This window comes from Mesorhizobium sp. USDA 3734 (assembly GCF_056279665.1).
In genome coordinates, this window is record NZ_JBWCCW010000001.1 from 6010237 (window position 1) to 6124603 (window position 114367).

Sequence of the window (114367 nt, forward strand, 5' to 3'; positions counted from 1 at the left end):
GTGCGGGAGCGATAGGCAGGCATGTTTTTTCCTTGGTGGCTGGCCGCAGCCCAGGAATGGCGCGGCGGAGCTGAATTTGGATCGCAGGCGTTATAGACGCGCAAGCCCGGTCTGGCCACAATTTTGCAATGCGCCAGATTCCGCGAAAAACCGGATATCGCAAAAAATTGCAGGCCGCTGTCGGATCGCGCGGCGCATGGCCGTCCTTGGGCAGACGGCAAGGAATGGCACCATGTTCGGAGTCAGCCGTTTCACAGCAACAGCGACCGAAACAGCACGAGGAGCACGACATGCAAAAGATCACCACCTGCCTGTGGTTCGACGGCCAGGCCGAAGAGGCTATGAATTTCTACGTCTCCATCTTCAAGAATTCGAAGGTGCTGAGCGTTTTGCGCTGGCCCGCGGGCCACGCCGATGAAGGCAAAGTGCTGCTGACCACGTTCGAGCTCGACGGCGTGCCGTTCCAGGCGCTCAATGGCGGACCGCAATTCAAGTTCAACGAGGCGATGTCGCAGTCGATCGACTGCAAGACGCAGGAAGAGGTCGATTATTTCTGGGACAAGCTCATCGAAGGTGGCGGCGAACCGTCGCAATGCAGCTGGCTGAAGGATAAATTCGGCGTCTCCTGGCAGGTGGTGCCGGAGCAACTGCCGCGCCTGCTTCTGGATCCGGACCGGGCCAAGGCCGGCCGCGTGATGTCGGCGATGATGCAGATGAGCAAGATCGATATCGTCAAGATCGAAGAGGCGGCCAAAGGCTGAGCGAAACCCTCAACGCCGGCACTGCCCCTCATCCGCCCTTCGGGCACCTTCTCCCCGTGAACGGGGAGAAGGAAAAAGCGCGACTTACGCCGCTCTGTCGCGGACCTGATAGTCCTTGATCGTGGCGAAGCGGATCGCCTTCCAGCGCTCGGCTTCGTAGTTCAGCGAAAAGGCGTGCTGGGCGAGGAACACCGGATCGTTGTCGAGATCGCGGGCGATGTCGCCGCGATGCGCCTCGATGAAGCGAAGCACCTCGGCCTTGTCGTCGGCCGAGATCCAGCGGCAGACCGAAAAGCGCGACATCTCGAATTCGACCGGCAGCGTGTATTCGAAGTTCAGCCGTTCCTTCAACACGTCGAGCTGCAGCGCGCCGACGACGCCGACGATGGCCGGTGAGCCATCCTCCGGTGAAAACAGCTGCACGACGCCCTCCTCGGCCATCTGGTGCAGCGCTTCCTTGAGCTTCTTGGCCTTCATCGCGTCGCCGAGGCGCACGCGGCGCAGGATTTCCGGCGCAAAATTCGGCACGCCGCGGAACAGGATTTCCTCACCCTCGGTCAGCGTGTCGCCGATGCGCAGCGTGCCGTGGTTGGGGATGCCGACGACGTCGCCGGCAAAGGCCTCGTCGGCGGTGACGCGGGTGCGGGCAAAGAAGAACTGCGGCGCCGACAGCGACATCGGTTTCCCCGTGCGCACCAACTTGGCCTTCATGCCGCGCTCGAGCTTGCCCGAGCAGACGCGGACGAAGGCGATGCGGTCACGGTGGTTGGGGTCCATGTTGGCCTGGATCTTGAAGACGAAGGACGTCATCTTCTCCTCCGTCGCCTCGACCTTGCGGGTATCGGCCTCCTGCGCGCGCGGCGGCGGCCCAAAAGCGCCAAGTGCCTCGATCAGGTCGCGGACGCCATAATTGCGCAGCGCCGAGCCGAAATAGACCGGGGTCAGGTGGCCCTCGCGGAAGGCTTCTATATCAAGGGGTCTGCACGCTTCTCGCGCGAGCTCCAGTTCCTCGATGAAGGCTTCGCGCTCGTTCTCCGGCAGCAGCCCGGCAACGCGGTTGGAATCGGGACCGTTGACCGGCGTACGTTCCTTCTCGTCGTCGCCCCTGCGCACGGCGTTCAGCGCCAGATGGTAGGTACCGGAAAAGGTCTTGCCGCGGCCGATAGGCCAGGTGATGGGCGCGGTGTCCAGCGCCAGCTTCTGCTCGATCTCGTCGAGAATCTCGAACGGATCGCGGCTTTCGCGGTCCATCTTGTTGACGAAGGTGATGATCGGGATGTCGCGCAGGCGGCAGACCTCGAACAGTTTCAGCGTGCGCGGCTCGATGCCCTTGGCGGCGTCGATGACCATGACGGCCGAGTCGACCGCCGACAGCGTGCGGTAGGTGTCGTCGGCGAAATCCTCGTGGCCGGGCGTATCGAGCAGGTTGAAGACATTGTCCTCATACTCGAAGGTCATCACCGAAGTGACGACCGAAATGCCGCGCTCGCGCTCGATCTTCATCCAGTCGGACCGCGTCTGGATTTTATCCTTCTTGGCCTTGACCTCGCCGGCAAGCTGGATGGCGCCGCCGAACAGCAGCAGCTTTTCGGTGAGCGTGGTCTTGCCGGCGTCAGGGTGCGCGATGATCGCGAAGGTCCGGCGGCGCGCCACTTCTTCTTCTATTGCTTCGGGCATTCTCTGGGATTTCCGTGTGACAGGCCGGGCTTCTAGCAGCGCAGTGCCGGGCTGTCGACCGGTCGGGCGGCGCGGACGCCGCTGGTTGCCACCTCGCCGTCATGGCATGCAGCTCAATCGTGCTGTGGCTCGGGCCAGCACATTGCCCGCATATTTCGCGCTGCGCTATGTTGGCAAGCGGCTGCCGGGATGGCAGTTGGATGAACACCCGTCAGGAGTCGCGAGGAAGAGGAGCGAGCATGAGCGCCGCGAAACAAGTGATCGTCATCGGTGCCGGCATCATCGGCGCCTCCATCGCCTGGCATCTGACCAAGGCCGGGGCGCAGGTGACGGTCGTTTCCGAGAGCGGCACAGGTGGCGTCGCGACGCCCAATTCCTTTGCCTGGATCAACGCCAGCTGGGGCAACCCCGAAATCTATTTCCGGCTGCGCACTCGCGCCATGGCCGAATGGAAACGGCTGGCAAAGGAGCTGCCCGGGCTGCCGCTCGCCTGGTGCGGCGGGCTATGCTGGGACCTGCCGGTCGACCGGCTCGAAGCCTACGCGGCCGAACACTCTTCATGGGGCTACGGCATCGAACGTGTCGGCCGCGAGCGGGCGGCGCAAATCGAGCCCAACCTCGTCGAACCTCCTGAATTCGCTGTATATGTCGCAGAGGAAGGCGTGGCCGAGCCGGTTGCAACGGCCAGGGCTCTGCTGGCGGATGCCGAACGGCATGGTGGGCGGGTCATTGCCAGCACGGTCTCGGCGCTGGCCCAGACCAACGGCAGGGCGACCGGCGTGGACACACCGCATGGGCTGATTGCCGCCGACGAGGTGGTGATCGCGGCCGGCGTCGGCTCGCCCGACATTGCCGCGACGGCCGGGATCAACCTGCCGATCGAAACGCCCCCTGGCCTGATTGTCCATTCGCGGCCATACAGAAAGCTGCTCAACGGTCTGGTGCATGCCGAGAGGCTGCACATGCGCCAGACGGCCGAGGGCCGCATCATCGCCGGCTCGGATTTCGCCGGCGGCGATCCCGGCGAGACCCCCGAAGCGACGGGGCGCGACCTGTTCGCGGTGACGAAGGCGGCGTTGCATGGCGCCGAGGGGCTGGAACTCGATTTCCACACCGTCGGCTACCGCCCCAATCCGATCGACGGCTTTCCGATCATCGGCCGCGCCGAGGGCATGGACGGTGTCTATGTCGCGGTCATGCATTCCGGCATTACGCTGGCGCCGGCCGTCGGCCTGTTCGCCGCCCGGGAAATCCTCGACGGCGAGCGCGACCCGCTGCTTGCGCCTTATCGATTGTCGCGCTTCGCTCAATAGCCGGGCGGACGATGAAAGCCGCCGGTCAGTGGTTCGATTGCATTGGCGATGCCGAGCAGCCGCGCTTCCGACCAGCGTCTGCCGACCAGTTGCAAGCCGATCGGCAGGCCGGCGCTGTCCAGTCCGCACGGCACGGAAAGCGCTGGATGGCCACTGTAGTTGAAGACAGCGCCATAGGCCGGCAGCATCCAGTAGCTCTGCTCCTTGCCGTCGACCTTGATCGGCGTGCCCGACTCGCAATGCGGGAAGGCGGTCGTCATGGCGGCCGGGCAGAGCAGCGCATCATAGCTTTCGAAGAACTGATCCCAGGCGAGAATGGATTTGTCGCGGCGGGCGAGCGCCTCGAACCAGCGCAACAACGGCGTCGATTCCTGCGGCGGCACTGGCTGCGCGGCCTCCAGCATCATGCCGATCAGCGCGCCGCCCTGTTCCAGATCGTCGTGCAGATCGAGTTTTGGCAGTTTTGCTTCTTCGACGACGGCACCGGCGCCTTGCAGCTGCCTTGCGAGGTTTTCGACCGCGGCGCTGATGTCGCCGGCCACCGGAAAGCCGGGAAAGGATGGCGCGAAGGTGATGCGCAATGTCTTGAGGTCGAGCTTCGGCATGCCCTCGACCGGCGCCGGCGCAACATCAGTGTCGCTTCCATCCGGACCGGCGATGATTTGATAGATCAGCGATAGGTCATCCACACTGCGCGCCAGGGGGCCAAGACAGGACATCAGCCGCACGCTGCGCGCAGCACCGCCCGGATCGGGGAAGGCGCCGGCCAGCGAGATGCGGTGTTCCGTCGGCTTCAGCCCATAAACACCGCAGAAGGCAGCCGGCAGCCGGCAGCCGGATGGAATCCTGCATGTCGGTGCCGACGTCAAACGGCGTCATCCCCGAGCAAAGTGCAGCCGCAGCACCGCCGCTGGAACCGCCCGCCGTGCGCTCGAGATTCCATAGATTGCTGGTGCGGCCGAACAGCGGATTGTTCGACTGCCAGTCCGACAGCATTGTCGCGACATTGGTCTTGGCCATCAACACGCCGCCGGCCGCCCTCAACCGGGCGACGACCGGGCTGTCTTGTTTGGCGACATAGTCGGCAAAGGGCGGGAAGCCGACCGTGGTCTTCATGCCGGATGTCTCGTGCGTGTCCTTTAGCGTGAACGGTACGCCATGCAACGGGCCGAGCGCGTCGCCGCGCGCCAGTGCCGCATCGGCCTTTGTGGCGCGCTCGTGAGCTCCTTCCCTGTCGAGCGAGATGACGGCGTTGACCGCCCCATTGTGCTCGTCGATCTGCGCCAGATGCGCGTCGAGTGCTTCGACGGCGGAGATATTCCGCGCGGCGATGGCGGCAGCGAGATCGATGGTCGAGGAAAAGACGGGATCCATAGTGAATGCTCCGGCTTGGCGGCGCTCGCCTTGGTCAAATGGCGGATAGCGGCGCGATTTCAAGCAGAGTTGAGCATTCGAGGATTGGCCGCGTTTGATCGCAATTGTGCCGATAGTTTGTTGAGGTCGGCGCTGACCCGCGACGTTACCAGTTGACGAAGAAACCTACCCGACCAGCGCGAGCTTCCCCGCCGCTGGAGCAAACGGGCGTATGCTGATGCCGTCCCGCGTCATCGTCACAAAGCTCGACGGCGGGATGGCCTGCCAGTCGCCGCCCTCGCGATCGAAGGGTTCGGAAACGATGCAGCGGCCACCACCCTTGCGGAAGGTCGAGGTGTAGAGCGTCGGCGCGTGGGCATCGGTGGCGTAGCGAACCGTATGCAGCGCCTGCCCATCCGAGAAGGCGGCGGTGAGTTTCAGCGCCGGTTCGAGACCGGCACGGCGCGAGGCGTCGAGGACGCGGCTGGTGGCGCGGGAAACGGCGCCTTGCGGATCGGCGGCCAATCCCTCGTCGATCATCAGCAGGAAAAACAATTCGGAATCGGTGGTGCCTTCACGCTGGTCGAAGACGGCGTCGGACAGCGAGTTCTCCAGCGCGCGGCGGATTTTTTCGAAGCCGCCGATCTGGCCGTTGTGCATGAACGACCAAGGACCTGCGATGAACGGATGGCAGTTCATGCGGCTGGTGGCGCCGCCGGTCGAGGCCCGCACATGAGCGAGGAACAGGCCGGATTTGATCTGCCGGCACAGGCTTTTCAGATTGGGATCGGACCAGGCCGGCAGGATATCGCGATAGAGACCCGGCTCCGGGCGGTCGCCATACCACGCAAGGCCGAAGCCGTCGCCGTTGGTCGGCGACTTCGCTTCCTGGGCGCAATGGCTCTGGGCGATCAGCGAGTGACAGGGCGCGGTGAGGATGTCTTCGAGAAAGACCGCTTCACCGAGATAGGCCGCCCACCGGCACATCGTTTCTGTCGTCCTCTAGGCGCGATCCATAAGAGCCGCGGGCTCCTTGGTCGCGTGCGTGCCTCTGTTGTGCGTCCGCTCATAAAGCTCGCGAACGATTCGGCTGGCTGTAGTTTCAAACAGAAATGGCAAGAAAGCATGAACGAGCGCGGCGCCCGCCGCCAGCAGCAAGCGCGACGAGAACCATGCGGCAAAAGCCATATGACCGAGATAGGTTTCGCCGACCTTGGCCGGGTGAGAGGTGAAAATCCTTGCGACCGACATGCTGGTTCCCCTTCAGCGTCTGAGTTCCTGATGTGAGTATCCTGACACGCTTCGCCGGTTCATCGGTCTCAAAATATCCTTGTAATCAGCCAGATCATGGGACAAATATCCCACATGGCACTCGATATCGATGAAATAGACCGGAAATTGCTCACCGAGTTGCAACGCGACGGCACGCTGTCGGTCGACCAGCTGTCGGAACGGGTGGCCTTGTCGCGCAATGCCTGCTGGCGCCGGGTGAAGCGGCTGGAGGAAGATGGCATCATCACCGGTCGGGTGGCGCTGGTCGATGCCGAAAAGCTCGGACTTGGCCTTTCCGTCTTCATCCTGATCCGCACGTCCAACCATGATCCGGAGTGGCTGCAGAAGTTCCGGGCGGCGGTGACCGGCTTTCCCGAGATCACCGGCGTCTACCGCATGTCCGGCGACCTCGATTATGTCTTGCGCGCCCGCGTTGCCGATGTGAAGGCCTATGACTGGCTCTACCAGCGGCTGATCGCCAAGGTGGCGCTGTCGGACGTTTCCGCGTCGTTCGTGATGGAGGAGATCAAGGAGACCACCGTCGTTCCGATGGAACTGCGCTAGGTCGTCGTACCGCCATAAAGAAAGCCGTTGATAGAATTACAGTCGAGTTGACCGAATCGCCGTTCGCGCCGATAGGATCGATTTTATGCGCGCAGCCCTTCAAACTCCCTCCGTCATCGGTCCGACCGTCGGCTTCGTCAGGTTGCCGCACGGGGAAGGACTTCCCCTTCCTGCCTATGAAAGCACCGGTGCGGCCGGCATGGACCTGCGCGCCGCGGTGCCCGACGACCGGCCGCTGCTGATCCTGCCGGGAAAGCGCGCTCTGGTGCCGACCGGGCTGATCCTGGAAATTCCGGAAGGCATGGAAGGCCAGGTCCGGCCACGCTCGGGCCTTGCCTTCAAACATGGCCTTACCGTCCTCAACACGCCCGGCACCATCGACAGCGACTATCGCGGCGAGGTGAAGGTGCTGCTGATCAATCTCGGCGATGAGGATTTCGCGGTGACGCGCGGCATGCGCATCGCCCAGATCGTCTTCGCGGCGGTGACGCAGGCAGCCGTTGAAGAGCGCACACTTGCTGGCGGAACCGCGCGTGGCGCAGGCGGCTTCGGATCGACCGGCACCGCCTGATGGCTGAACTGCCAAAACTTGTCATCTTCGACTGCGACGGCATCCTGGTCGACACCGAGAACCTGGCCAATCGGCGCCTTGCCGAATGGCTGAGCGCCGCCGGCTATCCGACAAGTTTCGAATATTGCCGCAAGAATTTCTCCGGCCGCAGCATGGCGTCGGTGCAGAAAGAGATCGAAGGGGAGACCAGCGTCAGGCTCGGCGCCGATTTCGTCGATCGCTGGAACGCCGGCCTGCCCGATCTGTTCGCCCACGGCGTCGAGGCGATCCCCTATGTCCGCGAATTTGTCGAAGCCGTGCGTTCAGCCGGCATCGCCTATTGCGTCGCCACCTCGGCCCGGGTGTCGAAGATGCACATCACGCTTGGCCAGACCGGGCTGCTGCCGCTGTTCGAGCACGCGATGTTCAGTTCGACCATGGTCGGTCGCGGCAAGCCGTTCCCGGACCTGTTCCTGCATGCGGCCAAGACCATCGGCTTCGCGCCTGCCGACTGCATCGTCATCGAGGACAGCGTCGCCGGCACGCAGGCCGGCATCGCCGCCGGCATGCGGGTGTTTTCCTACCATGCCGACCCCTACTCCGACCGCGACGGCCTGATCCAGGCCGGTGGCATCCTGTTCGACGACATGCGCGAGCTGGCCGGGCTGGTGCCTATCCACTGACCTGATCTTCAGCCCATGGCTGTACGCCTCGATTGTCCATGCTAGCTTGGCGCCGCCAACTCGATGCCATGCATGAAACCCAGCCTGCTCCGCTTCATCCTCTCCTTGATGCTACTGCCGTTCTTATGGACAGCGGCTGGCGCGCAGGCCGTCGGGTTCCCGGAACTCGGCAGCGCACTGCCTGGCCGCACGGACATCACTTATCTCGATCTGGCGAGGATGGTCATTCCAGATCTCGCCGCGGACAAAGACGGCTTCTACAAAGGCGGGTTGCCGATCGAGATGCGTCACATCGAGGGACCGGACAGCGGCGGCTCACCGCCGGAGACGTCGGGCATTTTCAATGCGGCCGTGCTTGCCATCAAAGCTGGCGGCAAGGACCGGCTGACCATGCTGTTCGACCTCGGCGATGCTTCCGACGGCGCCGAAGGCTATGCCGTGCTGGCTCTCTACGACATCACAGCCAAGCCAAAATTGCTCGACGCCGTCAATGTCGCGCTCGATCGCGACACCTATTTCCGCGAACCGGGCAAGCTTTCCGTCGGCGCCAACGACGACATCCTCATCACCATGAGCGCGCATTTCAATTCGAACCAGAACTACGTGGCGACGCCACTGCTCATGGTTGCCAAGGACAAGTTTGAACCGATCGACATCATCTATACGTTCGATGAGAACCTGTGCGCCTACAGCCGCAAGCAGGATCTGGTTTTCCAGACCATCGCCGACGGCCAACCTTATGACGCCATCAAGGTGACGGTGACCGATTCTACCGTGCTGAACGGCGAAAGCTGCGATGACACCCCGCCCAAGCCCGAGTCTCACGCGATTTCGGTCACCTATCACTGGGACAAGAACACATCGCGCTATGCCAAGGATTCCGACGCGCTGGACAAATTGGCAGGAGAGAACGCCAAACGCTTCTGAACCAACCGCATTCGTTTGCCCAGTCAAATGGGTCAGGATAAAATCCGCTTAGCCACACCACGCATGATGGGGGAAACTACCATGGACAAGGGCAAGATCTTTCGCGACCTGCATGCCTCGATCTTCGTCATGCCCAATCCCTGGGATATCGGCACGACGAAGCTGCTGGGCTCGTTCGGCTTCACCGCGCTGGCGACGACCAGCGCCGGCTTTGCCTTTTCACGCGGCCTACCGGATGGCGCCGTGACCTTCGACCAGATGATCCACCATTGCCGCGAGGTGACGGCGGCGACCAGCCTGCCGGTCTCAGCCGACCTCGAGAAAGGCAAGGGCGACAGTGCCGAGCAGGCCGCCGAAACCATCTTCGCGGCGGAAGCAGCCGGCCTTGCCGGCTGCTCGATCGAGGATCACACCGGCGACCCGGACAAGCCGATCTATGATTTTGCGCATGCCGTCGAGCGTGTTGCGGCGGCGGTGGAAGCGGCGCGGGCGCTCAGGCGCGATTTCGTCTTCACCGCGCGCGCCGAGAATTTTCTCTGGGGCAAGTCCGACCTCGACGACACCATCAAGCGGCTGCAGGCCTTCGAGAAGGCCGGCGCCGACGTGCTCTATGCGCCGGGCATCGGGGACGTCGAGATGATCCGCACCATCTGTTCGGCGGTCAGCAGGCCGGTCAACGTCATGGCAAAGCCCGGCTTCACCATCGCCGACCTCGCCATGGCCGGCGTCAAGCGCGTCTCGCTCGGGCCGTGGTTGACCAATTTCGCCTATGGCATGCTGGAAACGGCGGCACGCGAGATCCAGCAGGACGGCACCTTCGGCTTCACCCGCGCCGCCATGCCGTTCGGCAAATTGCAGGCGCTGTTTGCCAAACCTTCAGCCTAGATGAGGCCATCGCATGACGCTTACCGTCGTCGACATGCATACCGGCGGCGAGCCGCTCCGGATCGTCACCGGCGGCTATCCGGATATCCCGAAGGGCACCATCCTGGAAAAGCGCGCCTATGTGCGCGACCATCTCGATCATCTGCGGAAAATCCTGATGTTCGAGCCGCGCGGCCATTACGACATGTATGGCGCCTTGCTGGTCGAACCCGATCTGCCCGGCGCCGACCTCGCCGTGCTATTCATGCATAATGAGGGCTATTCGACCATGTGCGGCCACGCCATCGTCGCGCTCGGCCGCTATGCCGTTGATGAAGGGCTGGTGGCGAAACAGGAGCCTATCACGACTGTCAACATCGAGGCGCCGTGCGGGCTGGTCGTCGCCTCGGTCGAGGTCAGGGATGGCAAGGCCGGCGCCGTGTCGTTCGAAAGCGTGCCGGCCTTCCTGTTCGCCGGCGGCCAGACGATAGAGCTGGCGGGCCATGGCACGATCGGCTTCGACATCGCCTATGGCGGCGCTTTCTACGCACTGGCCGATTGCCACCAATTCGGGCTTGAATTCGGCCGCGACCGGGTGCGCGATTTCGTCGATGCGGCAACCGCACTGACGAACAGGCTCAAGGCCGAATTTCCGCTGTCGCATCCCGACCATGCCGACCTGGCCTTTCTCTACGGCACCATCCTGACCGATGGCCGCGACGCGTTTTGCGGCGAGGTGACCAAGAACATCTGCGTCTTCGCCGAGGCCGAGGTCGACCGCTCGCCGACGGGATCCGGCGTCACCGCAAGGCTGGCGGCCATGCATGCCAAGGGCGAGATCGCGATCGGGCAGACACGCATGTTCGAGAGCATCTCCGGCTCGCGTTTTTCCGGAGCCGTGGTGCGGACGGCGAAGGCTGGCCCGCATGAGGCGATCATCGCCCGCGTCGGCGGCCGCGCCTATTATTCCGGGCGGGCGGAGTTCATTGTCGAGGCCGATGACGAGCTGGGGCGCGGATTTCTCCTTCGCTAAGTGCGCCGATATCCAGGTCGGGCCGCTTCCCGCACCGAAATCGCCTTGTGCAGATGCACCATCATGGCGGCGGCGAAGAGTGGCGTCACCAGATTGAGCAACGGCACGGCAAGGAAGGCAGCGATGAGCAGCCCGGCGAGAAACACCGTTCCGGCATAGTGCCTGCGCAAGGCCCTGGCCTCTTCTTCGCCGCGAAAGCGCATGGCGGCGAATTCGAAGAACTCGCGCCCGAGCAGATAACCGTTGACGATGAAGAAGGCGGCGATGTTGACGCCCGGCACCAGGAGAAGCAGCAGCGCGACGATGTTGCCGAGAATGACGACGCCGAGAAATCGCATCGACAGCACCAGCGAGCGCAGCGCCGGCATGGCGCGGCCGGTTGGATCGCCGGGATAGTCGGTGCGCTCGACCACTTCGGCGATGTCGTCGAGGAACAGGCCGGCGATAACAGCCGTCACCGGCGCGATCAGCAATGCCATGACGAAGGCAAGCGCTATTGCCGCGATGATGCCGCCCAGCCACCCGGCCCAGGAGGGAATGCCGGGCAGCAGCGTCTGCAGCCAGGGCAGGGCCAGCCACTCGACAAGGCTGGTCAGGCCGAACCACAAGGCCACCAGCGCCAGCAAGGTCAGCCCGAGCGTCTTGACGAACACGGCACGGAACGGAGGCGAGAGCAGCTCAAGGGCCGCAGTGCGGGCAGCGTCGAAAATCACCGTGCTTCAATCCCAGGTCAGCGGACGCCGAAAAGGCGGACGCTTCCGAAATAGGCAGCCCAGGTCGCGAGCACAAGCGCGGACAACTATCGGGCGAGCGCCGCCTTGCGAACCGGGATGGTCATGGCCGCAACCCCGACCACGACAAACGCCATGCCAAGCCACGCCGTCGAACCGAGGCTTTCGCCAAGGAAGAGGGCGCCGATGCCGACGCCGATCGGCACGCGCAGATAGGCTTGCGAGGTGGTGCCGACCGAACCAAGCGTATGGATGAGGCGGAAATAGATGACGAAGGCCAGCGCGGTGGAAAACACCGACAGGCCGAGCAGGGCCAGGATTGATGCGGTCGATGGCGCCAGCGTCCATGGCTGGTCGAACACAAGACTGAGCGGCACGAGGATAACGGCGCCGCATAGCATCGAACCGGCGGCCGGCAGCATCGGATCGAGGCCCTTGAAGCCACGGCCGAAAATGGCCGCACCCGCATAGCAGATTGTTGCCGCGACGATTGCCAACTGCGCCCACAGCTCGTGACCGAGACCACCCAGCGCCTGCGTGCCGATGATGAGGCAGATGCCGGCAATGCCGGCGCCGACACCAATCAGTTTGCGCAACGTCACCGGCTCATGGCGGGTGATGAGCGCGGTCAAAAGGAAGGTGAAGATCGGCGAGGTCGCGTTCAGGATGGTGGCGAGGCCGGCATCGACCGAGCGTTCGGCCGCGGCGATGAGGGTGAACGGTATGACGCTGTTGAGGCAGGCCTGGAAGGCGAAGCGGCGCCAGCTTGCCGCGTCGCCCGGCATGGCGAGCCCGCGCCACCGGATGATGGCGAACAGGATGCCGCCGGCGATCAGGGTGCGGGCGGCAATGAAGGTGACCGGCGGGATCGTCTCGACGCCGATCTTGATGAAGGTGTAGGAGGCGCCCCAGAGCACCGCCAGCAAGGCGAGCAGCGCCAGGTCGGTGGTCATGTCGTTTTTTGCAGTCTCTTTCTTTGTCGACATGCTCTTTGTAGACGTTGGGGGGCTGGCTCGCCTTCGAAACGGGATCGTCTGAGCCTGCCTTGTAGGCGGTGCGGCGATGAAATGCTTCGGCCACGGTCGAATTGTCATAGCGCCTCGTTGCCGATGTGCCTTTGGGCTGTTCGGACCTGATCCGCCCAAGTTGCGTGTTGCGCTCTAGGCAAAGCGGTTTCAAATCGCTAGACCCGCGCCCGGCCGACATGGCAAGAAGCCGGCTCGGGTTTTTGGCGGAGATTTTGATGCCGGATTATGACGTGCTTTGCATCGGCAATGCCATTGTCGACATCATCGCCCAGTGCGACGAGGAATTCCTCGAGACCAACGGCATCATCAAGGGCGCGATGAACCTCATCGACACAAAGCGCGCCGAACTGCTCTACAGCCGCATGGGCCCGGCGATCGAAGCCTCCGGCGGCAGCGCCGGCAACACGGCGGCCGGCGTCGCCAGCTTCGGCGGCCGCGCCGCCTTCTTCGGCAAGGTCTCCAACGATGCGCTGGGCGAAATCTACGCCCACGACATCCACGCGCAGGGCGTCGCCTTCGACACCAAGCCGCTCAAGGGCGAGCCGCCGACGGCGCGCTCTATGATCTTTGTCACCCCCGACGGCGAGCGCTCGATGAACACCTATCTCGGCGCCTGCGTCGAACTCGGACCGGAGGATGTCGAGCCCGACAAGGCGTCTGGCGCCAAGGTCACCTATTTCGAAGGCTATCTGTGGGACCCGCCGCGCGCCAAGGAGGCGATCCGGCAGACGGCGAAGCTGGCGCACGCGGCAGGCCGGGAAGTGTCGATGACATTGTCGGATTCGTTCTGCGTCGACCGCTACCGCGACGAATTCCTCGACCTGATGCGCTCGGGCACGGTCGATATCGTCTTTGCCAACAGCCACGAGATCAAGTCGCTCTACCAGACGTCGTCGTTCGATGAGGCGCTGGCGCAGATCCGCAAGGATTGCAGGATCGCCGCCGTGACCCGCTCGGAAAAAGGCTCGGTGATCGTGCGCGGCGACGAGACCGTGGTGATCAAGGCGACCGCGATCAAGGAACTGGTCGACACGACCGGCGCCGGCGATCTCTATGCCGCCGGTTTCCTGCATGGCTACACGCAAGGCCGCGACCTGCAGACCTGCGGCGACCTTGGCTCACTGGCGGCCGGATTGGTGATCCAGCAGATCGGACCCAGGCCACGGCAGAATTTGCGCCGTGAGGCTGAGCAGGCGAGGTTGCTTTAACTCAAAGGCGGGCGCTTGCTGGGGTAGTAGCAGGATCGCGCTCCAGCCCTTCGCAGGCTCAGGGCGTTCGAAGCTCGAAAAGCCAAGCAATTGGCTTTTCGTCCGCTGCGCGGACCGCTTCTCACCGTCGCGCGGCTGTCACACATCGCACCTACACGCAATCGAGGCGTCCTGCGACTGACATTTCGGGGCGCCAACAGCCAGTTGGGGTGTCAAGAAATGCAAGACAGCAAGCTGTCGGGCCGCTGCATCTGTTGCCGCTGCGATTTCCGCTTTCCGCTCTAGAGTTCAACAACCGGCCGTGGCTGTGGGAGGAGCGCGCGGCCCGGAAGACAGATGCATGAACAGATTTCAGATCCAGGGCCTCAAGCAGGACGACTTCGCGGATATGGTCGCGGAGGAGGTCGAACGCGCGCTTGCCCACTATGATGAGGCCATCAACAAGCCGACCATGGTCTCGGTCGGCAAGATCGCCGGCAGCATAGCGTCAGCCGTTACCTTGCTGTCGCCGAAACACCAGCGCGCCATCGACGCCATCCATGCCGACCTTCCCGGCCTGGCATCGAAATTCGTGCGAGCATTGGCGGCCGAGGCCGCGCGCCGTAGCGAAGCCGGTATTGCCGGCGCGATAAATCCGCCGACGACCCTGTCGGCCGATGTCGAGCCCCCTTCGCTGCCAAAGTCCGACGATCTCGAATCGATGCTGATCGAGGACTGGGCGGGCCGTGTCGCCGGCTCGACCTATCTGGAAGAGAATTTGCGCATCGCCCGCTCGACCCTGCATCGCTGGCAGCGGCGGGGCGAAGTCATCGCCTTGCGCAAGGGCGGCCGCAAACATGTGTTCCCGCTGGCGCAATTCGTCGACGGCAGGCCGGTGGCGGGCATCCGCGACGTGCTGTCGCTGATCACCAATCCGAGGCTCGCATGGCTGTGGCTGACGCGCCCCTCGGCTCAGCTCGACGGCCGTGTTCCCATCGACCTGCTCCGGCAGGATCAGGTCGACGAGGTCGTCGAGGCGGCGCGTGCGTTCGCGCCGGACTGATAGCTTCGGTGCACACCCTTGATAGATGCGCCTAGGCAGTCTTGCGAATCGGGTGGCGAGGACCGGACGACGGCTGTTGCGGCGACATTTCCCCCGCGGTGACCAGCCGGTTGCGGCCGCTCTTTTTTCCGATGTACATCAGCCGGTCGGCGAGCGCGATCAGCGCTTCGGAATCGGCGGCCTCCGCCGGGTACATGGCCACGCCAACGGTGCAGCCGACCTGGATGGCGCCGGTCGGCGTGGGAACCTTGATCCGCAACCTTTCCAGGATGCGTTCGGCGACGCGCACGGCCTTCTGCTGTGCCAGCTCGGCGTCGCCCGAGAATAAGAAGGCGAATTCGTCACCGCCAAGCCGGGCGACGAAATCGGCGCTCCGCAGGATAGAGCGAAGCTGGCTTGACACACGCTGCAGCAGCGCATCGCCGGCCTCGTGGCCGAGCGTGTCGTTGACTTCCTTGAACCGGTCGAGGTCGATGAACAGAAGACCGGCCGCCTCGCCGGTGGCGCCGCAGCGGGCCACCACCGATTTGAGTTCGTCGTGGAAGGCGCGCCGGTTGGGCAAGTCGGTCAATGCATCGTGGTTGGCCGAATGGTCGCTCTGCTGCTTCGCCAGTTCGATCTCGCGCTTTTGCGCCGAGAGCTCTTCGTTGGCGGTCTTCAAGTCCAGCAGCAGCTGGGCGTTGAGGTCTTCGACAACCTTGCGGTCGCTGATATCGACGACGAAGCCTTCGAGGAATTCGAGTTCGCCGGCATTGTCCCAGACTCCGCCGCCGATCTCGCGGACCCAGAGCGGTTCGCCGACCTGCGGCACGATGCGGTAGTCGACGTTCCAGTTCCGGCGTGCCTCGACCGCGGCGTCGACGGCGGCATAGACCGAGGCGAGATCGTCCGGATGGATGGCCGAGACATAGTCGCGCACAGCGTTGTGCACGAAATCCGAGGGCGGATAGCCGCTGACTGTGAAGACGCCGTCGCTGATATAGAGCATGGTGTAGGACGCATCGTTGCGGCAGCGGTAAAGATAGCCGTCCATCCGGCCGGTGATGCTGAGAAGCGCGTCCAGGCGCTCGTCGTGTAGGTCTCCCTGACCGACCACGGATGCAGGTCTCGTATCGTGCTTCACGACTGCAAATCCATGACGGTTACCACCCCAGTCTGTCCAAAATGCCGCGCTGGCACATCGACGACAGCTCTCTGGTATAACAACCGGATATTATCAATCTCTTATGGATCTCGGTGATTTTAGCCGAAATTCGGCTTGAATCGCAGGATTCCTGCGATTGCACATGTGCCGGCGGATGGCGCGGCCGATTCCGTTCAAGCTGCGCAAGGCCTTGCCTCGCTCGAAAAGCGTTCGCGGCTTTTCGTCCGCAGCGCGGACCGTTCGTCAAGTCCCCGCAGTATAAGCAGCAATCGCCGCCATGTTGACGATATCGCTGTCCTTGGCGTTCAGCGACACGATCTGCACCGGCTTGTTCAGCCCGACCAGCAGCGGGCCGATCACCGTCGAGCCGCCGAGTTCCTGCAGCATCTTGGTGGAGATCGAGGCTGAGTGGAACGCCGGCATGATCAGCACATTGGCCGGGCCGGTCAGTCGGATGAACGGATATTGCGCCATGGCGCGGGCGTTGAGGGCGACGTCGGCGGCCATCTCGCCGTCATACTCGAAATCGACGCGGCGCTTGTCCAGGATGCGCACCGCTTCCTGGACGCGTTCGGAGCGCTCGCCTTGCGGATGGCCGAAGGTCGAATAGGCGAGCATGGCGAGCCTCGGCTCATAGCCCATGCGGCGGGCGAAGCCCGCGGCCTCCTCGGCGATGTCGGCGATCTGCTCGGCATTCGGCATGTCGTGCACGGCGGTGTCGGCGACCAGCACGGTCCTGCCCCGCGCCAGCACGATCGAGACGCCGATGACGCGGTGGCCGGGCTTGGCGTCGATGACACGGCGGATGTCGTCGAGCGCTGTCGAATAGTTGCGGGTGACACCGGTGACGATGCCGTCGGCATCGCCCAGCGCCACCATGCAGGCGGCGAAGTGGTTGCGGTCGTTGTTGATCAGCCGCTGGCAGTCGCGGAACAGGAAGCCTTTGCGCTGCATGCGCTCGTAGAGGTAGTCGGTGTAGATGCCGTTGCGGCGCGACAGCCTTGCATTGATGATCTCGATGCCTTGCTTGTTGAGGTCGATGCCGGCGTGCTTGGCGTTCTCCTTGATGACGTCGTCGCGGCCAAGCAGGATGGCGGTGCCGAGCCGCTGGTTCACATAGGAGACGGCGGCGCGCATCACCTGTTCCTCCTCGCCCTCGGCAAAGACGATGCGCTTGGGCTGGCGGCGCACGCGGTCGTAGATACGCTGCAGGGTCGAGGCGATCGGGTCGCGGCGGGCGGAGAGTTCCTGCGCGTAGCGGTCGAGGTCGAGGATCGGCTTGCGGGCGACGCCTGAATCCATCGCCGCCTTGGCGACCGCGATCGGGATGGCCGAGATCAGGCGCGGGTCGAACGGCACCGGGATGATGTAGTTGGGGCCGAATTTCGGCCGGTTGCCCTGATAGGCGGCGGCGACGTCGTCGGGCACGTCCTGGCGCGCAAGTGCCGCCAGCGCGCGGGCGGCGGCGATCTTCATGTCGTCGTTGATGGTGGTGGCCCGCACATCCAACGCGCCGCGGAAGATGTAGGGGAAGCCGAGCACATTGTTGACCTGGTTCGGATAGTCCGACCGGCCCGTCGCCATTATGGCGTCGGTGCGGATCTCGGCCACTTCCTCCGGCGTGATCTCCGGATCGGGATTGGCCATGGCGAAGATGATCGGATTCTTGGCCATCGACTGCACCATGGCGGTGGTCAGCGCGCCCTTGGCGGAAAGGCCGAGGAAGACGTCGGCGCCGTCGAGTGCCTCGGCGAGGCTGCGCGCCTCTGTCTTGATGGCATGCGCCGATTTCCACTGGTTCATGCCTTCGGTGCGGCCCTGGAAGACGACGCCCTTGGTGTCGCACAAAGTGATGTTTTCGGGCGCAAAACCCATCGCCTTCATCAGCTCGATGCAAGCGATGCCGGCGGCGCCGGCGCCGTTGCAGACCATCTTCGTGGTCTTCATGTCGCGGCCGGTGATCTCCAGCGCGTTGATGAGGCCGGCGGACGAGATGATGGCGGTGCCGTGCTGGTCGTCATGGAAAACCGGGATGTCCATCAATTCACGCAGGCGCTGCTCGATGATGAAGCATTCCGGCGCCTTGATGTCCTCGAGGTTGATACCGCCGAAGGAGGGGCCGAGGAAACGCACGCAGTTGATGAACTCGTCGGCGTCCTCTGTGTCGACCTCGAGATCGATGGAATCGACATCGGCGAAGCGCTTGAACAGCACCGCCTTACCTTCCATCACCGGTTTCGAAGCCAACGCGCCAAGATTGCCCAGGCCGAGGATGGCGGTGCCATTGGAGATGACGGCGACCATGTTGCCACGCGTCGTGTAGTCGAAGGCGCGGCTTGGGTCCTCGGCGATGGCCAGAACCGGAACCGCGACACCAGGCGAATAGGCGAGGCTCAGGTCGCGTTGCGTTGCCATCGGCTTGGTGGCGACGACTTCCAGCTTGCCGGGGCGGCCCATGGCGTGGAATTCGAGCGCTTCCTGCGCGCTGACGGACGGACCGGTGTTTTCGGTTTTCCTGGCCATGATGGTCTTGATTTCCTCGCCGATGCAGCACCTCGTTGAAGCGGGTGCTTTGTTTCGATCCGAATTAAGACCACGCGCCGCCGCGTGTAAACCGCCAGCGCGCGGGAATCGCTGTTCGCGTGGGCAATTGCGGACAACCTGCCATCCCGGTCGTCCCCTGTTTTTCGAAGCCCCGGCATTAAACCGCGCCATCACATCTGCTAGCGTGCCGCGCATGAACATGCACAGCCCGAACGAGCCAGACGCCCCAGAGGCCATGACGCCGTTGCCGACCGCCCACGCCGGCGCCACGCCGATGATAGAGCAGTTCATCGAGATCAAGGCGGCGAACCCGGATTCGCTGCTGTTCTACCGGATGGGCGATTTCTACGAGCTGTTCTTCGACGATGCCGAGAAGGCGAGCCGGGCGCTCGGCATCGTGCTGACCAAGCGCGGCAAGTATCAAGGGCTAGACATTCCGATGTGCGGCGTGCCGGTGCATGCGGCCGACGACTATCTGCAGAAGCTGATCGGCCAGGGATTCCGCGTCGCCGTCTGCGAGCAGATCGAGGACCCGGCCGAAGCGAAGAAACGCGGCGGCAAATCGGTGGTGCGCCGCGACGTGGTGCGGCTGGTGACGCCGGGCACCATCACCGAGGACAAATTGCTGGCGCCATCGGAATCGAGTTTCCTGATGGCGCTGGGGCGGGTGAAGGGCGGAGCCGACCACAGCTTTGCCTTGGCCTGGATCGACATCTCGACCGGCGCCTTTCGTGTCACCGACACCACCGCCGACCGGCTGCTGGCCGACATCTTCCGTGTCGATCCGCGTGAGCTGATTGTCGCCGAGCCGGTGTTCCATGATCCCGAACTGAAGCCGGTGTTCGACGTGCTGGGCCGCGTCGCCAGCCCGCAGCCGCCGAGCCTGTTCGATTCGGCCTCGGCCACCGGACGCATCGCCCGTTTCTTCGATGTGGCGACGCCGGACTCGTTTGGCGCCTTTTCGCGCGCCGAACTGTCGGCGATCTCGGGCGCCATCGCCTATGTCGAGAAGACGCAGAAGGCCGAGCGCCCGCCGCTGTCGCGGCCCGAGCGCGAGGAGCAGGGATCTACCCTGTTCATCGACCCGGCAACACGCGGCAATCTGGAGCTCTTACGCACACTGTCGGGCAGCCGCGAAGGCTCGCTGTTCAAGGCGATCGACCGCACGGTGACCGGCGGCGGCGCAAGGCTGCTTGCCGACCGGCTGATGGCGCCGCTGACCGATCCGGCGGCGATCGGCGCCAGGCTGGATTCGGTGTCGTTCTTCCGTTCCGAAACGAGGCTCTGCCTGGCGGTGCGGTCGAGCCTGAAGAGCGTCGCCGACATGCCGCGCGCGCTGTCGAGGCTGGCGCTCAACCGTGGCGGTCCGCGCGATCTCGGCGCGCTGCGCGCCGGTTTCGAGGCGGCAGGCGCGATCGCCGAGATCTTTGCCGCGACCACCCTGCCCCAGGAATTGACGGCCGCACTCGCCGCCATCCATGCCCTGCCCCAGGCGCTGGCCGGGCATTTGACGCAGGCGCTTGGCGACGAGCTGCCGCTGCTCAAGCGCGACGGCGGCTTCGTGCGCGGCGGCTACCATGCCGATCTCGACGAGATGCGGGCGCTGCGCGATGAATCGCGCAAAGTGATCGCCGGGCTGGAGCGCTCGCTGATCGATGAGACCGGCATCCGCTCTCTGAAGATCCGGCACAACAATGTGCTCGGTTATTACATCGAGGTCACAGCCAACCATCATGCGGTGATGACCGGCAGCGATGGCGCCAAGGCGCGCTTTATCCACCGCCAGACCATGGCCAACGCCATGCGCTTCACCACGACCGAGCTTGCCGAACTCGAGACCAAGATCGCCAATGCGGCCGACCGGGCGCTCAGCATCGAGCTTGCCGCCTTCGACGCGCTGACGGCGGAAGCGGTCGGCGAAGCCGAGAATATCCGCTCTGGGGCCGATGCGCTGGCCGTGCTCGACGTGTCGGCGGCGCTCGCGCTTTTGTCGGAGAGCGAGGCCTGGTGCCGGCCGGTGGTGGATTCGAGTCTGGCCTTCGAGATTGCGGGCGGCCGGCATCCGGTGGTCGAGCAGGCGCTGCGCCGTTCCGGCGAAGGCCCATTCGTCGCCAATGATTGCGATTTGTCGCCGGAGGGCAGCGCCAAGAACGGCGCGATCTGGCTCCTGACCGGCCCCAACATGGGCGGCAAGTCGACGTTCCTGCGGCAGAACGCGCTGATCGCCATCCTGGCCCAGACCGGCTCGTTCGTGCCGGCGGCATCGGCCCATATCGGCGTCGTCGACCGGCTGTTCTCGCGTGTCGGCGCCTCGGACGACCTGGCGCGCGGCCGCTCGACCTTCATGGTCGAGATGGTCGAGACGGCGGCGATCCTCAACCAGGCCGGTGAACGCGCGCTGGTGATCCTCGACGAGATCGGCCGCGGCACCGCCACTTTCGACGGTCTGTCGATCGCCTGGGCGGCCGTCGAATATCTGCATGAGAAGAACCGCTGCCGGGCGATCTTCGCCACCCATTTCCACGAAATGACCTCGCTGGCCGGCAAGCTCGCGCGGCTGCACAATGTCACCATGCGGGTCAAGGAGTGGGAAAACGACGTCGTCTTCCTGCACGAGGTCGGCAAGGGTGCCGCCGACCGCTCCTATGGCGTCCAGGTGGCGCGGCTGGCCGGCCTGCCGGAAGCGGTGGTGGACCGGGCAAAAGAGGTCCTGCATCAGCTCGAGGAAGGCGAGGTTTCCGGCAAAACCAACCGGCTGGTCGACGACCTGCCGTTGTTTTCAGTGGCGGTGAAGCGGGAAGCGCCGAAGCCGGTGAAGAGCGATGCGCTGGGTGTGGCGCTGGGCGAGATCAATCCCGACGAGATGACGCCGAGGGAGGCGCTGGAAGCGCTCTACCGGCTGAAAGGGTTGGCGGGGAAGTAGTCAGATCATCTCCAACCCGCGCTTGCGCGCCGGCGGCGGGAAGGCACGGTCAAGATCGGCGATGTCCTGTTGCGTCAGCTTGATGTCGAGCGCGGCGACATTTTGGCGGACGTGCTCCTGGCTGCTGGCCTTCGGGATGGCGATGACGCCCTCCTGATGCATCACCCAGGCCAGGGCGATCTGTGCCGGGATCGCATTGTGGCGGGCGGCGACGGCGTCGAGCCTGGCATTGCGCGCCAGCGCGCCCTGCTCGACCGGCGAATAGGCCATAAGCGGAATGCCGCGCTGCCGGCTCCAGGGCGCCAGGTCGAATTCGAGGCCACGCCGGACCAGATTGTAGAGCACCTGGTTGGTCTGGACATTGCCGCCATCGGGCAGGCCGACCAGTTCTTCCATCTCGTCGGTGTCGAAATTGCTGACGCCCCAGTGGCGGATCTTGCCGGCCTTTTTCAGGGCCTCGAAGGCCGCGACCGTCTCCGTCAACGGCACGCTGCCGGGCCAATGCAGCAGGTAGAGATCGATGCGGTCGGTACGCAGGCGTTTCAGGCTGTTTTCACAGGCGCGCTGCACGCCCGCGCGCGAAGCGTTGGACGGCAGCACTTTCGAGACCAAAAAAGTCTCGTCGCGGCGCCCGGCAATGGCCTGCGCCACCACCTCCTCGGCGGCGCCGCTGGCATACATTTCGGCGGTGTCTATCAGCGTGATGCCGAGGTCGAGGCCGAGCTTGAGCGCATTCACCTCATCGGTGCGGCGACGCGAATCCTCGCCCATCTTCCATGTCCCCTGGCCAAGCACCTGAACGGCTTCGCCTGAGGGCAGTGTGGTGGTCCCGATGGTCGATGGCATGTCGGGCTCCAGTTGAGGCCGGATCGCATCACAGGCCGGGCGAGAAATCCAGAGGCGTTCGCGAAAGCCTACTTCACCGGATGGGCGGCGAGCCAATCCTGCATCTGCTTGATCTCGGCTTCCTGCGCGGCGATGACGCCTTCGGCGAGCTTGCGGATTTCCGGGTCCTTGCCGTTGGCAAGCTCGACCTTGGCCATGTCGATGGCACCCTGATGGTGCGGGATCATGCCCTTGACGAAATCGACGTCGGCATTGCCAGTGTATTCAGATGCCATCATGTCGGCATGCATCTTGTCCATCGCCGCCTTGTAGCCTTCGGTCGAAGGGCTGGTCGCGTCCATCGCCATGGCGCCCATGTCGTGTTTCATCTCTTCGCTCTGCGCCGGGACGCTTTCGAGGAAGACGGCAAGCAGCATTCCGGCCGCCATCAGCAAAAGCACGAGTTTTTTAGCCAAGGTCATTCATGGTCTCCTGTTGAGTGGGTTTCGTATTTGGGGGCTTGGATCAGAGTTTCAATGTTCTCAGCCGCAATGCGTTTGCGATCACCGACACCGAGGACAGGCTCATCGCCGCCGCCGCCAGCATCGGCGACAGAAGCGTGCCGGTTAGCGGATAGAGCACGCCGGCAGCGACCGGCACGCCGAGCACGTTGTAGAGGAAGGCAAAGAACAGGTTCTGGCGGATGTTGCGGATCGTCGCCTGCGCCAGCGTGCGCGCCCGCACGATGCCGTTGAGGTCGCCCTTGACCAAAGTGATGCCGGCGCTTTCGACGGCGACATCGGCGCCGGTACCCATGGCGATGCCAACATCGGCGGCGGCAAGGGCGGGTGCATCGTTGACGCCGTCGCCGGCCATGGCGACGCCCGCGCCTTTGGCGCGCAGTTCCTCGACGAGGGCGGCCTTCTGTTCCGGCAGCAGGCCGGCGCGAACCTCGTCGATGCCAAGGCTTCTGGCGATCGCATTGGCCGTGCGTTCATTGTCGCCGGTCGCCATGATGATCCGCAAGCCGCTGTCATGCAGCGCCCTGATCGCCTCGGCGGTGGTCGCCTTGACCGGGTCGGCGACGGCGACGATGCCGGCCAGTTTCTTGTCCACGACAACGAACATCGCCGTCTTGCCTTCGATCTGCAGCGTCTCGGCCTTGGCTGAGATGGATGCGATGTCGATGCCAAGATCCGCCATCATCGCGGCATTGCCGAGCGCGACCTTCTTTCCTGACACTGTACCGGACACGCCCTTGCCAGTGACCGCCTCGAAGCCGCTGGCCTCGGCAACAGTCACACCGCGCGTGGCGGCGCCGTCGACGATGGCCTCGGCCAGCGGATGCTCCGACCCCTTCTCCAGACCGGCGGCGAGCGCCAGCAATTCGTCGTCGGAAAAACCGTTTGCCGCAACGACATCGGTCAGTTTCGGCCGGCCTTCGGTCAGCGTACCCGTCTTGTCGACGATCAGCGTGTCAACGGAAGCGAAGCGTTCGAGCGCGGCGGCTTCCTTGATCAGCACGCCGGCATGCGCCCCGCGCCCGGTGGCGGTCATGATCGACATCGGCGTGGCGAGGCCGAGCGCACAGGGACAAGCAATGATCAGCACCGACACCGCCGAGACGATGGCGAAGATCAGGCTGGGCTCGGGTCCAAACATGGCCCAGGCGATGAAAGCAGCAATCGCGACAAGGACGACAGTCGGGACAAAGTAGAAAGAAACGCGATCGGCCAACCCTTGAATCGGAGCGCGCGAGCGCTGCGCCTTGGCGACGAGCTCGACGATGCGCGCCAGCGTCGTCTCGGCGCCGATCCGCTCGGCGCGCATGATCAGCGAGCCTTGCCTGTTGAGCGTGCCGCCGGTCAGCGCATCGCCCTCGGTCTTCTCGACCGGCAACGGCTCGCCTGTGATCATCGATTCGTCGATAGAGGAACGGCCTTCCAGCACCGTGCCATCGACCGGTACTGCATCACCGGGGCGGATGCGCAGGCGATCGCCGGCCTTGACCGCGTCGAGCGGCACATCGCTTTCGGAACCGTCGGCGGCGATCCGCCGCGCCATCTTCGGCGCGAGATCAAGCAAGGCGCGGATTGCCGAGCCGGTCTTTTCACGGGCACGCAACTCCAGCACCTGGCCAAGGAACACCAGCGCGACGATGACGGCGGCGGCCTCGAAATAGACCGGCACGGCACCGCCGTGACCGCGGAACTGATGCGGGAAAATATCCGGAAACAGCGTGGCGACGACGCTATAGAGATAAGCAGCACCAACGCCGAGCGAGATCAGCGTCCACATGTTGGGGCTGCGGTTGACCAGCGAGTCCCAGCCGCGATGGAAGAAGGGGAAGGCGGCCCAAAGCACCACCGGACTTGCCAGGACCAGCTCGATCCAGACCTTTGTCCGGTCCTCGACCAGGCCTTCAAACGTCAGGCCGATCATGGGCGCCATGGCGATGATCAGAAGGGGGACCGACAGGACAGCGCTGACCCAGAGCCGCCTGGTGAAATCGACCAGCTCGGGATTTGGCCCTTCATCGCCTGTCGGCACGCCCATCGGCTCCAGCGCCATGCCACAGATCGGGCAGGATCCAGGCTTGTCGCGGATGATTTCGGGATGCATCGGGCAGGTGTATTGCGTGCCCTTGGGCATCGCCTGCGGTGCCGGCCTGTCGCCGAGATATTTTTGCGGCTCCGCCTCGAACTTGGCCTGGCAAGCGGCGGAGCAGAAATAGAAGCCCTGACCTTCGTGGCGGGCAAAGTGCCTGGCTGTCGCGCGATCGACACTCATGCCGCAGACCGGATCGGTGGCCATCAGGAATTTTTCCGGCTCGGCGACGAATTTCGTGCGGCAGCCCTGGCTACAGAAATGATAGAGATGGCCATCGTGCTCGGCCGCAGGCTTGCCGGCGGCCGGGTCGACGATCATGCCGCAGACCGGGTCGCGAACAACGGCGTTCGCGGCAGGCGCGGCGCCTTTTGCCGAGCAGCAGCTGCCATGCGCGTGATGATCGTGATCGGAATGCGTCATTCGAAAATGCCTCGATGGATCGGTGTGTGACGCGGAGATAGGGCTTCCAGTAACTGGAAGGTCAAGGGACAAAATTTTCTCATTTCATGGCGCCGTGTGCTAAGGAGCCGCCGCTTCTCCAACCCGAATGCATCGATCCCGTTCAAAAGAAGAAAAAATCCCGTTCGACCACCGCGGAGGGGCTCGTCCTCCCGCCCCATACCCAGCGCCGCCAAAACGCGCTATAGACGCCGCCGAAAAGGCAAGGCCGACCCGGACATATGGCAAGAATCTCCCTGAAGCTCGACGAACTGATCGACGGCGAAGCCTTGCGCCGCGAGATGACCGCGCTGACCGCGGCCACGGCAGGCGACGGTTCCGGACAAGCGGCGCGCAGCGGAGTGCTCCAGTTGCTCAAGGGGCGGCTGGCCGAGGGGCGCACCGTTGCCGAGCGCATGCTGCGGGACGATGGCGGCGGCAGCGCCTGCGCGGCACGACTGTCTCATCTCATGGATGAGATCATCCGGGCGCTTTACGATTTCGCCGTCACCCATGTCTACCGGGTCAAGAACCCGTCTTCGGCGGAGCGCATGGCCGTCGTCGCTGTCGGCGGCTACGGCCGCGGCACGCTGGCGCCCGGGTCCGACATCGACCTTCTGTTCCTGCTGCCCTACAAGCAGACGCCGTGGGGCGAACAAACCGTCGAATATATGCTCTACATGCTGTGGGATCTGGGGCTGAAGGTTGGCCACGCCACCCGCAACATCGACGAATGCCTGCGCCTGTCGCGCACCGATGTCACCATCCGCACCTCGATCCTCGAAGCGCGTTTCCTGTGGGGCGACGAAAAACTCTATGACGAACTGATGCTGCGCTTCGACCATGAGGTGGTGCGCACGACCGGCCCCGAATATGTCCAGGCCAAGCTTGCCGAGCGCGACGACCGCCACGCCAAAGCCGGCGAAAGCCGCTATCTCGTCGAGCCCAACGTCAAGGACGGCAAGGGCGGCCTGCGCGACCTGCAGACGCTGTTCTGGATCGGCAAATATTTCTACCGGGTGCGCACCGGCGAGGAACTGGTCGACAAGGGCGTCTTCACCGAGGGCGAATACCGGGAGTTCCAGAAGGCCGAGGATTTCCTGTGGGCGGTACGCTGCCACATGCATTTCCTTACCGGCAAGGCGGAGGAACGGCTGCATTTCGACATCCAGCGCGAGATCGCCGAACGGCTCGGCTACACCACGCACCCCGGCCTGTCGGCGGTCGAGCGCTTCATGAAGCACTACTTCCTCGTCGCCAAGGATGTCGGGGACCTGACCCGCATCTTCTGTGCCGCGCTCGAGGAAGAGCAGGCCAAGCACGTGCCGGGTTTCAACCGCATCTTTCTCACCTTCTCACGGCGCAAGCGCAAGCTGGCCGGCACCTCCGACTTCATCGTCGACAATCACCGCATCAACATCGCCGACGACCAGGTGTTCGAGCGCGATCCGGTCAATCTCTTGAGATTATTCTGGTTCGCCGACAAGCACGGCCTGGAATTCCACCCCGACGCGCTGAAGCTGCTGACCCGCTCGCTCGGCCTGGTCAACAAGTCGCTGCGGCGCGACCAGGAGGCCAACCGGCTGTTCCTCGACATCCTGACGTCGGACCGCAATGCCGAACTCAATCTGCGGCGCATGAACGAGGCCGGGCTGCTCGGCAGACTGATCCCGGATTTCGGCAAGATCGTCGCCATGATGCAATTCTCGATGTACCACCACTACACGGTGGATGAGCACCTGATACGCTGCATCGGCGTGCTGGCCGAGATCGAGCGTGGCGACGGCGAAAAGATCCATCCCCTCTCGCACACGCTGATGCCGGGGCTGAAAAAGAGCCGCGAGGCGCTTTACGTCGCGGTGCTTCTGCACGACATCGCCAAGGGCAGGCCGGAAGATCATTCCGAGGCCGGCGCAAGGATCGCACGTCGCATCTGCCCGCATATGGGGCTTTCGCCGGCCGACACCGAAACCGTGGCCTGGCTCGTCGAGAACCACCTCGTGATGTCGATGACGGCGCAGACCCGCGACCTCAACGATCGCAAGACCATCGAGGATTTCGCCGCGATCGTGCAGTCGGTCGAGCGGCTGAAGCTGCTTTTGATCCTCACCGTCTGCGACATCAGGGGCGTCGGACCCGGTGTCTGGAACGGCTGGAAGGGCCAACTGCTGCGCACGCTCTATTACGAGACCGAATTGCTTTTAACCGGCGGGTTTTCGGAAGTGTCGCGCGCCCAGCGCACGGCGGCGGCGCGCGAGCGTCTGGCCGAGGCGCTGGCCGACTGGCCGGACAAGGCTCGCAAGCGCTATGTCGGCCAGCACTACGAGAATTACCTTTTGACCGTCGATCTCGCCGACCAGCTGCGCCATGCGGAGTTCATCCGCGAGGCGGATGTGGCGGGCAACAAGCTCGCCACCATGGTCAAGACCCACCAGTTCGAGGCGGTGACCGAAATCACCGTGCTGGCGCAGGACCATCCCCGCCTGCTGTCGGTCATCGCCGGGGCTTGCGCCGGCGCCGGCGGCAACATCGTCGACGCACAGATCTTCACGACGTCGGACGGCCGCGCACTCGACACCATCCTGATCAGCAGAGAATTCGACCGCGATGAGGACGAGCGCCGGCGCGCTGAGCGCGTCGGCCGGCTGATCGAGGACGTGCTGTCGGGCAAGAGCTGGCTGCCGGAGATGATCGAGAAGCGCACCAAGCCCCGGCGTGGCGCCAAGGTGTTCAAAATCCCGCCGCGCGCCGAAATCCGCAACACGCTGTCCAACCGTTTTTCGGTCATCGAGGTCGAAGGCCTGGACCGGCCGGGGCTGCTGTCGGAGATCACCGGAACGCTTTCCGACCTGTCGCTCGACATCGCATCGGCCCACATCACCACCTTCGGCGAAAAGGTCATCGACACCTTCTATGTCACCGATCTCACCGGCCAGAAGATCGACAGCCCGGCCCGCATCGCGACCATTCGCAACCGGCTGATGGCGACGCTCGAAGGCATCGTGCCCGAACGCGGCGGCAAAGCCAGGGCGGCGGCCGCCGAGTGACCGCCACCATCACTTTGTCCTTATCCTGTAGGCAGTCTCCAAACGCATGAGCCTCGTCAAGAAATTCGCAACGGTTGCTTCCGGCACGCTGATGAGCCGCGCGCTCGGTTTCGGCCGCGAGATGCTGATGGCGGCCGCACTCGGCACCGGACCGGTCGCCGACGCCTTCAACGCCGCCTTCCAGTTTCCCAACACCTTTCGCCGGCTGTTTGCCGAAGGCGCCTTCAACGCCGCCTTCGTGCCGCTGTTTGCCAAGGAGATCGAAACCCACGGCACCGACGGCGCCAAGCGTTTCTCCGAGGAAGTGTTCGGCGTGCTGTTCACGGCGCTGCTGGCGCTGACCATCGTCATGGAACTGTCGATGCCGCTGATCGTGCGCTATTTGGTGGCGCCGGGTTTTGCCGGCACGCCGGGGAAATTCGACACCACGGTGACGCTGGCGACGATCATGTTCCCCTACCTGATCTGCATGTCGCTGGGCGCCATGATGGCGGGTATGCTGAATTCGCTGCGCCGCTATTTCGCCGCCGCGGTAGCACCGGTCTTCCTCAACATCATCCTGATCGGCGTGCTCGCCTATGCCTGGTACAAGGGCTCGGACGCGCTGACAGTCGGCTACGGGCTGTCCTGGGGCGTGCTTGCCGCCGGACTGGTGCAACTGGCGATCGTCTGGGTGGCGGTGCGCCATGCCGGCATCTCGATCGGCTTCCGCCGTCCGAAAATGACGCCCGCGGTCAAGCGGCTGCTGATCCTGGCGCTGCCGGCGGCAATCACCGGCGGCATCACCCAGATCAACCAGCTGATCGGCACGGCGATCGCCTCGGCGCAGAACAGCGCGGTCTCCTCGCTCGCCTATGCCGACCGCATCTACCAGCTGCCGCTTGGCGTGGTCGGCGTGGCGGTGGCGATCGTGCTGTTGCCCGAACTGTCGCGGGCGCTGAAGTCGGGCAATCTGATCGAAGCGGCCAATCTGCAGAACCGCTCGGTCGAATTCACGCTGTTCCTGACGCTACCGGCAGCCGCCGCACTCTGGGTGATGTCGGAGCCTATCGTGCGGCTGGTCTATGAGCGCGGCGCGTTCGCCGCCAACGGCTCGACGCCGACAGTTGCGGCGATCCTGGCGATCTTCGGCCTCGGCCTGCCGGCCTTCGTGCTGATCAAGGCGTTCACCCCAGGCTATTTCGCCCGCGAGGACACGCGCACGCCGATGATGTTTGCCGCCATCTCGGTGGCGGTGAACGTCACCACGGCGCTGACGCTGTTTCCACGGATGGGCGCGCCCGGCATCGCGGTGGCCTCGGCCGTCGCCGGCTGGGTCAACGCGCTGATGCTGCTCGGAGTCCTGATCCGACGCGGCCATTGGGGCCGCGACGTGCCGCTGATGAAACGCATTCCGCGGCTGGTGCTGTCGGCGGTGGTGATGGGAACGGCGCTCTATTTCGCCGAGCACTGGTTCGCAGTCAGGCTCGGGCCGGGCTCGCCGCTGGTGGTCAAGGCGACGACGCTTCTGTCGCTGGTCGCCGGCGGTGCGCTGCTCTACTTCATCACCGCGTTTGCTACCGGCGGCGCCGATTTCGGCATGATCCGTCGCAATGTCAAACGCGGATCGGGCAAGTCGGCGCCACCGGTCGCAAAGACCGAACTGGACGAGTAGAGCGCCAGATCCACCTGCAGCGCCGTCTTGATCGCGGCGCCGTCTTCGTCCATAAGCGCGCCGTCGAAAGACTTTCGCCGCGCGCGAAACGGCCCTCCACAAGCCATGAGGACAATCATGACCGCCTTCAAGCCACTCGTCTTTTCCGGGGTCCAGCCGACCGGCAATCTGCATCTCGGCAACTATCTCGGCGCGATCAAGAAATTCGTCGCCCTGCAGGACACGTCCGATTGCATCTATTGCGTCGTCGACCTGCATTCGCTGACAGCCCAACTCGTCTATGAAGACCTCGCCGACCAGACGCGGTCGATCACCGCGGCGTTCCTGGCCTCGGGCATCGACCCGAAGAAGCACATCGTCTTCAACCAGTCGCGGGTCATGCAGCATGCGGAGCTCGCCTGGATCTTCAATTGCGTGGCGCGCATCGGCTGGATGAACCGCATGACGCAGTTCAAGGACAAGGCCGGCAAGGACCGCGAGAACGCGTCGCTTGGCCTGCTTGCCTATCCCTCCCTGATGGCTGCCGACATTCTGCTCTACCGTGCCACCCACGTGCCCGTGGGTGAGGACCAGAAGCAGCATCTGGAGCTGACCCGCGACATCGCGCAGAAGTTCAACAACGACTTCTCCGACCGCATCGCCGCCCTTGGCGTCGGTGTCGAGATGCAGGTCGGCGAAGAGACCGTGAACGGCTATTTCCCGCTGACCGAGCCGGTCATCGGCGGACCGGCGGCGCGCATCATGTCGCTGCGCGACGGTTCCAAGAAAATGTCGAAGTCGGACCCGTCGGATCTGTCGCGCATCAACCTGACCGACGACGCCGATGCCATCTCGAAGAAGATCCGCAAGGCCAAGACCGACCCGGAAGCGCTGCCGAGCGAGCTGGACGGTCTGGCCGGCCGGCCCGAGGCGGACAACCTTGTCGGCATCTATGCGGGTCTCGCCGAGATGTCGAAGGCGGATGTGCTGAAGGCGTTCGCCGGCCAGCAGTTTTCGGTGTTCAAGCCGGCGCTGGCCGACCTTGCCGTGGAAAAGCTGGCGCCGATCGCGAGCGAGATGCGCCGCATTTCCGACGACCGTGCCTATGTCGATGCGGTGCTCAAGGACGGCGGCGAGCGCGCCGGCGTGCTGGCCGAAGCGACGATGAAGACGGTGCGCGACATCATCGGGCTGCTGCAGGGCTGATCCCCAATGTCGGGTGCACTGCCAACACTGGCACAAGACCGGGCGGCTTGTCGCCGGCCCGCCGCAGTGGCAGATTGCGGCCGAAATGGCATCGAGTAGATAGACATGGTCTCCAAACGCCTCAGCCGCGAAGCCGGCCATCGCCGTAAGTTCCTGGCGATCATCGACGACACGCCGGAGTGTGAGCGCGCCGTCGCCTACGCCTCGAAGCGGGCGCAGAGCACCAGCGGCACGCTGGTGCTGCTCTATGTCATCGAGCCGGATGATTTCCAGCACTGGCTGGGCGTCGAGAAGATCATGCGCGAGGAGGCGACCGCCACGGCGCGCGCAGCACTCGATACTTATGCCAACAAGGTACGCCAGAAGCTTGGCATCGAGCCTGAAATGGTGGTGCGCGAAGGCAAGCCGACGGAAGAGATCCACAAATTGATCGAGGAAGACCAGGACATCGCCATCCTGGTGCTGGCCGCCGGTGCCGGCAAGGAAGGCCCCGGGCCGCTGGTCGGCGCTGTGGCCGGCAAGGGCGCCGCCTTCCCGATCCCGGTGACCGTCGTGCCGCAGAATCTGTCAGACGAGGAGATCGACAGCCTCGCCTGAGATGTGTTGATCTTCGGGTGATGCCGGCCTGCAAATGGCGGTGTCCTGCGCTTCCGGTGCTCGCGTACCAAAGTACGCTCCGCTCCGGTTCTCGGACACCACCATTTTCGACTCGGCCTGACCTGAATCTCAACACACCTCAAAGTGTGGTAAGAGCCGAAAAAACATTCCGCCAGCCAGCCGTTCCGGCGATGCGTTTCGCTTGAATGTCCAGCCAATTGAGCCTATTTAGAATTATTCCAAACTAGCTGCCCACAACGGGCACGGAGATGGCCATGTTCATCCAGACCGAATCGACGCCAAACCCGGCGACGCTGAAATTCCTGCCCGGCAAGGAAGTGCTTCTGGAAGGCACCGCTGACTTCCGCGATGCCGACAGCGCCGCTATTGCCTCGCCGCTGGCTGGCCGGCTGTTCGAGATTCCCGGCGTCACCGGTGTTTTCTTTGGCTATGACTTCATCACCGTGACCAAGGACGGCCCCGATTGGCAGCATCTGAAGCCGGCGATCCTGGGCGCCATCATGGAGCATTTCATGTCCGGCGCGCCTGTCATGGCCAAGGCCGGCCCGGCCGCCGAGACCAGCCAGACCGGCGAGTTCTACGACAAGGCCGACGAGGATCTGGTCATCACCATCAAGGAACTGCTCGACACGCGGGTGCGCCCGGCGGTCGCTCAGGATGGCGGCGACATCACCTTCCGTGGCTTCGAGAACGGCACGGTGTTCCTGCACATGAAAGGCGCCTGCGCCGGCTGCCCGTCATCGACGGCGACGCTGAAGCACGGCATCCAGAACCTTCTGCGCCACTTCGTGCCGGAAGTGCAGCAGGTCGAGCAGGTCTCCTGATCATTCAGCTTGCCGGCTAACAAATTCGATCCATCGCAAACAACAAAAAACCGGGCCGAATTGCCCGGTTTTCTGTTTGGGACGTCCGTTGTTGCCTAGACGGTCCGCGTACGAAAGCTGCCTCTATCTGATCATGATTTTGCCGAGGACCGGTACCGGTTTCTCGGCATCATGATCTAAAGAACAATGACCTTGGCGCCGACCGAGGCGCGGTCATAGAGGTCGATAATGTCCTGATTCATCAGGCGGATGCAGCCTGACGACATTGCCTTGCCGATCGAATTCCACTCCGGGCTGCCATGCAGGCGATAGCCCGAATCACCGCCCTTGTTGAACAGGTACATGGCACGCGCGCCGAGCGGGTTCTTCAGGCCCGGCTCCATGCCGCCGGCAAACTTTTCCAGTTCGGGCTGACGCTGGATCATCTGCCTCGGTGGCGTCCAGGTCGGCCATTCGCGCTTCAGCGCGATATGGGCAATGCCGTGCCACTCGAAACCCTCGCGGCCGACGCCAATGCCGTAGCGGATTGCGCGGCCGTCACCCTCGATGAAGTAGAGGAACTTGTTCTGCGTATCGACGATGATGGTGCCAGGCTTTTCCGGGCTGTCGTAGTTCACTTCCTGCCGATGGTACTTCATCGGCACCTTCTCGATCGGGATGCGCGGCAGCTGGTAACCTGCGTCGGTGACCGCGCCATAGTCGTTGGAGAAGATCTGCGAGCCGATGGTGCTGCAACCGGCGATAGCAGTGGAAAGCGCCAGCGCGGCGACTATTGCAAACGACTTCATGCGCATCAGGTAATCCGGTGCCCCGCCCCAACTTCGGCGGCACGAGTCGGCCGCTTTCTCACCATCATTCATGCTGGCATTTGCTTTGCTTGCCAAGCGCGCGATGCCTATATGCCGGAGTTGACGTGCTGGTAAGCGTATCACTATGGCATTTCGGCAACAGCCCTCACAGGATTGTGAAGGAAATTCAAGGGGCCAAGTCCACGAGTTCCTGAGAATCGAGGAGAATCGTCATGAATGTCGGGGACGCCGCCCATCGCTCCGGCCTGCCGGCCAAGACCATCCGCTACTATGAGGAGATCGGCCTGATCGCCCCGGCGCGCGCCGCCAACGGCTACCGCGATTACTCCGGAGACGACATCCACCGGCTGGCCTTTCTGCGCCGCGCGCGCAATCTCGGCTTTTCCATCGACGATTGCCGCCAGCTGATGGCGCTCTACCAGGACCGTAGCCGCGCCAGCCACGACGTGCGCGAGATCGCCGCCGCCCATGTCACGGCGATCGAAGAGAAGGTGCGCGAGTTGCAGTCGATGCGCTCGACCTTGCAGAAACTGATCCATGCCTGCCACGGCGACGAAAGGCCGGACTGCCCGATCCTTGATGACATGGCGGGCGCCCCCATGCTGGACGACAAGGCCGCTTCAGCGAGACCCTAGGAAGAAACCGCTGAAAGTCGGTCGTGACAACGGAGCCGTCCGCAGCGGACGATCTGTCAAAGGGACAGTGCGTCTAGCGGAGCGATTGTGGGCCGTCGACCGTGCTTTCCATCGGTCGCGACGTGGACCTGTTGAGGCCCGCGGCTCCGGTCAAACGGGGCAGCCTGAAACACACACGATGGCCGTAACCGTCGTGAGCTTTTCGCGCTTCACCAGCGTCGGTCGTTCATAAGTCTTCTTCATGAGATGTCCCTCAATGCCCAGGAGAAGTGGTGCATTTGGGCGCACGGATTGTCAAGCCGGTGCTAAAGAAGGCCTGCCACAGCCGCGCACGCAGTTCAATCGACACAATTTTCTTCGGCATCTGGGCGCGTCAATCTGCCGCTCTATGTCTTCCTTGTCGCAATGATCAACGATGGAGGTTGGCATGGATCGGCGATTGTTTCTGACTGGAATGCTTGGGCTGGCAGGGGCTGCGACCGTGGTCGCACTTGCGCGTCCTGCCACTGCGTTGGCCGGCATCCCGAATTCGGGACCCGGCATTCTCGATGAACTCGACAAACCGTCCGACGCCATCCTCGACCAGGATGGTCCGGATGTCCAAGACGGCATCGAGTTCGTGCGGCATCGCAGGTGGCACCGCCGCCGTCGCGGTTGGAGACGGGTTTGCCGGCGCTATTGGCGTCACGGTTACTGGCGCCGCAGATGTTTCCGCAGATCCTTCTGGATCGGCTTCTGACGAAAGCCGGCAAACGCGAAGGCTCTCGGCATCCGCCGAGGCCTTCGCTGTTGCTATTGGCAAGAATTCCAACCAGGCAAAAAAGGCCCGCCACCGTCGGGCAGCGGGCAGGCTCTGGAGTGCCGGGGGATCAACCCAGCTCAGGATCAACGAGCGGCCCATGGCTTGGTTGCGAAAGGCGCACGGGGCTCGGCTGTACGATTTTAACCAAGCCGCAGGGTGCGTTGCTCGCCTTTTGCGGGGCGCTGAGTTTGGCGGGCGGCACCCCTAATTCGCCGCAGATGGCCGACCCGACTTAGGCAATGTTGTCTCACCGGCATCCGCGTCGGCCATTTTGGCGACGATTATATATTTGGACGGGTGCTACGTTTGGCGGGCGGTTCGACGTGACTTACTCAGATTTCGCTCCTACTCCCCAACTATGGATGGCAGGGAACGGCGGCCCGGTAGCCTTCCTTTGGGTGGATCGCCACCGGGCCTGACCGGAGCGGGGTGTAATGGGGGAGCTCCGGCTGCCATCCAAAATACCACCTTCCCTTTATATTCGCGCTAGCTAATTAATGATGATCACCGTAGTCCAGAGGACAGGGGCGCGACTCACGATCGATGAGGCCGCGAACCGCCCAGCCAGGTGGTGCCCATCACGGGAAAGTGAACGTGACGCCGCTGTAGCGTTCTGATCATTAGATGCCTCCCGTCACTGGAGGTTTAGCCGTGCCTGCTTATGCCATTCTTGCCTTAGCTATTATCGGTGAGGTCGTCGCAACGAGCGCTATGAAAGCCTCGGAGGGCTTCACCAGGCTTGGCCCGTCGATATTGGTGGTGCTCGGTTACGCAGCGGCGTTTTTCTTTCTATCCCAGGTACTCGATCGAATTCCGGTCGGCGTCGCCTATGCAGTATGGGCGGGCGGCGGCATTGTTCTCGTCGCGTTGGTCGCCTGGATTGTCTATGGGCAAAGGCCTGACCTGGCGGGCTTCGTCGGCATGAGCCTGATCCTGGCTGGCGTCTTGGTCCTGAACCTGCTGTCCAAAACCAGCGCCCATTAATTTGGACCGGGTTTGTCAGGTGCGCGCGTTTACCGGGCGCCGCTAGGCACGGAGGGATGCGCCGCTCCTTCGATGGAACTGGGCAGGACTTGTAAATTAGAAAATGCTTATGGACTCTCGCTCGCGCTGGAAGCATTCTCCTCTTGGGGAGAGAGGGCTTGGGCAAAGTCCAGCGACATCAAGGCGGCGCCAACCAGGCTAGCCGCTGGCGTAAGAACGCCAGGAAGCGGCGGCGTCGTTTGTGGCCACCGCAGTACCTGTTCGCGCTGGTGATGGTTCCTCTGGCCGTGTTGGTCACGGTAAGCCCAGGCAGCCTCGAAGCCATCGCGGGTGTGGTGCCCACCGGTTGGCTTAGCGGCATGACAACCGGCGCATCCGGCAACTGCAACATCAAAGGCAACATCAGCATCAACACCGGGGAGCACATTTACCATGTCCCCGGACAAGAGCATTACTGGGAGACGAGGATAAGCCCGCACTATGGTGAGCGCTGGCTTTGTTCGGAGCGGAAGCACGTGCCGCGGGCTGGCGTAAGGCAAGACGATAGGTCATTACGCTACGGCAACCAATATATGATGATTGGCTAAAGTGCGGAACGTCCAACAAACATTTGTGGAACTTTTACAGTCCTCCCGGACCTTTGCGTATGGAATGCAAGACCTTAGTCCTGCTGTCTATATTTTGCAGTGGAAGTTGCGGCACCCCACAAGGCTGGCCTTCACGAGGTCGAGGCCGCCCGTCTTCGAGGCTTGGCAATGCGGGACGATCCCAATCGCCAAGAACCTGATCCCGCGATGGCCGGTGCCAACTCAACCCCTAGCATAGCCCAGCACCGGCCATCCTTTTATGTATATATTTAGATTTGCTAATATAATAGAACGTCCAATGGACATTCGCGGAACTAAAGGGGTAACATCAGACCTTGGTTGGTGAGGAGCAAGACTTTTGTCTTGCTGCCTTATGGTTAACAATCGAAGTTGATCTGCGCGACGCATCAAGTCGATTTGCGCTGGCGATCTCTTTGTTTCTCGAGGAACTGCTTGGCGTGTTCCGTCCAATCGGCCGCCGTGACTTTGTGTTCCTGAACTGACTTTCTGAAAGCATTGCGCAGAGCGTCAAGGTCGAAGGCCCACATCTGTTTGGCCTTCGGTAGTGTTCGATTTTGCGTCACGCGTCCCCATGGGAGCGACGGTATGCACCGCAAGCTCAATCTTTCAAGGATCAATGCCTGACTTCTTTTGGGTATATCCGGGTATGTCAAATATACAATGGCCGGTCGATAAGGGCCTCCTGGGTAGCGCCTAGCGCTTCGGTGGGCCTTGGTAGAGGTACCGGATCGGGAAGGCGACCGTCACGCCTGAAATTACAATCAGTAGAGACCAATAGAGGTATGGGTCTTGGATCCGACCAAGGTCAAGCCAGCCGCCGCCGTGCCTTGGGATGGTGGCTTTCCCGGTCCATAGCCAGAAGCCAACGAAACCGCCTCCAACAAGCACTTGTGCGATCAAAACACCCTTGAGGACCGCGTCTGCAGTTTTACTTCTTTCGGCCATGGATGTCCCTGTAGCTCGGCTAAAGCGTACCTGCACAGCCTAGCTTGTCAAACAGGTATGGGCGCCGGCCCGTCAGGACCATATTCCTATTTCGCTTTGGGTTTGTCAACCGTACAATCACCTCCATAAAACAGGTTCAAACCGTGAACAGAATCTGGCATGGTGCCTGCCATGCCAATAATCTCCCCTATCCAGATCAACCCTCTCATCGACGGTCGCCAATCAGAACGCGCCATGCTTGTGCGGCGCGGCGTGCAGCGGCTGTTGAGGGAAATGGGCGCCCACGTGCTGCCCGAACTGTCGCTGGCCACCGGCCGCCGCGCCGACCTCGTCGCGCTGACCCGGCAGGGCGACATCTGGATCATCGAGATCAAATCCTCGATCGAGGATTTCAGGGTCGACCGCAAATGGCCAGACTACCGGCTGCATTCCGACCGCTTCTTCTTCGCCACCCACCCCGGCGTGCCCTCCGAGATCTTTCCAGAGGAGTGCGGCTTCATCCTCTCCGACGGCTACGGCGCCGAGATCCTGCGCGATGCGCCCGAGCACCGCATGGCGGCGGCAACGCGCAAGGCGCTGATGCTGCGGATCGCGCGGGCCGGCGCTTCGCGGCTGCTGGCGGCGGAACTTGCCGGCGTGTCGGTGCCGGCACTCGAGGGGGAGAGCGAGTAGGTTTTTGCCTTACTCTTCGCTCGCTTCCACCCCACCAACCGGCGGCGCCATCAAAAGCACGGCAGCACCAAGGATGGCGGCGATGAAGGAGCCGGCGAGGATGCCGACCTTGACCGCGTCCTGCAGCGCCACGTCACTGGCGAAGGCGAGCAGGCCGATGAACAGGCTCATGGTGAAGCCGATGCCGCACAGCAGGGAGATGCCTATCATGTGCGACCAGCCGGCGTTGGCAGGCAGGTCGGCAAGACCGAACCGGATGGCAAGTGCCGAGGAGCCGAACACGCCAACCAGCTTGCCGATAACCAGGCCGGCGGCGACACCCAAAGTCAACGGCTCGACCAGCGCGCCAAAGCTCAGGCCGGCGAGCGACACGCCGGCATTGGCAAAACCGAAGATCGGGATGACGACAAAGGGCACTATCTTGTGCAGGCCGTGCTCGAGGCGGTGCAGCGGCGAATGGTCGAGGTCGTGGCCAATCCCGGCGGAGCGTTCGAGCGGGATGGTCAACGCCAGCGCCACGCCGGCAAGCGTGGCATGGACGCCGGATTTCAGCACCAGCACCCACAGGATGACGCCGAGCACGAGATAGGGAACCAGCGTCATCACCCGCATGCGGTTGAGCACGACGAGCACGGCAATGACGGCGAAGGCAGCCCCCAGATAGGTGAGCGACAGGCCGCTGGTATAGAATATGGCGATGATGATGACGGCGCCGAGATCGTCGATGATGGCAAGCGCGGTAAGGAAGACCTTCAGCGAGGCCGGCACGCGGCTGCCGAGCAGCGACAGCACACCGAGCGCGAAAGCGATGTCGGTGGCGGTCGGGATCGCCCAGCCCGACAGTGCCGCCGTATTGTTGCGGTTGATGGCGACATAGACGAGCGCCGGCACCAGCATGCCGCCGGCGGCGGCAATGCCGGGCAGGACGCGTCGCGGCCAGGTCGAGAGCTGGCCGTCCAGCACCTCGCGCTTGATCTCCAGCCCGACGAGCAGGAAGAACACCGCCATCAGCCCGTCATTGACCCAGTGCGAGACGCTGAGCGGGCCGAGATAGGCATGGAGCGCGGAAAAGTAGGTTTCGGCGAGCGGCGAATTGGCGACGATCAGCGCCAGGGCGGCGGCCACCATCAGGATGATGCCGCCGGCCGCCTCGCCATCGAGGAATTCGCGGAAGACGGAAACCGGCCGCTGCTTCAAGTCCTGCATGTCGCCTCCGTCATGCCGCCTGTCGGCCGGCGTCATTCCGCAAGATGCGCAAGCCGCGCCTCAGCGCGGCGCGCGCTTGGCCAGTATCCGCTGCAGCGTGCGGCGATGCATGTTGAGCCGGCGCGCCGTCTCGGAGACATTGCGCTCGCACATTTCATAGACGCGCTGGATATGCTCCCAGCGGACGCGGTCGGCCGACATCGGGTTTTCCGGCGGTGCCGCGCGCTCGCCGGCGGTGCGGGTGAGTGCGGCGAAGATGTCGTCGGCATCGGCGGGCTTGGAGAGATAGTCGACGGCGCCGAGCTTCACCGCCGTCACCGCGGTGGCGATGTTGCCGTAGCCGGTCAGGATGATGGTGCGGGAATCATCGCGCTTCTCGCGGATGGCCGCGACCACGTCGAGGCCGTTGCCGTCGCCGAGCCGCATGTCCACCACGGCATAGGCAGGCGGATTGGCGCGCGCCTTGGCAACCGCCTCCTCGACGCTCTCGGCCGTCTCGACCACGAAGCCTCTGGTTTCCATGGCGCGGGCCAGACGCGTGAGGAACGGCTTGTCGTCATCGACGATGAGCAGCGAGGTGTCCTCGCCTTCAACCATTGCGCCAATATTTTCGTCGCCTGTCATAGTCTCAAAATTCCTGCTGCCTTAATTTTACGCAGATATAGTTCCTGAGCCTCATTGTCCAATTTTTAGAGCTCCTTCAAGGCTCTCAGGCGGTGTCGAACATGCTGGCCGAAGTGATTTCCGGATTGAGGAACACACTACGTGGCCACGATATCTGTACCACGGCGCCCTCGCCCAGGCCGCTTGAATTGCGAAAATCGAGCGTCGCGCCCGAGCGTTCGAGCAAAGTCTTGGCAATGAACAGGCCGAGCCCCAGGCCGCCGCCGGCTTCATTGCCCTGGCGCGTCGACATATAGGGCTCGCCGATGCGGTCGATGATCTCGGCCGGAAAGCCGGGTCCGTCATCGATGATCGAGAAGGTCACGGCGGCGTCGTCCCAGCTCCAGCGCACGGTGACGCTCTTGCGGGCGAAATCGACGGCGTTCTCGACCAGATTGCCGAGGCCGTAGATGACGCCCGGATTGCGGCGCCCAACCGGCTCGGGCCCGATGCGTTCGCCGGGCCGAAGCTTGATCGAAATGCCGAAGTCGCGATGTGGCGCGGTGACCTCCTCGACCAGCGAGGTCAATGGCAGCCGCGAAAGATGCGCCTCGCCCTCGGAGGACAGGCTGGTCAGCCGCTTGAGGATCTCGCGGCAACGCTCGCTCTGCGAGCGCAACAGCGTCACGTCTTCCCCGTATTTCGGATCCTTGCCGAGCGCCTTTTCCATCTCCTTGGCGACAAGCGCGATGGTGGCAAGCGGCGTGCCTAGCTCATGTGCTGCCGCCGCGGCCAGCCCGTCGAGCGCCGACAGGTGCTGCTCGCGCTGCAGCACCAGCTCGGTGGCGGCAAGGGCATTGGCCAGAAGCCGCGCTTCGGCAGCCACCCGGAAGGCGTATATGGCGGTGAAGGCGATCGAGGACAGTACCGCCATCCATATGCCGGCGACATAGATGAAGGGCATCGCCAGCGGCGCGTCCTCATGCCAGGGCAGCGGCAGGTGGACAAAGACCAGAAAGGTCGCCGCCGACATCACCAGCCCGCCAAGGATGGCGGTCAGGCGCAGCGGCAGCGATGTCGCCGAAATGACGACAGGCACCGTCATCAGCAGCGAGAACGGGTTGGTGAGACCGCCTGTCATGTAGAGCAGGCCGGCAAGCTGCAGGCTGTCGAAGATGAGGATGCCGAAGGCCGCCAGCGGCGTGAGCCGGTGCGCCGCTGGAAACCGGAAGGCGAGAAACAGGTTCATCCAGGCCGAGCAGGCGATCAGCGCGAAGCACAGGCTGACCGGTAGCGGGAATTTCAGGCCATAGGCGACGACAAGCACCGTCAGGCTCTGCCCGACAATGGCAAGCCAGCGCAACCGGATCAGCGTGTTGAGGCGCAGTCTCTGGCTCTGCTGGAAATCGGGCGAACGCAAAACGTTGATCATGGCCATGGATTACAGCCGTAGGACTGGAAGCGCTAGGTCCCGCTCCAATCCGAGGAATCGGATTGGAGCTCTACTTCTTGTTTGAGCATGATCTTTTCCAAAAACCGGTTCCCACTTTTTGGGATCATGCTCGCGGTTTTGCGCGGGCGGTGGCGGCGGCGAGCAGCGGATTTTCCGGCCAGACATGCTTGGGATAGCGGCCACGCATGTCGGCGCGCACATCGGCCCAGGAGCCGCGCCAGAAGCCGGGCAGGTCGCGTGTCGTCTGGATCGGCCGGTGCGCCGGCGACAGGAGTTCGAGCGTCAGCGGCATGGTACCATTGGCGATCGAAGGATGCCGATCGAGGCCGAACAGCTCCTGCACGCGAACCGCCAGTACCGGCCATTCGCCATCATAGCGGATCGGCACATGGCTGCCCGACGGGGCATCGAAATGGGTCGGCGCCAGCGTATCGATCCTGCGCTGCAGATCATGTGGCACGAGCGTGGCCAGTCCGGCCGAGACAACGCCCGTATCGATGGCGGCAAACGATGCCGCGCCGGCGAGGTAAGGCAGCAGCCAGTCGTCGAGGCGCTCGATGAGGGCGGCATCCGCCATATCGGGCCAGGGCGCGCCAAGGCCGCGGTGCAGCCAGCCAAGCCGCTGGCGAAGCGTTTGCGCCTCCTTGCTCCAGGTCAGCAGCGACAGCCCGTGCTCGCGCACCGCATCTGTTATGGCGCGATCGGCGTCAGCACCGGTTGGCGGCGGCAGCATGCGCTCGGCGAGCGTGATGGCGCCAAGGCGCACAGTTTCGCGCACGCGCACGGCGCGCTTGTCGCGATCGAAGCTCGTTTCACGGCGCGTCTCGATCCTGTCTGAAAGCGCGGCGCGGACATCGCCCTCGCTGATGGCCGCCGCCGCCGTTATGCGCGCGTTCTGTGCCTTGCCCTGCAGGTCGGCGACGACCAGAAACGGCTCGCCCGCCAACGCGTCGGCGGCGTCGAGCATGGCGCCGGAGCCATTGGCCAGCACGAAACGGCCGCGCTCGCCGCGCGCCTTGGCGACGCGATCCGGCCAGGCGTGGACGAGCAGGGGACCGGCGGAGGCAGCGTCGCTGCCCTTCGCCTCGCCAGCCTGCCGCGCCAGCCGTTCGGCGAGCTGCTTGGCGGCCGTAGCGCGCGGCGATCTTTCCCCACGAAAGCGCATCAGCCGTCGCTCCAGATCGGCGCCGTCGCCACCAAGGCCGCGCTCGGTGAGCAGCACGGCAAGCATCGCCGCCGCGAAGGCATGGCCGCTCTTCGCTGCCTCGGCGACCATATGCGCCAACCGCACCGGCAGAGCGAGCTTGCGCATCGAAGCACCCGCATCCGTCAGGCGCCCCGCCTCGTCTATGGCATCCAGAGCGCGCAGCAGCGCCCTTGCCTCGTTGAGCGCCGGAGCGGGCGGCGGATCGAGAAAGGCGAGCCCTGCCGGATCGGCAACGCCGAAGGCGGCGCAATCGAGCAGCAGGCCGGACAGGTCAGCCTCCAGGATTTCGGGTGGCGTGAAGGCGGGGAGCGCAGCCGTCTGCTCGGCCCGCCACAACCGGATGGCGACGCCAGCTTGCGTGCGCCCGGCACGGCCGGCGCGCTGGTCGGCGGAAGCCTTGCTGACGCGCACGGTTTCCAGCCGGGTCAAGCCGCTGGCCGGCTCGTAGCACGGCAGCCGCGACAGGCCGGAATCGATGACGACGCGCACGCCGTCGATGGTGATGGACGTTTCGGCGATCGAGGTCGCCAGCACCACCTTGCGGCGGCCTGTCGGCGGCGGCTTGATCGCCGCGTCTTGCGCCTTGCCGTCGAGCATGCCGTAGAGCGGCACGATGTCGGTGTCTGAGCCGACCTTGCCGGCCAGCCGCTCGGCGGTGCGCTCGATCTCCCGCTGGCCGGGCAGGAAGGCCAGCACGCTGCCGCTCTCGTCGGCAAGGGCTGCGCGGATCGCCTTGGCCATGGCGTCCTCGATGGTGGTGCCAGCGGGACGCTCGTCATAGCAGATGTCGACAGGGAAGGCGCGGCCTTCGCTTTCGATCACCGGCGCGCCCGACAGCAGCCTGGCGACACGCGCACCGTCGAGCGTCGCCGACATCACCAACACGCGCAGATCCGGCCGCAGCGCACCCTGCACGTCGAGCGCCAGCGCGAGACCAAAATCGCCATCGAGCGAACGCTCGTGGAATTCGTCGAAAATGACAGCCGAGATTCCAGGCAGTTCGGGATCGTCGAGGATCATGCGCGCCAGAACGCCTTCGGTGACGACCAGTATCCTGGTCTTTGCCGAGGTGCGGTTTTCCATGCGCATGGCATAGCCAACTGTGGTGCCGGGCTCCTCGCCCAACAATTCGGCCATGCGGCGGGCGGCGGCGCGGGCGGCGAGCCGGCGCGGTTCGAGCAGCACGATCTTGCCGGCACCCAGCCAGGACGCGTCGAGCAGCGCCAGCGGCACCAGCGTCGTCTTGCCGGCGCCGGGCGGCGCCACCAGCACGGCGCTGTTGCCATGGCCGAGCGCTTCGCTCAGCGCCGGCAGCACGGCGGATACCGGAAGCTCCGGCAGGGGTTTTGTGGTCATCGCGTCCGCATATCAGCGGTGGTGGTGGCCGTGCAACTTATCGCACCAACGCCAATTCAAAGCCGGGTGCGCGAAAACGGGTTCCAGCGCACCGTGCCCAACCGCGCTTCCTCGCGCACCATGGTCAGCAGGCCGGCCCCACCGACGACCGCCAGGCCGATCAGCGACAGCCCGTCGGGGTATTCCTGGAAGAACAGCGCGCCGAGGATCACCGCCCAGACGATCTGCGAATAATGCGTCGGCGCGACCCGGTTGGCGGGTGCGTATTTCATGGCCAGCAGCTGCAACAGCTGGCCGCAGGCGGTGAAGGCACCCGCCGCCACCAGCCACAGCAACTGTTTCCCGCTGGGAGCGGTGAATGCGGTGGCGGCGGCGCCGATGCCGTTGAACAGCAGGCCGTAGCCGACCAGCACGCCCAGCATGGTCGTGCGCTTTTCCTGCTGGGCCAGCGAGCGCATCAGGATGACACTGGTGGCGGCGAGGAAGGCAACCCCGAAAGCGGCAAGGTGGCCGAGATTGAGTTCGCGAAAGCCCGGCCGCACCACCAGCATGACGCCGGCAAAACCGGCAACCACCGCCAGCCAGCGCCAGGGGCCGACTTTCTCGTTGAGGATCAGCGTGGAGAGGATGGTGACGCAGAGCGGCGCCAGGAAGATCAGCGCGTAGGACTCGGCCAGTGGAATGGTGGTGAAGGCGTAGACGCTGAGCACGCCGGACGCGATGCCGGCCCAGGCACGCGCCTGCACAGCCCAAGGCCTCTTGGTGCGCCAGAAATCACGCCAGCGCTCGTCCGCTGGGCGCGTGAAGAAGAGAAAACAGCCGGCAAACAGCGTCGTGAAGAAGCCGATCTCGAAGACCGTGAATTGTCCGCCGAGGCTTTTGACAACGGCATCGCTGCCCGAATAGCTTGCGTAGGCGATCAGGGCGAGCAGGATACCGTTCGTCACGTTGTTCCATTTCCGGGGAGAGAGTGGTTTGAAAATCCTGGCGCTCGGTGCGCATCCGGACGACATCGAGATCTTCATGTTCGGTACGATGGCCGCCTATGCCGCGCAAGGCGCAGAACTCACTTTTGCCATAGCCACGGATGGTGCCAGGGGTGGCAAGAGTGATCCCGTTGTTCTCGCCCGTGTCCGCCGCGAGGAAGCAGCGGCCGCGGCCGCGCTGCTTGGGGCGGCGCCGCGCTTCCTCGACTTTCCCGACGGCGAACTGGTGGCCGATGCCGCGCTGATCGGGGCGCTGAAAGCACTGATTCGCGAAACCGGACCAGATCTGGCGATCACGCACGCGCCCAACGACTATCACGCCGACCATCGCGCGCTGTCGGACGGCGTGCGCATCGCGGCGTCGTTCGGAGTTCCGGTGCTGCATGCCGACACGATGGGCGGCACCGGTTTTTCGCCGACGCACTATGTCGACATTTCCGCCCAAGCCGAGATCAAGGCGAAGGCGATCCGCATGCATCAATCGCAGGATCCCGACCGCTTCGTCGACGGCGCGCGAACGCAAAACCTTTTTCGCGCCGGCCAGTGCAACGGCGCTCAAGGCTCGTTGGCCGAAGCCTTCCGCTTCGAACCGACGTTCCCCTTCGCCGACATACGCGAACTGCTGCCGCCGGCGCCACCGATCCGCAAGGTCATGGTGAGCACCAAACGGGTCGACTGAGAGTCGCGACTGTCTCCAGGCCAGGTCGGGACCAGTGATCCGCACTTTTCCCAACGTTTTCAGACACCGACGCAAGCATGCTGCGACGCAGCAACGAATTCGCTTGCGTTGTTTAGTAAAAATTGCATCACTAAACAAATTAATAAACATCTGCAGTGCTGTTGCGCCGCCATGTTTAGGCCCCTGAGGAGAGGGGTTGAGGGCTCTTGAAACCGTCATCCGGGCGCGTTTCGCAAATGGGAGGAAGGCATGAAATCGAGCTTGAAACTGGCGTTGGGACTGACCTCGGCGATAACTGCGTCGACAGCTGTCTCGAACGTCGCGCACGCTGAAGACCTGACGCTGTGCTGGGCCGCCTGGGACCCGGCAAACGCGCTTGTCGAACTGTCCAAGGATTTTACCAAGGAAACCGGCATCGGCATGAAATTCGAGTTCGTGCCGTGGACCAACTATGCCGACCGCTTCCTCAACGAGCTCAACTCGCACGGCAAGCTGTGCGACCTGATCATCGGCGACAGCCAGTGGATCGGCGGCGCTGCCGAGAACGGCCACTATGTCAAGCTGAACGACTTCTTCGACAAGGAGAAGATCAGCATGGACGATTTCGTGCCGGCAACCGTCGTCGGCTATTCGGAATGGCCGAAGAACACCCCGAACTACTGGGCGCTGCCGGCCATGGGCGACGTCGTCGGCTGGACCTATCGCAAGGACTGGTTCTCCAAGCCGGAGCTGCAGAAGGAATTCAAGGAGAAGTATGGCTGGGATCTCGGCCCGCCGACCACCTTCGACCAGCTGAAGCAGGTCGCCGAGTTCTTCCAGAAGCGTGAGATCGACGGCAAGACCGTCTATGGCGCCTCGATCTACACCGAGCGCGGCTCGGAAGGCATCACCATGGGCGCCATGGACGTGCTCTACAGCTATGGCTTCCAGTACGAGAACCCCAAGAAGCCCTATGAAATGGAAGGCTTCGTCAATTCCGACAAGTCGGTGAAGGGCCTGGAATTCTACAAGGCGCTCTATGATTGCTGCACGCCGCCGGGCGCTTCGAACAGCTACATGGGCGAAGGCGTCGATGCCTTCAAATCCGGCCAGGTGGCGATGCACATGAACTTCGCCTTCACATGGCCGGGCCTGCAGAAGGACGAGAATGTCGGCGGCGACAAGATCGGCTACTTCGTCAACCCGAAGGGGCCTGACGGCGACCAGTTCGCCCAGCTCGGCGGCCAGGGTATCTCGGTGGTGTCCTATTCCGACAAGCAGGAATCGGCGCTGAAATACATCAAATGGTTCGCCAACAAAGACGTGCAGGCCAAGTGGTGGTCGCTCGGCGGCTATTCCTGCCTCAACGCGGTGGTCAAGGATCCGAAGTTCCCGGCCAGCCAGCCCTACGCGCAGACCTTCCTCGACTCGATGGCCATCGTGAAGGACTTCTGGGCCGAGCCGAGCTACGCCCCGCTGCTTCAAGCGTCGCAGAAGCGCTTCCACGACTATGTCGTCGCCGGCCAGGGTTCGGCCAAGGACGCGCTCGACGGCCTGGTCAAGGACTGGACGCAGGTCTTCCAGGACGATGGCAAGATGTAACCGGCTCCTCCCGAGCTAGACCCAAGCGTCCCGTGCCACCCTTGGCACGGGACGCAGTTCAGATAAATTCCATGACAGAGACGACCAAGTGACCGAAGCAGGACTCACCATGCTCAATCGGACCGCGGAGAACGTTGCCCGGGCGACCCCGGAACCGTTGGCGCGCAAGGTCCGGGGCATCAGCGACAAGGGCCTCGCCTGGCTGTTCATCTCGCCGACGATCCTGTTGCTGCTGGCCATCAACATCTTCCCGCTGTTCTGGGCGATCTATCTGTCGTTCACCAACTACCGCGCCAACCGCCCGAACGAAGTGGTGAAGAATCTCGGGCTCGCCAACTACCAGCGCATCCTTGGCGACAAGGATATCTGGATCGCCATGCAGACCACGGCGCATTTCGTGTTCTGGACCATCCTGTTGCAGACGCTGATCGGCTTCACGCTGGCCTGGCTGATCGATAGGAAGTTCCGCGGCCATGCCTTCTGGACGACGCTGATCCTGGTGCCGATGATGCTGTCGCCGGCGGTGGTCGGCAATTTCTGGCGCTTCCTCTACGAACCGCAGATCGGCCTGTTCGCCTACGCGATTTCCTTCGTCACGAGGATTCCGCCAACCGATATCCAGATGCTCTCCAACGTCTCGCTGGCGCCATGGTCGATCATCATCGTCGATACATGGATGTGGACGCCCTACGTGATGCTGATCTGCCTCGCCGGCTTACGCTCCATCCCCGAATACATCTATGAGGCGGCCGAGGTCGACCGCGCCTCCAACTGGCGGCAGTTCTGGTCGATCACGCTGCCGATGGCGCTGCCATTCATCATGCTGGCGGTGCTGTTTCGCGGCATCGAGAACTTCAAGATGTTCGACATGGTCAATCTGTTGACCGGCGGCGGACCGGGCTCGACCACCGAGGTCGCCTCGATCACCCTGAAGCGGCAGGCTTTCGAGAGCTGGCGCACCGGCTATTCCTCGGCCTTCGCCATCATCCTGTTCGTCGCGGTGTTCGGGCTGGCCAACATCTACGTCAAGGCGCTCAACAAGGTGAAGCAGAGATGAGCCTGACCACAGCCCATTCGGTCGTCGCACCCTCGGCCAACTCGAAGCGCATCGCCGGAACGATCATCGTGCTCTACGCGCTGATCTCGATCGTGCCGCTGCTGTGGATCTTCGCCACCAGCTTCAAGACGCCGCCGGATTCGATCGCCTATCCGCCCAAGATCCTGTTCCAGCCCAGTCTCGAGGGTTACTGCAATTTGTTCACGACGCGGACGCGGCAGACGCCGGACTACATCAACTCGCTGGGACCGGCGACGGGTTTCTGCGACGAGACCACGCGCAAGCGCAACATGGTGATAGCCGGCCCCTCCAACTTCCTGCCGCGTTTCGTCAACTCGCTGATCATCGCCTTCGGCTCGACCTTCTGCGCCGTGTTTCTCGGCACGCTGTCGGCCTACGGCTTCTCGCGCTTCAAGGTGCCGCTCGCCGACGACCTCCTGTTCTTCATCCTGTCGACCCGCTTCATGCCGCCGATCGCGGTGGCCATTCCGATCTACCTGATGTACCGCGAGCTTGGCCTGTCGGACACGGCCCTCGGCATGATCCTGCTCTACACGGCAGTCAATGTGTCGCTGGCAGTGTGGCTGCTGAAGGGCTTCATCGACGAGATCCCGCGCGAATATGAGGAAGCGGCGATGATCGACGGCTATACGCGGCTGCAGGCCTTCTGGCGCACCGTGCTGCCGCAAGCGACCACCGGCATTGCCGCGACCGCCATCTTCTGCCTGATCTTCGCCTGGAACGAATATGCCTTCGCTGCACTCCTGACCTCCGGCACGGCGCAGACCGCGCCGCCCTTCATCCCGACCATCATCGGCGAAGGCGGCCAGGACTGGCCCGCGGTGGCGGCCGGCACGACGATCTTCCTGGTGCCGATCCTGGTCTTCACCATCCTGCTTCGCAAGCAATTGCTGCGCGGCATCACCTTCGGTGCGGTGCGCAAATGATTGATGTGGGAATAAGAAACCGACGGTGCCACCATGGCAAGCAGGCGCATGCATCTTCTCGCGCCGCGCCAGGTCGACCCCCACTCCGTCGAGCTTCGCTCGACACCTCTCCCCCGATCGACGGGGTAGAGGAAGGGCGCGAACTTAATTCAGCCAGACGCACCACCTCTCCCTCCGGAGGAGGGAGAGGTGGTGCTGCGAAGCAGCGACGGAGTGGGGGAACCACCAGGCAATCTCTCCCCGTGAATGGGGCGAAGGAAGGGAGCTACCCATGACGCGCCAAGCCCTCTCCAGAAGATCATCATGGCCTCGCTGGGCCAGGCGCGGCCTGATGGAGAACATCGCGACGGCACTGATCGCCATCGGCTTCCTGATGCTGTTCCAGCCCTTCGCGCTGTCGCTCTACACCTACTCCTTCATCACCATGCTCGCCGGCACCGTGATGTTCATCATCGTCTCCAAGTTCCCGGAATAATCATGGCCGAAATCCGCGTCCAGCACCTGAGAAAGGCCTTCGGCGATTTCGTCGCCGTGCAGGATTCCAACTTCGTCGTCGAGGATGGCGAGTTCTTCGTCATGCTCGGTCCGTCCGGCTGCGGCAAGACGACAACATTGCGCATGATCGCGGGGCTCGAGCTGCCGACCGGGGGCCAGATCCTGCTCGGCGGCGACGACGTCACCATGCTGCGGGCATGCGAACGCGATATCGCCTTCGTCTTCCAGCTGTTCGCGCTCTATCCGCACATGAATGTGCGCAAGAACATCGGCTTCCCGCTCTTGGCGCAAGGCATGCCATCGGCCGAAATCCGCACCCGTGTCGAGGAGACGGCGAAGCTGCTGCGCATCGACCATCTGCTCAACAAATCCGTCTCCGGACTTGCCGGCGGTGACCGTCAGCGCGTCGCGCTCGGCCGCGCCATCGTGCGGCGGCCAAAATGCTTCCTGATGGATGAGCCCCTGGGAACGCTCGATACCGAATTCCGCGATCTGATGGTCCATGAGTTGCGCGAGCTGCACAACCGCATCCACGCCACCACGGTCTATGTCACGCACGACCAGATGGAAGCGATGTCGATGGCCGACAAGATCGCGGTGATGAACCATGGCGTCATCGAACAGTTCGGCACGCCGCGCGAGATCTACGACCGCCCGGCGACCATGTTCGTCGCCGACTTCATCGGCTCGCCGCCGATGAACTTCTTGGGATTTGGCGGCGGGCTCGCCAAGGGCGCGAAGGAGATCGTCGTGCAAGGGGCCAAGGTGGCGGTGCCGGAGGTGCGCGAGGATATCGCACCTAGCGACATGGCGCTCGGCATCCGCCCGGAACACATCCGCTTCGACGATGCTTCCAAGCTGCGCGGCGCCATTTACGGCACCGAATATCTTGGCACCACGCAGATCGTCGCGGTGGAGACGGCGGACGGCATCATCAAGGCACGCGTGCCGGCCGAAATCCGGCTGTCCACCGGCGACCATGTCGGCCTGACGCTGAGCAGCGCGCGGCTGTCGCTGTTCGAGAAGGAATCCGGCCGTGCGGTGAGAACCGCGATCCACGATGTGGCTTCGGAACGGAGGGCCCAGCATGGCTGACGTTCACATCAAGAACGTGACCAAGAGTTTTGGCGACCATGTCGCCGTCGACGGTCTCGACCTGCATATATCAGATGGTGAATTCGTCGTGCTCCTCGGGCCGACTGGGGCCGGCAAGACCACAACGCTGCGGCTGATCGCCGGGCTGGAGCGGCCGGATTCCGGCACGATCGAAATTGGCGGCCACAATGCCACGACGCTGTCGCCCGCCGAGCGCGACACGGCCTTCGTCTTCCAGCAATATTCGCTCTATCCGCATCTGTCGGTGTTCGACAATCTCGCCTTCCCGCTGCGCTCGCCGGCACGGAGAATGCCGGAAGACCAGATCCGCCGCCGGGTCGAGGAGGTGGCGAAGATGGTGCGCATCCATCACAAGCTCGCCAACCGCTCGACCAAGCTTTCTGGCGGCGAAATGCAGCGCGTCGCCATCGGCCGCGCACTGGTGCGCAAGCCTTCGATCTATCTGATGGACGAGCCGCTGTCGTCGCTCGATGCCAAGCTGCGGGCGGATCTTAGGCTTGAGCTGAAGCGCATCCAGACCGAACTCGGCGCCACCATGCTCTACGTCACCCACGACCAGATCGAGGCGATGACCATGGCCGACCGCATCGGCATCCTCGCTGAGGGCGTGCTGGTTCAGATCGGTTCGCCGCGCACCATCTATTCCGAGCCGGCAAACCTGCATGTCGCGGCGAGGCTCGGTCAGCCGGCGATCAATCTTCTGCCGACGGGGTTGCTGCCCGATGGCGGCGCGCCGGCCGGCACCAAGACGATCGGCGCACGCACCGAGCATCTGACAATCGCGAAGGCCGCGAATGGTCACGCCGACGGCGTCGTCGACTGGGTCGAGCATCTCGGCGACCAGAACCACCTGCATGTGACGGTTGGTCCGAAGAAGCTGGTGACGCTGACGGACCCCGACACGGATCTGGTGCAGGGCGACAGAGTGGTGATCCGTTACCGGTCGCCGCTGTATTTCGGTGCCGATGGACAACGACTGATGTGAATGGTTTCGGTGCTTCCCTGCCAAGGGTTCAGCACCGGTTTTTTGACTTTGCGAGTACGGGACGAATTCGATGAAGCACTTTTTCAATCGCAGGGAAACGATTGTCACCGAGGCGCTGGACGGCCTGTTGCGGACCATTGGCTCAGGCGATCTCGCGCGTCTCGACGGCTACCCCGAGATCAAGGTCATGCTGCGTGCAGACTGGGACAAGACCCGGGTTGCCGTCATCTCGGGCGGCGGCGCCGGGCACGAACCGTCGCATGCCGGCTTCGTCGGCAAGGGCATGCTGACGGCGGCGGTCTCGGGCGAGATCTTTGCCTCGCCGAGTGTCGAAGCCGTGCTTGCGGCCATCCGCGCGGTCACCGGCCCGTCCGGCTGCCTGCTCATCGTCAAGAACTACACCGGCGACCGCCTCAATTTCGGCCTGGCGGCCGAAAAGGCGCGCGCCGAGGGGTTTCGCGTCGAGATGGTGATCGTCGCAGACGATATCGCACTGCCCGACATTGCCCAGCCACGCGGCGTTGCCGGCACCTTGTTCGTGCACAAGATCGCAGGCCACCTGTCGGAGGCCGGCCATGACCTGGCGTCCGTTGCGGCAGCCGCTCGCGCGGCGGCGAAGGATATCGTTTCGCTCGGCATGTCGCTGTCGTCCTGCTCGATCCCCGGCCAGCCGCACGAAGACAGGTTTGGCGAAAGCGATGGCGAGCTCGGCCTCGGCATTCATGGCGAGCCGGGCGTCGAGCGGATCGCGGTGCAAAGCGCCGACAGGCTGGTCGCGATCATGGCTGAACGCCTCGCGGTAAGGCTTGATCCCAAGGCCACCTACGCCTTGCTGATCAACAATCTCGGCTCCGTGCCGCCGCTCGAAATGTCTGTTATCGCCAACGCGGTGCTTGCATCGCCGCTGGCCAAAACGGTCAAGCTGACGATCGGCCCGGGTCCGCTGATGACGGCGCTCAACATGAACGGCTTCTCGCTATCGCTGATCCGGCTCGACGCCGCGCGCGAGACAGCTCTGTTGGCGCCGGTCGGCCCGTATGCCTGGATGCCGGCGAAGCCCGTTGTGCCGCCTGCCGTCGTGCCGATGGCGAAAGCGGCCGGACAAAGCGCGTCACGCAAGCCAAGCGAGGATGCGCGCACCAGGCGTCTTGTCGTCACGGTCTGCGAAAGGCTGATTGCGCTCGAAGCCACCTTGAACGGACTGGATGCCAAGGCGGGCGACGGCGACACCGGTTCGACGGTGGCGACCGGCGCGCGCAGTATTCTCGTGCGGCTTGATACGCTGCCGCTCGCCGAACCTGCAGCGACCCTTGGCGCGATAGGCGACATTCTGAGCGCGTCGATGGGCGGCTCCAGCGGCGTGCTGCTGTCGATCTTCTTCACCGCGGCGGCGCAGGCTCTGGACGGCGGCGCTAACCTGTCCAAGGCGCTGCTTGCCGGCCTCGAACGGATGACTTTTTACGGCGGTGCCGGGATGGGCGACCGCACCATGGTCGATGCCTTGGAACCTGCCCTGAAAGCCCTCGACGCTAACGGTCTGGAGGACGCTGCAGCAGCCGCCCGACGTGGCGCCGAGGCCACCTCCGTCATGGAGAAGGCGAAAGCCGGACGGTCCGCCTATGTCGGCAGCAAGCTGCAAGGCGTGGTCGACCCCGGCGCCTTTGCGGTGGCCGAGGTTTTCGCGGCGGCGGCCGCACTGCATGAAGCGGCCTGACGCATGCTCCAGTTGTCGAATGAGCGTTCTTTCGATACTGCCGGCAAGATGGAAACCGGGAATGACATGGCGGCGTTGAACCTTGCCGGGCTGATCGCGGCCGCCGCGGATGCGATCGCCGCCCACGCCGAAGAATTGACCGCGCTCGACCAGGCGATCGGCGACGGCGACCATGGGCTGAACATGAAGCGCGGCTTTGAGGCGGTGCGGGCCGAAGCCGAGGCGTTTTCGGCCAAGCCTCTGCCCGAAGCCCTGAAGGCGATCGGCACCAAGCTGGTGATGACGGTGGGCGGCGCCTCCGGCCCGCTGTTCGGCACCCTGTTCATGGCGCTCGGCAAGGAGATTTCGGCGGCGCCCGATCGCGCCAATCTGACGACGGCATTCGGCAAGGCGTTCGAAGCGGTGGCCGCGCGGGGCAAATCGCAGGTCGGGCAGAAGACAATGCTCGATGTGCTGCAGCCGGTGCATGACGCGCTGCTGCAGGGGAAAACGGCGCCGGAAATAGCCGATATCGCCGACGCTGCGGCCGAAGCGACCGTGCCGATGAAAGCGCTGCGTGGCCGCGCCTCGTTCCTCGGCGACCGCTCGATCGGCCACATGGATGCCGGGGCGCGCTCAACCGCGCTTCTGGTGCGGACAGTGGCGCAAACCATCGGGAAAAGCGCATGAGCAATGTCGGCATCGTTATCGTTTCGCATTCGCCGCTGGTTGCCGAAGGCACGGCCGACATGGTGCGCCAGATGGTGGGCGACGAAGTGCCGCTTGCATGGTGCGGCGGAAACGGCCATGGCGGGCTTGGCACCAATGTCGAGGCGATCATGGGCGCCATCGACAAGGCCTGGTCGGAGGCCGGAGTCGCCATACTGGTAGACCTCGGCGGCGCCGAGACCAACTCGGAAATGGCGGTGGAGATGATCGGCGAGCCACGGTCGCACAAGATCATCGTCTGCAACGCGCCGATCGTCGAAGGCGCGGTGATGGCGGCGACCGAGGCCTCCGGCGGCGCGACGCTGCGGGAAGTGGTGGCGACGGCACATGAATTGTCGCCGTCGTGAGTAAACAGGAACTTTGAAGACATGTCCGCATCCGCCGAAGCGACCGTTGTGATCACCCACGATGTGGGCCTGCACGCGCGTCCTTCGGTGAAGTTCACCAAGCTGGCCAAGACCTTTGCCGCCGAGGTGGAAATCGCGCTGGCCGCCAACGGGCCATGGTTCGACGCCAAGAGCATCGTCAAGGTGATGGCGGCCAAGGCGCCGAAGGGCACGGTGCTGCACATCAGGGCCAGCGGCGTCGGCGCCAATGATGCCGTCGACGCGCTGGTCGAACTGGTGCGGCGCGATTTCGACGAAGGCGCGGATCATGTCCGAACCGCGTAGGTTGCAAGGCATTTCTGCCTCGGCCGGCTATGCCGAGGGGCCGCTGTTCGATCTCGACCAGGCTGTCGTATCCTATGTCGGCAAAGGAACAGCCGACGACGAGAAGGCCGCGCTCGAAAGCGCAATCGCCATCGCGGCGGGCCGCCTCGCAGTATTGATCGAGATGGCCGTGGGCGATGCCGCCGACATTCTCGAGTTCCAGATCGCCATGCTGGGGGACGACGCGCTGAGCAGCCCGGCCTTTGCCGCGATCCGCACCGGCCTGCCAGCCGACAGAGCGTGGCGGCAGGCGCTCGACGCCGAAATCGCCGGCTACGATGCTTCGGAGCAGGATTATTTCCGCGCGCGTGCTGCCGACATCCGCGATATCAGGGACCAGGTGCTGCGGGCTTTGTCCGAGGATGGCGACGTCCAGGCACCAGCCGGTGCTATTCTCTACGGCGAGGACATCGCGCCAACGCGTTTTTTCGAAACCGACTGGAGTTGGGGTGGAGGCATCGCGCTGAAGGCAGGCAGCACGGCGAGCCACGTCGCCATGCTGGCACGTTCGCGCGGCGTGCCGATGGTTGTCGGGTTGGGCGCTTCGCTGGCTCATCTAGCCGGTACAGCGCTGCTCGACGCCGAACATGGCGGCATCGTGCTGTCCCCCTCCAAGGCCGAAATCGCTGCCTTTCGCCAATCGTCTTCATCATTCTGGGCACGCCGCGACCGAGCCGGGACGTTCCTGGCGCGGCCGGCGGTGACCAGGGCCGGCACGGCGGTGCGGGTGCAGGTCAACATCGCCGACCCGTCCGATGTCGACGGCATCGACATCGCGACCTGCGACGGCGTCGGCCTGATGCGCACCGAATTCCTGTTCGGCAAGACGCTGCCGGATGAGGAGACGCAGTATCGCGCCTACCGCAAGGTGCTGGAGTGGGCCGGCGACAAGCCGGTGACGATCCGCACCGTCGATGCCGGCGGCGACAAGCCGGTACCCGGCTTCACCGTCGAGGAGAGCAATCCGTTCCTCGGCCTGCGCGGTATCAGGCTGTCGCTGGCAAGACCGGAGGTGTTTCGTGTACAGATCCGGGCGCTGCTGCGCGCCGCCGTCCACGGCAGCCTGAAAGTGATGTTCCCGATGATCGCCATTGCGGAGGAATACAGGCAGGCGGCGGCGATGTTCGCCGAGGAGCAGGCGGTGCTTGCCACGCGCGGCATCGTGCACAAGATGCCGCCGCTCGGCATCATGGTCGAGGTGCCTTCGGTGGCGATCGTGCCGGAAGCCTTTGCCGAAGCCGCTTTCTTCTCGATCGGCTCCAACGACCTCACCCAGTATGTCATGGCGGCCGCCCGCGACAACGCTGCCGTGGCACATCTCAATTCGGTCCGTCATCCGGCCGTGCTGCGGCTGATCGCTGCCGTGACCGCGTTTGGCCAGCGTGAAAAGATCCCGGTCAGCCTGTGCGGCGATGCCGGCGGCGATCCAGCCTCGATTCCGTCGCTGCTCGAGGCCGGCCTGCGCGATCTTTCCGTCGCTCCGGCGCAACTCGCCATGGCCAAGGCGGCCATCGCGGACGTTTCTGTCTAGGCGCGGCTGGCATGGTCGACAGGAGACCCGAACCCGGTTCCGAAGAGGCGATCCGCGCCTACAAGACGATCCTGTCGCACGTCATCGACCAGCGCCCGTCCGGCATGCGCCAGCGCCTCGCCGATGCGCTCGGCAAGCACCGCAGCTTCGTCACGCAGATTTCGAGCCCGGCCTATTCGATCCCGATCCCGTCAAAACATTTGCCTTCTATCTTTTCCGTGTGCCATTTCAGCCCGGCCGAGCGTGATCAGTTTCTCGCCGCCTATCATCAGGCGCATCCCGGAAAAATGTCTGTCGCAGCAGGCATGCGCAAGACGCGGCACGTCTCGCTGATCGTGCCGGATTTCGGCGACGACAAGCAGAACGCCGCGCTCGACAGGGCTGTGAACGATTTTATCCAGAAGATCACCAGCATCACCGGCAAGGGTGGCTGACCCCTTGGAGTTTGTACGCAATTCCCGACGGAAAACCGATACACACTTTTCCTGGAATTGCTTCGATGTCAGGCCTATTTCGGGAGGAGACGGCCGTGAAGAAATTTATGAACTCGGTGGACACGGTGCTGACCGAAAGCCTCGACGGTTTCGTGGCCGCCCATGCCGACATCCTCGTGCTCGGCGACGAGCACAAATTCATCCGCCGCAAGACTTTGCGGCCGGGCAAGGTGGCGCTGATCTCCGGCGGCGGCTCCGGTCACGAGCCGCTCCATGGCGGCTTTGTCGGCCACGGCATGCTGGATGCCGCCTGCCCCGGCCAGGTGTTCACCTCGCCGACGCCGGACCAGATGCTGGCGGCGGCGCAAGCCGTCGACACCGGTGCCGGCTGCCTGTTCATCGTCAAGAACTATGAGGGCGACGTCATGAACTTCGAGATGGCGGCCGAGATGTCGGAAGGCGCCCAGCAGGTTGTGACCAATGACGATGTCGCCGTCGAGAATTCTTCTTATACGACGGGCCGGCGCGGCGTCGCCGGAACGCTGGTGGTGGAAAAGATCGTCGGCGCGGCGGCCGAACATGGCCTGGCGCTGGCGCCTTTGAAGGCGCTGGGCGACCGCGTCAACGCGGCTACCCGCTCGATGGGCGTGGCGCTGACCAGTTGCACCGTGCCGGCGGCTGGCAAGCCGACTTTCGACATCGGCGACGGCGAGATGGAGTTTGGCGTCGGCATCCATGGCGAGCCCGGACGCCGGCGCGACAGGTTGAAAAGCGCCGATGCTATCGCGCAGGAGATCTGCGCCGCGATTCTGGGCGATCTCGGCGACACGGCGAAAGGCCCGGCACTGCTGTTCGTCAACGGCTTCGGCGGCACGCCGCTGATGGAACTCTATCTGATGTATAACAGCGCGCGGGCGATTTTCGAGAAGCACGGCGTGACGGTGACCCGTTCTCTGGTCGGCTCCTACGTCACCTCGCTCGATATGGCCGGCTGCTCGATCACACTGACCATGCTCGACGACGAGACCACCGCATTCTGGGATGCGCCGGTACACACCGCGGCCCTGCGCTGGGGCATGTAAAGCTGGCTTAGACCCAGCTTTTCTGCAACCATCCCAGACAATCCCTTATCCGAAACATTGTCCGGGTTGATGCTGCCATCTCTCACTACCGCTGAAGAAAGACTGCTGCTGCGCTTTGCCGATCCCGAGGCGGCGCCAGTCGGGGAAGATTTGTCGGCAAAGACACTGACCGCGCTGCTCGACAATGCCGAATTCCATGGCGTGCTGCCGATCATGCTGCGCAAGCTGCAAGAGCGCGGCGACGCGCAGCTGCCACCGGATCAGGGGCTGCGCGACAGACTGGACGATCTGCGCCAGAGGGCGACGATCGCCACCGGGCAGTCGATGCTACTGCAGTACCATGGCGACCGCATCATGAAGGGGCTGGCGGCGGACAATGTTCCGGCGCGGATCGTCAAGGGGCCGGTCTTCGCGCGCAAGCTCTACCGCAATGTCGCAGACAGGCCGTTCACCGACATCGACATCCTGGTCGAGCCCGCCAATCTGGCGCGGGCAAACCGGGTGATCGCCGCATGCGGCTTCGAGCTTGGCAGCAACGAGGCCGAATCCTACGAGCTGCAGGAGTTCAAATGGCTCGAAAAGGAGAATTCGAGCCTGCTGGTCGAACTGCATGGCGACCTCGTGCATGACACCGGCATGCGGCGTCGCCTGTCGCTGGGGTTCCGGGAGTTGCGCGCCATCGACGGCGAAGCGACAGATACGCCGGCGACCCTTTTGACGATCGCCATCGTGCACGCCGCCGGCGGCCACAAATTCCATCGGCTGCAGCTTTGCGTCGACGTGCTGCAAGGCGTGCGAGCGCTGCAGTCACCCGAAGCGGAAGATCGCCTGTTCGACGCTGCCCGCATGACCGGCATCGAGCTTGAACTGGCTGTTGTGCTCAATGTGACCGGCCAATTGTTCGAGGAGAGCCGCGCGCTTCAACTCGCCGGCCGGATCAAGCCCGATCTCTCGATACGGCTGGCCAGGCGGTTGATCAACACGAACACGCTGCTTGGCGTCAATTCCAGGGACAAGCTTGGTTCGCGCCTGCGCCGCGACGCGTTCCGGTGGATCCAGCGGCTGGCCAAGGCCAGGGCGCAGGTTGCTTGACTTGACTTCAATCCAGGGCGGCGCTGATCAGCGCCGCCGCGTCGGCCGGGCGCGCACCCACCTCCAACCGGAAGGTCGGCACCGCATTGACGAGCCCGGCAATGGTCGCCAACCGACGTTTTTGCATCGGCAGCAGCCCGGTCATACCCGTGCGGACATTGTCCACCGCCAGCGCCACCATTGCGTCGGTCCTGGCCATGGCGACGAGCCGGGTCTGGCTGTCGGCGGAGCGCGCCAGGTGCAGAAGGGCCGCCACCGGCCGGGCGGACGCGTTCTCGACCCGCACGATCCCGGCCAGCTTTTCAAGCGAGACGGGCTGCTCACCGTTGCGATCCCACGTCTGGCCAAGGCATGGCGCCACCTGCGGGATCATCTGCGCAGTCTTCCGATGGATCTTGACGGCACGCGGCAAGCCCCAGGCCATGACCTTGCCCGACGCGACATTGACGATCATGGCGTCGTCGGAGCAGAGGCCAAAGCCTTGTGTTGCCAGCGCCAGCGACGTCGTGGTCTTGCCGGTGCCGCTCGGGGCATGGATCAGCACCACCGCGTCGTTGTCCGGCATTGTCAGGCCCGCAGTGTGCAGCATATGCTGGCCGCCGGCGTCGAGCGCGGCGTCCAGGACCAGCATCGATGGCGTCCAGGCGGCTTTCGCACCGGGGCGAACCCAGAGCTCGGCCCAACCCTCCCCGCCATTGATCGCAACGGTCTGACGCCCGGGAAAGACCAGATGGACGGTGCCGCCGTCCTCGATCATCCGGCAGGAGCCATCCTCCGGCACCTCACCAGAGAAGACAAGCGATCCGTTGGGTGCCTCGTCCAGGGTCTCTGTTTCAGCGATCTCAAGACGAAAGTCCGGCTCGACCGGTTCTGCGATATGCAAGCCGGCGAGCATCCTGTCGAAATCCTGCCATAGCTCGGGACGCTCGGCTGATATGCCGAGTATCTGGCCGTTGAGGCCATAGCACGCTGAAGGTCTGGTCAAGCGGGGCGCCCCTTTGTGGCATCGGCATGGTGACGGTAGATCTCGACCATGCCGGGAAGGCTGTCGCTGACCACCGGCCTGCCATCGAGGCAGACCCAGCAATGCGCCGACATGCGTGGCGCCTGCATCGACTTCGGATCGACGCCGAAACTCAGGTCCGGATCGAAGCCGGCAAGGCGCAGGAAACGATGACCGAGCAGACCCTCTCTCAGGCACCTGCGGTCGCGCATCAGCCAGGGATGGCGGACGGTGCGGTTGACGCTGGCGACGATGTAAGCGGACGGCAAGCCGCGATAGGGGGTCGATGAGGTGAGCGGCGCCCATTTGAGCACGTCCTCGAAGCTGCGGTTGGCGACCAGGACCGGCATCAGCCGCGCGCTTGCCCAGAGATGGCAGCGAAACATAGCGCGCAGGAGAGGACCGTCGGCCATCAGGCGGTACCGTTAGCCATCAAGCACCTGGCGTGGCGAGGATACCTTCCGAGACCAGATTGGTGGCCAGTGCGGCCATGTCCTGGTCGAGCGTCCCCTTGTCGACCTCGAACTCCTCGCAAAGCAGGTCGACGATCTGGTCGAGGTTGCGCGCGCCGTCCACCTTGTCGAGAAAGGCTTCGGTCGTGCCGTTGCATGTGTAAAGCTGGCCGCTGCGCGCCAAAAGCACGACGGCGCCATCGCCGACATGCTGGACCGAAGCGTCTTCCGCCAGCCGCAGAACCGTTCCAGAGGCAATTTCCATCACGAACCCCACCAAGCCATGCAAAACCCGGAATTCAGATAGCGCGGCGAGGGAACGCTGTCTATCAGACGATCATGGGAGACAGCGTGCGATCCCGTGCGGTTTGCGTTCCGACAGATCCTCGTGCCGATCGTTAAATCCACCGGGCGCCTATTCCCGGCCGGCATCGTCCCAGAAATAGTCGTCAACGCGAGGCGACAAGCAACTGAACCGATCGGCTGGGCGGTTGCATTTCTTCCCTAGAGTAAGGTAAAACCTGCCTGGGTCTTGGGGAGATAGCGTATGCGTTACAATTGGGAACGGGCTCCGACGAGCTTCGAACGTCACAGAAAAGCGCTGGCGACAGCTATTTTGATCGCTGGCGGCATTGGCCTCATGCTTGTGGCCCTGCCGATCTAGACAAGCTGCAGATCGAATGGATGTCGGCTGTCAGGGCGCCTGGCGTGACCCTGTCAATGTGGCTGCCCGGTCACGGCAAGGAAGCGGCGATCACGCCCTTCGAAACCCTGGCTGAAACGCTGCACCAGCACGACAATCACCGCCGGCTTGCCGGCCGGGGTGAATTTGTAGGATTCCGACAGGCCGTAGGAGGTCGGGCAATTTCTTGAGCCCGGCACGGTCTTGTCCTCGTGCAGGATCTTGAACGGCTTGCCGTCCTGCCCTTGCAGCGTCAGCCGGAAGCCGAGCGCCTTGCCTGATGTGTCGCCCTGCTGCGTCGCAGCGAAACTCGCCGAACAATCGCTCGTGCTGGCTGCCAGGATCTCGTCGAGCTGGATGGTCGAAATCCCCGTTTCGTCATAGAGCGGCGACAGCCATTTCTGCGACACCTGTTCGAGGCGGGAAATGTCGTTGTAGGCAACCATTTCACCCGGAAAGGTGAATTTGTCGGAAGCGGTCTGCTCGCCCTGTGATGCGATGGCATATCTGGCAAGAACGGGCGCCGCCTGCGAGGCGGCCTGGGCCCTCGCCTGCTCCAGCGTCAGCGTCGCCTCCTCCGTTTCGTCGACGACGAGGATCGGCCTGCCGCCGACAAATTCATCGGTGCGGGTATCGATGATGTCGATCTGCGACCAGCCGGAATCCGAGACGCCGGCGTCGAGCGTTCCATATTGCTCGAAGGCGAAATAGGCACCATCGGGCGAAAAGCCGATGATACGCCGTGCCGCGGCATCGCCAGCCTGAGCGGCTCCAGCGGAGATCGCAAGTGCCGCACCCATGACCGATGGGAGCGCAAAGCGCCCGATGATCCGCACAGCAGCAAACATCACCGCTCCAATCCCGTATCGCAATTTCATATCTGCTTGCCCCCAAGCGCCCGGGTCAATTTCATCAGCGCAATGGCGTCTATTTGCGGCCAAGGTTAGAGCGCGCTATCTGGAGGGAGGAAAATCATTCCTGGGGAGGATACGGATGGCTTCACGCTATCACGAGGTCTATGAGGGCTGGAAGCGCGACCCGGAACAATTCTGGGCGAATGCTGCCGACGCCATCGACTGGTATTCGCCATGGGACAAGGTGTTCGATGCCACGGCCGGTGTCTATGGCCGCTGGTTTACCGGCGCCACCTGCAACACCTGCTACAATGCCGTCGACCGCCACGTCGCCGGCGGGCGCGCCGACCAGATCGCGCTGATCCATGACAGCGCCATCACCGGAACGGTCAGGAAATTCACCTATGCCGAGCTCAAGCGCGAGGTGGTTGCACTCACCTCGGTGCTGAAGAACCGCGGCATCGGCAAGGGCGACCGCGTCATCATCTACATGCCGATGGTGGCCGAGGCGGCTATCGCCATGCTGGCCTGCGCCCGCATCGGCGCCGTGCATTCGGTGGTCTTCGGCGGCTTTGCCTCGCATGAGCTTGCCACCCGCATCGACGATGCCAGGCCGAAGCTGATCATTTCCGCATCCTGCGGCCTCGAGCCAGGTCGGGTCGTCGCCTACAAGCCGCTGCTCGACAAGGCAATCGAGATCTCCCGCCACAAGCCGGACGCGTGCCTGATCCTGCAGCGCGATCAGTTGCGCTGCGAACTGAAGGAGCATTTCGACATCGACTACGCCGATGCCGTCGCGCGCGAACGAGCAGCCGGCGCCAATGTCGATTGCGTGCCGGTGCTTGCCACCGACCCGCTCTACATCATCTACACATCGGGCACGACCGGTCAGCCCAAGGGCATCGTGCGTGACAATGGCGGCCACATGGTCGCGCTGAAATGGACGATGGAAAACGAATTCGGCGTCAAGCCGGGCGAGGTGTTCTGGGCGGCATCCGATGTCGGCTGGGTGGTCGGCCATTCCTACATCGTCTACGGGCCGCTGCTGCATGGCTGCACCAGCATCCTGTTCGAGGGCAAGCCTGTCGGCACGCCGGATGCCGGCACCTATTGGCGGGTGATATCGCAGCATGGTGTGGTCGCGCTGTTCACAGCGCCGACCGCGTTCCGCGCCATCAAGGGGCAGGATCCGAAAGGCGAGTTCATCGCGAAATACGATCTGTCGAAATTCCGCACCCTGTTCCTGGCCGGCGAGCGCGCCGACCCGGAAACCATCAAATGGGCAGAGCAGAAGCTTGATGTGCCGGTGGTCGACCATTGGTGGCAGACCGAGACCGGCTCGCCGATGACGATCAATCCCGCCGGCCTTGGCCTGCTGCCGGTGAAATATGGCTCGCCGGGCGTGCCGATGCCCGGCTACGACATCCGCGTGCTCGACGATGGTGGCCATGAGGTGAGGCGCGGCACGCTGGGCAATGTGGTGATCAAGCTGCCGCTGCCGGCCGGCTGCCTGCCGACGCTGTGGAACGCGGATCAACGGTTCCGCCAAGCCTATCTCGACGAGTTCCCCGGCTTCTACAAGACGGCGGATGCCGGCATGGTCGACGAGGACGGCTATCTCTACGTCATGGCCCGCACCGACGACATCATCAATGTCGCCGGCCATCGGCTGTCGACCGGCGCCATGGAGGAGGTGCTTTCCGCTCACCCCGATGTCGCGGAATGCGCGGTCATCGGCATTGCCGACGCCATGAAGGGGCAGGTTCCGCTTGGCTTCGTGGTGCTGAATGCGGGTGTGACGCGCGACGTCGGCCTGATCGAGAACGAAGTGGTCGGCCTGGTGCGTGAACGCATCGGCCCGGTCGCCGCCTTCAAGACGGTGGTGACGATCAAGCGCCTGCCCAAGACGCGGTCCGGCAAGATCCTGCGCGGCACCATGCAGAAGATCGCCGACAAGGAAGAATGGGCGATGCCGGCGACCATCGACGACCCGGCCATCCTCGATGAGATCACCGTGGCCCTGAAGGAACGCGGCATCGGCCTTTGAGCCGCTGAAGGATTGGCTTGTCGAGGCGGCTTTTCGGATCGACGAGCAATCTTTTATTGTGCAACGCAGCAATGCACCCTAAAGTCGTTCGCGGGGGGCCATCGACAAGGTCGCATGGCTCAAAAGAAGATCACATTTGGTGGCGTAGACATCCTGCGCTTTCTCGCCGCCGTCATGGTCATGGTCTACCACTATGGCTTCTGGGTGTGGGCGTTTCCGAACGGCGTTTCGGCGCGTGCCACGGGCGGCGTTCCCCCGCAGCCGGCAATAGGCGCCTGGGTCGAATCCGGCTGGGTCGGCGTCCAGATCTTCTTTGTCATCAGCGGCTTCGTCATCGCCTTCAGCGCCGAACGGTCGACGCCTTTGCGGTTTTTCGAGGCGAGGGTGAAACGGCTGGCGCCGGCGGTCTGGATCTGCGCACCGGTCACGGCGGTGGTGCTGCTGCTTGTCGGCCTCAGCTGGCCGACCGATGCCGTCGTCCGGCTCGTCCGCACCGGCCTGTTCGCCCCCTACGCGCCTTGGGTGGACAGCGTCTACTGGACGCTCGGCATCGAGATCGCCTTCTATGCCATCGTCTGGGTCCTGCTCAGGCTTGGCCGCTTCCATCAGATGGAAATGGTGGCCATTGCCATCGGCCTGGTCAGCACGCTGTTCTGGTGCCTGTACTACCCGCTCGACTGGGCCGATCTTGCCGAAACACGCACGCTCGACCTGCTTCTGGTCCATCACGGCGTTTTCTTCGCCACCGGCGTCATGCTGTGGCTGATGCGCTTCAAGGCGGTGACCGCCGCTCGCCTTGCCTTCTGCGCCCTGTTCCTGGGCGGCGGCGTGCTGCAGATCGCCAGTTCGGTCGACGTTCATATCCTGAAGGTGGGGCGAGAGATGCCGTTCGCACCGCCAATCCTCATCTTCCTCGCCGCCATCGCGCTGATGGCGTGGTCGCTGCGGCTCGACCTGTCCTGGAGCGGCTGGCGCCGCATTGGACTGATGACCTATCCGCTCTACCTGCTGCACGATGTCGTCGGCGCGGCCCTGCTCGGCGTCCTGGTCCGCGTCGGCCTGCCGCATCTCGTCTCGATGGTGGTCGTCGGCGCGACGATGATCGCGGCAAGCTGGCTGGTGGCGACCGAGGCCGAACCACGCATCCGGCTGCTGCTCGACCACACCGTTTTCCGCTACAGGCTCAAGGCCGCGTAGGCGCGACCTTGTTGACCAAATGGGGGTTAACCAGTGGCACGTCGGTGCGCAGTTTGCGCAGGATTCGTACTGTCCAGCTGCAGGATTCAGAGGCCTGGATCGTGAGTCAGTTTGAAATTCAGCCGGAAGGGGACGCCGATGGTCCGCGGCCGGTACAAAAAGCAAGAGACCGATTGATGCTGATTGTCAGGATGGCGGAACTGGAAATCGATCCTGACCAGATCGACAGCTATAAAACCCTGCTTGCCGAAGAGATTGAGGCCTCCGTGCGAAGCGATCCGGGCGTGCTTTTCCTTCATGCCGTGTCGGAAAAAGGCGCACCTGAAAAGGTGCGCGTGATCGAATGCTACGCTGATCAGGCGGCCTACGAAGCCCATCTGACCACGCCGCATTTTCTCAAATACAAGACGCAAACGGCGAATATGGTGCGGTCACTTCGGCTCATCGAAACCGACCCGATCACGCTGGCAGCGAAACCCGGCCAGATTTCAAGCTAACCCACGACCGAGACCCAGCTCGACACCGCCGTTCATCCAGAGCGGTCGACTCCGTCTCAACGCGATGCGTTTTCGAAAGAATCTGCTTGGGCAACGGCCGATATCAGACCGGCGCCTTGCCGCGCACTTCCGACTTTTCCAGGTAGTAGCTCGAGTATTTGTCGAAGAACTTCTCGGAGCCGCCGAACGATCCGTATTTGGCCAGCTTCTTCAGATCGACCTTGTTCAGCACCGCGCCGACGATCTTGTTGGCGACATAGGGTTCGGACTCCAGCATCGACCTGACCATCGCGCGCGGCGTGCGTCCCCATTCGGTGACGAGCACAAAACCGTCGACCAGCGGCGCGAAGGCCTTGGCGTCGACCACCGGTCCGAGTGGCGGCAGGTCGACGACGATGTATTCGAAGGTCTCCTTGGCGTTCTCGATGAAACGTCGCATGCCGGCCGAGGAGAGAAGTTCGCTGGTATGCGAGAAGTGCCCGCGCAGCACCGCCGGGATGATCGCCAGCTTCGTCTGCCTGTCGATCTTGCCGACGGACTGCCAGGTCTGCCCGTTGACCACCGCTTCCATCAAGCCTTGCTCGGCTTCCATGCCAAGCCCTCGGCTGAGGCCAGGATTGCGCAGATCACCGTCGATCAGCAGCGTCTTGGCGCCGTTGGCGGCAAGCAAGCCGGCGAGATTGGCCGCGACCGTCGACTTGCCCTCACCGGGAAGCACCGAAATGATGCCGATGACGCGGCTGCCTTGCTCTTCCAACACAACGTCGAAGGCGATCTTGGCGCTGCGCAGCGTTTCGGAGAACATCGAGGCAGGCGAATCGATGCTGACCCGCATGCGCGCCCGTTTTTCCGCGGCCGACAGGGATTTGGCGGTCTTGGCATCCACCTGGGTCTCGCCAGGCTTTTCTTCCTTGCCGAGCTTGCCGCCGATCGTCGGCAGATAACCGAGGAATTTCAGGCCGACGCGGTCGCGTACATCTTCGCCGGTCCTGAAGAACCGTTCGTTGAACTCGTTCAGGCCGCCGAACCCGGCGCCCATCAGCATGCCGAGAACCAGCGAAAGTCCGAGCACGACGATTGTGCGCGGGCTTGACGCGGCCATCGGCATCGAAGCGTCCGAGATGATGCGTATCTTGCCGACCGGGAAGGACTGCTGCTGTGCGGCTTCCTCGTAGCGGCCGAGGAATGTCTGATAGAGCGTGGTGAGCGCCGTCGCCTGCTGATCGAGTTCACGCAGCTTGACTTGCGTCTGATTGTCGACGGAACTTTTGCCTTGTGCGGCCGCGACATTGGCCCTGAGCGCGGTCTCGCGCGCCAGCGCCACCTCATATTCGTTGCGATAGCTTTCGGTCAGCTGCTTCAGTTCGCCGAAAATCTGCGTCGATATGTCGGCCTTCTCCTTGGCAAGTGCCACCGCCTGCGGATGCTCGGGGCCGAAATTCGCCTCGACGTCCTGCAGCCGCTTGGCCACCGTGAGATATCGGGTCTTGAGCGCCGCGATGACCGAGCTGCTCGGCTGGTCGCTCGATATGGCGGCATCCTTGAAGGCATTGTCGGAGCCGCTGTCGACGATCGCCTTGTACTGCTGGTAGCGGGCGCTGGCACGCGCGGTATCGGCCTGGGCCACGATGAGCTGGGCGTTGAGATCGGAGAGCTGCTTGTCGCTCATCAGTTGGCCATCGCTGTTGGCGGTCAACCCGTGCTCGGCCCTGAATTTCTCGACCGCGAGCGAAGCTGCCTGCGAGCTCTGGCGCAGTTCGGTCAACCGGCCCTGCAGCCAGACCGCAGCCCGTTCGGTAGCATCGAAGCTGGCATCGAGCTGATCGGCGAGATAGGCATCGGCGTAGGCCTTGGTGATGGCGTTTGCCAGGGCCGGATCCGTGGCCTGATAGCCGAGCGCGATGACGTAGCTTCGCCCGATGCGTTCCGCCCGCACCTCGTTCTGCAGCTTTAGGATTGCGTAGTCGCGACGCGACGTAGCGATCAGCGCGTCGCGGGCGGCCGGGTCGAGCTTGCTGAAGTCAGCACCGCCCGGCATGGAAGGACTGGGGCGAACATACTGGATCACGCTCCGGACCAGACCGACGCCCTTCGCCAGAGCCGATACGGGCGGATTCATGAACGCATCGTTCTGGTCGAGCTTCAGCTTGTCGACGACCACGGCGGCGAGCCGCGTCGAAGTCAGGATTTCGATCTGGCTCAGGATGGCAGAGTCGGTCTGCATGGTTGTCGATGCCGCCGAGATATCATCGACAATCTTGTTCAAGCCTTCGTCGATCAGCACGCTGGCGACCGACTGATATTTGGGCGGCGTCGTCTGCAAATAGAGCAGACCCAGAAAGACACCGATGACAGCACACACGGCAACCACCTTGGCCTGCCGTGCGGCCATGCCAAGCAGCCGCTCGATATCGATGAAGTCTTCGCCGTCTCCTGCGTCCGAATTCGGCAATGGCATCCTCTTGTCGAGAGGAAAGTTGGCATAATTCATCTTCGGTCCAATTCTAGAGCCGGTCCCATTCCGATTGATCGCAATGGGCTCTATCTCACTGTTTGAGCATGATCTTTTCCGGAAACCGGGACCCACTTTCCGGGATCATGCTTTGGCTTGCAGGCCCCTCGAGGATCGGGAGCATCGCCAGAAGCAACGCAAGCGTCGTGCCAGACGGCGAGGGCCTGCCGGCCCCTCTTCACCAGCCATCCGACAATGCTCCCGAAAGATGGGCATTATGCGGCTTCTTCCTGGCGTTCATGCGACCGGACGAACTCCTGAAGCATCTCGAAAACCGGGCCCTTCATGTCGTCGCGTGCCAGCGCGAAGGCGATGTTGGCCTGGATGAATCCTTCCTTGGAGCCGCAGTCGAACATGCGACCCTTGAAAGGCTGGGCGAAGAACGGCTGATCCCTCGACAGACGGACCATGGCGTCCGTCAGCTGGATTTCGTTGCCGGCGCCGCGCTGCTGATTGCCCAGAAGCGCGAAGATCTCGGGCTGCAGGATGTAGCGGCCGTTGATGTAGAAGTTCGACGGCGCGTTGGCCGGCGCCGGCTTTTCGACCATGGCCGTCACCTCGAAGCCGCCGCCGATCTCGGCACCACGGCCAACGATGCCGTATTTGTTGGTCTCGCTCGGCTCACAGCGCTCGACGGCGATCACGTTGCCGCCAGTGCGCTCGTAAAGGTCGACGGTTTCGGCGAGGCATCCGCGCCCGCCGAACGACACCATGTCCGGCAGCAGCAAGGCAAAGGGCTCGTTGCCGATAACCTCACGCGCGCACCAGACGGCATGGCCGAGACCCTGCGGCGATTGCTGGCGGATGAAGCTGGTGGCACCGGCCACAGGCAGCATGCTTTCGAGCGCCTCCAGCTGGGTCTTCTTGCCGGTCTGCTCCAGGGTGCCGATCAATTCCGGATGCAGGTCGAAATAGTCCTCGATGACCGCCTTGTTGCGACCGGTCACGAACACGATGTGCTCGATACCGGCTTCGAAGGCCTCGTCCACCGCATATTGCACGACAGGCCTGTCGACCACGGGAAGCATTTCCTTCGGCATCGACTTGGTCGCCGGCAGGAACCGTGTTCCAAGCCCCGCCACCGGTATCACGGCCTTCCTGATTTTCTTCATCGCAAATTCCTTCTGAGGAGATCGACTTCAGTCCATTCACAGGCCACGAAAAATCCCTCCATGTGCCTGCATCTTCACCTCCCCACCCCAACGGCAAACTGTGCCGCCATTCTTCGCAACCGCACGGCAATCGGCATCCCCATGTGCCAGACCGCCGCCGGGTCGCTGAGCGCCGTCCGGATCGCCTTGAGCGGGGACCGCGCCTTGATGTGCTGAACCATCGACAGGAACGAGGCGGCCTTGCGCAGGCTGCGGCCGCGCCGGGCGAACGCCGCTTGCGCGGCCTCATCCATCTGGTGGGTTTGAGCGAACACGGCATCCGCCTTGCGCATCGCTTCGACGTGGTGAAGCTCGAGCACGCGCGAGATGGAGCCGCTGCGGATATGATAGGCATAGCCGATATCGGGCTCGACCACGCATTTGCCGCCCTTGGCCAAGGCTTCGGCAAACAGGATGTAGTCTTCGCCGATCCTCAGTTTCTCATCATAGCGAAGCGCGTTCTCGTTCAGGAACTCGCGCTGAAAAATCGGCTTGAGATAGCCGAGATTGAACTTCGATTCGAAGACGACGTTGCCGGCGATGTAGGTGGCCAGCGAAATTTCGCGCAAGCCATCCAGATATTCCCGCGGGAACATCGCGTCCTCGACGACGCCGTCCTCACGGATGACCTGCAGATTATCGATGGCGATCTGGGCACCGGCCGTTTCGGCGCGCGCGATCATCGCAGCGAGCCGATCTGGAAAGACCGCGTCGTCGGAATCGAGAACCGCGATCCATCTGCCGCGTGCGGCGTCGAGGCCGGCATTCCTGGCGCCGCCAGGGCCGCGATTGCTGGCCAGGGCGACGACGCGGACGATGTCCTGGGGATAGGCCCGCGCCACGTCGAGCGTCGCATCGCGCGACTTGTCGTCGACGACGATGATTTCGACGCTGACACCCTTCTGGGCGATGGCGCTGGCGATCGCCCGGTCGAGGGTCGCCTCAGCGTTGTAGGCGGCAATCACGAAGGAAACATCGGGCACAAAGGAAACATCGGGGACAAAGGAGGCGTCAGGCTGCACGCTTGCCTCCTTCCCCAGGCGAAGGCTGGCCGTAAAGGCGGATTTCGCGGATGCCGACAAGGCCGCTGACGACGCCGACATGCATGATGCCGCGCAGCACGCTGCGGTTCCTGCGAACCGGACTGACGACAACCGGAAGCGCCGAGGCGAAACAATAGATGGCCTTTGCCGACGCCAGGCCGACCTGCTTGACCAAGCCGATGCCGCGGGCACTACTGCCCAGAAGATGGCCATGCGTCTGCCCGACGCGGAAGCGGCGGCGGCCGAGCCAGTCGAATGCCGCCCTTGAGCGCGGCACCACCTCGTCGACCCAGGCCTCGGGCGAGAAGGCGATGCGGCCGCCGGCCTTGTACATCTGGTCGAAGAACTCGGTGTCCTCGCCGCCGGTCTGGCCACGCGCCAGGCTGAAGCGGCGGCCGCGCAGGCTGTCCGATCCCATCCGCAGCAGAACGTTGCAGGTGTAGCCGGTCTGGATCTCGCCGCGCACCCAGACGGGCAAGGTCGAATGGAAATCGCCGCGCCGCATCCAGTCCGGAGCATCCGGTCGATAGCGCGCCCTGACCGGGCCGAGCACGGTGGCGGCACCGCTGGCTTCAGCCATCGCGACCAGCTCGGCGAGCCATGCGGGCGTCGCCGTCTCGTCATCGTCGATGAAGGCGACGAAATCCGCAACGCTGGCGTCGAGGCAGGCGTTGCGGGCGATCGAGATGTTGCGCGCCGGGGCATGCCGATAGTGGATCGGCAGCGTCAATTCCTGCGACAGCGCCGTCACCAGGTCGCGGGCGGTCGGCGTGTCGTCATTGTCGGCGACGATGATGCGGATATCGAATCCCGCTGGCATCTCCATGGCGTCGAGCGAGCGCAGCGTGTCGGCCAGTTCCGGCCGGTGGAACGTGCAGACGCCGATGTCGATGCTGCGGTTCTTGGCCTGCGCCGTCATCACGCTACCCCGCGCCGCGACCCGAGGCCGAGAAGCTGCAGCCAGAAGCCGACCGACCAGCCAAGATGCATGACCATGGCCGAGACACCGGCAAGCGCGACGTCGGCCTTGCGCTGGCGGAGCGCCGTCACCAGGCCGTAGCCCAGGCATACCGACGCCCACAGCAGCAATGGAGCCGCCGCCAGCCAATGTACGAACGAAAAGGCCGCCAGCAGCACGACCGGAAACACCAGCAGCGGTACCATCTGCCGGATCTTCGGGATGACGCGGTGCTTCAGCACGTTCTTGGCGCGGCCGCGCCCATAGCCGAGATACTGGAAATAGAGGCCGCTGAGCGAGGCGCGCGGATAGTAGACCATCTGCGTCTTGCCGCTCATCCAGATTTTGTAGCCGGCCTTGCGGAGGCGGTAATCGAGTTCTGCATCCTCATTGTGGCTGAACGTCTCGTCATAACCGCCGACAGAACCGAAGGCCGATATCCGCATCAGCGCATGATGGCCGTGGTCAATCCACTCTCCCCCCGAAAGGTGCCGATGCTTCGAGCCGCCGGTGCCGAGCTTGGAATTCTGCGCCGCGGCGGCCGCTTTCTGCACGGTGCCGCTGCCGCTGGTCAGCATCGAAACGACAACCGAATCCGCTCCGGTGGCCAACGCCTCCTCGACCAGCCGGTCGCAATAATCGTCGGGATAGCCGCCATGCGCGTCGATGCGGATGAGATAGTCGGCACCCTCGCCAAACGTGCCGACGGCGAGATTGATCGCCGCGCTCTGGATGCGCCGCTTGTTGTGAAGCAGGATAACGCGCTGGTCCTTCGCAATGATGTCCTCGACGATGACCAGCGTGCCGTCGGTGCTGCCGCCATCGGCGACAATGATCCGGGCGCCAAGCCGTGCGGCCGCGGGCCGCAATTGATCGAGCAGCGCACCGATATGGGCGGCTTCGTTCAGGCACGGGATAACGATCAGGCTGGATGAGGGCTTTTCAGTCTGCGTCATCAGCCTCTGTCCATCCTGCCTCTGTCCATCTCTGGCCATCCTATGCCAATGCCTCGGCTGCAAAGGAGCCGCGCACGGCGGTCAGGCTGCGCAGCCGCTCGACAAGCGCCAGGCAATCGCTGCGGTCGTAGCTCCAGGTCCTCGGGTTAGGGGCCAGAACACGCCCCCTCAGCCTGGCGAAGCGATGCTCTTCCATCTTGCCCAGCGCGGCTTCGAGCGCCTCGGGCGAGGCCTGCGGCAACAGCACGCCGATATCCCGCTGTTTGAGGAACCGCCCGGTCTCGGTGTTGCCCATCGAGATCGGCACCGCGCCGAAACGGCAGCCTTCATAGAGCCGGTTGGGCAAAAGCCATTCGGAGTTCTGCCCCGCTTCGAAGAAATCGATCGCCCAGGAAAAATGGACGTCGTTGTAGATCGCAGCCATGTCCTCCGGGTTGCGGTAAGGCCCGCGAAACGACAACCATGGCTCGGCTTCGACGAAGCCATGAAAGTCCGGGAATTCGGACAAAGCCGGACGGCCGCGCAGCACGATCTCGAAGCGCCCGTCCATGCGGCGGGAGAAATCGGCCAGCAGCTCGAGCGAACGGCGGCAGCGCAAGGCGCCAAACCAGCCGATCCGCCATGGCGGGCCGACCGGGTTCTCTTCGGCCTCGGAGGCGCCAGGCAAGATCGCCGCGGCCTCGAAATACTTGTTCTCGACCAGCTCGATGGGTGCTGCGACCTGGCCGAACGGCTCGAAATAATTGGCGATGAAAGCAGGCGAACTGGTCACCAGCAGCTTCACGTCCCTGGCCAGAAAGCGTTCGGTGGCGCGCAGCGCCTTGCCCAGGACATCGTTGCGCAGCACCAAGCGATGAATGTCGAGGCACTCGTAAACGATCGGAACCGACGCACTGAAGGCCGACCTGGCGCGGCGGGCAAGCGCCAGCATTTCCAGGTTGCGCGCGATGATGAGATCAGGTTTTGGCATACCGCGAAGCTTTGAGCCTATTGAAACGGCTGCCTTGGCGACGGCCGCGAGGCGTTGGCCGAATCGCCCGTCACGCGTCGCGCCGAGGTCGATCGGCCGCAATCCCTCGACATCCGCGATCGGATTCGTGGTGCGACGGAAGCCGGCCAGGGTGACCTGGGCCCCACCTGCCCTGAGCATCGTGATCCGCCGGCGCACGGCCGGGTCGGAAACGTCGTGCACAAGGTACAAGACATGCAGCATAAAAACTCGACCGCTGTTGGCCCACCCACGGGAATGCTAGTACAGCTCTTGCTGCATCGCAACATTTTTGCTGCATCGATCGACGTTTTCTGTTGCACTGCAAAATTATTGCCGTAGTTTGTGGTCGGCGGCGGTCGTGGATTTTCGAGCTCGGAAATCCGCGTAAAAAATCAGGAATCCTGAATTTGGAAGCCAATGCATTCGATCCGCCAGAAGGCTCCTTGCGCAAATCGGTTGGGCGCGGCGCGGTCGTCACGGCCATGGCGCAATCGGTGCGGGTCGCGACACAGATCCTGTCCGTCATCGTCTTGTCGCGGCTGTTGTCGCCACAGGATTTCGGTGTCGTGGCGATGTGCGCGCCGGTGCTGGCCTTTATCGCGCTGTTCCAGGATTTCGGCCTGACCCAGGCGACGATCCAGAAAAGCGGCATCCGGCATGAGGAGGTGAATTACCTCTTCTGGATCAATGTCGCCGTCAGCGCGATCCTGGCTTGCGTCCTTGCGGGCGCAGCACCGCTGGTTGCCGCTTTCTATGGCGAGCCGCGCGTGACCGGCCTGGTGGCTGCATTCGGGCTGCAGATCATGGCCTATGGGCTTGGCGCACAGCATCTGGCGCTCCTGACGCGCCGCATGCAGTTCGGCCGGCTGGCCGTCATCGACGTCGCCAGCGCTATCGCCGGGCTTGCCGTGTCGATCGCCTGGACCTTCATCGACCGCTCCTATTGGGCGCTGTTTGCCGGCACGCTGACCGGGGCCGTGCTGCCAACACTCTGCTACTGGGCAAGCTCGCGCTGGCGCCCGGGCCTGCCGCGCAAGGTTGCCGGCATCAGCGAGCTGATCAATTTCGGCGCCGGCATCACCGGCTTCAACTTCGCCAATTTCTTTGCCCGCAACCTCGACAATGTGCTGATCGGCAAATACTGGGGCGAGGCGCAGCTCGGCCTCTATGACCGCGCCTACAAGCTGCTTCTGTTTCCGCTGAGCCAGATCACCAATCCCTTGTCGAAAGTCATGGTGCCGGCGCTCTCCAGGCTGAAGGACGAGCCGGATCGCTACCGCAGCGCCTATCTGCGCGTCATGCCGCTGATCCTGCTGGTGGCGCTTCCCGGCGTCGCCTTCGCCACGGCGATGTCGGATGTGCTGATCCCCTTCGTGCTCGGCGAGCAATGGCGCGCAAGCGCCTCGATTTTCCTGGCGCTCGGCTTTGCCGGGCTGCTGCAGCCGCTCAACAATCCGGCCGGGTGGCTTTTCGTCAGCCAGGGCCGCTCCGGCGACTTCATGCGCTGGGGCATCGTAACGGCCGTCACCTCGGTGCTGGCCTTCATGCTCGGCCTGCCCTATGGCGCGCTCGGGCGTGGCGATTGCCTATGCGATCAGCGAGTATCTGCGAACGCCGTTCCTGTGGCTCTATGTCGGCAAGAGCGGACCGCTGCAGGCGCACCACGTGCTTCGCGCGGCAACGCCGTTCGTGCTTGGCGCCCATCTGGCGCTGGCCGCGGTCTGGTTCATCAAGCCACTGCTGCCGCAGCAGCATGTCGTTGCCCTGGCCAGCGGCGCCGTGCTCGCTTACCTCATCACCATCCTCATCGCACTGGCATTCGCCTCCGGCCGCGAAGCCTTGCGCGAGGCTCTCAAGATGCTGCCGGCAAGGCTGCCCGCGGCAGCGCCGCGCGAAGCGCAATAATTTGGGCGCCTTCGACAGCTACGGACATCCACTCCAGGACCAGGTCTGAACCATGCACTACCGATCGATTTCCGATATGAACGACGCCATCGTCAGGGGCCTGCACCGGCTGCCGCGCGACATCGACCTGGTCGTTGGCGTGCCAAGAAGCGGCATTTTGGCGGCGACGCTGGTCAGCCTGTCAGCGAATATCCCGATGACCGATCTCGACAGCTTCCTGGCTGGGCGGATCTACACGTCAGGCGTCACCAAGCGCCGTGCCGCTCTCGATCGCAAGGTCTCCGAGATGCGCAAGGTGCTGGTGATCGATGACAGCGTCGCCGGCGGCAACGCCATGCGCGACGCGCGCGCCCGCATCCAGGCTGCCGGCATCGAGGCGGATTTCACCTTTGCCGCCGTGTTCGGCCTTGAGCCGCAGCACCAGGAAACCGACCTCGTCTTCGAGGTCGTGCCGCATCCGCGCATGTTCCAATGGAACTTCATGCACCACAAATTCCTGGCGCAATGCTGCGTCGACATCGACGGCGTGCTGTGCCTCGACCCGACAGAGGCGGAAAACGACGACGGCCCGGCCTACGAGAAATTCCTCAGCGAAGCCCGGCCGCTCCATGTTGCGACCCACAAGATCGGCTGGCTCGTCACCAGCCGGCTGGAGAAATACCGCGCGCTGACCGAGGCGTGGCTTGCCAAGCACGAGATCAAATACGACCAGTTGATCATGCTCGACCTACCGAGCAAGGCGGAACGGCAGCGGCTTGGCGCGCATGGCAGTTTCAAGGCCGATTTCTATCGCAAATCCGATGCCATCCTGTTCATCGAGAGCGAGCACGAACAGGCGCTGAGGATCACCGAACTGTCCGGCAAGCCGGTGCTGTGCGTCGAAACGCATATGGTCAGCTTTCCCGACGCGCTGTCGCTGCCGGCACTTGGCCAGACAGCCCGCAACCTGCCGGCAAGGCTGCGGCAGATCAAGTCGCAAGAGGGCCGCAAGAGCGCCGCCAAGACCATTGCCCGCGCCCTGCTTGGCGCCCGCGGCTACGAGACGCTGAAGAGCCGGGTCAAACGCCTGGCCTGATCCGCACGCCAGGCAGCTTGCCGCGCGCCCTGGCTAAGCCGCTTGCCGCGCGCGCTGCTGTACGGCCCTGTCGAGTATCGAAAAGAAGGTCATGAACTGGCGGTCGGGATCGAGTTCCGGGCGCCCGGCGAAGCTGCGCGCGAGGCCTGAGAGCCGGTCATATTCCTGGTTGTCGTTCCACAGCCGCCTGACGGCCGCGACCCAGTCGGCAAGCGGAGCATCATAGTCCAGCACCACGCCACCCGAGCCGATCGCCTCGGGCAGACCGCCGCGCCGCGAGCCGACAACCGGGATTCCGCTGCAATGGGCCTCCGACGCGACGCGGCCCCAGGCCTCTTCCCATTTGCTGGGCGCAAGCAGGATCTTGGTGCGGCCATAGACCGTCTTCATGTCGCTGGTGCGGCTCTCCAGCACGACATTGCCCAGAGGGGCGATCGTCTGCTCGATCCGCTCCCGATGATCATCATCCAGCTTCCAGCTTTCGACGAACAGGAAGGGGATTTCGCGGCAGGCGCCGGCGATGCGCACCGCGAGCTCAAACCCCTTTTCCTCGTAAGGATTGATCAGCGTGACGAACTGACCCGTCGTCGGCGTCGAGTAATGCGCCGGGTTGATGGTCGGCGGGATCACCGCCGCCTCGATGCCGAACTCTTTTTTGTAGGTACGCGCGGTGAAATCCGAATTGGCGATGTAAAGGGCTGAATGCAATTCGCGCAGATCGCCGCCCAGTTCGTGGAACTCGACATTGCGGAGATAGACGACCAGAGGCACGCCCTCGGCCTGCAGCGCCTTGCCGATCGGAACCGATTTGTGACACTGGACCACGGCCACGTCCGGCTTCAGCCTGTCGACGGCAAAGGCCGCCGCTTCCCAGGGAAACCAGGCCCGCACCACCGGATAGCCGGGATAGCTGTCGATGACCGCCGGCTGCCGTAACAGCTTCATCTTGGCGCGCGCCTTGAAGCCGAAGACACCATCGCCGAACAGGGCGGCGAGCACCGCGGCTTCATGCCCATGTTCGATCAGCTGTTCGGCCAGATGGTGCGTGCTCGACTGCACGCCGCCACTGAACTCGGGTGGGTAGCCGTTGCCGCCTGCAAAAAGAACTTTCATGGGATCGGGCTCCTTGTCGCATCTCGTGTTCTTCGCTCAGAGGCAACAGGCAAAAGTCCGCCGCCTCGCTTTCGACGTCAGGCAAGTTTCGGCGGCTCCAGATTCGCGAAGGGATTGGTACAGGATTGCCAGCCGGTAAACCGGATCGGGTCGTTGGGCGAACTACGCCAGGCGTAGTCCGTCAGCATATGGAATTCGGCGATGACCCAGCGGTCGAAATGCACCAGATCTTCCCGCTTCTGCTGGGGCAGCAGGCGGCGTGCGGCGCCCAATTTGAGCTCCTCCACCAGAGTGACGGCGTCGCTTAGTTTTTCGCTTGGAAAGTTCCACGGATTGCGGTTGCGGAACTCCAGCACGAACTGCTGCAGATGCTCGATGCGGATGTTCAACTTGCCAAGGTATTTTTCGAGCGTGACGCGCACCAGATCCTCGTCCGAGAATGAGGAAACGGCGGCGTAGGCGACCCCTGTCGAAACCACTCCGCCAGCCATGATGACCAGGGCCGAGCGTCTGGAAATCTCGATCATCCGATACCTCCTTTCACGCGATCCGGCCCGCCGCCCGCAAGGACAGCGCTGCCGCGGTCAGGCTCGGGTTGGCGCAGGAGCAGCTCGGATAGGTGCTGGTGCCGACGACGACCAGATTTCTCAGCTGATGATGGATCATGCCGCTGTCGATCACCGAATCGGCCGGGCCGGTGCCCATCCTCAGCGTGCCCTGGACATGCGATTCGGTCGGCCGGATGCCACGGTCGAAGAGCTTTTCGACCGGCAGCGGCGCCAAAAGGTCCGGCAATTTCTCCAGCGCGCGCGCCATGCCCTTCACCGCGTAGTCGGATGGCGCCTTGAAGCTGACGAAGGCATTCTCATCCGCGTCAAGCGTGACGAAATTCTCGGGATCGAGCAGGTTTTCGGTGACCACGACAAGCGGCAGCGCTTGGCGCAGCCGCCCCTTTTCAGCACGCATTCCGTGCTGCCAGCGGTTCTCGAAATAGACCAGTGCCGCCGCATGCTCCGATCGGTGCGGGCCGTCATAGAGGCCGAAATTCAGGCCGGTGGTGATGGTGCTGCCGTCGAAATTGTCGACGCCGTCGAGATAAACCTCGAAATTCCAGCCGTAGGATTCATGCAGGCCGCGGCCGACGAATTCGCCGCCCAGGCCGGAGCGCAGCATGATCGCCGCGCTCTGGATGGCATTGGCGCCGAGAATGAAGAGGTCGCCGCTGACCTGGTATTCCTTGCCGTCATGCGTGAACGTGACCGAACGGACCGCGCCGCCGACGTGATCGAGCCGGCGCACTTCCGCACCGAGACAGACCGAGACGTCGGGATGCTCGAAGACATGCATCAACCCGTTGTTGACGGTGAATTTGGCGTCGACCGGACACAGCCAGCAACGCAGATTGGCACAACACGAGGTGCGCTGCGCGGTGGGGACCCTCGCCCGCGCGGTCGGCATGACGAAATGCTGGCCGGGCTGCGCCGCCTTCATCATCCGGTCCGGTGTCGACATGCGATGCGGCGGTTGCGGAAACGGCTTCGAGCGCGGCAGCATCGCCGCCATGTCGGGGTCGCCGGAGATCGACATGATGTCTTCGGCGTCGCAGTAGAACGGCTCGACGTCGTCATAGCTGATCGGCCAGTCATTGCCGATGCCATAGGTGCTTTTCAGCCTGAAGTCGTTGGGATGGAACCTTGGCGTCTGTGCGAACCAGCAGTTCGTCCCGCCACCCAGTCCGATCGTGTAATTCCACGGCTTGTCGGAATTGGTCTTGTAGGTCGTCTCGTCGTCGATGTCGGTGTTGGCATTCTGCTCGAGCTGCCATTCATGGGTGTTGTGGCGCCCCCACTCCAGCACCAGGATGCGTGCCTTCCGCCGCTTGGCGAACTCATGCAGGAAGAAGGCCGAACCGAAGCCGGAACCGATCGCGACGAGATCGAAATGATCCTTGGTGATTTGTTCTGGCTTTACGTCCAGCACCATCAGCTACAACTCCACACAGAAATACGCGCTCAGTCCTGGCGCCCGTCGGCGGTCTACGGATCGGTCTTGCATCCGTCTGTCCCGGCCCGGTCTCATGCCGCCATTCTGCCGATCGAGTGATATTCGATGCCGTGGCGGGCGATGACCTTGGGGTCATAGAGGTTGCGGCCATCGAAGATGATCGGCGTGATCAGCGCGTCTTTCATCGCGTCGAAGGAGGGCGCGCGAAAACTCTTCCATTCGGTGGCGATCAGCAGCGCATCGGCGCCGCGCAGGGCCGCCTCCTTGGTGCCGCACAGAAGCAGATCGTCGCGCAGCCCGTAGATGGCCTGGCATTCCTGCATCGCCTCGGGATCATAGGCCTGCACATTGGCACCAGCCTTCCACAGCGCTTCCATCAGCACACGCGCCGGAGCCTCACGCATGTCGTCGGTGTTGGGCTTGAAGGCCAGGCCCCAAAGCGCAAAGGTCTTGCCTTTGAGATTGCCCTTGAAATAGCGGTCCACCTTGTCGAAGAGAACCGATTTCTGCGCGTTGTTGCGCTCCTCGACGGCACGCAGCAACTTGGCGTCGAACTTGACGCCTTCGGCGGTCTTGATCAGCGCCCGCACATCCTTCGGGAAGCACGAGCCGCCATAACCAAGACCGGGATAGATGAAATGGTAGCCGATGCGCGGATCGCTGCCGATGCCCTTGCGGACTTCCTCGATGTCGGCGCCGAGCTGCTCGGCCAGATTGGCCATCTCGTTCATGAAGCTGATCTTGGTCGCCAGCATGCAGTTGGCGGCGTATTTGGTGAATTCGGCGCTGCGCACGTCCATCACGATCATCTTCTCGTGGTTGCGGTTGAACGGCGCGTAGAGTTCGCGCATCACCGCCTCGGTCGCCTCGCTGTCGGTGCCGACGATGATGCGGTCCGGCTTCATGCAGTCGGCGACGGCGGAGCCTTCCTTGAGGAATTCCGGATTGGAGGCGACGTCGAAGCTGAGGTCCTCTCGGCCTCTTTTCTTCAACGTTTCGGCGATCCTGGCCTTGACCTTTTCGCAGGTGCCGACCGGCACCGTCGACTTGCCGACGATGATCTTGGGTTTGTCCATCTCGCGGCCGATGGTCTCGGCGACGGCCAGCACATATTTGAGGTCGGCCGAGCCGTCCTCGCCGGGCGGCGTGCCGACCGCGATCATCTGGATCTCGCCATGCCTGACAGCAGCGGCGGCATCGGTGGTGAACTTGATGCGGCCGGCGGCATGGTTCTCCTTGACGAGGTTTTCCAGCCCGGGTTCAAAAATGGGAACCAGGCCCTGGTTGAGCCGCTCGACCTTGGCGGCGTCGATGTCGACGCACACCACCTGGTGCCCGACTTCGGCAAGCACCGCCGCCTGCACGAGGCCGACATAGCCAATTCCAAACACCGTCAAATTCATTCGGTTTCGTTCCCATGCAAGGCGGCGGACCGTTTTCGGCCCGGCCAGTTCAAATCGACTTTCCCAACTACTTTACGCTGCATGCCAGCGATTCCGGAAACTGACAGGGTTCGCCGAGCGCCGTGAAGGCAACGCGCTTGACCTGCAGCGAAAGCTTGCGGCCTGGATCGGCGAAAGCTCCCATCCAACCCTTCATCGTATCGCTGCCCCAAAGACTGAAGAAGATCTTCTGCGCATGAGTGGGCAGCTTCGCCGGGTCGGTGATCGTGTTCACCAGCTTGCCGTTGACATACCAGCTCAAGCTGTCCTTCTTCCAGACGAAGGCGTAGTCGTTGAAGGCGTTCTCGGTGCCGCCCGGCACGTCGACCAGCTTCTCGTTCTTGCCCTTGCCGGCGATATAGGCATTGACCTGCACCTTGGAGGTGTCCTTGGTGAGGATCTCGAAGTCGATCTCGTCCCAGGGCTGCTTGTCGGTGGGGCCGATATAGGTGAAGAACGCCGCGTTGAGGCCGGAGCCGGTATCGGTCTTCAGCCGTGCCTCATAGGTGCCGTAGCCGAAGCGCTGCTTGGTCTGGATCTCGCCGCAGGCAAACTCTCGGTCTTTCAGCTTCTGCTTCTCGAAGCCGAGCGACAGCACCCCGTCCGACAGGCTGACCAGTCCCTTCGACCAGGTGCAATTCTGATGGCTGCCATTGTTCCAGCCGTCGGAAACATACCAGCGCGCACGATCGAAGCTTTTGAAATCGTCGACAAAGGACGGCGATGTCGGAATGTCCTGGGCATGGGAAGGGGTTGCCAAGGAACTGCCAAGAGCGGCCAACAGCAACGCACCGAGCAAAACCAGTCGCCGCCGGCCGGTTTGCCCGGTCCGCTGCGCGAACGGCGATGCGTCAATTGCAGTCGTGGACGTAGTTCTCGGATTCGAATTCATACCAAACTCACCTTTGCGCTGTTCATCCCCAACCCAAAGTCGACATTCGAACCGCTCCTGAACGGGGCCAACCTTGACCTCCTCTGTGACCCTCTCGAATTGCTTTTCCTGCCTCGCATCAAATCCGTTGCAACAGTTCCTGGCTTCCACTTTCAACCTCTGCCGGTGCCTGCCGGCCTGGCGAATTCGGCCGTGGCGGCCGAGGAGGCATTCTCGTCGAAGACCATATCCAGCGAATGACGGAGCTCTTTCATCATGCCGTCCTGGCGCGACAGCGCCGCGATGCGGCGTTCGCAATTCAGGATCGACGTCGTCAGTGCGCTGACTTCGGATGACCGACGGTCGGAGGCCGAGCCGTTTTCCATCGCTTCGACCAGGAAGGCGGCGTTGGTCGACGTCGTCCGGTAGCGATTCTCAAGCCCGACCCTCTCGGCCTCGATCTCGGACGCGATCTGCTCGAACAGCTTTGCCAGACGATCGAGACGTGAAACATCGGCCTGCCGGTCGCGGGCCGGATCCCTTGATCTGAAACCAAATATCGAGGCCATGAACTCAGATTCCTGTCATCGCCGGCTTATGCGCCGGGCTTCTGGCCGATCCCCGCAGCCGGGGCTCAAAAAACTCGTGTTGCGTTGTCCTGCTTCTTTGAAGGAGAGACATCAGACCAATCCGATCGGGGGCCAGTTCGGCTGGTCGTCCAATATGCTGCACCGCAACATAGACTGCCATCGTCGGAGCCGCGAGGCAACCACCCAATTCGTAAACTCATAAATCCGGCCGAAATGGTTTGCGTGATGACTGTGCCCCTGCGGACAAACCGCAGGCGTCCGGCACCGCTCTCAACGTTCCTTGCCCGTGCTGGTTCCGGCCATCAGAAAACGCAGCGGCGGCACATGCTTTTGCCTGGACACAAGGCCAACACGGCGAAACAGCGCCTCAAGCTTGTCGGAAGCCACGCCCTGGACGATGGGGACGAGGTTGGATTGGCTGGCGAAAGCGTAAGCCGCGGCCGATACCAGCCCCCGCTCGGCCTTGACGTCGAGGAAGTTGCGCAGCCGATACTTGTCGCGCACGTGCCGCTCATGTCGCCGCAGCACCGCTTTCGAGCCTTCCGGCAGGCTGTCGATCGCCAGCAACGCCAGATCCGCATCGGCCAGACGCTTCAGGTCCTGCGTCTTGTGGCGGCCGCTCAGCGAATCGGCGCGGACGATGGCGCCGTAGCCGCAGGAGCGAATGACCTTGAACCGCGCCCCGCGGGCGACCGCGCGGGCGTAGAGCTCATAGTCCTCGCCCAGCCGCAGGCTCTCGTCGTAGCGCAAGCCATGACGATCGAGGAAGGCACGGCTGATCACCGGCTTCAAAAAGCCCAGTTCGCCCCTCTGCACGCGCCGCCTCGAGATGTTGCCTTCGACGAAGCGCTCGAAATCGAGGAATTCCGGATCGGCGGCAAATTTAGGCGCGACGATTTTCGTCGCATCGCCTGTCGCATCATCCCTGATCAGCATGATGTTGTCGGCCGCGAAATCCCAATCGGCGCCGGCAAACAGGCTGTTAAACCGGCCTTCGAGGAAAAAATCGTCGGCGTCGAGAATGCTGATGAACGGCGATTTCGAGCCGGCGATCGCCGCGTTGCGGGCAAAGGAGGGGCCGCGATTGACGTCGAGGCGCATCACCGTGAGCCGCCCGCTGCCATCGTCGGCGGATCGCGCGACATCAGCGGTGTCGTCGGTGGAGGCGTCATCGACGACGACGACCTCCGCCACTTCCGGTTCGCGCAACGCGGACGCGATGGCGACAGCGATTGTCGCTGCCGCGTTTTTTGCCGCGATGATCACGCAGACCTCGGATTTCGTCATCGACATGGATTTGCCTCTCGTACAGGTGATATCGATTTGCCCTCGCCCCGTACTCATTCGATGCCCGATAGAATTGCCATTAGCGACTGCCTGGCCGCTCGAAGATACGGCGGCTAATGTCGGCGGACGCCGCCCAGCCGGCTTCGGCCAGATAGCGGACCGGCGCGCGGCCGCACAGTTCCCACAGCACCGTTCGTCGCTGTGGCCAGCGCAGCGACGGCAGCCACGGCGCGATGACCATGCTGAGCAGATCCTCATTGCCAATGCGCGACAGGATCGGGATCGCCCGCTCCGACAGCAGTGTGCCGGCACCGCCGAGCAGCACATCGGCGGCGCGCAGGCCAAGCAGCAGCGTGTCATCCAGTCCCTGAGCGGTTGCGGCATCAAGCACACGCTGCTGATCCGCCTCGTCGAGGCGGCTGGCGCTGGCTCTGATATCGCAGACGTAACCCGCACAGGGTTCGCGGTTGAAAAGCGCCTTGGCGACGCTGATGCAGGACAAAAGCAAAGTATCGGGAACCGAGGTGAACGGTACCGTCGCACCGGCGATTTCGACCTGTCGCTTGCGCCGCAGAAACCCGTCCGCATCACGCGGGCTCGGGGAGCCGGGTTGCTGGAGGCGGTAATGAAGATCGACCGTGGATGGTTTCGGGCCGTCGCCGCGGGTCATGTGCTGTTCGCCGAGGAAGCGGACCCACCAAACCGAGCGCGACTTGCCTGCGACCTCATATCCGATCGTGCGAAGCGCATCACGCGCCCTGAAAAACCCGACCGGCGAAACCAGGATGTCGACATCGCCCGAGGGCTTCATGAAGTGGTCATCATAGAGCAGTTGCTGCTGGAACGGGCCCTTCAGAAAGACGAAATCGATCTCGTTGGCGCGCAGCACATCATGGATAGCCATCGAATCCATGATGCAGGACGCGTTCATCGACACCGTTCTCCGGCGGTAGGTGTCGAGCCACTGAAAAAGCTCCGGCGGCCTTTCCTGCGCTGGTGCGCGAGACAGAACCTTGAGGACAAAGGTCGCGACCTTGTTCAGCCTGGCAATGTCGGCAACGTTGGCACCGGCAAGGCCAGGCATCGACACGTCGCCGGCGGCGGCGCGCGGTCCTGCGAAATACAACCGCAAGCAGGCCTGCACATAGGCGACCTCGTCGGCACAGTCGGCGGCGCGCAATCGTTCGTATGAACCATCCGGCAAGGCCATTTAGCGCACAGTCTCCCAAAGAAAGCAGTTTGCGCGACGCTTATGCTGCAAGTGCGAAGCAAGCATCACCAAAAACCTCGATGCCGTAAAGGCTTTCCTTTTGCAGTGCGGAATTTTACAACCATCGCGTTTATCGACATCGGCTAAAAGGTGGTGAAAAGTGCAGTTGAAACATTCCCGCCAACGCGCTTTCAGCCGATCCTCAGCAAGGGTTTGCCAAATAAGATTCTTCGCATTAGCAACGCCTAAAAAAGAGGCGCCTAAGCAAACATTTTATGCAAGCAAAATCAAATGCTTAAAGAATCGACGTCGCCACGACCCTTATGCACAAGGAATCAGCTCGAAATGAAGTCAGGTTTTAGGCATGGCTCACACATATGGTGACGCCCGCAACCCGTAATTGATTAACGCTTGGTAAATCAGGCTTGACTCATAAATGCTGCCATGCAGCTATTGCGCTGCAGCATGTACGTGCTGACGGCACTCGACAGGCCGTTTCCAGTCCTTATCGGAGAGTAAAATGGAACAGAATGTTGAAAAGCATGAATACGAAACGCCAAGCCTGACGGTGCATGGTTCGATTGAAACCATCACCCAGGGCGGCGGCGGCAGCACGGCGATCGACGTATCGTTCCCCGCGCACACGCCCATCGGCGACCTGACGTTCTCCTGAGCCTATCGCAGTTTTCCAGAGTGACACGTTGGGACTCTGGACTCAAAAACATAAGAGGGTCGGGGGCCAAAACCTCCGACTCCATTTTCGTTGCCTGGAACTGCCCGTGCGCATCGTAAGCGAGGTTTTGGGATGAACTGGAAGCTGTCCGGCCACGATTTGGCCGACCACGATTTGGTGAGTGCGACCAAGGATGCCGTGGCTTGCGAGTTCGGCAATGGCCTGGCGCTGCTCAATCTCAAATCCAATGTCTATTACAGCCTGAACGGCGTCGGTGCCTTCGTCTGGGAGCTGATCCAGGAACCCAGGTCGATCGCCGACATCCGCAGTGCCGTGCTTGCACGCTACAATGTCGACCCGCAGCGCTGCCAGGCCGATGTCGACGCATTGCTGAAGGGCCTAGCCGACAATGGGCTTGCGAGGCTGCATCATGAGGCACTTGTCTAAGCCGGTTCCGCACAAGAGCATGGTTTCGCGGGCCATGGTCTTGCCACAGGAACCCGCGACGGAAACAAGCCCCAGGCAGACGAAACGTCGGGGAAGCCGGCGCAGTCCGTTCAGGGTTTTCTCCCTGAGCGGCGCGGAAATGATCTTCCTTGGCCGCTGCCTGCTGGTGGTCGCCGCGGTTCGGCTGGGGTTGACGCTGCTCTCCTACAACCGTGTCCGCAGCCTGGTGACGCGACTCGACGCGCGTCAGTGCGCCTCGATGGGCGAGTTGCGGCGTGTCGCCTGGGGCGTTGCAGCCGCGGCCCGTTTCGTCCCTTGTGCCACGTGCCTGACCCAGGCGCTTTCGGGTCAGTACATTCTCGCCCGCCAGGGCAATGAATCGAAGATACGCATCGGCATCGAACGCGGCACGGGCGAGCAGCTGAAAGCACATGCCTGGCTGGTCAGCGATAACCACATCGTGCTTGGCGGATCGATCGACGGTTTCGCTCATCTCGTCGATCACGGTAGCCGATGAGCGGCGTCGCCGGAATTCTGCTGCGCGGAGGACACGCATCAGCGGTCCGGGGACACGCATCAGCGGTCCGGGGACACGCATCAGCGGTCCGCGAATCCGCACCGGCGGTCGCGGCAGCCGACATCCAGCAGATGCTGACCCGCATGCGACATCGCGGCCCCGACGGCAGTTCGTGGTGGCTGGACGCCAACATCGCGCTTGGCCACGCCTGGCTCAACACCACGGATGAAGCCGGGCCCGGTCCGCTGACGATGGCTGGCGGCAGGCTCGCCATCACCGCCGATTGCCGGCTGGACAACCGCGAGGAACTGCTGGCCGGGCTCGGCATCCGCGACCCTTCGGTCGCCGACGCGATCGTGCTGATGCGGGCCTATCTGCGCTGGGGCGAAGCCTGCACGGAGCATCTGCAAGGCGATTTCGCCTTCGCCATCTGGGACGGCGAGCGGCAATCGCTGTTTTGCGCGCGCGATCATTTCGGGGTCAAACCGTTCTACTATCACGCAGCGGACCAGCGTTTTTCCTTTGCCTCGGAGATCGGCCCTATCCTGGGCGTCGAGGGGGTCGGCACACGTATCAGCGAGCACCAGATTTCCGGGTTCCTGGCCGGGCTTCCCGACGACCCGCAGTCTACTCCCTACAGCGATGTATTCAGCCTGCCGGCCCGCCACAGCCTCACCGTCACCGCGCAACAGGTGGTGCTGCGCCGCTACTGGCAGATCGAGCCGTCGGCGCGGCCCTTGCGGTCGGATGCCTCGGAGGAATTCGCCCATCTGTTCTCGCAATCGGTGCGCAATCGCATGCGGGGAAGTCAGGCGGTCGGCGCGATGCTGAGCGGCGGCCTCGATTCCTCGTCGATCGCCTGTGTCGCCGGCCTGCAGAATGCCGCCGCGCGCAAGCCGAAGCTGCCCACCTTCTCGCTGATTTTCGAGAAGGGCTCGCCGATGGACGAGCGGCCCTTCATCGATGCCGTCCTCGATCAGCAGCAGTTTGACCCCACGCTGATCCCGGTCGACAACTATGCGCCATTCGCCGAATTCGAACGCGTGCTGGAAGAACAGGAGGGAATGTTCCTGGCCCCAGGCCTGACGCTCACTCGTGGCATCTACCGGACGGCCGGTGCCAAGGGCATCAAGGTACTGCTGGACGGCCATGGCGGCGACGAGGTCGTTTCCCAAGGCCACGGCCATCTGCACGAGCTTGCAAATGCCGGCAGATGGATGGATCTGTGGCGCGAGGTCCGCAGTGCCTCCAACACCTATGGCGACAGCACGCTTGGCCTGTATTTCCAGTTCCTAACCCTTTACGGGCCGGCCTGGCGTGTCGCCAGACTGAGACATCTGGCAAACCGTGCCCTGAACAAGATCCGCAAGCCGGCGCAAGCGCCGCGCGGCCGAAGCTGGCGCGACCTGATCAATCCGGATCTGGCCAGGCGCACCGAGCTTGTCGACCGGTTCCATCGGGCCGGCTATATGCCGCCCGGCGTCCAGGCCAGCGACGCCTTGAGCCATCGCTGGATCCTGTCGAACGGTTATGTCCCGCATGCTTTCGAGGTTCTCGACAAGGCCGCGGCCAATTTCGGCGTCGAGCCACGCTACCCCTTCTGGGACAAGCCGCTGGTCGAGTTCTGCCTGGCGCTGCCGGGCGAGGAGAAGCTGAGCCACGGCTTTGGCCGCTATGTGCTGCGCCGCGCCATGCAAGGCGTCCTGCCGGCGGCGGTTCAGTGGCGGCGCGACAAGATCGACTTCACCGCCAATCTCGTCAACGGCATGCTGCGCAACCACCGCGACCTCCTCGAACAGCTGCTGGTCTCGGATGCGAGCCGCATCGCGCCCTACGTCAATCTGCCTCAGGTGACTGCTGCCTATGCGCGGCTTTTGCGCCAGCCGGATCAGGCAGCCCCGCTGGATGTCCAGTATGTCTGGCGCTCGGCCTCGCTGTCGCTCTGGCTGCGGCAACTTCAGCACAGCGGGAGCCCCGCATGATGCCTCGCAACGAGCCGCTCGCCGCATACAATGATCACCGCCGTCCGCATGGCCGGGTCGTGCGGGAACGCCGCTTCTACCGGGCCTATGGCCTGACCATCGCGTCCGAGGTGACATTGCCCGAACTGGAGCCGGCGGCGCCGGGGGCGGCAGATGTCGTGATCGCCGTCGGCGCGATCGACCTGCCAAAGCCCTCGCCCGAGGCCGCGACCGAGTTCCGCTTCGAGCCGGACCGGCAATATCTGGCCTGGCATGCCGTCGGCGCGTTCCTGATCAGCGATGGCCGCCGCATCGACATCGAGCCGGCGCCGGGCGTCGACGACACGCTGATCGCGTTTCCGCTCCTGGGTCCGGTCATGGCGCTGTTGCTGCACCGGCGCGGCCTGCTGGTCCTGCATGCCAGCGCCGTTGCCGTCGCCGGCACGAGCGCCATCTTCATGGGCGACAAGGGTGCCGGCAAGTCGACGACGGCAAGCGCGATGATCCGGGCCGGACATCAACTGCTTACCGATGACGTGGTGGCGCTGGACCTCGCCGATCCGGGCGAGCCGATGATCGTTCCGGGATTTCCGCAGATCAAGCTATCGGCCGACGCGGCGGCGGCGATCTCGCTAGGAGAGGCGGAAGTGCGCCCGCAAGTGCATCCGGCGATCGACAAGGTGCAGCATCGCCTGAACGGCGGCTTTTCCGGCGACAAGGTGCCGGCAACCAGCATCTATATTCTCGAGCGCGGCGAAAAAGCTCACATCACGCCCTTGCCCGCCATTGCCGCCCTGCCGGCCATCATCAAATTTTCTTATGTGACACGTTTTGGCCGCGCGGCCCTGTCCGACGATTTCGCGGCGACGCATCTTCGGCAATGTTCATGGATTGCTAACCATGTCGGCGTGTGCCGGCTGGAAGTCCCGACGGGCCTGGACAGGATCGGCGAGGCTGTGCATCTGGTCGAAAGGGATCTGGCGGCTGGCAGTCGGCGGTCGTGAGCGCAATCATGTCGAAGTCCTCAATCCTTCGCCTGTCGCTGTTTCGAGACATTGCCGCATTCGGCGCCGCCATTGCCCAGATCGGCGGCCGGCGCGCCTGGACGGCACTGATCTTCCTCATCCTCGGCAGCCTGACCGAGGGCATCTCCATCCTGCTGCTCATCCCGCTGCTGCATCTGGTCGGACGCTCCGACCAGGATTTCTCGGTCAGGCTGCCGAGCAATGATCTCGTGCGCTGGCTGGTGCCCGACGGCACGCTGCAACTCACCACGGTGCTCTGCGCGCTCGTCGGGCTTGTTGCCGTGCAGGCGGCGTTCAACCGCTTCAAGTCGGTCTACATGGCCAAATTGCTGTTCGATTTCATCAACCGCGTGCGCATGAACCTGTTCGAGAGCATCGGCAAGGCGCGCTGGGGCGTCTTCACGCGCATGCGCAGCTCCGATCTCGACCACGCCCTGACCGGCGACATCGATCGCGTCCAGGGCGCTGCCTTCTCGCTGTTGATGCTGGTGCAGATCGCCGTGCTCCTGGCCGGCTATCTGCTGATTTCCATGTTCATCTCGCCGGTCATGACGCTGTTTGCCGTCGTCATCGGCATCCTGATGTTCGTGGCGCTGCAGCCCTTCCGGACGCGGGCCACTGCCTTTGGCCGGGTGCTGACCGCCAATCGCCAGGATCAGTACCGGACGGTCTCGGAATTTCTCGGCGGCATCAAGGTGGCCAAGAGCCTGAACGTCGAGGACAGCTATTTCGCGCAGTTGCAATCGACGCTGGAAAAGATGAAGGCTGACAATGTCGACTATGTGCGCAACAGCACCATCGGCACCGCGGTGTTCCAGGTGGCGAGCGTCGTGGGCTTGAGCCTGTTCATCTATGTGGCGCTGGTCCGCTTCAACCTGTCGCTGGCCGAGATCGTCGTCCTGCTCCTGGTCTTCATGCGCATCGCGCCGCGCTTCATGGACATGCAGACACAGGCTCAGCAGGTGCTGATCAATCTGCCCGCCTATACGGCGATGCGCGGCCTGCAGGCACGGTTCGACGCCGAACGCGAGCCAGACGAGGCGGGAGCCGGGGAAGGCGACAAGCTGTCGCTCACCACCGGGCTCAACGTAAGGGATGTTTCCTTCTTCTATGGCGACGACCCCGCCAGGACGGTGGTCACCGGCATCACCTTCGGCCTGCCTGCAGGCAAGGTCACCGCCCTGATCGGCCCTTCCGGATCAGGCAAGAGCACGATCGCGGACATGCTGCTCGGCCTGCTCGAACCGACCGCCGGCAAAATGCTGGTCGATGGTGTCGAGATCGATGCCGGCAATCGCCGCCGCTGGCGCGACCAGGTGGCCTATGTGCCGCAGGACGTATTCCTGCTGCATGACACGATCGCGGCGAACCTGCGCCTTGCCGCGCCGCGAGCCAGCGATGACGAGCTGTGGACAGCGTTGCGCTCGGCGCACGCCGGCGAGTTCGTCGAACGGCTCGACCTCGGGCTAGAGACGGTGGTCGGCGACCGCGGCGTGCGGCTCTCGGGCGGCGAACGCCAGCGCATCGCGCTTGCGCGCGCGCTGCTGCGCAAACCATCGCTGCTCATCCTGGACGAGGCCACCAGCGCGCTCGACTGGCAGAACCAGTCGCTGATCGCCAGGTCGATCGACGGATTGCGCGGCACGATGACGATCCTGACCATTGCGCACCGGCCATCGATGATCGCCTTCGCCGACTGGGTGGTGGCGATGGAAAACGGCCGTATCGTCGAGGTCGGCCAATATCAGCGGTTGAAGGAAAAAGCCGGCAGCCGGTTGTCGAGGATGCTGTCGGGTGAACAGTCGGAGACCGAACCCGCCAATGTCGCCTGAGGCCGGGCGCTGGTTAGTGCAGGCTGCGCCTGGCGTTGCCCAGCTTCTCGCCTTCGGCCACCTCGGGCGCATTCAGTTTTCGTTCAGCGTCACGAGCCATGTCGGCCGGCGTGGGCGCGCTCCTGGCGATCATGGCATAGATGAGCACGAAATAGCCCGCCTGAATGACCACGGCGCAGATGATGACGCGCAGCAGAATTGTGCCTATCGACGCGCCGCCCAGCAACGACCAGCCGACGACGATCGCCAAAGCGAAAATCATCCCGAGGATGAATTTTGGAAGTGCCATACCCAACAGCCCATAAACCGGCTCGGGTACATCTAACGATTGCCCCACCCGAGCGCCGTCCCTTGTCATGTGGGCTTGTTAAGGTCGCCCACTCTCGACCGGTTGCTTCCGGCCTTTTATACCTGTCGCTACTCTGACAGGTATAATTTGCAATTCTATTAAGGCGAGCAGTAGGCGGCAAGGGCAACTGCGGATATTTTTGATTGAGCTTTTGCAATCGACTCTGCCATGGTGCAATGCACTCGACCGGATTCAAGCCGATCTCCGGCCATCCGCGCTTTTCAGTAGAATGGGCAATATTAAGTAGTATTTTATATGGTTTTTCCCAAGTATCATGGCGCGCTAAAGCACTAACGTGCACCGCATCTCGACAGATAGGTAGGCCCGCCTAAAAACCGCCCCAAAAAGGTCCTTATTTTTTCAGCGCTGCCCGTTTATTGTCACAAATGTGCTAAATATCTCGAAATTTGTGCATGTCTAGCTTATTATTTAGTCAATTCATGACGCGACTATTTCAACGGGGTGGGAAATTGTGTGTTGCGCTGCAGCATTTTTTTGGTATCGTGTGGTGAACCATTCGTTCAACGCATGGAGTTTACGGCATGAGGGACGTTGCCAAGTCGGCCACGGCGAGCTTTTCGCAGGCTGACATCGATTTTCCGCCACCGATCGGCGGCCTGCTCAAACGCAGCTTCGATATCACCGGTTCACTGATTGGCTTGATCGCCCTCAGCCCGCTGTTTGTCATGATAGCACTGCTCGTCAAGTTTTCCGACGGCGGATCGATTTTCTACGGCCACAGGCGAATCGGCCGCGGCGGTCGGATTTTTCCTTGCCTGAAGTTCCGCACCATGGTTCCCGACGGCGACAAGGTGCTGGCAGCCTATCTCGCCACCAACCCGGACGCCAACGCGGAATGGATCGCGACCCGCAAGCTGAAGAACGACCCACGCGTCACCCGCGTGGGAGCCGTGCTGAGGAAACTCAGCCTCGATGAGCTGCCGCAGATCATCAACATCCTGCAGGGCGACATGAGCCTTGTCGGCCCTCGTCCGGTCGTGCGCGACGAACTGGAGATCTATGGCACATCCGCCGTCTACTACCTGAAATCGCGGCCGGGGCTGACCGGCCTCTGGCAGGTCAGCGGCCGCAACGATGTGTCCTATGACAGCCGCGTCGCCTTCGACCGCCACTATGTCGAGAACTGGTCGCTGTTCGAAGACGTTCGCATCATCATCAAGACTGTCCCGGCCGTGTGGATGTCGCGCGGCTCTTACTGACCAGCCTTTGGCCAATGCCAGACATTGGCGCCGGCCATTCGACGCAAGCTCATCGGGCGATGGGGCTAAAGCGGATCGGAACGTTCAGTTGAAAACAGATATGTTCGAAGCCTTTCGCAGCGGCCCGGTTTCCGGCCGCCTGCGGCGGGCGCGTTTGCTGGCCACATGCCTTGCCGTGTCGCTCGTCATCCCCCACATCGCGGCTGCCGGCGACTACCGCCTCGGATCGCAGGACAAGCTCACCATCCGCGTCGCCGAATGGCAGACCGTGGAAGGCACATTTCGTGACTGGTCGGCGGTGAACGGCGAGTACACGGTCGGCCCATCCGGCACGCTGTCGGTGCCGTTCGCCGGCGAATTGCCGGCATCCGGCAAGACCACCTCCGAAATCGCAACGGCGATCGGCGAGGCGCTGCAGAAAAAGCTCGCTCTGTCAGACAAGCCGGAAGCCTCTGTTGAAATGGCGCAGTTCCGGCCATTCTACATTTCGGGCGAAGTCCAAAACCCCGGCCAGTTTCCTTATGTGCCCGACCTGACAGTGTTGAAGGCCATCAGCGTCGCCGGAGGCATCCGGCGAAACGCCGACTACGGGCCTCAACTCGGCAAGGACCTGGTTACCGCCAAGGGCAACTTCGATGTCTCCGACGACCAGCGCATTCGGCTGATCGTCAGGCGCGCCCGCATCGACGCGGATATGGCCGGCAAGGCGAGTTTCGACGTGCCTAAGGAGGTCGAGGGCGATCCGAGACTGCCAGCCATCGTCGCGGACGAGATGACGATCCTGACGGCGGACCAAAAGGCGCTGAAGCTGAAACTTGAAGCGCTCGACGATCTGAAAGGGGTTTTGGAATCCGAGATCGAATCGCTGCAGAAGAAGATCGTCAACCAGCAGCAGCAGGTCGACCTGGCACAGCAGCAACTCGCCAGCATTGGCCCGCTGGCGCAGAAAGGCCTGATCGCCAACGCCCGACTACTGGATTCGCGGCAGTCGGTCGCCGACCTGCAGGGCAAGATCCTGGACTATGAAACCGCCATCCTCACCGCCAAGCAGGCGATCAGTAAGGCGAAGCAGGACGCCATCGATGCTCAGAACACCTTGAGTTCAAGTCTCGCCACTGACCGGCAGCAGACCGAAGCCGACCTGAACGAGGCCGCGCTGAAGGCGAATATGCAGAAAGGCCTGATCGCCCAGGCCACCGATCCCGCGACGACGGCCGCTATGACAAATGATCAGCAGCCCACTCTGCTCTATTCACTGGTGCGCAATGTCGACGGCAAGACCAGCGAAATCGCTGCCAAGGAAGAGACGCCGGTGCTGCCTGGCGATGTGATCAAGGTCAAGCTGGCGCCGCTGGCCAGCCAGTAGCCTGACTTCCAACACGATCCAGTGTTTCGAGCCAGAGCCTCGCGCCGATAGAATCGGGATGAGGCTCTGGCTCAGTTTTTTGAACACCTCCCTGCGGAAACTGTAATAGCCGCCTCGGGATCGAGGCTTCCCTTCCGAGCACATGCCTGATCAAGGGAAGGCCTCTCCGTTGAGTCGCGAGATGATAGTTTATGACGGGCCGGCTGCCGCTGGACGGCCGGCGTGCCGGGACCAGTCCGCCTCTCTTTTCGCCGCATCCGCCGGCTCCAGGGCCTGCGACCGCCGCGTGCGGGTGCTAACGGGCAGCCGCGCCAGCTTGAAGAAGCTGAAATACATCAGGAAAGAGCCCATGATGTAGGGGTTGAGTATCTCGACCTCGACGAAGGAGCGGATCAGCAGCAGCACCATCACGCCGAAGAGGATCACCGAATCCGCCTGCCATGTCCTGAAGATCACCGCTGAAACGTGGCCGTAGAGCGTGCGCAGCATGATCAACGATACCAGCGTCGCCCCGACGAAGCCGAGCTCGACGAGGGCCTCGATATAGGTGTTGTGGAAATGGAAGCCGGTGCGGGTGGTGATGTAGAACTCGTTCCAAAGCCGCTCGGCTTCGGCGAAGCCCTGCACCCAATAGGCGGCATAGCCGACGCCGAGAATCGGCGATTTCTGCACCGCGTTCCAGCCCTGCTCCCACAGATAGGTCCGCCCGGTGAGTGTCGAATCCTTGCCAAAGAGGCCGAGGACGAAGTCCATCAGCCCGAGATTCAAGGCGACGAAGGCAGTCACGACCAGCAGGCCGGCGCCGATCAGGAAGATCACCCGGCGGTAGCGTCGTGACAGAAGTTTGCTCATGGCAAGAAGCGCCACCAGCGCCAGAACCGCCGGTATCGAGGCCATCGAGGTGGCGGAATGCGAAACGACCAGCACATAGGCCGACAGCAGCACGACGGGCACCGCCAGGATGAGGCTCAGCCGGCCGCGCCTGTAGAAGGCAAGGAAGACGACGCAGAAATAGATGCCGAGCGAGCCGACAAAGCCGATCTGGTTCTTGGAGGCGAAGGCTCCCACGAAGTTGACGGTGCCGTCGAGAACATCCTCGGAATAGTTCCCGACCTTCAGCGAATAGATGAGGACGACGAATATCCCGACCAGCGCCCCTATGGTCAATGTGCGCACGCTGACTGTGCGGGCAGCTACGTAAGCGCAGGCGATATGAGAAAAGTACTGGACCGACGTCCTCGCGGTGACGCCGGGCGCCTGCGACCAGAAAACCGAGAAGCAGACATAGGCCGCAAACAGCAGTGGCAGCCAGGCGCTGGACAGATGCCGCAGGAACCGCCGGTAGTCGACCAGGATGAGCGGAAGCCAGACCGCATAGTAGGCCAGGATCAGCACCTGGCCGAAAATGACCGAATAGGAAAACGCCCAGATCGAGACGGCTACGGCGAAGGCGCCATAGACCGAGTTCTTCTCGGGATCGACCAGCAGGGACTTTGGAATCTTCATCTCAGAGTCCCGCCGACACGACCCAAGGCCGGCAAGCCATGAGCCGGCCGGAATCTTCGCAAACATGGGCGTGCAATAAACGGCGTCTCCATTGTGCAGTGCAATATAACCTATCGCGCCCGTTGCTCAATGGCAAATCCGGTCACCTTGTCTTACAGCGAGGCATCTGCGGAGAGATCAGCCACGTCCGAGACGCTACCACAGGGCTCCGCCGGTGATCTGTATGTTCTCCATGGTGATGCCCTTGGCCAGATCAGAGCACAGGAAGACCGCCAGAGCCGCGATCTCCTGAGGCTGCAGCATGCGCTGCTGCGGATTGCCCCTGGCGATTTCGGCCATGGCTTCCTCAGGCGTGCGCCCCTTGCCTTCGCGCTCGACGACCTGCGCCACATTGCGGCGCATCAGTTCGGTCTCGACCCAGGTCGGGCTGATCATGACGCAGGTGACGCCGTGCGCCGCCCCTTCCAGCGCCACGCAGCGTGTGAGGCCGAGAAGGCCGGCCTTGGAGGCGCAGTAGGCCGGGTTGTCCTTCCAGCCGACCGAAGCGGCGGTCGAGCCAATATTGACGATGCGGCCCCAGCCACGCTCGATCATGCCCGGCAGCACGGCACGCGTGACGCGGAAGGCGCCGGTCAGATTGGTGTCGACGATCTTGTCCCACAGCGCGTCGGAATGGCCGCAGACCGGCTGCTCGGCCGTGGTGCCGGCGGCGTTGACCAGAATGTCGGCGGGGCCGATGGCCGCTTCGGCGTCCGCCGCGAAACGGTTGGTGACGTCGCTGTCGCGCACGTCGAGATGGGCGGCATGCACCCTGGTTCCGTGGGCTGCAAGAGCCGCACGCACGCGCTCGATCTCGTCCGCACCGGGATAGTAGGCGGCATCTGATCTGTCGGAGCCGAGCGGCGCGATGTAGGAGCCGACGGCAACGTTGGCGCCGGCCTCAGCCAGCGCAGTCGCAATGGCAAAGCCCATACCCGAGAAACCGCCGGTGACGATGGCACTGCGGCCGGAAAGGTTGTTCATGGCGCACGGTCTCCGCTTCGTTCCGGGCAGGCAATCAGGCCCGACCGGATTTGGCAATCACACCGGCGCAGGCTCCACCGACAGCGAGTCATGGTTCCTGGAGCGGTTTGCCAAGCCATTCGCGATAAAAGCCTTCGAGGTCGGGCTCGAAATCGTGGACTATGGGATAACCGGGTGCCGCCGCTTCCACCTCGTGCAGCGTGCCGCAATGCGGGCAGATGAACTCGCGGATCTCCATCCATTCGGGATCGGGGAGATCGCTGTTCGGATAGATCTCGCGTAGCGCCTCCTCGGTGTTGCGCACGTTGATCGCGGCGTTGAGCTTCCAGTTCTTGCGATAGTCGCCGAAGGAATGGCCGCATTCGCAACGGGTGATCCGCTCATCGCCGCTCTGGCAGATGAACAGATGGTCCGAGACCGGCAGCAGGATCGGGTCCTTCCAGGCAACGCGATCCTGGTAGACGGCGACCATCTTGAAGAAGCGGTCATCATCCTTGTAGGCGCTCATGATGCGTCTTGTCTGCGGCCAAGGCAGCTTGCCCGCAGCCAGATCGCCCAGGACTTCCTTGCTGTACGAGGTCATGGCTTTGCTCCCGGCATGAAGATCGATCTGGCGTCGACGTTCCAGAACTCGCTGAAATCCCTGGTGAAGCGCGGCGACAGCTTGATCGCGCTGGCGTACATTTTCTTCACCTCCGGCGCGAAGTCGGCCTTTTCGACGCGGCCACGCTCCCCGGCGATCCAGTCCGCCACCGGGATCGCCTTGGCCAAACGCTCCTTACGCATCGCAGCACGGCGTTCGACCGTGGCGTCGATATCGGCTGTGGGATAGCCGTCTGCATCGTCCTTCAGCACGATGCCGAAAACCTGATCGGCCGCTTCGCGGGTGAGAAAACCATTCTCGACATCCCAGGCCGTCTTGATCGGATCGCGCTCCAGCACGTCGCCATAGCCGCCGCCGCCATTGTAGGAATGGCTGAAGATGTCGCCGGATTTGTGCGGCGAGGTGATGTAGGGCCCCTCGACCACGACATGGTCGCCGCCGATGTTCTTCTCGTAGTCGGAGACATGCGGATCGATGCCGGGCGCATGCGCCAGCGGTTCGCCTTTGGCCGCCAGCTCGTGAATGTCTGAATTGCGCACCGCGCGATGCTTCTGGCAGGTCGGCGCGGGATAACCGCCGCACATGCCGCCATTGTCGAACACCCTGGAAGAGTGCTCCGAGGTGTGGAGCCGCAGATGCGACGTCTTGTTGATCAGCCAGGTCGAGACAAAGGAGCAGCCGCCGCGATATTTGCCGGCGCCGCCGGAATTCGGCACGATCGAACGGCCGATATAGACCATCGGCATCGACTGTTCCCAGACCTCGATGTTGCCCATGTCGGATTCCGGGTTCCAGCCGACATAGGCAGTGTCGAGGCCATCCTTGATGGCGAGCGCGCCGGAACCGGCGGCGGCGCATTCGAAATGCGCCATGCCGAACGGCGTGCCGTACTGGCTTTCGCCACCCATCTCGATCATCGGGCTGTTGACCTGGCCGACAAAGGCTTCCTCGACATAGCCGCGCGCCACGAAGCTGCGCGACAAAAGCCGCTGGAACACGCCATAGGCCGGCAGAAGCAGCGCCCATGAGGTGGCGGTGGCCACCATCTCGTTGTCGGGGTTGGTCCAGGTGCCGTGCGGCAGTTTCAGTTCGGTCGCCATCCAGGCACCGTCATTGACCAGCCCTTCGAAATTCATGTGCTGGGTCAGCGTCACGAACATGCCGCCATCCATGCCGGCCGGCGTGCAGTTCATCGAATGGTAGCCCCAGGGCTGCGTGCCCTCGAAGTCCATGGTGATCTTGCCGTCGGTGGTGATCTCCATCTCGATCGGGATGTTGTAGAGCCAGTCCGGATCGCCGAGCAGCTGGAAGCCGGGCTTTCCCGCCGTGACGTGGCCGTAGAAAGTGTGGCCGCGATAGATGCCGGGCACGGTGAGCTGGCGGGTGCGGGCGAGCTGGGCGCGGCGGCCTTCCTCGATGAACTCCTTCGACACCTTCATCCAGTAGTCGAGGCCGATCTCCGAGATCAGCTGCTTGACGCTTTCGCGCATGTCGATGCAGGAGGCGACCTTGGCCTTCTCGTCGAGCACCCAGTAGATCGGCATGCGCAGATTGCGCTCGCAGCGGATGACGTAGTCGCGGCGGATCTCATCGTTCTCGCCGATCTTCTCGGCACAGACGAACAGGCCTTCGGTGAAGCGCTCCTGTGCCAGGCACACGTCACCGCCCGGCGTGATGCCGCCGGCTTCCAGCTCGTGGCAGACAGCGCCGGCCCAGCCGACAAGTGTCCCCTCATGGAAGATCGGCACGACGTCCATCACGTCGGGCACCTGCACGGTGCCGATGAAGGCATCGTTGTTGGCGAAGATGTCGCCCTCGCGGATGCGCGGGTTGTCCTCGTAGCCGTTCTTGATCATCCATTTGATGAAGCGGCTCATCGTATGGACATGCACCATGATGCCGTTGGAGAGCGCGATGGCGTCGCCCTCGGGCGTATAGATGGCGACTACCATTTCGCCGACCTCGCGCACGCCGGGCGAGGCCGAGATGCGGCGGGCCATTTCGCGTGCCGAGACGCAATAGGCGCGCAGCTTGGTGTGCAGGGTCTCGAATTTCAGCGGATCCTGGTTGCGCAGCGTGAGTTCCGTGATGCCGTCATAGCAGCCGGTCTCTTCCATCAGCCGCTCGGAATCGAGCAGTCTTTCGCGAAGGCGCAGGGCCGAAGCAGGTTTGTCCAACATGGCGATCGCCCTCTCAAGCATGGGTGTAGTGCAGCAGCGTCCATTCATCGACATGGACGCGGTCCTGCGGATGAACGACGAGCGTGGTGGCGGGATGTTCGATGATGGCCGGGCCGATCACTTCGTGGCCAGGCTGCAACAGATCCATCTCGTAGAGATTGGCCTTGTGCCAGCGGCCGCCAATGTAGGCCTCGCGCACACCCTTGTGGGCGGCTGCCGGATTGGAGGCGCCTAGCGGCCGCTTGAGCAGCACCGGCTTGACCTTGTCGGCGGTGGCGATCAGCCCGAGTTCGGCGATGGTGAAGCCGGCTTCGCCATAGCGCGACACGCGATGGTTGACCTTGGCATAGACCGCCTCGAACTCGTCGATAACCCTGCGCATGTCGTCGGCCGAATTGACCTCCGCCAGCGGCGCCATGACTTCGACATCCTCGAGCTGGCCGGTGTAGCGCATCATCAGGAACGGCACGGTCTTGATCTTCTCACGCGCATGGCCGTCGGCGATCATTTCGTCGACCGCGGCCTTGGTCAGATCGTTCCAGACCGTGGTCACCTTGGCGCCGAAAGCGGCCAACGTCGCCTCGTCGGCGCGCGACGGGATGTCGTGCTGCGTCGACACCGAATGGCGCCGCATGAAATCGGCCGTGGTGCAGCCGAAGGCGGAGAAGGCGGCGGCGAACTGAAAGGTGATGATGTCCTTGAAGCCGATGCCCCTGGAGCAGCCGGCCAGATGCAGCGGACCGGAACCGCCATAAGACAGCAGCGTGAATTCGGAGGGGTGGATGCCTTGGCCCGAGATGACGCGGCGCAGCGCGTTGTTGGCATCGGACTCCAGCATGTCGATCATGCCTTCTGCGGCTTCCTCCAGTCCGACGCCCAATATGTCGGAGCATTTCTCCTGGAAGGCGCGGCGCGCCTTTTCGACCTGCAGCACGACCTTGCCGCCCAGGAAATAATGCGGGTTCAAGCGACCGAGAATGGCGTCGCAGTCGGCGATGGTGGGTTCGGTGCCGCCACGATCGAAACAGATTGGGCCAGGATCAGAGCCGGCGCTTTCCGGTCCGAGGCTGACCTTCTTGGTCAACGGATCGATCTTGAGGATCATGCCGGCGCCGGCGCCGATGGTGTCGAGATGCAGCGTCGGCACGTTGAGCTTGAAGCGGTCCATCAGCGGCTCGTTCTCGATCCGCGTCTGGCCGCGCGTGATGACGCCCATATCGAAGGAGGTGCCGCCCATGTCCGAGCAGATCAGCGAATCATTGCCGATCAGCTTGCCGACATAGGCGGCACCGAGGATGCCGCCGATCGGACCGGAGATCATGGTTTCATGCAGGCGCGGATGGTTGATCGAGGTCAGGCCGCCGAAGGAAAGCAGCGTCTGCACGCCATATTTGAAGCCGTATTTCTTCGAGACATCTTCGATGCCTTTAAGCTGCTTGCGGCCGCGCGACGTAGCGTAGGCTTCGATCAGCACCGAGTTCAACCGCGACTGCTCGCGGATAACCGGGCGGACCTCGTGGCTGGTGTAGACGATGATGTCGGCGCCGGCCTTCTCGACCTCCACACGGCAGATCTCGGCGATGCGCTTTTCGTGCACCGGATTGACATGCGAGAAGATGGTCATGATGCAGATCGCCTCGACCTTATCGGCGATCAGTTTCTTCGCGGCGGCTGAGACCTCATGTTCGTAGAGCGGCAGCACGATGTCGCCGAACTGGTCGATGCGCTCGGTGACGCCATGCGTGCGGCGGCGCGGCACAAGCGGGTCGGGATGATGATGCGTCACCGCATGCAGCCGGTCGGCATAGGAGTAGTCGGCCCAGGCCTGCAGGCCGCGGCCCATCAGGATCATGTCCTCCAGGCCCTTGGTGGTGATCAGGCCCAGCCGGCGCCCGGTGCGCGACAACAGCGTGTTGAGCATGCCGGTGCCCGAATAGAGCACGACGTTGACGCCTGAGAACAGCGATTCCAGCGAGATGCCCCAGGCATCCGCGGCATCCTCGGCCGAGGCCAGGAAACCCTCGGCTTCGTTCTTCGGCGTGGTCGCCGATTTGCCGATCTTGAAGTGGCCGTCCTGATCGACAAGGATCGTGTCGGTCATGGTGCCGCCGGCGTCGATACCGATGACGATTGGATTGCCAATGATTGGACTGGTCAGGTTTGGCTGGGTCACGGTCGCCTCGGATCTGGTCTAGGTTGACGCAAGGCTAGATTCATTGGGCGGCCTCGCGCCATATGCCTAAAGACACAATGACGGTTGGGCTGAGATCGCCGAGAAAAGGGCATGCGCATGGGGACCATCTGGGCGCCGCTCGCCAACGCGATCGCCGCAATCGGCACGGACAGGCATGTCGACTGCCTGATCGACCTGATCGGCGCTGATATCGAGCACGACCTCGTCACAGTGACGCGCTACTCGGCGACGCAAACGCCGGAGTTCATCAAGCACCGGCGCTTCTCGGACGAGATGATCCGGCGCTATCTCGACAACTATTATGTCTTCGACCCGTTCTACGCCTCGTGGCGGCGCGAGCGCAGGCTCGGCATCATGCCGCTGAAACGGCTTGCCGACGACGAAGCCAAGCGCGGCCAGTACATTGCCGGCTTCCTGGCGCAGTCGGAGATCTGCGACGAGGTCGGCATCATGCTTGCCGACGGCGGCGACTGGTGCCTCGGCATCTTCCTCGATCGCTCGACCACTTCATTTAGGGATAGCGAGATCGCGCTGCTGGATGAGCGGCTGCCGGTGTTCGAGGCGTTGCATGCGCTCGACATCAAGGCGCGCGGAACCGAATTCTCCCGCACGTCGGCGCCGACAGGCCCCGGCGCCTCGCCCCGGCAGGAGCCGACCATCCCAGCCAGCCTGTGGCCGGAGCTGTCGCTGCGCGAGCGGGAGCTGGTTCAGCTAGTCCTCGCCGGCCACCCGACGGCGAACATCGCCGAGCGCCTCGGCATCACCGTCGGCACGGTCAAGAACCATCGCCGGCGCATCTACGAGAAGCTCGACATCACCACGGAGCGGGAGTTGTTTCTGCAATTTTTTCAGCACAGGGCGGAGCGGTAACTGAATCTCAGGCAGCCCCCGGATCAACCTGTCGCTTCACGGATCCTTTTGCAAAAGGGCCTCGTGGCGCTCGCGAACCCGCTCGACCATTTCCTCCAGGGAAATCCCGTTAGGATCTGCCTTCCATTTGTCATAGGTCGGCACGACTTCCTCGCGTAGCCAACGCTCTACGGCCGCGTCGCGCTCCTGCAGGGCGCGAAGCCCAGCGCGGATTACTTCGCTGCTGGTGGCATAGGTTCCCGATTCAACGAGGCGGTCGATGAAGGCAGCCTGCTCTGTTGGCAGGCTGAAGGTGCGTTTTTCGGTAGCGGCCATGACCTCTCCTATTAGGTCGGTGTGATTATATCATACCGACATGGGATCGCACCTAAAATCTTACACCGTCACCGCAATCTGGCATTCGGTTTCAAGAGTGTAATGACCCGAAAGAGCGCTTCAAAATTCCTCTTGCGGAACGCCGCCGTCCCGGCTTAGTCTCAGCTCTGAGCAGAAAATGAAATTTAATTCCATTTGTCGACGAGTCCGCAGATCGTGTCCGTTCGAAGAAAAATACCCATCGCGATCGACTGAGAAAATATTTGATATATCATCTACCAGAACGGAAATAGCTGACATGGTCCAGCAGACATCGATCCAGCCATCGGCGCCCTGGTTGCGGCTAGACGTCGATGATTCGGACTGGAACGATGCCGAGGTTTCGAGCCTGGTGCGCTGGTATCACCAGATGCTGCTCATCCGCCGTTTCGAGGAAAAAGTGCTCGATCTCGCCAATGCCGGGCTGGTGCATGGTCCGGCACATGCCAGCATCGGCCAGGAGGCGACGGCGGTCGGGGCGATGTCCGTGCTCGGCACCGGCGACCGCATCAACGGCACCCACCGCGCCCATCACCAGGTGCTGGCCAAGCTGGTCAACGCACAGACGCCAGGCGGTTTCGATCCCCTTCACGACGCCTTCAATCCGGACATGCAGGGCTCGGTTCGCGGCCTGATGGCCGAGATCATGGGTCTCACCGCAGGCTACTGCGGTGGCCGTGGCGGCTCGATGCATATGCGCGACGACGCCTCGGGGATTCCTGGCACCAGCGCCATTATCGGCGGCAACCTGCCGCACGCGGCCGGCTACGCGCTCGCCGACAAGCTGCTCGGCACCGGTAACATCTCGGTCGCCTTCTTCGGCGACGGCACGATGATGGCGGGGCCGGCCTATGAGGCGATGAACATCGCCGCGCTCTACCGACTGCCGGTGATCTTTTTCGCCGAAAACAATCTCTATGCGGTCTCGACGCACATCAACGAACAGACGCGCGAGACGCGGCTGGCCTCGCGCGGACCTATGCTCGGCTTTCGCGGCATCGAATGCGACGGCATGGACGTGGTGGCAGTCCACCATGCCATGCGCGAGGCGCGCCGGACGATCGAGGAAGACGGCGGCCCGGTGCTGGTCGAGGCGCTCTGCTACCGCTTCCTGCACCAGAGCGGCGCCCGCCCGGGCAGCGAATTCGGCTACCGCACGCGTGCCGAGGAAGACGTCTGGAAAGCCCGCGACCCGCTTGCCACCATGGCGGCTCGCCTGAAGACGATGGGCATTCTGAACGCTTCCGACCTCGGCACGCTCGACCAGCGCGTCATGGAGGTGATCAACACAGCTGCCGATTCGCTCACCGAAATGAGTGGCAACGCGCTGCGCATTCCCGACCATCGGTGGCCGGACCCAAGCGACGTCGACAACCAGATCCGCGGCGATCTTTCCGAGCTCAGGGATGAGCGCTTCCTCGAGATCGAAGATGTGCCGCCGGCCGACACCAAGCTGGTCAAGTTCATGGTTGCCGCGTCCGAGGTGATTGCCCGCGCCATGGAGCAGGACCCGCGCATCATCATCATGGGAGAGGATGTCCACCGGCTGCGCGGCGGCGTTTCGGGCGCCACAAAGGGCGCGCTGGAACGCTGGCCGGAGCGCGTGCTGGCGATGCCGATCGCCGAGAACGGTTTTGTCGGCGTGGCGCTGGGCGCGGCGCTTTGCGGCTTGCGACCGATCGTCGAGATCATGTTCGGCGATTTCTGCCTGGTTGCCGCCGACCAGCTGTTCAACGCGGTCAGCAAGGTGCGGCATATGTTCGGTGGCGGTTTTCCGGTGCCGATCGTGGTCAGGGTCCGCGTCTCGCCGCACACCGGCTACGGCTCGCAGCACTCGGGCGATCCGTCCGGCCTGTTCGCGCTCTATCCCGGCTGGCGCATCGTCGCCCCGACGACGCCCTTCGACTATATCGGCCTGATGAATTCAGCGCTGAAATGCGACGATCCGGTCGTCGTCATCGAGCATGTCGAGCTGTTTCCGAGCGAGGGGCCTGTGCCTGTGGATGACCGCGACTACTGCGTGCGGCTCGGCAAGGCGAAGATCGTCAGGCCGGGCAGCGCCTGCACACTGCTCACCAGCGCCAGCATGGTTGCTGTCGCCAGCCAGGTGGTCGAGGAGACCGGCGTCGATGCCGAGATCATCGACCTGCGCAGCCTTGATCCGACCGGCCTCGACTGGCCACTGGTGGAAGCCTCGATCCGCAAGACCAACCGGGTGGCCATCGTCGAACAGGTGCAGCGTGGGCTGTCGCTTGGCGGACGACTGACACAAGAGATTCAGGATCGCGTGTTCGATTATCTCGATCACGAGATCCTGCATGTGACGGGAAGCCTCTCGGCTCCCGTCGTATCGGCCCCGCTCAACCGCGCCGCACTGGGCGGCGCTGAAAAGCTCAAGGCCGCGCTTCAATCCCTCACGGCCGTGGGTGGATAGAGCGAACGCATTGCCACAAATGTCCGACAAGAAAATGGGAGAATAAAATGAACATGACGATCCTACCAAGAGCCAAGACCAGGGCAACGATGCTGGCAGCCGTGCTGCTGGCCACCAGCGCCTTCTGGGCACCGGCCACCTTCGCGCAAGACGGCAAGCCGCTGGTCATCGCGCGCAACATCGACCTCAACTCGCTCGATCCGCACCGCGCCTTCTGCGACACCTGCCAGATCTACAATTCCAGCGTCTATGAATCGCTGCTGACGCTGGACAAGGACAACAAGCTGATCCCGTTGCTCGCTTCCAAATGGGAAGGCAATGCCGACCAGAGCAGCTTTACCTTCACGCTCGACCCGGCCGCCAAATTCTCGGACGGTTCGCCGGTCGAGGCCAAGGACGTCAAATGGTCCTGGGAGCGGCTGAAGAACCTCAAGGGCAGCGCCTCGTTCCTGATGGACAATGTGGCTTCGATCGAGACCCCGGACGCGCATACGGTCGTCGTCAAGATGGTCGCGCCTAGCTCCGAATTCCTCAACATCGCGGCGGCACCCTACGCAGCGGTCGTCAACAGCAAGGTCGCTTCGGAAGCCGGCGCCAAGGCCGATGCGGACGCCTCGACGACGGACAATGCCGAGGCCTGGTTCCTGGCGCATTCGGCCGGCAGCGCGCCGTTCGTGCTGAAATCCTATGAGCCGAATTCGGAACTGCGGCTGGCGCGCAACGACAAATACTGGCGCACCGCGCCGGCGCTGAGCGAAGTCGTCATACGCCAGACCAAGGACGCGGTGGCGCAGGCGCAGATGCTGCAGAGCGGCACCGCCGACATCGCCATGCAGATCGACCCGGACACGGCCAAGACGATGACCGGCAGCGACGTGAAGATCGAGACCGTGCCGTCCTACAACTTCATCTATGTGGCGCTGTCGCCGGGCGCCAAGGCCAACAAGGTTCCGCTGACGCCCGAGGTGCGCGAGGCGATCTCGCTCGGCCTCGACCGTCCGAGCATCCTCGATTTCACCATCGGCTCCGAGGGCCAGCTGATCAGCGCGCCGATCCCGCTCGGCTTCCCCGGCGGTTCGGGCTTCGAGGCGCAGCCCTATGACGTCGCCAAGGCAAAGGAACTTCTGGCCAAGGCCGGCCATGCCGACGGCTTCGAGATGGAAGCGGCGTTCCCCGGCATGAACGTCTATGGCGTCGATCTCTCGCTTTTGATGCAGAAGGTCCAGCAGGATCTGGCCAAGATCAACATCAAGCTCGACCTGCAGCCGATCCCCTTCGCCAACTGGCGCGAACGCGTCAATGGCGACGGCATCCCGATGACGGCGGTGTTCTACGCGCCGGACTATTACGGCACCTCGCAATACATCGATTATTTCGCCATGACCAAGGGCAGCCCGTGGTCGCGCCGCGCCGGCGCGGAGCGTGACCCGTCCGTGCTCAATCCGAAGGAAGCGGATATCTACAAGGCAGCCCTTGCGGCAAGCGGCGACGAGGCCGCCAAGCTGTGGCACCAGGCCGGCGAGGAGATGATCAAGGACAGGATCATCCTGCCGCTGATCAGCCCGAACCTGATCCTCGCTTACAAGTCGGACGTCAAGGGCGTGCGCTACAGCGCCTGCTGCAACCTGCCGCTGGCGGAACTCAGCCACTGAGCGAAGATGCGGGAGGCGGCCTGCCGCCTCCCGTTTCCTCATCCTGGACGATCAGCAAATCCTGTTCTTCCAGCACCAAAATCAATATATGATATATCAATGCGCGGAGACCTCGCTATGCCTTCCCTGATCAACTCCAAGGACCAGTTGCTGCGCGAGCGTGCGGCCTCGGTCATTCCGGGCGGCATGTGGGGACACATGGCGACGCGCTATCTCGGATCCGCCTACCCGCAGTTCTTCGAGCGTGCCGACGGCTGCCGGGTCTGGGATGTCGATGGGCGCGAATACATCGACCTGATGTGCAGTTGGGGCCCCAACATTCTCGGCCACCATCATCAGGCGGTCGAGGCAGCAGCCGAGCGGCAGCGTCGCCTGGGCGATGCGATGAACGGCCCGGGTGAAGTACTGGTCGAGCTGGCCGAGCTGCTGGTCACGACGGTCGCGCATGCAGACTGGGCAATGCTGCAGAAGAATGGCACCGACGCCACGACCGCCTGCGTGACGATCGCGCGCGCCGGCACCGGCAGGCGCAAGGTTCTGGTCGCGCGCGGCTCCTACCACGGCGCCGTGCCGTGGTGCACACCCTCGCTCGCCGGCGTCACCGCCGAGGACCGCGCCCATCTGATCCATTTCGACTACAACGACATTGCCAGCCTGGAGGCTGCGGTCGAGCAGGCCGGGGATGATCTTGCCGCCGTCGTCGTCACCGCCTTCCGGCACGACATCGCCCGCGACCAGGAACTGCCGACCGCCACCTTCGCCAGACGGGCGCGCGAACTCACCACCGCCGCCGATGCGGCGCTGATCGTCGATGATGTCAGGGCCGGCTTCCGCATCGACCTCGCCGGCAGCTGGGAGCCGCTCGCGCGTACGGCCGGACCTGTCCGCCTTCTCGAAGGCGATCGCCAATGGCTATCCGCTTGCCGCGATCACTGGCACCGACCGGTTTCGCGAAGCCGCGACCAAGGTCTATGTGACGGGGTCGTTCTGGTACGGCGCCGTCGCCATGGCCGCCGCAATCGCCACCATCAACACGCTGCGCGACACCGATGCGATTGCCCGCATGACGCAGGCCGGCGACAGGCTGCGCTCAGGCCTCGACGCGGCGGCGAAGAAGCATGGCCTGTCGCTGCGCCAGACCGGCCCGGTGTCGATGCCGATGGTGCTGTTCGAAGGCGATGCTGAATTCAAGCTGGCCAACGCCTTCTGCTCGGCCGCCTTGCGCGAGGGCGCCTATTTCCATCCCCGGCACAACATGTTCCTGAGCGCCGCGCACACCGCAAAAGACATAGATCTCGCCCTGCAGGCTGCCGATGCCGGCATGGCCGCGGCGGCGCAGGTGGCGTGAACCGGCGCCGATGCGGTGGGAAGGAACAAATCGTTCAGCCGGCAGCCGACACCAGGCGGCCGTTCTGCGCCGCGCGGCGCAGTTCCTCGGGCGTGACCGCACCGTCGTTCAGCCGTTCGAGAACCTTGACCAGCAGGCGTCCGCCTTCGATCATGTCCTGCTGAATGCCCTTGCGCACGCCGTTCTCGTCGCGCGCCCGCAGCGCGTCGAGGATGTCGAGGTGCCGGTGGCGGCCGTCATAGGTCGGCCTGGCGTGCGGGTATTGATAGTTCACCAGTGGTCCGTTGCGCAGCCAGATGCCCTCGATGATGGCCAGCAGCTCCGGCATTTGCGCCGCCTGGTAGATCGAGTGATGGAATTCCCAATTGTCGCGGACGGCCTCGAACCAGCGGCCGTTGTCCTCGTCGGCGATCAGCCTGTCATGCACCGCCGCCAGGCGGTCGATCTCGCGCGGCTCGATGCGTGTCGTTGCCGCCGCTCCCGCCATGCCTTCGAGATGCAGCCGGATGCTGCGCAGTTCCAGATACTGGGCCAGCGACAGCTGGGCGACGGTGATCGAACGGCCCGCCTCCATCTCCAGGCCTTTTTCGCGCACCAGCTGCATCAGCGCCTCGCGCACTGGTGTCTCAGACACCTGAAGGCTGGCGGCGAGGTCGCGGATCTTGAAGCGATGGCCCGGCCAGAAACGGCCTTCCATCATGGCGCGGCGAAGCTCCTCGTAGACACGCGTCGTCAGATTGTCGCGCGCGATCGGCGCGATAGAAGCAGTCACATCCGCTCTCCGTTCTTGCAGTCGCGCAGGCGTCGCCTGCGTCGCGTGGGCTGTGTATATGATACCACGAATGGCCTGACCATCGACATGAGACAAGCCGCCATGAAACGGGCAGACTCGGGACGGGCCGCATGACCGCGTCGATGCCTTCCCTCCTGTTCGGCGCCATAGCCGACGATCTGACCGGCGGCACCGAGCTGGCGTCGATGCTGGTCGCGCGCGGCATACCAACGGGATGCACGGTCGGACTGAACGCGCCGATCCCATCAGGCAATCTTGCCCACGTGATCCTGCTGAAGACCCGCGTCATCGCGGCCGGCGATGCGGTGCGCCAGGTGCTGGAGGCCGCGGACCGGCTGCTGGAAGCGGGCGCGCGGCAAATCTTCTTCAAATACTGCGCCACCTTCGATTCCACGCCCGCCGGCAATATCGGCCCTTGCGCCGAGGCGCTGCTCGAGCGGCTTGGCGGCGGCGTCACGCTGTTCACCCCGGCGCTCTGCGAAACCGGCCGCACCGTTTATCAAGGGCATATGTTCGGTGGCGTCCAGTTGCTGGCAGAGTCGCCCAAGCGATTCGATCCGCTGACGCCGATGACCGATTCCAATCTGGTTCGCGTGCTGCAGACGCAGAGCAAGGGCAAGGCAGGGCTGGTGCCCTATCTCATTGTCGATGCCGGCGCCGTGGCGATCCGCAACGCCATACGAGAGCACAGTGCGCGCGGCGAGACGCTGCTGGTCACCGACACGGTCCGCGAGCGCGACCTGGCGGCGATCGCGGAAGCCGCCTTCGACCTGCCGCTGATGACCGGCAATTCCTCCGTTGCCGCGCATCTGCCGCCAGCCTGGCTGGCGCATGGGCTGCTGAAGGACGACGACCTCGTTGCCGCCAGCCTGCCGGCCGTAAACGGCCTGGCAGCGGTGCTGGCCGGCAGCGTAGCCGACCGCACCGTCGAACAGCTCGAGCGTTTTGCGCAAAACAATCCACTGCTGACGATCGACCTTGCCAGCGCCTTCACCGGCGCCGATGTCGTTGCGCAGGCGCGTGCCTTTGCCGAACTGCATTTGCCCGACGCGATGATCGCCATTGCTACGACCGCGCCGCAAGCGACGGTTGAGGCGCTGCAGCAGGCGCACGGCCGCGAGGCGGTGGCGGCGAAAGCGGAAGAGATTCTGGCCGGGATTGCAGAGATTCTGGTGCGCGAACTCGGCGTACGCCGGCTGGTCGTGGCAGGCGGCGAGACCGCGGGTTCGGTGGTCAAGGCGCTCGGCATCGACCGCATCGCCATGGGTGCCTATGAAGGCCCGGGACTGTCGCGCGCCATCGCCCAACTTCCCGGCCTGCCGTCCGACCCGCTGGCGCTGATGCTGAAATCGGGAAAGCTCGGCGGCCCCGATATCTTCACCGACGTTCTGCAGGACATGACACGGCCGAGCACTGTTGCGCCGGCAATCGATACATGGCCCCCGGCAAAGGCCACGACAGGGAAAGCATCGTGATGGACACCGAGACCCCGCGCGCCAGCCTGATCACCGCGACGCGGACGCTGGATGCCAGCGGAATGAATGTCGGCACCACCGGCAACATCAGCGTGCGCACGCCTGGCGGCATGCTGATCACGCCGACGGGAATAGCCACAAGCGCCTTGCGGCCGGAGCAGATGGTGGCGATGCAGCTCGATGGATCCTGGGACGGCGCATTCCGGCCGTCGAGCGAATGGGAGATGCATGCCGAGATCTACAAGGCCTTCCCCGAGGCCGGCGCCGTCGTACATGCCCATCCCGACCATTGCGTGGCGCTGTCGTGCCTGCGCGAACCGTTGCCGCTGTTTCATTACATGGTCGCCGGCTTCGGCGGCGACGATGTGCGCTGCTCGGACTATGCACTGTTCGCGTCAAGCGAACTGGCCAAGGTCGCCGTCGTGGCGCTCAAGGACAGATCGGCCTGCCTGCTCGCCAATCACGGCATGATCGCCTTCGGCGGTGATCTCGACATCGCGCTTATCCGCACCATCAAGCTGGAAACCCTGGCGCGGCAGTACCTTTTGGCGCGCAGCGCCGGCACGCCAGTGCTGATCGAGGGCAGCGAACTTGCCGCCATTCGCGGACGCTACAAGAATTACGGCCAGCAGAAGTAGCCGGCGGCGGCTCAGTCGACCTGCAAGTGCGAGACGAACTTGCTGTTGAGATAGCTCTCCAGCGCATCGGCGCCGCCCTCGGTGCCGTTGCCGGAATCGTTGATGCCGCCGAACGGCACCTCCGGCAGCGCCAGGCCATAATGGTTGATCGACACCATGCCGCTGGCGATCCCCGACGACATCCTTGCCGCACTTGCCGCCGAGCGGGTGAAGCCATAGGCGGCAAGGCCGTAGTTCAGCCGGTTGGCTTCGGCCAGAGCCTCGTCGAGGCCGTTCACTGGCGTCATCAGCGCCAGTGGGCCGAACGGCTCCTCGTTCATGGCGCGGGCATCGGTGCCGACATTCGACAGGATGGTCGGTTCGAAGAAATAGCCTGAATTGCCGATGCGCTTGCCGCCGGTGACGAGTTCCGCACCTTTCTGCACGGCGTCGTGGACCAGTTCATCCATCGCCTGGACGCGGCGTGGATTGGCGAGTGGTCCCATGGTCGTGCCTTCGGCAAGACCGTCACCGACCTTGATCTGGCGGGTTGCTTCCGCGAACCGGCCGACGAAATCGTCATAGACCGCATGATCGACAAGAAAGCGCGTCGGCGCGACGCAGATCTGGCCGGCATTGCGGAATTTCGCCGCCGCCATCGAGCGTGCGGCGCGGTCGAGATCCGCGTCGGGCAGGACGATCACCGGCGCGTGACCGCCGAGTTCCATCGTCGCCCGCTTCATGTGCAGGCCGGCAAGCGACGCCAGTTGCTTGCCGACCGGCGTCGAGCCGGTGAAGGAGATCTTGCGAATCACCGGATGCGGAATCAGATAGGCGGAGATTTCGGACGGCGTGCCGTAGACGAGGTTCAAGGCACCGTCGGGCAGGCCGGCATCGACAAAGGCGCGCACCAGTTCGGCGGGCGAGGCCGGTGTCTCCTCCGGACCCTTGATAATGATCGAGCAGCCGGCGGCAAGCGCGGCCGACAGTTTGCGCACCGCCTGATTGAGCGGAAAATTCCACGGCGTGAAGGCGGCGACCGGGCCGACAGGTTCCTTGACCACAGACTGGCTGACGCCCTGAAGGCGCGCCGGCACGATGCGGCCGTAGCTGCGGCGTGCTTCCTCTGCGAACCAGTCGATGATGTCGGCGGCGGCGAAGGCCTCCATGCGCGATTCGGCGATTGGTTTGCCTTGCTCAAGCGTCATCAGCGTGGCGATGTGCTCGTTGCGCTCGCGCAGGATGTTGGCGGCCTTTCGCATCAGCTTGGAGCGGTCGAAAGGCGACACGCGGCGCCAGGCCTCGAATCCCTTTGCGGCAGCGGCCAGCGCCTCGTCGAGATCGCCGATACTGGCATGAGCGAGCGAGCCGAGTTCGGCTTCGGTCGCCGGATTGACGATCGCCATCGTGCGGCCATCTCGGGCCGGGCGCCATGCGCCGTCGATGTGCAGCAGCACGTTTTTATACATGTCAGGCTCCGCGGAAAATCAGGCAGGAACGGGCTCGGTGGCCGGCGTATAGACGCCGATAGCACCAGTACCGATCAGTTGGTCGATGGTCTCGGTGCTGTAGCCGAGGATTTCGGCCAGCACGGCAGCTGTGTCCTGGCCCAGCATCGGCGGCGCGGTGAAGTCGGCGGTCAATTGCGCGGCCAGTCCCTGCGCCGGCCGCACCATGGCGACGGAGCCGAGATGCGGATGCGGCAAGGTCTGGACGAGGCCGCGCTCGCGCACATTGGGACTGTCGAAGACTTCCGGTATCGATTTTACCGTGCCGGCCGGCACGCTGGCGGCGGCGCAGGCCGTCATCCAGTGATCACGCGTCCTGGTCTTGAAGACGGCGGCAAGCTGCGGGATCAGCGCCTCGCGGTTGGTGGCGCGCGCGCCTGCCTTGGTGAAGCGCGGGTCGCTGGCCAGATGTGGCAAGTCCACGACCTGCTCGCACAGCGCCGCGAACTGGCGATCGTTGCCGACGGCCAGCGCGAAGCTACCGTCGGAGGCTTCGAATATCTGATAGGGAACAACCGTCGGATGCGCATTGCCGTAGCGGGCGACCTCGCGGCCGGTGTTGAGATAACCGCTGCCGACATTGATCAAGAGGCTCAGCGCACAGTCGATCAGCGACAGGTCGAGGAACTGGCCCTTGCCGGTCGTCGCGCGCTCGTAAAGCGCTGCCAGGATCGACTGGGTGGCGACCATGCCGCAGACGATATCGGTGATGGCGACGCCGACACGCATCGGCTCGCCATTGCTCTCGCCGGTGATGGCCATGAGGCCGCTTTCGGCCTGCATGACGAAATCATAGCCGGGCCGTCCGGCATCCGGCCCGGTCTGGCCGTAGCCGGAGATCGAGCAGTAGATCAGCCGCGGATTCGATGCACTGAGTTCCTTGAAACCGACACCGAGGCGGTCGGCGGTGCCGGAGCGGAAATTCTCGACGACGATGTCGGCCTTCGCCGCCAGTTCGCGCACGATGGCCAGCCCCTGCGGGCTTTTCATGTCGAGTGCGATGCTCTGCTTGCCCCGATTGGCGCAGAGATAGTAAGTCGAGACACCCTTGTAGCTTGGAACCGACCACGCCCTGGTGTCGTCGCCGCCATCGATGTTCTCGATCTTCCAGACTTCGGCGCCGAGATCGGCAAGGCTCATCGTCGCCCACGGTCCGGCCAGCACGCGCGAGAGATCGAGAACCTTGATACCTTCGAGCGGCAAGCGCGCGGGTCCTGCCGTACCCGCATTCTCGGAATGGTCCTCAGTCACGATCAAAATTCCTTCGGGTGAAATCGGCAGGCCAATCAGACAGTCTTGAAAGTGTTGACCGGCTCCGGAAAATGACAGGCGACACGATGCGAACCGCCAGCGGGATCGAGCGG

At 63.4% G+C, this 114367-nt stretch carries 102 protein-coding genes and 2 pseudogenes (2 of these 104 running past the window's edge); 55 read left to right on the top strand and 49 right to left on the bottom strand.

The window, feature by feature from the left end; all coding sequences use genetic code 11:
• Window positions 1–23, bottom strand: partial view of a dihydroxy-acid dehydratase gene (gene ilvD, locus ACZ89F_RS28770; protein ID WP_476095406.1) — the 5' portion only. The gene continues 1822 nt to the left of window position 1, outside the view; the window shows 23 of its 1845 coding nt (coding positions 1–23); it begins with the start codon at window positions 21–23; its stop codon lies off the left edge, out of view.
• A gap of 267 nt (window positions 24–290) precedes the next feature.
• On the opposite strand from ilvD, the gene ACZ89F_RS28775 reads away from it, so the two are divergent.
• Window positions 291–761 carry a VOC family protein gene (locus ACZ89F_RS28775; RefSeq protein ID WP_476095408.1) on the top strand — a complete coding sequence of 157 codons (471 nt, stop codon included), beginning with the start codon at window positions 291–293 and terminating at the stop codon, window positions 759–761.
• Window positions 762–845: 84 nt separating this feature from the next.
• Here the strand turns inward: ACZ89F_RS28775 and ACZ89F_RS28780 are convergent, their stop codons facing one another.
• Window positions 846–2438 carry a peptide chain release factor 3 gene (locus tag ACZ89F_RS28780; protein ID WP_476095410.1) on the bottom strand — a complete coding sequence of 531 codons (1593 nt, stop codon included), beginning with the start codon at window positions 2436–2438 and terminating at the stop codon, window positions 846–848.
• A 239-nt stretch (window positions 2439–2677) separates the two neighbouring features.
• Between ACZ89F_RS28780 and ACZ89F_RS28785 the strand changes: the two genes are divergently transcribed.
• Window positions 2678–3751 carry an NAD(P)/FAD-dependent oxidoreductase gene (locus tag ACZ89F_RS28785; RefSeq protein WP_476095412.1) on the top strand — a complete coding sequence of 358 codons (1074 nt, stop codon included), beginning with the start codon at window positions 2678–2680 and terminating at the stop codon, window positions 3749–3751.
• Here the strand turns inward: ACZ89F_RS28785 and ACZ89F_RS28790 are convergent.
• The 4 genes from ACZ89F_RS28790 to ACZ89F_RS28805 form a co-directional block, all read right to left on the bottom strand.
• Window positions 3745–4548 (bottom strand): amidase, encoded by an 804-nt coding sequence (locus ACZ89F_RS28790; RefSeq protein ID WP_476097419.1) that lies wholly within the window; start codon window positions 4546–4548, stop codon window positions 3745–3747. The genes ACZ89F_RS28785 and ACZ89F_RS28790 overlap by 7 nt on opposite strands.
• A complete protein-coding gene (locus ACZ89F_RS28795; RefSeq protein WP_476095414.1) occupies window positions 4433–5125 on the bottom strand; it encodes an amidase family protein in 693 nt (230 codons plus the stop codon). Before ACZ89F_RS28795 ends, ACZ89F_RS28790 begins: the two co-directional genes overlap by 116 nt.
• A 165-nt stretch (window positions 5126–5290) precedes the next feature.
• Entirely contained in the window at window positions 5291–6091 is an 801-nt protein-coding gene (locus ACZ89F_RS28800; protein ID WP_476095416.1) for a class II glutamine amidotransferase, read from the bottom strand.
• Window positions 6092–6106: 15 nt separating this feature from the next.
• Window positions 6107–6355: a DUF6356 family protein gene (locus tag ACZ89F_RS28805; protein WP_136617504.1), complete on the bottom strand. Its 249-nt coding sequence runs from the start codon at window positions 6353–6355 to the stop codon at window positions 6107–6109.
• A 114-nt stretch (window positions 6356–6469) separates the two neighbouring features.
• Between ACZ89F_RS28805 and ACZ89F_RS28810 the strand changes: the two genes are divergently transcribed.
• The 6 genes from ACZ89F_RS28810 to ACZ89F_RS28835 all read left to right on the top strand — a co-directional run bounded on the left by ACZ89F_RS28810 (window position 6470) and on the right by ACZ89F_RS28835 (window position 10997).
• Complete coding sequence (locus tag ACZ89F_RS28810) at window positions 6470–6940, top strand: Lrp/AsnC family transcriptional regulator (RefSeq protein ID WP_476095417.1); 471 nt, start codon at window positions 6470–6472, stop codon at window positions 6938–6940.
• Between the two features lie 85 nt (window positions 6941–7025).
• The gene (gene dut / locus ACZ89F_RS28815; protein ID WP_056588233.1) at window positions 7026–7511 is read left to right on the top strand and encodes a dUTP diphosphatase; all 486 of its coding nucleotides are present in this window, start codon (window positions 7026–7028) and stop codon (window positions 7509–7511) included.
• On the top strand, window positions 7511–8173 hold the full coding sequence (locus tag ACZ89F_RS28820; protein ID WP_476095419.1) for an HAD family hydrolase: 663 nt from the start codon (window positions 7511–7513) through the stop codon (window positions 8171–8173). Before dut ends, ACZ89F_RS28820 begins: the two co-directional genes overlap by 1 nt.
• 72 nt (window positions 8174–8245) lie before the next feature.
• Window positions 8246–9100 (top strand): hypothetical protein, encoded by an 855-nt coding sequence (locus tag ACZ89F_RS28825; RefSeq protein ID WP_476095421.1) that lies wholly within the window; start codon window positions 8246–8248, stop codon window positions 9098–9100.
• Between the two features lie 81 nt (window positions 9101–9181).
• Window positions 9182–9985, top strand: a complete 804-nt coding sequence (locus ACZ89F_RS28830; RefSeq protein WP_476095422.1) for an isocitrate lyase/PEP mutase family protein — start codon at window positions 9182–9184, stop codon at window positions 9983–9985.
• 13 nt (window positions 9986–9998) lie between these two features.
• Window positions 9999–10997 carry a proline racemase family protein gene (locus ACZ89F_RS28835; RefSeq protein ID WP_476095424.1) on the top strand — a complete coding sequence of 333 codons (999 nt, stop codon included), beginning with the start codon at window positions 9999–10001 and terminating at the stop codon, window positions 10995–10997.
• On the opposite strand, the gene ACZ89F_RS28840 is transcribed toward ACZ89F_RS28835, so the two are convergent.
• Together ACZ89F_RS28840 and ACZ89F_RS28845 are read right to left on the bottom strand one after the other, a co-directional pair.
• Window positions 10994–11710, bottom strand: a complete 717-nt coding sequence (locus tag ACZ89F_RS28840; protein WP_476095426.1) for a sulfate transporter family protein — start codon at window positions 11708–11710, stop codon at window positions 10994–10996. The genes ACZ89F_RS28835 and ACZ89F_RS28840 overlap by 4 nt on opposite strands.
• An 86-nt stretch (window positions 11711–11796) precedes the next feature.
• Window positions 11797–12681: an EamA family transporter gene (locus ACZ89F_RS28845; protein ID WP_476095428.1), complete on the bottom strand. Its 885-nt coding sequence runs from the start codon at window positions 12679–12681 to the stop codon at window positions 11797–11799.
• A 290-nt stretch (window positions 12682–12971) separates the two neighbouring features.
• Between ACZ89F_RS28845 and ACZ89F_RS28850 the strand changes: the two genes are divergently transcribed.
• Both ACZ89F_RS28850 and ACZ89F_RS28855 read left to right on the top strand, forming a co-directional pair.
• Complete coding sequence (locus tag ACZ89F_RS28850; protein ID WP_476095429.1) at window positions 12972–13964, top strand: adenosine kinase; 993 nt, start codon at window positions 12972–12974, stop codon at window positions 13962–13964.
• 340 nt (window positions 13965–14304) lie between these two features.
• Window positions 14305–15006, top strand: a complete 702-nt coding sequence (locus tag ACZ89F_RS28855; RefSeq protein WP_476095431.1) for an antitoxin Xre/MbcA/ParS-like domain-containing protein — start codon at window positions 14305–14307, stop codon at window positions 15004–15006.
• Between the two features lie 31 nt (window positions 15007–15037).
• Here the strand turns inward: ACZ89F_RS28855 and ACZ89F_RS28860 are convergent, their stop codons facing one another.
• A complete protein-coding gene (locus ACZ89F_RS28860; protein ID WP_476095433.1) occupies window positions 15038–16129 on the bottom strand; it encodes a sensor domain-containing diguanylate cyclase in 1092 nt (363 codons plus the stop codon).
• 264 nt (window positions 16130–16393) lie between these two features.
• Window positions 16394–18673 (bottom strand): NADP-dependent malic enzyme, encoded by a 2280-nt coding sequence (locus ACZ89F_RS28865; protein ID WP_476095435.1) that lies wholly within the window; start codon window positions 18671–18673, stop codon window positions 16394–16396.
• A 214-nt stretch (window positions 18674–18887) separates the two neighbouring features.
• On the opposite strand from ACZ89F_RS28865, the gene mutS reads away from it, so the two are divergent.
• Entirely contained in the window at window positions 18888–21617 is a 2730-nt protein-coding gene (mutS, locus tag ACZ89F_RS28870) for a DNA mismatch repair protein MutS (RefSeq protein ID WP_476095437.1), read from the top strand.
• On the opposite strand, the gene ACZ89F_RS28875 is transcribed toward mutS, so the two are convergent.
• The 3 genes from ACZ89F_RS28875 to ACZ89F_RS28885 all read right to left on the bottom strand — a co-directional run bounded on the left by ACZ89F_RS28875 (window position 21618) and on the right by ACZ89F_RS28885 (window position 25472).
• Window positions 21618–22463 carry an aldo/keto reductase gene (locus ACZ89F_RS28875; protein WP_476095439.1) on the bottom strand — a complete coding sequence of 282 codons (846 nt, stop codon included), beginning with the start codon at window positions 22461–22463 and terminating at the stop codon, window positions 21618–21620.
• A gap of 68 nt (window positions 22464–22531) precedes the next feature.
• Window positions 22532–22924: a CopM family metallochaperone gene (copM, locus tag ACZ89F_RS28880; RefSeq protein WP_476095441.1), complete on the bottom strand. Its 393-nt coding sequence runs from the start codon at window positions 22922–22924 to the stop codon at window positions 22532–22534.
• Between the two features lie 43 nt (window positions 22925–22967).
• The gene (locus tag ACZ89F_RS28885; RefSeq protein WP_476095443.1) at window positions 22968–25472 is read right to left on the bottom strand and encodes a heavy metal translocating P-type ATPase; all 2505 of its coding nucleotides are present in this window, start codon (window positions 25470–25472) and stop codon (window positions 22968–22970) included.
• Window positions 25473–25732: 260 nt separating this feature from the next.
• On the opposite strand from ACZ89F_RS28885, the gene ACZ89F_RS28890 reads away from it, so the two are divergent.
• The 5 genes from ACZ89F_RS28890 to ACZ89F_RS28910 all read left to right on the top strand — a co-directional run bounded on the left by ACZ89F_RS28890 (window position 25733) and on the right by ACZ89F_RS28910 (window position 32818).
• Window positions 25733–28537: a [protein-PII] uridylyltransferase gene (locus ACZ89F_RS28890; protein WP_476095445.1), complete on the top strand. Its 2805-nt coding sequence runs from the start codon at window positions 25733–25735 to the stop codon at window positions 28535–28537.
• Between the two features lie 46 nt (window positions 28538–28583).
• Window positions 28584–30191 (top strand): murein biosynthesis integral membrane protein MurJ, encoded by a 1608-nt coding sequence (murJ, locus tag ACZ89F_RS28895; RefSeq protein ID WP_476095447.1) that lies wholly within the window; start codon window positions 28584–28586, stop codon window positions 30189–30191.
• A gap of 117 nt (window positions 30192–30308) precedes the next feature.
• The gene (gene trpS / locus ACZ89F_RS28900) at window positions 30309–31376 is read left to right on the top strand and encodes a tryptophan--tRNA ligase (protein WP_476095448.1); all 1068 of its coding nucleotides are present in this window, start codon (window positions 30309–30311) and stop codon (window positions 31374–31376) included.
• 105 nt (window positions 31377–31481) lie between these two features.
• Window positions 31482–31973 (top strand): universal stress protein, encoded by a 492-nt coding sequence (locus ACZ89F_RS28905; RefSeq protein ID WP_056590042.1) that lies wholly within the window; start codon window positions 31482–31484, stop codon window positions 31971–31973.
• Window positions 31974–32248: 275 nt separating this feature from the next.
• Window positions 32249–32818 (top strand): NifU family protein, encoded by a 570-nt coding sequence (locus ACZ89F_RS28910; protein ID WP_476095450.1) that lies wholly within the window; start codon window positions 32249–32251, stop codon window positions 32816–32818.
• 176 nt (window positions 32819–32994) lie between these two features.
• Here ACZ89F_RS28910 and ACZ89F_RS28915 read toward each other — a convergent pair whose 3' ends face one another.
• Window positions 32995–33612: a L,D-transpeptidase gene (locus tag ACZ89F_RS28915; protein ID WP_476095451.1), complete on the bottom strand. Its 618-nt coding sequence runs from the start codon at window positions 33610–33612 to the stop codon at window positions 32995–32997.
• Between the two features lie 227 nt (window positions 33613–33839).
• On the opposite strand from ACZ89F_RS28915, the gene cueR reads away from it, so the two are divergent.
• A complete protein-coding gene (gene cueR, locus ACZ89F_RS28920; RefSeq protein WP_476095452.1) occupies window positions 33840–34262 on the top strand; it encodes a Cu(I)-responsive transcriptional regulator in 423 nt (140 codons plus the stop codon).
• Between the two features lie 409 nt (window positions 34263–34671).
• Here cueR and ACZ89F_RS28925 read toward each other — a convergent pair whose 3' ends face one another.
• Window positions 34672–34890 carry a hypothetical protein gene (locus ACZ89F_RS28925; RefSeq protein WP_476095453.1) on the bottom strand — a complete coding sequence of 73 codons (219 nt, stop codon included), beginning with the start codon at window positions 34888–34890 and terminating at the stop codon, window positions 34672–34674.
• 798 nt (window positions 34891–35688) lie between these two features.
• Here ACZ89F_RS28925 and ACZ89F_RS28930 point away from each other — a divergent pair.
• The 4 genes and pseudogenes from ACZ89F_RS28930 (at window position 35689) to ACZ89F_RS28945 (ending at window position 38273) form a co-directional block, all read left to right on the top strand.
• Window positions 35689–36048, top strand: coding sequence for an SMR family transporter (locus ACZ89F_RS28930; RefSeq protein ID WP_476095454.1), 360 nt, complete (start codon window positions 35689–35691; stop codon window positions 36046–36048).
• 158 nt (window positions 36049–36206) lie between these two features.
• A pseudogene (locus ACZ89F_RS28935) lies at window positions 36207–36595 on the top strand (sunset domain-containing protein).
• 375 nt (window positions 36596–36970) lie between these two features.
• The gene (locus tag ACZ89F_RS28940; protein WP_476095456.1) at window positions 36971–37138 is read left to right on the top strand and encodes a hypothetical protein; all 168 of its coding nucleotides are present in this window, start codon (window positions 36971–36973) and stop codon (window positions 37136–37138) included.
• A 634-nt stretch (window positions 37139–37772) separates the two neighbouring features.
• A complete protein-coding gene (locus ACZ89F_RS28945) occupies window positions 37773–38273 on the top strand; it encodes an MmcB family DNA repair protein (RefSeq protein WP_476095458.1) in 501 nt (166 codons plus the stop codon).
• Window positions 38274–38282: 9 nt separating this feature from the next.
• On the opposite strand, the gene nhaA is transcribed toward ACZ89F_RS28945, so the two are convergent.
• The 5 genes from nhaA to ACZ89F_RS28970 form a co-directional block, all read right to left on the bottom strand.
• Entirely contained in the window at window positions 38283–39479 is a 1197-nt protein-coding gene (gene nhaA / locus ACZ89F_RS28950; protein WP_476095460.1) for a Na+/H+ antiporter NhaA, read from the bottom strand.
• 60 nt (window positions 39480–39539) lie between these two features.
• Window positions 39540–40103 carry an ActR/PrrA/RegA family redox response regulator transcription factor gene (locus ACZ89F_RS28955; RefSeq protein ID WP_111544836.1) on the bottom strand — a complete coding sequence of 188 codons (564 nt, stop codon included), beginning with the start codon at window positions 40101–40103 and terminating at the stop codon, window positions 39540–39542.
• 85 nt (window positions 40104–40188) lie between these two features.
• A complete protein-coding gene (locus ACZ89F_RS28960; protein ID WP_476095461.1) occupies window positions 40189–41520 on the bottom strand; it encodes an ActS/PrrB/RegB family redox-sensitive histidine kinase in 1332 nt (443 codons plus the stop codon).
• Between the two features lie 118 nt (window positions 41521–41638).
• The gene (gene hrpB / locus ACZ89F_RS28965; RefSeq protein ID WP_476095463.1) at window positions 41639–44098 is read right to left on the bottom strand and encodes an ATP-dependent helicase HrpB; all 2460 of its coding nucleotides are present in this window, start codon (window positions 44096–44098) and stop codon (window positions 41639–41641) included.
• A 56-nt stretch (window positions 44099–44154) separates the two neighbouring features.
• On the bottom strand, window positions 44155–45045 hold the full coding sequence (locus tag ACZ89F_RS28970; RefSeq protein ID WP_476095464.1) for a DMT family transporter: 891 nt from the start codon (window positions 45043–45045) through the stop codon (window positions 44155–44157).
• A 28-nt stretch (window positions 45046–45073) separates the two neighbouring features.
• Here ACZ89F_RS28970 and ACZ89F_RS28975 point away from each other — a divergent pair, with 28 nt between their 5' ends.
• The 15 genes from ACZ89F_RS28975 to ACZ89F_RS29045 all read left to right on the top strand — a co-directional run bounded on the left by ACZ89F_RS28975 (window position 45074) and on the right by ACZ89F_RS29045 (window position 59215).
• Window positions 45074–45763: a PIG-L deacetylase family protein gene (locus ACZ89F_RS28975; protein WP_476095466.1), complete on the top strand. Its 690-nt coding sequence runs from the start codon at window positions 45074–45076 to the stop codon at window positions 45761–45763.
• Between the two features lie 249 nt (window positions 45764–46012).
• Window positions 46013–47344, top strand: a complete 1332-nt coding sequence (locus ACZ89F_RS28980) for an ABC transporter substrate-binding protein (RefSeq protein WP_476095467.1) — start codon at window positions 46013–46015, stop codon at window positions 47342–47344.
• A gap of 109 nt (window positions 47345–47453) precedes the next feature.
• Window positions 47454–48401 (top strand): carbohydrate ABC transporter permease, encoded by a 948-nt coding sequence (locus ACZ89F_RS28985; protein ID WP_013528078.1) that lies wholly within the window; start codon window positions 47454–47456, stop codon window positions 48399–48401.
• The gene (locus tag ACZ89F_RS28990; protein ID WP_056589989.1) at window positions 48398–49348 is read left to right on the top strand and encodes a carbohydrate ABC transporter permease; all 951 of its coding nucleotides are present in this window, start codon (window positions 48398–48400) and stop codon (window positions 49346–49348) included. The genes ACZ89F_RS28985 and ACZ89F_RS28990 overlap by 4 nt, the downstream gene beginning before the upstream one ends.
• A gap of 271 nt (window positions 49349–49619) precedes the next feature.
• On the top strand, window positions 49620–49823 hold the full coding sequence (locus ACZ89F_RS28995; protein WP_476095469.1) for a hypothetical protein: 204 nt from the start codon (window positions 49620–49622) through the stop codon (window positions 49821–49823).
• A 2-nt stretch (window positions 49824–49825) separates the two neighbouring features.
• The gene (locus ACZ89F_RS29000; protein ID WP_476095471.1) at window positions 49826–50938 is read left to right on the top strand and encodes an ABC transporter ATP-binding protein; all 1113 of its coding nucleotides are present in this window, start codon (window positions 49826–49828) and stop codon (window positions 50936–50938) included.
• Window positions 50931–51944 carry an ABC transporter ATP-binding protein gene (locus ACZ89F_RS29005; RefSeq protein WP_476095473.1) on the top strand — a complete coding sequence of 338 codons (1014 nt, stop codon included), beginning with the start codon at window positions 50931–50933 and terminating at the stop codon, window positions 51942–51944. Before ACZ89F_RS29000 ends, ACZ89F_RS29005 begins: the two co-directional genes overlap by 8 nt.
• Before the next feature lie 70 nt (window positions 51945–52014).
• On the top strand, window positions 52015–53658 hold the full coding sequence (locus ACZ89F_RS29010) for a dihydroxyacetone kinase subunit DhaK (protein ID WP_476095475.1): 1644 nt from the start codon (window positions 52015–52017) through the stop codon (window positions 53656–53658).
• 66 nt (window positions 53659–53724) lie between these two features.
• Window positions 53725–54327, top strand: coding sequence for a dihydroxyacetone kinase subunit DhaL (gene dhaL / locus ACZ89F_RS29015; protein WP_476097420.1), 603 nt, complete (start codon window positions 53725–53727; stop codon window positions 54325–54327).
• The gene (gene dhaM / locus ACZ89F_RS29020; protein WP_275954147.1) at window positions 54324–54713 is read left to right on the top strand and encodes a dihydroxyacetone kinase phosphoryl donor subunit DhaM; all 390 of its coding nucleotides are present in this window, start codon (window positions 54324–54326) and stop codon (window positions 54711–54713) included. Before dhaL ends, dhaM begins: the two co-directional genes overlap by 4 nt.
• A gap of 21 nt (window positions 54714–54734) precedes the next feature.
• Complete coding sequence (locus ACZ89F_RS29025) at window positions 54735–55037, top strand: HPr family phosphocarrier protein (RefSeq protein WP_476095476.1); 303 nt, start codon at window positions 54735–54737, stop codon at window positions 55035–55037.
• Window positions 55021–56607: a phosphoenolpyruvate--protein phosphotransferase gene (gene ptsP, locus ACZ89F_RS29030; protein WP_476095477.1), complete on the top strand. Its 1587-nt coding sequence runs from the start codon at window positions 55021–55023 to the stop codon at window positions 56605–56607. The genes ACZ89F_RS29025 and ptsP overlap by 17 nt, the downstream gene beginning before the upstream one ends.
• 11 nt (window positions 56608–56618) lie before the next feature.
• On the top strand, window positions 56619–57041 hold the full coding sequence (locus ACZ89F_RS29035) for a hypothetical protein (protein ID WP_476095479.1): 423 nt from the start codon (window positions 56619–56621) through the stop codon (window positions 57039–57041).
• 95 nt (window positions 57042–57136) lie between these two features.
• The gene (gene dhaK / locus ACZ89F_RS29040; RefSeq protein ID WP_476095480.1) at window positions 57137–58123 is read left to right on the top strand and encodes a dihydroxyacetone kinase subunit DhaK; all 987 of its coding nucleotides are present in this window, start codon (window positions 57137–57139) and stop codon (window positions 58121–58123) included.
• A 69-nt stretch (window positions 58124–58192) separates the two neighbouring features.
• Window positions 58193–59215, top strand: coding sequence for a nucleotidyltransferase family protein (locus tag ACZ89F_RS29045; protein ID WP_476095482.1), 1023 nt, complete (start codon window positions 58193–58195; stop codon window positions 59213–59215).
• A 7-nt stretch (window positions 59216–59222) separates the two neighbouring features.
• Here the strand turns inward: ACZ89F_RS29045 and ACZ89F_RS29050 are convergent, their stop codons facing one another.
• The 4 genes from ACZ89F_RS29050 to ACZ89F_RS29065 form a co-directional block, all read right to left on the bottom strand.
• Window positions 59223–60110 (bottom strand): serine kinase, encoded by an 888-nt coding sequence (locus ACZ89F_RS29050; RefSeq protein WP_476095483.1) that lies wholly within the window; start codon window positions 60108–60110, stop codon window positions 59223–59225.
• 86 nt (window positions 60111–60196) lie between these two features.
• Complete coding sequence (locus ACZ89F_RS29055; RefSeq protein WP_476095485.1) at window positions 60197–60631, bottom strand: lasso peptide biosynthesis B2 protein; 435 nt, start codon at window positions 60629–60631, stop codon at window positions 60197–60199.
• 19 nt (window positions 60632–60650) lie between these two features.
• Complete coding sequence (locus ACZ89F_RS29060) at window positions 60651–60935, bottom strand: PqqD family protein (RefSeq protein WP_476095487.1); 285 nt, start codon at window positions 60933–60935, stop codon at window positions 60651–60653.
• A 452-nt stretch (window positions 60936–61387) separates the two neighbouring features.
• A complete protein-coding gene (locus ACZ89F_RS29065; RefSeq protein WP_476095488.1) occupies window positions 61388–62200 on the bottom strand; it encodes a DUF2259 domain-containing protein in 813 nt (270 codons plus the stop codon).
• Window positions 62201–62345: 145 nt separating this feature from the next.
• Between ACZ89F_RS29065 and ACZ89F_RS29070 the strand changes: the two genes are divergently transcribed.
• The 3 genes from ACZ89F_RS29070 (at window position 62346) to ACZ89F_RS29080 (ending at window position 65947) form a co-directional block, all read left to right on the top strand.
• A complete protein-coding gene (locus ACZ89F_RS29070; protein WP_476095490.1) occupies window positions 62346–64253 on the top strand; it encodes a propionyl-CoA synthetase in 1908 nt (635 codons plus the stop codon).
• A 114-nt stretch (window positions 64254–64367) separates the two neighbouring features.
• A complete protein-coding gene (locus tag ACZ89F_RS29075; RefSeq protein ID WP_476095492.1) occupies window positions 64368–65450 on the top strand; it encodes an acyltransferase family protein in 1083 nt (360 codons plus the stop codon).
• 176 nt (window positions 65451–65626) lie between these two features.
• Window positions 65627–65947 carry a putative quinol monooxygenase gene (locus ACZ89F_RS29080; protein WP_476097421.1) on the top strand — a complete coding sequence of 107 codons (321 nt, stop codon included), beginning with the start codon at window positions 65627–65629 and terminating at the stop codon, window positions 65945–65947.
• 103 nt (window positions 65948–66050) lie between these two features.
• Here the strand turns inward: ACZ89F_RS29080 and ACZ89F_RS29085 are convergent, their stop codons facing one another.
• From ACZ89F_RS29085 to ACZ89F_RS29110, 6 genes are all read right to left on the bottom strand, one after another.
• On the bottom strand, window positions 66051–68438 hold the full coding sequence (locus tag ACZ89F_RS29085; protein ID WP_476095494.1) for a polysaccharide biosynthesis tyrosine autokinase: 2388 nt from the start codon (window positions 68436–68438) through the stop codon (window positions 66051–66053).
• A gap of 236 nt (window positions 68439–68674) precedes the next feature.
• On the bottom strand, window positions 68675–69571 hold the full coding sequence (locus ACZ89F_RS29090) for a UTP--glucose-1-phosphate uridylyltransferase (protein ID WP_476095496.1): 897 nt from the start codon (window positions 69569–69571) through the stop codon (window positions 68675–68677).
• A gap of 74 nt (window positions 69572–69645) precedes the next feature.
• Entirely contained in the window at window positions 69646–70632 is a 987-nt protein-coding gene (locus ACZ89F_RS29095; protein ID WP_476095498.1) for a glycosyltransferase family 2 protein, read from the bottom strand.
• Window positions 70622–71572, bottom strand: a complete 951-nt coding sequence (locus ACZ89F_RS29100) for a glycosyltransferase family 2 protein (protein WP_476095499.1) — start codon at window positions 71570–71572, stop codon at window positions 70622–70624. The genes ACZ89F_RS29095 and ACZ89F_RS29100 overlap by 11 nt, the downstream gene beginning before the upstream one ends.
• Window positions 71572–72567, bottom strand: coding sequence for a glycosyltransferase family 2 protein (locus ACZ89F_RS29105; protein WP_476095501.1), 996 nt, complete (start codon window positions 72565–72567; stop codon window positions 71572–71574). The genes ACZ89F_RS29100 and ACZ89F_RS29105 overlap by 1 nt, the downstream gene beginning before the upstream one ends.
• A gap of 40 nt (window positions 72568–72607) precedes the next feature.
• Window positions 72608–73780: a glycosyltransferase gene (locus tag ACZ89F_RS29110; RefSeq protein ID WP_476095503.1), complete on the bottom strand. Its 1173-nt coding sequence runs from the start codon at window positions 73778–73780 to the stop codon at window positions 72608–72610.
• Window positions 73781–73965: 185 nt separating this feature from the next.
• Here ACZ89F_RS29110 and ACZ89F_RS29115 point away from each other — a divergent pair, with 185 nt between their 5' ends.
• Window positions 73966–75543: a lipopolysaccharide biosynthesis protein gene (locus tag ACZ89F_RS29115; RefSeq protein WP_476095504.1), complete on the top strand. Its 1578-nt coding sequence runs from the start codon at window positions 73966–73968 to the stop codon at window positions 75541–75543.
• Window positions 75516–76538 (top strand): phosphoribosyltransferase, encoded by a 1023-nt coding sequence (locus tag ACZ89F_RS29120; RefSeq protein WP_476095506.1) that lies wholly within the window; start codon window positions 75516–75518, stop codon window positions 76536–76538. Before ACZ89F_RS29115 ends, ACZ89F_RS29120 begins: the two co-directional genes overlap by 28 nt.
• A gap of 33 nt (window positions 76539–76571) precedes the next feature.
• Here the strand turns inward: ACZ89F_RS29120 and ACZ89F_RS29125 are convergent, their stop codons facing one another.
• The 8 genes from ACZ89F_RS29125 to ACZ89F_RS29160 form a co-directional block, all read right to left on the bottom strand.
• A complete protein-coding gene (locus ACZ89F_RS29125; RefSeq protein WP_476095508.1) occupies window positions 76572–77651 on the bottom strand; it encodes a glycosyltransferase in 1080 nt (359 codons plus the stop codon).
• Window positions 77652–77728: 77 nt separating this feature from the next.
• Window positions 77729–78178, bottom strand: a complete 450-nt coding sequence (locus ACZ89F_RS29130) for a hypothetical protein (protein ID WP_476095510.1) — start codon at window positions 78176–78178, stop codon at window positions 77729–77731.
• Window positions 78179–78191: 13 nt separating this feature from the next.
• A complete protein-coding gene (locus tag ACZ89F_RS29135; protein WP_476095512.1) occupies window positions 78192–79634 on the bottom strand; it encodes a GMC oxidoreductase in 1443 nt (480 codons plus the stop codon).
• Window positions 79635–79726: 92 nt separating this feature from the next.
• Window positions 79727–81058 (bottom strand): UDP-glucose dehydrogenase family protein, encoded by a 1332-nt coding sequence (locus tag ACZ89F_RS29140; protein ID WP_476095514.1) that lies wholly within the window; start codon window positions 81056–81058, stop codon window positions 79727–79729.
• 67 nt (window positions 81059–81125) lie between these two features.
• A complete protein-coding gene (exoK, locus tag ACZ89F_RS29145) occupies window positions 81126–81989 on the bottom strand; it encodes an endo-1,3-1,4-beta-glycanase ExoK (protein WP_476095516.1) in 864 nt (287 codons plus the stop codon).
• A 152-nt stretch (window positions 81990–82141) separates the two neighbouring features.
• On the bottom strand, window positions 82142–82537 hold the full coding sequence (locus ACZ89F_RS29150; RefSeq protein ID WP_476095518.1) for a hypothetical protein: 396 nt from the start codon (window positions 82535–82537) through the stop codon (window positions 82142–82144).
• Window positions 82538–82828: 291 nt separating this feature from the next.
• Window positions 82829–83851, bottom strand: a complete 1023-nt coding sequence (locus ACZ89F_RS29155; RefSeq protein ID WP_476095520.1) for a glycosyltransferase — start codon at window positions 83849–83851, stop codon at window positions 82829–82831.
• A gap of 73 nt (window positions 83852–83924) precedes the next feature.
• Window positions 83925–85055: a nucleotidyltransferase family protein gene (locus ACZ89F_RS29160; RefSeq protein WP_476095522.1), complete on the bottom strand. Its 1131-nt coding sequence runs from the start codon at window positions 85053–85055 to the stop codon at window positions 83925–83927.
• Window positions 85056–85575: 520 nt separating this feature from the next.
• On the opposite strand from ACZ89F_RS29160, the gene ACZ89F_RS29165 reads away from it, so the two are divergent.
• The 6 genes from ACZ89F_RS29165 to ACZ89F_RS29190 all read left to right on the top strand — a co-directional run bounded on the left by ACZ89F_RS29165 (window position 85576) and on the right by ACZ89F_RS29190 (window position 91510).
• Window positions 85576–85728, top strand: a complete 153-nt coding sequence (locus ACZ89F_RS29165) for a lasso peptide (protein WP_476095524.1) — start codon at window positions 85576–85578, stop codon at window positions 85726–85728.
• Between the two features lie 132 nt (window positions 85729–85860).
• A complete protein-coding gene (locus ACZ89F_RS29170; RefSeq protein ID WP_476095526.1) occupies window positions 85861–86175 on the top strand; it encodes a PqqD family protein in 315 nt (104 codons plus the stop codon).
• A 139-nt stretch (window positions 86176–86314) separates the two neighbouring features.
• Entirely contained in the window at window positions 86315–86692 is a 378-nt protein-coding gene (locus tag ACZ89F_RS29175; RefSeq protein WP_476095527.1) for a lasso peptide biosynthesis B2 protein, read from the top strand.
• Window positions 86689–88674, top strand: a complete 1986-nt coding sequence (locus tag ACZ89F_RS29180) for a lasso peptide isopeptide bond-forming cyclase (RefSeq protein ID WP_476095529.1) — start codon at window positions 86689–86691, stop codon at window positions 88672–88674. Before ACZ89F_RS29175 ends, ACZ89F_RS29180 begins: the two co-directional genes overlap by 4 nt.
• Window positions 88671–89657: a phosphoenolpyruvate carboxykinase (ATP) gene (locus ACZ89F_RS29185; protein ID WP_476095531.1), complete on the top strand. Its 987-nt coding sequence runs from the start codon at window positions 88671–88673 to the stop codon at window positions 89655–89657. The genes ACZ89F_RS29180 and ACZ89F_RS29185 overlap by 4 nt, the downstream gene beginning before the upstream one ends.
• An 8-nt stretch (window positions 89658–89665) precedes the next feature.
• Window positions 89666–91510: an ABC transporter ATP-binding protein gene (locus ACZ89F_RS29190; RefSeq protein WP_476095533.1), complete on the top strand. Its 1845-nt coding sequence runs from the start codon at window positions 89666–89668 to the stop codon at window positions 91508–91510.
• A 13-nt stretch (window positions 91511–91523) separates the two neighbouring features.
• On the opposite strand, the gene ACZ89F_RS29195 is transcribed toward ACZ89F_RS29190, so the two are convergent.
• On the bottom strand, window positions 91524–91868 hold the full coding sequence (locus tag ACZ89F_RS29195) for an exopolysaccharide production repressor exox (protein ID WP_476095534.1): 345 nt from the start codon (window positions 91866–91868) through the stop codon (window positions 91524–91526).
• Between the two features lie 533 nt (window positions 91869–92401).
• On the opposite strand from ACZ89F_RS29195, the gene ACZ89F_RS29200 reads away from it, so the two are divergent.
• Window positions 92402–93079 carry a sugar transferase gene (locus ACZ89F_RS29200; protein ID WP_013528120.1) on the top strand — a complete coding sequence of 226 codons (678 nt, stop codon included), beginning with the start codon at window positions 92402–92404 and terminating at the stop codon, window positions 93077–93079.
• Between the two features lie 100 nt (window positions 93080–93179).
• Entirely contained in the window at window positions 93180–94445 is a 1266-nt protein-coding gene (locus ACZ89F_RS29205; RefSeq protein WP_476095536.1) for a polysaccharide biosynthesis/export family protein, read from the top strand.
• Window positions 94446–94634: 189 nt separating this feature from the next.
• On the opposite strand, the gene ACZ89F_RS29210 is transcribed toward ACZ89F_RS29205, so the two are convergent.
• From ACZ89F_RS29210 to ACZ89F_RS29230, 5 genes are all read right to left on the bottom strand, one after another.
• Window positions 94635–95951, bottom strand: a complete 1317-nt coding sequence (locus ACZ89F_RS29210; RefSeq protein ID WP_476095538.1) for an O-antigen ligase family protein — start codon at window positions 95949–95951, stop codon at window positions 94635–94637.
• 195 nt (window positions 95952–96146) lie between these two features.
• Complete coding sequence (locus ACZ89F_RS29215) at window positions 96147–96974, bottom strand: SDR family NAD(P)-dependent oxidoreductase (protein WP_476095540.1); 828 nt, start codon at window positions 96972–96974, stop codon at window positions 96147–96149.
• An 88-nt stretch (window positions 96975–97062) separates the two neighbouring features.
• Window positions 97063–97557 (bottom strand): acetone carboxylase subunit gamma, encoded by a 495-nt coding sequence (locus ACZ89F_RS29220; protein WP_476095542.1) that lies wholly within the window; start codon window positions 97555–97557, stop codon window positions 97063–97065.
• Window positions 97554–99758 (bottom strand): hydantoinase B/oxoprolinase family protein, encoded by a 2205-nt coding sequence (locus ACZ89F_RS29225; protein WP_476095544.1) that lies wholly within the window; start codon window positions 99756–99758, stop codon window positions 97554–97556. The genes ACZ89F_RS29220 and ACZ89F_RS29225 overlap by 4 nt, the downstream gene beginning before the upstream one ends.
• Before the next feature lie 13 nt (window positions 99759–99771).
• Window positions 99772–101901: a hydantoinase/oxoprolinase family protein gene (locus tag ACZ89F_RS29230; RefSeq protein ID WP_476097422.1), complete on the bottom strand. Its 2130-nt coding sequence runs from the start codon at window positions 101899–101901 to the stop codon at window positions 99772–99774.
• Window positions 101902–102042: 141 nt separating this feature from the next.
• Here ACZ89F_RS29230 and ACZ89F_RS29235 point away from each other — a divergent pair, with 141 nt between their 5' ends.
• Complete coding sequence (locus tag ACZ89F_RS29235; RefSeq protein WP_476095546.1) at window positions 102043–102822, top strand: helix-turn-helix transcriptional regulator; 780 nt, start codon at window positions 102043–102045, stop codon at window positions 102820–102822.
• A gap of 36 nt (window positions 102823–102858) precedes the next feature.
• On the opposite strand, the gene ACZ89F_RS29240 is transcribed toward ACZ89F_RS29235, so the two are convergent.
• On the bottom strand, window positions 102859–103137 hold the full coding sequence (locus tag ACZ89F_RS29240; protein WP_476095548.1) for a type II toxin-antitoxin system ParD family antitoxin: 279 nt from the start codon (window positions 103135–103137) through the stop codon (window positions 102859–102861).
• 298 nt (window positions 103138–103435) lie between these two features.
• Between ACZ89F_RS29240 and ACZ89F_RS29245 the strand changes: the two genes are divergently transcribed.
• The 3 genes and pseudogenes from ACZ89F_RS29245 to ACZ89F_RS29255 all read left to right on the top strand — a co-directional run bounded on the left by ACZ89F_RS29245 (window position 103436) and on the right by ACZ89F_RS29255 (window position 108610).
• On the top strand, window positions 103436–105610 hold the full coding sequence (locus ACZ89F_RS29245) for an alpha-ketoacid dehydrogenase subunit alpha/beta (protein WP_476095550.1): 2175 nt from the start codon (window positions 103436–103438) through the stop codon (window positions 105608–105610).
• A gap of 89 nt (window positions 105611–105699) precedes the next feature.
• The gene (locus tag ACZ89F_RS29250) at window positions 105700–107262 is read left to right on the top strand and encodes an ABC transporter substrate-binding protein (RefSeq protein ID WP_476097423.1); all 1563 of its coding nucleotides are present in this window, start codon (window positions 105700–105702) and stop codon (window positions 107260–107262) included.
• 117 nt (window positions 107263–107379) lie between these two features.
• Window positions 107380–108610 (top strand): annotated as a pseudogene (locus ACZ89F_RS29255) (aminotransferase class III-fold pyridoxal phosphate-dependent enzyme).
• Between the two features lie 34 nt (window positions 108611–108644).
• Here ACZ89F_RS29255 and ACZ89F_RS29260 read toward each other — a convergent pair.
• Window positions 108645–109382 (bottom strand): GntR family transcriptional regulator, encoded by a 738-nt coding sequence (locus tag ACZ89F_RS29260; RefSeq protein WP_082525546.1) that lies wholly within the window; start codon window positions 109380–109382, stop codon window positions 108645–108647.
• A 131-nt stretch (window positions 109383–109513) separates the two neighbouring features.
• Between ACZ89F_RS29260 and otnK the strand changes: the two genes are divergently transcribed.
• Together otnK and ACZ89F_RS29270 are read left to right on the top strand one after the other, a co-directional pair.
• The gene (gene otnK / locus ACZ89F_RS29265; RefSeq protein ID WP_476095552.1) at window positions 109514–110878 is read left to right on the top strand and encodes a 3-oxo-tetronate kinase; all 1365 of its coding nucleotides are present in this window, start codon (window positions 109514–109516) and stop codon (window positions 110876–110878) included.
• Window positions 110878–111516 carry a class II aldolase/adducin family protein gene (locus ACZ89F_RS29270; protein ID WP_476095554.1) on the top strand — a complete coding sequence of 213 codons (639 nt, stop codon included), beginning with the start codon at window positions 110878–110880 and terminating at the stop codon, window positions 111514–111516. Before otnK ends, ACZ89F_RS29270 begins: the two co-directional genes overlap by 1 nt.
• An 11-nt stretch (window positions 111517–111527) precedes the next feature.
• Here the strand turns inward: ACZ89F_RS29270 and ACZ89F_RS29275 are convergent, their stop codons facing one another.
• The 3 genes in view from ACZ89F_RS29275 to ACZ89F_RS29285 are tightly spaced (at most 35 nt apart) and all read right to left on the bottom strand, a layout consistent with a single transcriptional unit that may run on beyond the window.
• The gene (locus ACZ89F_RS29275; RefSeq protein WP_476095555.1) at window positions 111528–112964 is read right to left on the bottom strand and encodes an NAD-dependent succinate-semialdehyde dehydrogenase; all 1437 of its coding nucleotides are present in this window, start codon (window positions 112962–112964) and stop codon (window positions 111528–111530) included.
• 18 nt (window positions 112965–112982) lie between these two features.
• On the bottom strand, window positions 112983–114254 hold the full coding sequence (locus ACZ89F_RS29280) for a CaiB/BaiF CoA transferase family protein (RefSeq protein WP_476095556.1): 1272 nt from the start codon (window positions 114252–114254) through the stop codon (window positions 112983–112985).
• Window positions 114255–114289: 35 nt separating this feature from the next.
• Window positions 114290–114367, bottom strand: the final stretch of a protein-coding gene (locus ACZ89F_RS29285) for an ABC transporter ATP-binding protein (protein WP_476095557.1). Its footprint extends 954 nt past the window's final position; the window shows 78 of its 1032 coding nt (coding positions 955–1032); its start codon lies off the right edge, out of view; the stop codon is at window positions 114290–114292.

Coding starts and splice junctions, on each gene's coding strand:
- ACZ89F_RS28775 (WP_476095408.1), top strand. CDS start 291: ATGCAAAAGATCACCACCTGCCTGTGGTTCGACGGCCAGGCCGAAGAG.
- ACZ89F_RS28780 (WP_476095410.1), bottom strand. CDS start 2,438: ATGCCCGAAGCAATAGAAGAAGAAGTGGCGCGCCGCCGGACCTTCGCG.
- ACZ89F_RS28785 (WP_476095412.1), top strand. CDS start 2,678: ATGAGCGCCGCGAAACAAGTGATCGTCATCGGTGCCGGCATCATCGGC.
- ACZ89F_RS28795 (WP_476095414.1), bottom strand. CDS start 5,125: ATGGATCCCGTCTTTTCCTCGACCATCGATCTCGCTGCCGCCATCGCC.
- ACZ89F_RS28800 (WP_476095416.1), bottom strand. CDS start 6,091: ATGTGCCGGTGGGCGGCCTATCTCGGTGAAGCGGTCTTTCTCGAAGAC.
- ACZ89F_RS28805 (WP_136617504.1), bottom strand. CDS start 6,355: ATGTCGGTCGCAAGGATTTTCACCTCTCACCCGGCCAAGGTCGGCGAA.
- ACZ89F_RS28810 (WP_476095417.1), top strand. CDS start 6,470: ATGGCACTCGATATCGATGAAATAGACCGGAAATTGCTCACCGAGTTG.
- dut (WP_056588233.1), top strand. CDS start 7,026: ATGCGCGCAGCCCTTCAAACTCCCTCCGTCATCGGTCCGACCGTCGGC.
- ACZ89F_RS28820 (WP_476095419.1), top strand. CDS start 7,511: ATGGCTGAACTGCCAAAACTTGTCATCTTCGACTGCGACGGCATCCTG.
- ACZ89F_RS28825 (WP_476095421.1), top strand. CDS start 8,246: ATGAAACCCAGCCTGCTCCGCTTCATCCTCTCCTTGATGCTACTGCCG.
- ACZ89F_RS28830 (WP_476095422.1), top strand. CDS start 9,182: ATGGACAAGGGCAAGATCTTTCGCGACCTGCATGCCTCGATCTTCGTC.
- ACZ89F_RS28835 (WP_476095424.1), top strand. CDS start 9,999: ATGACGCTTACCGTCGTCGACATGCATACCGGCGGCGAGCCGCTCCGG.
- ACZ89F_RS28845 (WP_476095428.1), bottom strand. CDS start 12,681: ATGACCACCGACCTGGCGCTGCTCGCCTTGCTGGCGGTGCTCTGGGGC.
- ACZ89F_RS28850 (WP_476095429.1), top strand. CDS start 12,972: ATGCCGGATTATGACGTGCTTTGCATCGGCAATGCCATTGTCGACATC.
- ACZ89F_RS28855 (WP_476095431.1), top strand. CDS start 14,305: ATGAACAGATTTCAGATCCAGGGCCTCAAGCAGGACGACTTCGCGGAT.
- ACZ89F_RS28865 (WP_476095435.1), bottom strand. CDS start 18,673: ATGGCCAGGAAAACCGAAAACACCGGTCCGTCCGTCAGCGCGCAGGAA.
- mutS (WP_476095437.1), top strand. CDS start 18,888: ATGAACATGCACAGCCCGAACGAGCCAGACGCCCCAGAGGCCATGACG.
- ACZ89F_RS28875 (WP_476095439.1), bottom strand. CDS start 22,463: ATGCCATCGACCATCGGGACCACCACACTGCCCTCAGGCGAAGCCGTT.
- copM (WP_476095441.1), bottom strand. CDS start 22,924: ATGACCTTGGCTAAAAAACTCGTGCTTTTGCTGATGGCGGCCGGAATG.
- ACZ89F_RS28885 (WP_476095443.1), bottom strand. CDS start 25,472: ATGACGCATTCCGATCACGATCATCACGCGCATGGCAGCTGCTGCTCG.
- ACZ89F_RS28890 (WP_476095445.1), top strand. CDS start 25,733: ATGGCAAGAATCTCCCTGAAGCTCGACGAACTGATCGACGGCGAAGCC.
- murJ (WP_476095447.1), top strand. CDS start 28,584: ATGAGCCTCGTCAAGAAATTCGCAACGGTTGCTTCCGGCACGCTGATG.
- trpS (WP_476095448.1), top strand. CDS start 30,309: ATGACCGCCTTCAAGCCACTCGTCTTTTCCGGGGTCCAGCCGACCGGC.
- ACZ89F_RS28905 (WP_056590042.1), top strand. CDS start 31,482: ATGGTCTCCAAACGCCTCAGCCGCGAAGCCGGCCATCGCCGTAAGTTC.
- ACZ89F_RS28910 (WP_476095450.1), top strand. CDS start 32,249: ATGTTCATCCAGACCGAATCGACGCCAAACCCGGCGACGCTGAAATTC.
- ACZ89F_RS28915 (WP_476095451.1), bottom strand. CDS start 33,612: ATGCGCATGAAGTCGTTTGCAATAGTCGCCGCGCTGGCGCTTTCCACT.
- cueR (WP_476095452.1), top strand. CDS start 33,840: ATGAATGTCGGGGACGCCGCCCATCGCTCCGGCCTGCCGGCCAAGACC.
- ACZ89F_RS28925 (WP_476095453.1), bottom strand. CDS start 34,890: ATGCCGCACGAACTCGATGCCGTCTTGGACATCCGGACCATCCTGGTC.
- ACZ89F_RS28930 (WP_476095454.1), top strand. CDS start 35,689: ATGCCTCCCGTCACTGGAGGTTTAGCCGTGCCTGCTTATGCCATTCTT.
- ACZ89F_RS28945 (WP_476095458.1), top strand. CDS start 37,773: ATGCCAATAATCTCCCCTATCCAGATCAACCCTCTCATCGACGGTCGC.
- nhaA (WP_476095460.1), bottom strand. CDS start 39,479: ATGCAGGACTTGAAGCAGCGGCCGGTTTCCGTCTTCCGCGAATTCCTC.
- ACZ89F_RS28955 (WP_111544836.1), bottom strand. CDS start 40,103: ATGACAGGCGACGAAAATATTGGCGCAATGGTTGAAGGCGAGGACACC.
- ACZ89F_RS28960 (WP_476095461.1), bottom strand. CDS start 41,520: ATGGCCATGATCAACGTTTTGCGTTCGCCCGATTTCCAGCAGAGCCAG.
- hrpB (WP_476095463.1), bottom strand. CDS start 44,098: ATGACCACAAAACCCCTGCCGGAGCTTCCGGTATCCGCCGTGCTGCCG.
- ACZ89F_RS28980 (WP_476095467.1), top strand. CDS start 46,013: ATGAAATCGAGCTTGAAACTGGCGTTGGGACTGACCTCGGCGATAACT.
- ACZ89F_RS28985 (WP_013528078.1), top strand. CDS start 47,454: ATGCTCAATCGGACCGCGGAGAACGTTGCCCGGGCGACCCCGGAACCG.
- ACZ89F_RS28990 (WP_056589989.1), top strand. CDS start 48,398: ATGAGCCTGACCACAGCCCATTCGGTCGTCGCACCCTCGGCCAACTCG.
- ACZ89F_RS28995 (WP_476095469.1), top strand. CDS start 49,620: ATGACGCGCCAAGCCCTCTCCAGAAGATCATCATGGCCTCGCTGGGCC.
- ACZ89F_RS29000 (WP_476095471.1), top strand. CDS start 49,826: ATGGCCGAAATCCGCGTCCAGCACCTGAGAAAGGCCTTCGGCGATTTC.
- ACZ89F_RS29005 (WP_476095473.1), top strand. CDS start 50,931: ATGGCTGACGTTCACATCAAGAACGTGACCAAGAGTTTTGGCGACCAT.
- ACZ89F_RS29010 (WP_476095475.1), top strand. CDS start 52,015: ATGAAGCACTTTTTCAATCGCAGGGAAACGATTGTCACCGAGGCGCTG.
- dhaL (WP_476097420.1), top strand. CDS start 53,725: ATGGCGGCGTTGAACCTTGCCGGGCTGATCGCGGCCGCCGCGGATGCG.
- dhaM (WP_275954147.1), top strand. CDS start 54,324: ATGAGCAATGTCGGCATCGTTATCGTTTCGCATTCGCCGCTGGTTGCC.
- ACZ89F_RS29025 (WP_476095476.1), top strand. CDS start 54,735: ATGTCCGCATCCGCCGAAGCGACCGTTGTGATCACCCACGATGTGGGC.
- ptsP (WP_476095477.1), top strand. CDS start 55,021: ATGTCCGAACCGCGTAGGTTGCAAGGCATTTCTGCCTCGGCCGGCTAT.
- ACZ89F_RS29035 (WP_476095479.1), top strand. CDS start 56,619: ATGGTCGACAGGAGACCCGAACCCGGTTCCGAAGAGGCGATCCGCGCC.
- ACZ89F_RS29045 (WP_476095482.1), top strand. CDS start 58,193: ATGCTGCCATCTCTCACTACCGCTGAAGAAAGACTGCTGCTGCGCTTT.
- ACZ89F_RS29050 (WP_476095483.1), bottom strand. CDS start 60,110: ATGCTCGCCGGCTTGCATATCGCAGAACCGGTCGAGCCGGACTTTCGT.
- ACZ89F_RS29055 (WP_476095485.1), bottom strand. CDS start 60,631: ATGGCCGACGGTCCTCTCCTGCGCGCTATGTTTCGCTGCCATCTCTGG.
- ACZ89F_RS29060 (WP_476095487.1), bottom strand. CDS start 60,935: ATGGAAATTGCCTCTGGAACGGTTCTGCGGCTGGCGGAAGACGCTTCG.
- ACZ89F_RS29065 (WP_476095488.1), bottom strand. CDS start 62,200: ATGTTTGCTGCTGTGCGGATCATCGGGCGCTTTGCGCTCCCATCGGTC.
- ACZ89F_RS29070 (WP_476095490.1), top strand. CDS start 62,346: ATGGCTTCACGCTATCACGAGGTCTATGAGGGCTGGAAGCGCGACCCG.
- ACZ89F_RS29075 (WP_476095492.1), top strand. CDS start 64,368: ATGGCTCAAAAGAAGATCACATTTGGTGGCGTAGACATCCTGCGCTTT.
- ACZ89F_RS29080 (WP_476097421.1), top strand. CDS start 65,627: ATGCTGATTGTCAGGATGGCGGAACTGGAAATCGATCCTGACCAGATC.
- ACZ89F_RS29085 (WP_476095494.1), bottom strand. CDS start 68,438: ATGAATTATGCCAACTTTCCTCTCGACAAGAGGATGCCATTGCCGAAT.
- ACZ89F_RS29090 (WP_476095496.1), bottom strand. CDS start 69,571: ATGAAGAAAATCAGGAAGGCCGTGATACCGGTGGCGGGGCTTGGAACA.
- ACZ89F_RS29100 (WP_476095499.1), bottom strand. CDS start 71,572: ATGACGGCGCAGGCCAAGAACCGCAGCATCGACATCGGCGTCTGCACG.
- ACZ89F_RS29105 (WP_476095501.1), bottom strand. CDS start 72,567: ATGACGCAGACTGAAAAGCCCTCATCCAGCCTGATCGTTATCCCGTGC.
- ACZ89F_RS29110 (WP_476095503.1), bottom strand. CDS start 73,780: ATGCTGCATGTCTTGTACCTTGTGCACGACGTTTCCGACCCGGCCGTG.
- ACZ89F_RS29120 (WP_476095506.1), top strand. CDS start 75,516: ATGCACTACCGATCGATTTCCGATATGAACGACGCCATCGTCAGGGGC.
- ACZ89F_RS29125 (WP_476095508.1), bottom strand. CDS start 77,651: ATGAAAGTTCTTTTTGCAGGCGGCAACGGCTACCCACCCGAGTTCAGT.
- ACZ89F_RS29130 (WP_476095510.1), bottom strand. CDS start 78,178: ATGATCGAGATTTCCAGACGCTCGGCCCTGGTCATCATGGCTGGCGGA.
- ACZ89F_RS29135 (WP_476095512.1), bottom strand. CDS start 79,634: ATGGTGCTGGACGTAAAGCCAGAACAAATCACCAAGGATCATTTCGAT.
- ACZ89F_RS29140 (WP_476095514.1), bottom strand. CDS start 81,058: ATGAATTTGACGGTGTTTGGAATTGGCTATGTCGGCCTCGTGCAGGCG.
- exoK (WP_476095516.1), bottom strand. CDS start 81,989: ATGAATTCGAATCCGAGAACTACGTCCACGACTGCAATTGACGCATCG.
- ACZ89F_RS29150 (WP_476095518.1), bottom strand. CDS start 82,537: ATGGCCTCGATATTTGGTTTCAGATCAAGGGATCCGGCCCGCGACCGG.
- ACZ89F_RS29155 (WP_476095520.1), bottom strand. CDS start 83,851: ATGTCGATGACGAAATCCGAGGTCTGCGTGATCATCGCGGCAAAAAAC.
- ACZ89F_RS29160 (WP_476095522.1), bottom strand. CDS start 85,055: ATGGCCTTGCCGGATGGTTCATACGAACGATTGCGCGCCGCCGACTGT.
- ACZ89F_RS29165 (WP_476095524.1), top strand. CDS start 85,576: ATGGAACAGAATGTTGAAAAGCATGAATACGAAACGCCAAGCCTGACG.
- ACZ89F_RS29170 (WP_476095526.1), top strand. CDS start 85,861: ATGAACTGGAAGCTGTCCGGCCACGATTTGGCCGACCACGATTTGGTG.
- ACZ89F_RS29175 (WP_476095527.1), top strand. CDS start 86,315: ATGATCTTCCTTGGCCGCTGCCTGCTGGTGGTCGCCGCGGTTCGGCTG.
- ACZ89F_RS29180 (WP_476095529.1), top strand. CDS start 86,689: ATGAGCGGCGTCGCCGGAATTCTGCTGCGCGGAGGACACGCATCAGCG.
- ACZ89F_RS29185 (WP_476095531.1), top strand. CDS start 88,671: ATGATGCCTCGCAACGAGCCGCTCGCCGCATACAATGATCACCGCCGT.
- ACZ89F_RS29190 (WP_476095533.1), top strand. CDS start 89,666: ATGTCGAAGTCCTCAATCCTTCGCCTGTCGCTGTTTCGAGACATTGCC.
- ACZ89F_RS29195 (WP_476095534.1), bottom strand. CDS start 91,868: ATGACAAGGGACGGCGCTCGGGTGGGGCAATCGTTAGATGTACCCGAG.
- ACZ89F_RS29200 (WP_013528120.1), top strand. CDS start 92,402: ATGAGGGACGTTGCCAAGTCGGCCACGGCGAGCTTTTCGCAGGCTGAC.
- ACZ89F_RS29205 (WP_476095536.1), top strand. CDS start 93,180: ATGTTCGAAGCCTTTCGCAGCGGCCCGGTTTCCGGCCGCCTGCGGCGG.
- ACZ89F_RS29210 (WP_476095538.1), bottom strand. CDS start 95,951: ATGAAGATTCCAAAGTCCCTGCTGGTCGATCCCGAGAAGAACTCGGTC.
- ACZ89F_RS29215 (WP_476095540.1), bottom strand. CDS start 96,974: ATGAACAACCTTTCCGGCCGCAGTGCCATCGTCACCGGCGGTTTCTCG.
- ACZ89F_RS29220 (WP_476095542.1), bottom strand. CDS start 97,557: ATGACCTCGTACAGCAAGGAAGTCCTGGGCGATCTGGCTGCGGGCAAG.
- ACZ89F_RS29225 (WP_476095544.1), bottom strand. CDS start 99,758: ATGTTGGACAAACCTGCTTCGGCCCTGCGCCTTCGCGAAAGACTGCTC.
- ACZ89F_RS29235 (WP_476095546.1), top strand. CDS start 102,043: ATGCGCATGGGGACCATCTGGGCGCCGCTCGCCAACGCGATCGCCGCA.
- ACZ89F_RS29240 (WP_476095548.1), bottom strand. CDS start 103,137: ATGGCCGCTACCGAAAAACGCACCTTCAGCCTGCCAACAGAGCAGGCT.
- ACZ89F_RS29245 (WP_476095550.1), top strand. CDS start 103,436: ATGGTCCAGCAGACATCGATCCAGCCATCGGCGCCCTGGTTGCGGCTA.
- ACZ89F_RS29250 (WP_476097423.1), top strand. CDS start 105,700: ATGCTGGCAGCCGTGCTGCTGGCCACCAGCGCCTTCTGGGCACCGGCC.
- otnK (WP_476095552.1), top strand. CDS start 109,514: ATGACCGCGTCGATGCCTTCCCTCCTGTTCGGCGCCATAGCCGACGAT.
- ACZ89F_RS29270 (WP_476095554.1), top strand. CDS start 110,878: ATGGACACCGAGACCCCGCGCGCCAGCCTGATCACCGCGACGCGGACG.
- ACZ89F_RS29275 (WP_476095555.1), bottom strand. CDS start 112,964: ATGTATAAAAACGTGCTGCTGCACATCGACGGCGCATGGCGCCCGGCC.